The sequence below is a fragment of the Leifsonia sp. NPDC102414 genome (genome assembly GCF_044765685.1).
Classification (GTDB): domain Bacteria; phylum Actinomycetota; class Actinomycetes; order Actinomycetales; family Microbacteriaceae; genus Leifsonia.
On sequence record NZ_JBIWKN010000002.1, the window covers coordinates 494,951 to 602,650 of the forward strand.

Below are 107,700 nucleotides of genomic sequence, written 5' to 3' on the forward strand. Positions count from 1 at the left end.
CTGGTGGCGCTCAGGGCCATCGTGGCGGATGCATCGCTGCGCTCGGAGGTGCTCTGCAACGTCGGCACGATCGCGGGCGGCGGCCGGGCGAACGTCATCCCGGCGGAGGCGGAAGCCGAGATCGGGCTGCGGTTCCTGGACGGGCAGGCGGAGGGCGCCGTGCTCGATGCGTTGCGCACGCTCTCCCCGGTGCGAAGCGGGGCGGTCATCGCGACGAAGCTGCTCAGTCATCGCCCCGCCTGGAGCCCGTCGTCCGCCGACGGCGAGCTGCTGTCGGCGATCGCGACCGCCGGCGCGCGCATCGGACAGGTCGTGACCGGCCGGCCGGCGAGCGGCGCTGGAGACACGAACCTTCTCGGGAGCCTCGGCATCCCGACGGTCGACGGCTTCGGCCCGCGTGGCGGCGGCGCTCACGCGGCGACCGAGCATCTGTCGCTCAGCTCGCTCGGCGAACGGATCGACCTGCTCACGGCGGTGCTCGAGAGCCCAGCCGTGCCCGCTCGTCCGGCTCGCTGACCGCCGCTCCGGCGTCACCTCACCACTCCCCTGCCGGGCTCGGCGGCAGCGCGTGGCCGCGCGGCACGATCAGGTAGGCCGTGCGGCGGCTGTGCGACCATGCGTCGTCGAAGGCGCGGCGGGGATAGCTGCGCAGGCCGGAGACGCCGCCGGGATTCGACGGGTCGGCCACCAGCACATCCCCGTCGGGGTCGAAGCCACGGATCACGAGCAGGTGACCTGGGGTGTCGTAGTCCGCGCCGGGGAGCTCGCCTGCAGCGAACGACACGGACGCCACCAGCGGGATGCCGGCATCCGTCAGCGTCCGAGCCGCGTGCAGGGACGACAGCCTCGTCACCAGCGCGTCGAAGCCGAGCGCCCCGGCGACAGCGGCGTTGAACGACCAATTGCCGGTGCCGCCGTATGCCGTGTCGTACACAGCGCGCGCCATCCACGGGACGCGCGGGTCGGCGCCGGGCGGGACGTCTTCGTCCGCTGCGGACGGGATCTCCGCACCCCACGCCGCCGCGACCATTGTCAGCGACGTCGGCGAGCACCAGGCCGGGCCTCCGCCGCCGAGGTCGCCGCGAGCGGGATAGGCGCGCTGGGACAGCGGCTGCACGGCAGCGGCGACGCCGACCGCTCCCGTCGCGGCTCCTGGGCCGAGGGCGGCGGGCCCAGACGCAGCACCAGGGGAGCTGAAGCTCACCGCGGCGAGGCGCAGCGCCTGGCTGTCCGCGGCCTCTCCGAGGGTGACGCGCAGCTGGACAGCGTCGACTCGGCCAGCGCTCCCCGCCGTCAGGACGTCGGTGTCGACCGTCGGCGCCGCGTGCGTGAGACCGGCCTCCGGCCGCGCCAGGCTGCTGCGCTCGCCTTCGCTGCCCCAGTGCGCCAGGGTCTGCCAGGGATGCCAGCGGCCGTCGGCGGTGCGCGCGCGCAGTTCGACCACGGCCGTGGCGGCCGGGTCCAGGTTCCACGACGCGACGGCCTGGTCTGCGCCAGGATCGCCCGCCCATCCCGGTTCGAGCACGCCGGACATCCACTGTCGCCCGGTCCATCCTGCGTCCGTGTCTGCGCGTACCAGCCGGGTGCGCCACATGTCCGGCGGATCGGCCCTCGGTACCCCTGGCATCGCTTCTCCTCGCCTGAGTGGAATTATCCGGTACGGATCATCTTCCACCCGCAACGGATATTCGCGAATACCGGACGGGACGCTGAATGGCACTTTGTTCACGAATCCGGCGTTTTGCGCCGGTTTGGTGTGCGAATCGGGCGATTGCGCGCGCAATTGTGTGCAGAATTCGTGAACTGGCAGTAATGCGCTCCATCCCCGCGCCGTTACGAATTCATTAACATCTGGTACGAATACGTTGACCCGGACGTGCTCCATGCTGTTCCATTACTGCAACCCTCGTGGTCCTGCTCTGGACCTCGGCCGATGGAAGGACTCCCATGCGCACCAGGCACCGCAAACATCTGATCCGCGCGCTGTCATTCGTTGCAGCAGCAGCGATCATCGCCGCACCGGCCGGCGCAGCGAATGCCGCGGAACCGCACAGCGTTCACGCCGCCGACCCGAGCTCGTCCCCCTCGTCCGGCAAGGATGCCAAGACGATGCGGATCGCGACCTCCGGCTTCGTCGACAGCTTCAACCCGTGGACCTCGATCTACCTGCTCCCGACCAACCTCTTCCGCTACATGTACGAGAACCTGGTGCAGAACAGCGACGTCGACGGTTCGCCGACGAAGGGCCTCGCCGACCACTGGAAGGTCGAAGACGGCGGCAAGAAGTGGGTGTACACCCTGCAGGACGGACTCACCTGGTCCGACGGCAAGGCCATCACGTCGGCCGACGTGAAGTACACCTTCGATCAGATGATGACGAACTCCGACCTCGCCGTCGCGAACGGCAACTTCCTCGCCAACTTCTCCGACGTGAAGGCGCCGGACGCCAAGACCGTCGTCATCGACCTCAAGGCACCGCAGGCACCGAACCCGGGCATCGAGGTCCCGATCCTCCCCAAGCACATCTGGGAGAAGATCTCAGATCCCGCCACATACGCGAACGACAAAGACGTCGTCGGCTCCGGCCCCTTCCTGCTGGAGAGCTACAAGGCCAACCAGTTCATCACCATGAAGGCGAACCCGAAGTTCTGGAAGGGCGCCCCGAAGATCGACACGATCCAGTACGTGTACTACACGAACTCGGACGCGCAGGTCCAGGCGCTCCGCTCCGGCGACGTGGACTTCGTGACCGGCCTCACCCCCACCCAGTACCAGGCGTTGAAGGGCGCGGAGGGGATCACCGAGCACTCGGGCATCGGCCGCCGCTTCTCCTCGTTCAGCTTCAACTCCGGGCTGAAGACGGTCGACGGCCAGCCGTTCGGCAACGGAAACCCCGCACTGCAGGACGTGGACGTGCGTCAGGCCATCCGGATGGGCACCGACACAGACACGCTGCTGTCGAAGGTGCTCAACGGCCTCGGCAACCCCGGCACGAGCTTCATCCCGTCGTCGTACCCGCAGTGGACGCTTCCCACCGACGATTCGGCCGTGAAGGCGCTCGCGTACAACCCGGAGAAGGCGAAAGCGAAGCTCGACGCCGCCGGCTGGAAGGCCGGAGCGGACGGCATCCGCGTCAAGGACGGCCAGCGCCTCTCGCTCCGCCTCTTCGTCGACGCCACCGACCCGCAGGAGCAGACCGCCGCGCAGTACTTCCAGCCGTGGATGAAGGCGATCGGCATCGACATCCAGCTGATCTCGACCGACTCCGACACCATCAACGCCGACACGCTGAAAGGCAACTACGACATCTACTTCAGCGGATGGAGCGTCGGGCCCGACCCGGACTACCAGCTCAGCATCAACACCTGCTCGAGCCTGCCGACCAAGACGGACGGCACAGGAGCGACCTCGCAGGACGGCTGGTGCAACCCGGAGTACGACAAGCTCTACAAGGAGCAGCAGACCGAGACGGACGCGAAGAAGCGCGAAGCCATCGTCCAGAAGATGCTGCAGCTCAACTTCACCGACACCGCTCAGATCGTGTACTGGTACGCCAACGGCCTCGAGGCATACCGCTCCGACCGGTTCACGGACTTCCGGATGATGCCGTCGAAGGGCGGGATCATCGCCAACCAGTCCGGCTACTGGGGCTTCATGGACGTCGCCCCCGTCGCAGACGGCTCAAGCAGCGACTCGGGCCCCAACGTCGGCCTTCTCGTCACGGGAGGGGTGATCGTCCTCATCGTGATCGGTGCGATCATCTTCTTCGTGGTGCGCCGACGCAAGAGCGCCGACGTCGAGTAGTCGATCGGGTGGCCGCGGCGGACTCCCGTCGCGGCCACCGCTCTCCCGTCGCGTCAGAAGAGAAGGCATATGAGCAACGCAACCCCCGTCACCGAGGCGGTGATCCTCGAGGAAAAAGGCGAGGCGACCGTCCGCAGCGCCCCCGCGCTGAAATACGCGCTCAACAAGATCGGCGGAGCGGCGATCAGCCTCCTGATGGTGATCGTCCTCGGGTTCTTCGCCTTCAAGATCCTGCCGGGCGACCCGGTCGCCGCGATGGCGCGCGAGCATCCGATGACCTCCGCGCAGATGGCGCAGCTCCGCGAGCAGCTCGGCCTGGACAAGCCGCTCTGGCAACAGTTCGGCGAGTACCTCGGCAACGTCTTCACCCTCAACTTCGGCCAGAGCTACGTCTACAAGCAGAGCGTCGCATCGCTCATCGGCGAGTACTTCTGGAACACGATCCTGCTGACGGGGACGTCCGCGATCCTGGCCATCGCCCTCGGCCTCTGGCTGGGTCAGAAGGCGGGCTGGCGACCCGGCTCGCTGTTCGACAAGGTCACCACCGGCACCTCGCTGGTGCTGTGGTCCGTGCCGACGTTCTGGCTGGCTCTGATCCTGCTGATGGTGTTCGGCGGCACGCTGCACTGGTTCCCCACCGGCGGCATGACGTCTCCCAACCCTCCAGACGACCCGCTCGGCGTCGTGCTCGACGTCGCATCGCACATGGTGCTCCCGGTGATCACGATGGTCGCCGTGGTGTACGCCCAGTACGTGATGGTGATGCGCGCATCCGTGATGGAGGAGAAGAGCGCCGACTACCTGGTCACCGCGCGGGCGAAAGGGCTGAGGGATGACGACCTCCGCAGGCGCCACGCCGTTCCGAACGCCATGCTCCCCACGGTGACGCTGGTGTTCATGCACATCGGCGGGCTCATCGCCGGCGCCGTCACGGTGGAGACCGTCTTCTCCTGGCCCGGTCTCGGCAAACTCACCTACCAGGCGATCCAGGGACCGGACCTGCCTCTGCTGCAGGGCACCTTCGTGGTGTTCTCGGCCATCATCATCGTCATGAACCTCGTCGCGGACTTCGTGTACCGTCGGCTCGACCCGAGAGTGAGGCGCGGATGAGCGGCACCACCGCAACCGCAGCACGTTCACCCCGCAGCATGGCGTGGGCGCGGCGGCGGCACGCCTTCGGCGGCTTCTGCCGGGAGTTCTCCCACAGCCGCGCTGGGATGGCCGGACTGATCTTCCTCGTCGTCGTCATCCTGCTCGCGCTGCTCGCCCCCGTCCTCGCGCCGTCGTGGATGCTCGACGTCACCAAGCTCCTCGACCAGCCGCGCTTCGCTCCCCCGTCGTTCGCGCATCCACTCGGCACCGACGACCAGGGACGCGAACTGTGGGTGCGGATGATCTGGGGCGCCAGGGTCTCGCTGCTCGTCGGCTTCGCCGCCACCGCGGTGTCGATGATCATCGGAACCATCGTCGGCATCGCTGCCGGGCACTTCACCGGCTGGACCGGCGGCCTCCTGATGCGCATCATCGACTTCTTCCTCGTTCTGCCGTCGCTCATCCTCGCGATCGTCCTCTCCTCTGTGCTCTCGCGCGGCGTGTGGACGATCGTCATCGCCATCGGCCTGACCTCGTGGGCCGGAACAGCGCGCGTGGTGCGGGCACAGACCCTCTCTGTCGAATCGCGCGACTACATCGAGCGCGCCAGGGTGCTGGGGGCGGGGCACTGGCACATCATCGTCAAGCACCTGCTTCCCGCCGTGCTGCCGCTCGTGCTCGCGAACACCACGCTCACCGTCGGCTCGGCGATCATCGCGGAGTCGACGCTGTCGTTCCTCGGGCTCGGCGACACCACGCTCCAATCGTGGGGCTCCGTGCTGAAGAACTCGATGGACGTCTCGGCAGCCACCGCCGGCTACTGGTGGTACATCCTCGTGCCCGGTATCGCGATCGTGCTCGTCGTCCTCGCCTTCACCCTCATCGGCCGTGCCGTCGAGACCATCGTGAACCCGACTCTGAGGAGCCGCTGATGCCGGATCTGACCTTCGACGACGTCTGCATCACCTACCGCACAGCCGGGCGAAACGACGAGGGCGAGATCGCCGCGGTGAAGAACGTCTCGCTGGTGCTGCCCGCAGGCGGCACCCTCGGGATCGCCGGCGAGTCCGGATCGGGCAAGTCGACCCTGGCCATGAGCGTCCTGCGTCTCCTGCCCGCGAACGCCAGGCTGGGCGGCCGCGTCCTGATCGGCGACACCGACATCGCAGACCTCCGGTTCGGCGAGCTGAGGGCGCTGCGGTGGGCGGAGGCCTCCATCGTCTTCCAGGGCGCGATGCACTCCCTCAACCCCGTGCGCACGGTCGGCCAGCAGATCGTGGAGGCGCTGGAACTGCACGTCTCCGACGCCTGGCGCACCGACAAAGCCCGCAAGGCGCGCGCACTCGAACTCCTCTACGCCGTCGATCTGGCACCGGCGAAGGCGGAGGCGTATCCGCACGAGCTGTCCGGCGGCCAGAAGCAGCGTGTCATGATCGCGATGGCCCTCGCGTGCGAACCGGACATCATCATCGCCGACGAGCCGACCACGGCCCTCGACGTGATCGTGCAGAAGCAGATCCTGGACATGATCAGCGCCCTGGTCGCCCAGCGCGGCATCTCGATGCTGATGATCAGCCATGACCTGTCGGTGCTCGCGACCGCCTGCGAGCGGATCGCCATCATGCGCGACGGCGAGCTGGTCGAGGTCGGAGACGCGTACGAGGTGTGCACGAGCCCACAGCACCCGTACACCCGGCAGCTGTCGGAGGCGTTCCCGACCATCGGCGACCCCGCGTCACGCCTCAACCCCGTGACCCGCCGCACGGACGCCGTCACGGACAAGACGCGCGAACTCTCGGACGATGTTGTGCTGGAAGCGCGCGGGGTCACCGTGACGTATCACGGGCGGGGCAAACCGCTCGCAGCCGTGAAGGACGTGAACCTGAGCCTCCGGCGGGGCGAGATCCTGGCGCTCGTCGGGCAGTCGGGGTCGGGCAAGACCACGCTGGCCCGCACGATCGTCGGGCTGCAGCGGGCGGACGAGGGGTCGGTCATCCGGTTCCGCGGCAAGGACATCCCGCACCGGGGACGCGCCCTGCGCGACTTCCGCAGCGAGGTGCAGATGGTGCTCCAAGACCCGTCTGCCGCTCTGAACCCGAAGATCAGCGTCTACGAGTCCGTCGCAGAGGGCCTGCGGGTGCAACGCTTCCAGGGCGACGAGCAGGAACGCGTTGCGCAGAGCCTCGCCGACGCCGAGCTGCTCCCGCCGGAACGCTTCTTCCGCGCCATCCCGCAGGAGCTCTCCGGCGGTCAGCGGCAGCGAGCGGTGATCGCCGGCGCGCTGGCGGTCGGCCCGCAACTGCTGGTCGCCGACGAGCCGGTGGCGTCGCTGGACGCCTCGGTGCGCGGCGAGATCCTGGCGCTGCTGCTTTCGCTGCGCGACAGGCTCGACCTGAGCGCCCTCGTGATCACGCACGACCTCGGGCTGGCGTGGAACATCGCCGACACCGTCGCCGTCATGTACGAGGGAGCCATCGTGGAGTACGGACCGACGGAACAGGTGCTGCTCGATCCGCAGCACCCGTACACGCGCCGTCTGCTCGCGGCGGCACCCAGCATCGAGCGGAGGCTGGCATGAGCACGCCGACCATCGCGATCGACAGGTCCGCGTACCTCGACACCGCTCCCCTGCAGCCAGGCGACCGCGTGCGGTTCGTGTCGCCGTCCGGGCTGGGCAGCGCCGAGAGCCTCGAGCGCGCGGTCGGCTACTACCGGGACTGGGGGCTGGAGGTGGTCGTCGGCGAGCACGTGCTCGACCCGCATCCACGCGCGAGCTACCTCGCCGGGGCCGACGACGGACGCCGGCAAGACCTGGTGGATGCGTGGCTCGACCCCGACGCGGACGCCGTGGTGTGCATCAGGGGCGGCTACGGCGCGATGCGGCTGCTCGACGGTCTCGACTGGGGGCAGCTGCGGGATGCTGCGCTCCGTCGCGATGGACGCCCGAAGCTCCTCACCGGATCATCCGACATCACGGCCCTTCACGAGGCGTTCCGGGTGAACCTGGACGTTCCGACGCTGTTCTGCCCGATGGTCGGGAACGACGTGTTCCGCGATTCGGCGTTCGTGCGCGACGATGTGCGACGCTGGCTGTTCGAGCCGTGGCGCGGCCGGGACATCGTCGGCCGGAAGACGTCCGTACTCGTGCCAGGGGTCGCAGAGGGACGGTTCACCGGGGGCAACCTCAGCCTGCTCGCCGGCGCGATGGGCGCGGCGGAGTCGCTCGACCGTCCAGGCGGCATCCTCTTCCTCGAGGACGTCGACGAGGAGACGTACAGGCTCGACGGCTTCCTGGTGCAGCTCGGCCGCGCCGGACGACTGGCGGACGCATCCGGGATCGTCCTCGGGTCGTGGCACAACTGCGGCGACCTCGAAGCGGTGCGGGCGCTCGCGGAGGAGCTGCTGCCGAGCCTCGGCGTGCCTGTGCTGTGGGAGCAGGGCTTCGGGCACGACCCTGACGCCCTCAGCATCCCGCTCAACGTCGACGGAACGCTCGTCGCCCGTCCGGACGAACCCGTCCGGCTGACCATCGGGGGATCGCTCTGATGGCTGTCCGTCTCCCCCCGCTCGACCAGCGGGTGCGGTGGTCGGTCAGCGTGATCGACGCCGTGACAGGAAGCACCCTCGCGACCCACGAGCCTCACGTCGTCTGCGAGACGGCGAGCATCGGCAAAGTGTTCCTGCTGATCGAGGTGGCCCGCGGGCTGGAGGCAGGAGAGCTCGACCCCGACCAGCGCATCGAGATCCCGGAGGAGCATCGCGTCGCCGATTCCGGGCTGCTCTACCGGATGCGCGATCAGCGCGTCACCGTGCTCGACGCCGCCCTGCTCGTCGGCGCCGTCAGCGACAATCTCGCGACCAACGCCCTCCTCTGGCTGTGCGGGCTCGACAGGGTGCGCGCGGTGGCGCCGTCGCTCGGCTTCTCCGACACCTCTCTGCACGACTTCATCCGCAACGAGCGCACCCCCGACCTGCCGTGGACGCCGTCGTACGGCACGGGGGCGGAGCTCGCGCAGCTCATGCGCCAGCTGGGCTCCGGCGACGTGGTCTCGCCCTCCGTCAGCGCGCGTGTGCTGGACTGGCTCTCGGCGGACGTCGACACCTCGATGGTCGCCGATGCGCTCCTCCTCGATCCGCTCGCGCACGTCGACGACGAGTACCAGGGCATGGTGTTGCGCCACAAGACGGGAAGCACCTCCTTCGCCCGCATCGAGATCGGTCACCTCGCCGGCCCCGCAGCGACCGTCGCCTATGCTGTGGCGGCGAACTGGAAGGACTCTGCCGACGATCTGCGCGCGCCCGTGCTGCGCGCCATGCACGGCATCGGCGAGCAGCTGCGCGCGCACGTCACAGGAATCCCAGCCTCGTGAGCGTCCCATTCGAAGACCTCGAACACGACCTGCCCGGGCTCCGGTTCTCGGCGCTCGCTGTCGACATCGACTCGGGTGAGACGCTGTTCAGCCACCGGCCGGACCTCGTCCTCGACACCGCCAGCGTCGGAAAGGTGTTCCTGCTGCACCGGCTGCTCACCGAGGTGGATGCCGGCACCCGCTCCCTCGAGGACCGCGTCACGCGGCGCCCATCGGAGTGGATGGACAACTCCGGACTCTGGTATCTGCTCCAGGCCGACACGCTGTCGCTCTACGACGTGGCCGCGTTGATCGGAGCCGTCAGCGACAATGCGGCCACGAACACGCTCTGCAGGGTGATCGGCCTTCCCACCGTGCAGGAGCACACCCGCGCGCTCGGCTACGAACACTCCGGCCTCGACGACGTCGTCCGCTGGCCCCTGCCTCCTGGCGCCCCGCGGACGCTCTCGCACGCGAACGCCGAGGAGCTCGTGCGCTTCGTCACCAGGACGGCGCACGCCGCCGACCTCAGCGCTGCTTCCTCCGACACGCTGCAGCGCTGGCTCGGCGCCGGCATGGATCTGTCGATGGTGGCCTCCGCGTTCGGCCTCGACCCGCTCGCCCACTACTACTTCGATCGCGACGTGTGGCTCTGGAACAAGACGGGAACGATCTCCACGGTGCGAGCCGACACCGGGCTCGTGATGTCGCCCGGCCGGAGGATCGCGTACGCCGTGCTCGCCAATTGGCAGCGCGGCTCCGAGGTGCGCGACCGCGTGCTCGCGATCATGCGCTCTGCCGGCGATGAACTGCGGAGGCATCTCCTGTGATACTGCTGTCTACGGCTTCGGAAGGGTGAACTGTGAATCCGGGAGAACTCAACAGTCCGCACGAACGATACGACGCCAGGGTGCAGCGCAGATCGGCGCTCGTCCTCAAGCGTCGCGTGGTCGAACAGGAGCGTGAACAGCTCTCGCACGCGCTCGACTGGGCCAAGGACGACCCGTCCTTCGAGCGGATCGCCGCCCTCATCGTCGCCGCCCGCCGCCGCTTCGTGCTCGGCGCGGCCAAGTCGTTCACCTTCGCATCGCTGCTGGCGATGGACCTGAGCGCAGGGCTCGCCAACGTCACGCTCATCGACGGCACGATCGTGCGCCCGCTCGACGTCCTCAGCGACGTGCGCACCAGCGACGTGCTCGTGGCGTTCTCGCTCGCCCGCTACCGCAAGTACACGATCGACATGGCCGAACTGTTCAAGCAGGCCGGCGGCACCCTCGTGGTGATCACCGACGCTCCGGATGCGCCCCTCGTCGCGATCGCGGACGAGTGCCTCGTGGTCGACACGGCGAGCGCGTCGTTCGCGAACTCGCCGACCTCGGTCGCCCTCGTCATCCACATCCTCACCACCCTGACCACGGCGAGCGCGAAGGGCGCAGGTCGCCGGCTCCTCGAACGAGACAGGCTCGGCGAACAGCTCGGCCTGTACGTGGAGGACTAGTGCCCGTCGTCGCCGGGGCCGTCGGCCTCGCGGGGATCGCGGCCGAGTCCGGGACGCCGGTGTGGGTGTACGACGCCGCGAGCATCCGGCACAGGATCGCCGCGCTGCGGTCGTTCGACACGATCCGGTTCGCGCAGAAGGCGTGCTCGAACATCCACATCCTGTCGCTGATGCGGGAGGAGGGGGTGCAGGTGGATGCGGTCTCCGCCGGGGAGCTCGAACGGGCGCGGCGAGCAGGGTATCCGGTGGGCGCTGACGCTGCCCGTGCTGCCGGTGCCGATGAGGACGACGACCCCGTGGTGTTCACCGCCGACGTTCTCGACCGCCCCACCCTTGCGCGCGTGGTGCGCGACAGGGTCACCGTGAACTGCGGGTCGCCGCAGATGCTGGAACAGCTCGGGCAGGCCTCTCCAGGGCATCGCGTCTGGATCAGGGTCAACCCCGGTTTCGGCCACGGGCACAGTCGCAAGACGAACACGGGCGGCGCGTTCAGCAAGCACGGGATCTGGCACGAGGAGCTGGCCGACAGTCTCGCGATCGTCGACCGCTTCGGGCTCGAACTGGCCGGGCTGCACATGCACATCGGCTCGGGGGCCGACTTCGAGCACCTCGCCAGGGTGGCGGATGCGATGGTCGAGCTGGTGATCGCCTCCGGGCGTGACGTGCCGGCGATCTCGGCGGGCGGCGGCTTGCCGGTCCCGTACGCCGAGGACGACCAGGAGCTCGACACCGACGAGTACTTCCGGCTCTGGGATGCGGCCCGCGAGCGCCTGGCTGCGCACCTCGGTCATCCGGTGCGGCTGGAGATCGAGCCCGGACGGTTCCTAGTGGCGTCCTCCGGCGTGCTCGTCGCCGAGGTGCGCGCGTTCAAGCGGGTGGGCGCCAACCGGTTCGTGCTGGTGGATGCCGGCTTCAACGACCTGATGCGGCCTGCGCTGTACGGCGCTGCGCACCGCGTGACGGTCCTCGACGCCGACGGCGCCGAGCGGACGGGAGCGACGACGGAGACCGTGCTCGCCGGCCCGCTCTGCGAGTCAGGCGACGTCTTCACGCAGGCGGAGGGCGGAGAGGTGCTGACGATCCGGCTTCCCGCGGTCGAGGTCAGCGACCTGGTCGTGTTCCACGACGCAGGCGCATACGGGGCGAGCATGTCGTCCACCTACAACTCGCGCCCTCTGGCGCCGGAAGTGCTGGTGGACGGCGGGGCTGCGCGCCTCATCCGTCGGCGGCAGACGATCGAGGACCTGCTGGAGCTGGAGTCGGGCCCGGCGCTGTTGGCGTGATCCTTGCGGGCGCTGACTTGCAGGCCAATGGCGCCGCTCCGCTTCCTGGATGACAGTGGTCTCATGTCCGAAGACAATCGCAGAACAGCTCCGAGGAGCGAGGATGGCAGCGCGGGCGACGCCGACTACGGGAGCATCGGTGTCGACTACGCCCGCTACCGAAGACCGGAACCGGCCTTCGTCGCGGCGATCCAGGACGCTGTGGGAGACGCGACATCGTTGCTGAACATCGGCGCAGGTGCAGGCTCGTACGAACCGGCCGACCTCGACGTGACCGCCGTCGAGCCCAGCGCCGCGATGCGCGCGCAACGGCCAGCAGGCTCCGCTCCCGTTATCGACGCCGTCGCCGAGCACCTTCCGTTCCCCGACGCCGCCTTCGACGCATCCCTCGCCTCGTTCACCGTCCACCAGTGGCGCGACCTGCACGCCGGCCTGCGCGAGGCGCGCCGGGTCACGAGCGGACCTGTCGTGATCCTCACCTGCGACCCGGACGCGCTGCGGTCGTCCTGGCTGAACGACTACGCGCCGGAGGTCATCGCGACCGAGGCAGGGCGATACCCGTCCATCGCCGACCTCCGGTCAGGCCTCGGCGGGACGGTGACGGTCACGCCGGTGCCGATCCCACTGGAGTGCACAGACGGCTTCTCCGAGGCGTACTACGGCAGACCGGAGGAACTCCTCGACCCAGGCGCCCGGCTGGCGAACTCCGCCTGGAGCTTCGTCGGCCGGGCCGTCCACGACCGGTTCGAGCGCACCCTCCGCGCCGACCTCGCCAGCGGAGCGTGGGACGCCACGCACGGTCACCTGCGCACCCAGCCATCGTTCGACGGGTCGCTTCGCTTGATCGTTGGGAAGCCCTGAACGTCCCGGTGGGTCGTCAGCGGTCTCGACGCACGGAAGGATGAGTGGATGGATATCGAGATCCACACCGACGTGATCTTCATCGGCGGCCGTTCGGGAGTCGGGAAGTCCAGTGTGGCGGCGGAGGCATCGCTCATGCTGGCGGAAGCCGAGATCCGTCACGCCCTCATCGAAGGCGACAATCTGGATCAGGCGTACCCGCAGCCGTGGCGAGAGGGCGTCGACCTTGCCGAGCAGAATCTGGCCGCCATGTGGCGGAACTACCGGTCCGCCGGCTACTCGCGCCTGATCTTCACCAACACGGTCAGCGTGCTCCAGATGCCGTCGCTCACGGATGCGCTCGGCACTGACGTCCGCTCGTTCGGCGTACTGCTCACAGCGTCGGACGACACGGCAGCCGGGCGACTCGCGAAGCGGGAAATCGGCACGGCGCTTGCGGAGCACGTCGAACGCAGCAGGGCCGCGGCGGCTCGACTGGACACCGAGAGCACGGTATACCGGGTATCGACCGACGGACGATCCGTCCGCGACATCGCCCAGGAAGTGCTCGAAGCCGCTGGATGGCGCTAGCTCGAGCTGTTCAGGCGGGAACGAGGAACCGGGAGACGTTGGGCATGGCTGACCGAGTAGTGCTGGACGAGCAATGAACAAAGGGCGGGTCGAGGCGTTCAGTGACGGAGTCCTGGCGGTCGCGATCACGCTTTTGGTGCTGGATCTGCATCTCGACCCCGGCAAGGGCGGCAGCCTCCTGTCCCAGCTCGCCGCATCCTGGCCGTCGTTCGTGGCCTTCGTGGTGAGCTTCCTCGTCATCGGCGTCATCTGGGTCAACCACCACTCGATCTTCCGGCTGGCGACGACCGTAGACAGGGTACTGATGTTCTGGAACCTCATCCTGCTCATGTTCGTCACGGCCGTCCCGTTCACGACCGCGACGCTTGCTGGCGCCCTCGCCGATGGCAGCCCGGCCGACATCCGCGTCGCCGCCGTTCTCTACGGTGGTGTCGCGACGGGCTTCGCGGTGGCTTTCACGTTCGTGTACGGGCGTATCACCCTGGCTCAGGTGCGGTCGGGCTCGATGCTGCCGGTGGACCGTCGCCGCGCGCTCCGCCGATTCGGGGCCGGGATCGTGTTCTACCCGCTGCTCACCGGCGTGGGCGTCGTCTACGCACCGGCCATGTTGGTCGGAATCGCCGGGCTGAGCATCTACTATCTGTTCAACCAGACGGGCTCGAACGAGGGGCGTGACCCCGAAGCGCGGGGATGACTGCTGCGGCGTACCTGTCAGGGCGCGATCACGAGGATGGTGAGCACGACACCGCCAGAGGCGACGATGATGCCGGTCGCGCCATCGTCGTCATGAATCGGCGTTCTGCCGGTCCCTTCGGTGTGACCCCGCCAAACCCGAATGGGCCAGGAGCCGACTCCCCCCGTGTGTGCTCAGCAGATAAGACCGGCTAGCGGGGATTCGTGACGGAATTGTTTCTGAGACTCTTCGCCCCGTCAGTAGCGGCGGCGCAGGTACGCGCTCGCGGCGGGCGACCACATCATGATCCCGGCGGCGACAGTGAGCGCGAGCACGAGGATCCCGAGCAGGTCGCCGGTGAACAGCGACGGCAGCGAGGTGAGAGCGGTCAGACCGCCGAAAATCGTGAGGATGATGCGCGCCCAGCTGACGCCCTTCACCATGAAGACGGCGATGACGACCCTGAGGCCGGCGCCGATGATGGCGCCGACGACAGCACCGGCCATCACCGCCGTCGCCGACGAGCCAGACGCCCCTGCCTGCACGGCCACGAGCACCCCGACGATCCCGGAGAGGAACGACACCACGGCGCTGGCGATCCACAGCCAGAACGACGTGCGGAGGATGCTGGGTGCTGCGGCGATCGGGCGAAGATCGGACACGTCGGAGCCTTTCGAGCTGGGAAGGGGTCGCGTTCACCCTATCGTCCGCCCTGTCGTGGAGACCGTGGGCGTGGGAAGATCGGGCGCAATCGAGGAGGAATGGTGAGCGAAGCAGACGACACGGGGAGCGGGACGCGCGCGGGCGACGCGGATCGTGGGTTCACGGTGGTGCGCGTGCTGAATGCGCCGCCGGAGCGGGTGTTCCAGGCGTGGACGGAACCGGACATGCTCGGCTGGTTCTACAGCGGGAACGGCCACGTGGACGAGCCGATCGAGGTGGACCCGACCGTCGGGGGCGCATGGCGGCAGCGCATGGTCATCGACGAGGACACCAGCTACCTGACGGGCGGCGTGTACCGCGAGCTCACCCCCGGACAGCGCATCGTGTTCGACTGGGGAGCGGTCGACGGCTGGCCGGAGCTGCCGGTGGATGCGGCCGCTCGCGACGCCGTGGACGTCCCCCGCGTCACGGTCGAGCTCGTGCCGCTGCCCGGCGACCGCACCGAGTTGCGCCTGCACCAGGCGCTGCCGCCGCACCTCACCGAGGAGCAGGTGGCGTACTGGGACGGAATCGACTGCCACGCCGGTTGGTCGATGACGCTCGACCGGCTCCCTGGCGCGCTCTGACCGCCAGCGTGTCGCCGCCCGCACGCTCGCTGCACGCGCGTTACCGGGCTACCGTCGAAGAGTGCAGGTCGATTCGCTTCCGTCCCCGCTCCGCAATCTCGCGTCGCGGGTGTGGCTGTGGCGCGTCGCATCGGCGCGCTCGCGCACGATCCGACCGAGGGATGCGCCGCAGGCGTACGCTGCAGGGCGCGACAGCATCCGGATGCTCGTCGTCGGTTCCGGCCCTGTCGCCGGCTGGGGCGTCGGAAGTCACGATCTCGCCCTGCCGGGCGCGCTCGCCCGCGCCGTCGCTGCGACCACCGGCCGCGGTGCCGTCGTCGATGTGATCCCGGGCACCGACACGGGCGTGCGCTCGGTGGGCGCACTCCTCGACGACGCCGACCTGTCCCGGTACGCGGCGGTCGTCGTCAGCGTCACCATGACCGATGCACTGCACCGGGTGGCACCCGAGCGGTGGGAGGCCAGGATGCGCACGCTGGTCGGCCGCATCCGGTCGCGGACAGACGCGACCATCGTGTGGCTCGGCTGCCAGCCGATCCGCTCGATTCGGCCGTACGACAACGAGTACGGCGACATCGTGCAGCGCACCGCCACCGAGCTCAACCGCCGGGCCGCCGAGGTGTGCGCGAGTTCGGCGGCGACCGTCTTCATCCCGTTGGGCGCGCCCCCGCACAACGCGAGCGCCGGGCACCGCACCCCTGCCGACTACCTGTTCTGGGCACGGCAGATCGCCGATGTCGTCGCGCCGGATCTCGCCGACTCCGTCACCGCCATCCCACCGGCGCCCGCCACCGACCGGGTGGATGCGATCAAGCGGCTCCGCCTGCACGAGCGCTCGCCCGATGCACGGCTCGACGGGCTCATCGGCACCGCCAGGCGCACGCTGCAGTCGGACATCGCCCTGTTCTCCGTGCTGGACGACGAGAAGCAGTGGCATCTCGCGTCGAGCGGAACGGCGCTGACCGAGTTCCCGCTGGAGGAGTCGGTGTGCATCTACACGATCGCCACCGACGACGGCATGGTGGTCCCGAACGCGGAAGACGACCCTCGGTTCTCGGAGAACGCGATGGTCACGGGCCCCGCGCACCTGCGGTTCTACGCCGGCTACCCCGTCGAGGCGCCGGACGGCACCCGGATCGGCGCGATCTGCGTGTTCGGCCGCACGGCGCGCGACCCGACGGAGTCCGAGACGGATCTCGACGTGCTCCGCGAGCTGGCGCTGCTCGCTCAGCGGGAACTGTGGCGCTGGGAGCCAGGGGAGCAGTAGGCGGCGGGGCGGGCGCCTCCGGGGCACAAGAAACGGGCAGGGCGGCTCAGCCACCCTGCCCGTCGTACAAAGCGAACCCTAGAGGGCGCGAATGTTCTCCGCCTGCGGACCCTTGGGGCCGTTGGCGGTGTCGAACTCGACCTTCTGGTTCTCTTCGAGGTTGCGGTGGCCGGCGTCGCCGCCGACGATCGCGCTGTGGTGCGCGAAGACATCCTTCGTTCCGTCATCGGGTGCGATGAACCCGAATCCCTTTTCGGAGTTGAACCATTTGACGGTGCCGGTGGCCATATCGTCATTCCTTTATTCGTGTTGCGGGCCACGCGATGCGACCCGTCGACCACGCCTTTCAAGACGCGGACGGTGTTGCGCGAACCGTTCGGCGGTACGCGCGAGATTGCTAGCCCCTGGATGCGGTCGGCGGCGGATGCTGCGCGGAACCTGCAGGGGCGGATGGTGCGGTGAGTGTCCGGTCGGCAGCGGATCGCTGCGAAGAAACGGCCAGAAAATCGCCGGACGCTGCCTCAGAGCTTAGCGGTCCTTCTTGAGAGCGAGCAGTACCCGCTCCAGGGAGCCGCCGAGACCCCACTTCTCGGAGAGGGCGGCGAGGACTGCGAGCTGGGTGTCGTCCGGCGTGGGGATGCGCGCATCCACTGTCGGCAGGTCGAGGTCGCGCACCACTTCGACCACGCGCGGCGCGACCTCGAGGTAGGCGGCTGCGGCTTCGAACCTGGCGCGCATCGGCGCTTTCATCGAGCTGCCGGGGTCGGCCGCGGCGGCGAGGATGCCATCCAGGTCGCCGTATTCGGTGAGGAGCGCGGTCGCGGTCTTCTCGCCGATGCCGGCGACGCCAGGCAGTCCGTCTGAGCTGTCGCCGCGCATCACGGCGAAGTCGGCGTACTGCTGCGGCCGCACGCCGTACTTGTCGACGACGACCGACTCGGTGAGCGTCTGCAAGTTGCTCATGCCGCGCGCGGTGTAGATGACGCGCACGTCCGCGGCGTCGTCGACGAGCTGGAACAGGTCACGGTCGCCCGTGACCACATCCACGGGATGCGCCGCCCCCGTCGCGAGCGTGCCGATCACGTCATCCGCTTCGTGCTGCGCTGCACCGACGATGGGGATGCCGATGGCGCCCAGCACCTCCCGGATGATCGGGACCTGCTGAACCAGCGCCTCCGGTGTCTCCTCGACGTCCACGCCGCCGGGGTTCTCCTCGGCCACCCTGTGCGCCTTGTAGCTCGGGATGAGGTCGACCCGCCACCGGGGACGCCAATCGTCGTCCCAGCACGCCACCAGTTCGTCCGGCCCGAAGTCGGTGACCAGGTTGGCGATGATGTCGAGGAACCCGCGCACGGCGTTCACCGGCGTGCCGTCTGGGGCGCGCACCGTATCCGGAACCCCGTAGAACCCGCGGAAATACAGGGAGGCACTGTCCAGAAGCATCGTTCGCCCGGTCACGCCCTGATCCTCCCACGTCTTCGACGGCCAGGCACGCGTCTTCTTCACCGTTCCGGGTCCGTCGCCTACAGGCCGCCTCCGGCGGATGTTCCGCGGGAAAGGTTGAGCTGCACAACGAGCACCGCCAGCCCGACGATCGCCAGGAGGGCGCCTCCCGTGAAGACGGCCAGGCCCCACCAGGCCTCCTGCACCGCGCACTGCACACCGAACCCGACCAGTGCACCCAGGAACACGGTTGCCGCCCCGATCATGACGGGCTGCCAGGCTCCCGCATCCGGTTGATACGACCACCACACCAGCCCGCCCGCGATCGCCAGCCAGGCGATCAAGATTCCACCGGCATCGCCGAGCGAGGGCGCAAGGCTCATCATCAGCACAGGCAGGATGACAACGCCGATCAGGGCGAGGATCTCACCGACCCAGGCGACGTAGATGCTCCTTCTGTGAACGGAGTCGGACGTGTACCGGCGCCAGAGCCGCCCGGAGAGGGCGATCATGACGGTGCATGCGATCGAGACGAGAGTCAGCGCACTCCAGGCGACCAGTGGGTTGATGGTGCTCATTGGCCGACTCGATGATCCTCTCGGGCGCGACGGAAGTCGCAGACCGACCATACCGGCACGATGCCGACAGGGTCCCGTGAACGCTGCGCGCTACGGGAGGATGTGCCCCGCCGTCGTGAACAGGCGGTACCACTCCTCGCGGGTGAGGGGCACGTCGCTGCCCGCGGCGGAGTCGAGCAGGTGGTGGATGTTCGTGGTGCCGAGCACGACCTGGATGTTGGCGGGGTGCCTGGTGATCCAGGCGACGGCGATCGCGGCGGGCTGCACGTCGTACTTCGCAGCGAGCGCGTCGATCACGTCGTTCAGTTCGCGGTAGTTCTCGCGGTCGCCGAGGAACACGCCGTCGAAGAAGCCCTTCTGGAACGGCGACCAGGCCTGCAGCGTGATGCCGTTGAGGCGGCTGTAGTCGAGGATGCCGTTGTCGCGGTCGATGGACTGGTCGAGGGCGGCCATGTTCGCCGCGATGCCCTGCGCGATGATCGGCGAGTGGGTGATGCTGAGCTGCACCTGGTTGACCACGATCGGCTGGCGGACGGAACGCTTCAGGAGCTCGACCTGCCCTGGGGTCTGGTTGGAGACGCCGAAGTTGCGGACCTTGCCCGACTCGAACAGCTCGTCGAACGCCGCAGCGACCTCGTCCGGCTCGACCAGGGTGTCCGGGCGGTGCAGGAGCAGGAGGTCGAGGTAGTCGGTCTTGAGGGCAGAGAGCGACTCGTCGACCGTGGTCAGGATGTGCTCGCGGGAGAAGTCGAAGTAGCCGTCCCTGATGCCCACCTTCGACTGGATCTGCACCTGGTCGCGCTCCGAAGCGGGGATCGCACCGGCGTCGCCGAACCGCTTCTCGCAGCCGTGCCGCTCGTCGCCGTAGATGTCGGCGTGGTCGAACATCGTGATGCCCGCATCCCGAGCTGAACGCACCAGCGTGCGGATCTGCTCGTCGTCCAGCGGAGTGATCCGCATGAGGCCGAGGATGATGTTCGAGGTTTCGACGGTGGTGTTCGGAAGGGTGAAAGTCTTCATTGCCCTATTCTGCGCTCATCGCCGCCTTCTCCGCCCGGATGCATGACTGGGGCCGTCGCGCAACCCCTGTACCCCCTCGGGGAACGGTCTACCGTTCGAGTTCCGACCGACGGAGGAACCATGACGATTTCCCACGCTGACCAGCACGCGTGCGACCGCTTCCGCGCGGAGACACACCTCGAAGCCCGCCCGGCGGCAGCGCCCGGTTACATCGTGCACGCCCTCGGCCGCGAATTCCGGGTCAGCGACGAGATGGCGCGCATCTTCCTCCGCCAGGTGGAACGCGTCCTCGAGACGGACACCTCCGCCCTCGTGGTGCTGCGGCACGCGCACGGCGTCGAACTGCTGCTGGTGCGCGACGACAACGCGTTCTCCATCCGGCAGGAGGATGCGGTCGAGGCGACGCGGGATGCGCACGCGCTGACGGCGTGACGGGGTGATCTGGCGGCTCAGCGCCGTCCGCGTTGAAACAGCGCCGCCGCGGACGACTGCATAATCCGGTCCCCACAGATCCGGGTGACCGCCAGATAGACGACGGTGACCACAGACGCACTCACGACGAGCAGCCCCGCGCGTTCCCACCATCCGGTAGGCACATCGATCAACGTCGTCCGCACCAGCAATGCCCCGCCCCCGGCAGCCACCGTGCCGACAGCGCTCGGCCACAGCGGACGCAAGAGCTCCATGATGCGCACGCTCTCACCAAGTCGGCGCAGGGTGCGGATGAGCAGGGACGCGCTGACCAGGAATCCCACGAGGTTGGCGACCGAGATGCCGACCGCGATCGTCGGAACGGCGACGTCGGCTCGCACGAACAGAGCGACCACACCCGCTCCCGCCGTGATGATCGCCACGACGACCTGCGCGACGAGCACGCTCGCGCCGGACCGCAGTGCGAGACTCACCCTGTTGAGCGCGTACATCTGACTGAACCCGGTCATCCCGATCGCCAGCAGGGTGAGCACGTCCCCTATCACGGTGCTGTTCCACAGGACGGCGCCGACCAGGGCGCCGCAACCGACGAGGATCGCCGTGAACAGCCCGGAGACGAACGCGAGCTGCCGCAGCGAGGATCGCGTGTCCTCGATGACCAGGTCGCGTGGGCCCTCCTCGACGTGGTGGCTCATCTGGGTGAAGAGGGCCGTCGTCAGGGCGACCGCGAACACGCCGTGCGGGAGGAGCGCGACCAGGTACGCATTGTTCAACGAGTTGAGGCTGGCCCCGTCGATCCCGGCCGCGTGCAGTTCGGCGCCCGCGCCGTTGGCGACGTTGCTGACGACCAGGAACGCGAGCTGACCGGCGACGACACCGCCGAAGGCGAGCGCCGCCGTCCTCCCGGACCCGCCCATCCCGCGCATCCCGAACTGCCAGCGGATGCGGAACGGCAGGCGTCGGAGGTAGAGAACGAGGATCGCGCTCTGGACCGCCACCCCGAGCGTCGCGGCTCCGCAGAGCACGATGACCATCGGCGTCGTCCACGCATCGGGCGCCGTGTTCGTGGACGGGAAGGCGAGCGCGAACACGCCCAGCCCGGCGACGGCGACCACGTTCGACACCACAGGAGCCCACGCGAACGGGCCGTAGATTCGGTGCGCGTTGAGCACCTGTCCGAGCACGGTGTAGACGACGAAGAAGAAGACCTGGGGGATGCACCAGTACGCCATCGAAGTGGCGAGCGTCAGCCACTCCTCCGGCTAGCCGAACGCGAAGAGTCGGACCAGTACAGGCGCCGCAACGGTGAGGGCGACGGTGAGGACGAGCGACGCGCACACGCTGAAGGTGATCAGCCGGTTGATGTCACCGTGATCGCCTGCCCGGCTGGCGCGCACGATGTCGGGGACCAGCACGGCTCCGAGCAGGCCGCCGGCAATCAGGCCGTACACCTGCGTTGGCAACTCGTTGGCGACGCCGAACGCCTGACCGCCGACGGCGGCGCTGGTGCCGCCGATCAGCAGCACGATCAGCACGTTGCGGGCGAACCCCGTCGCGCGGGAGATCGTCGTCGCGAGCATCATGCTCGACACTGCTCCGCGTGGGCTGCGAGATGGGGCTTTCAGAACACCCGTCCTTCGTTCGGAACCCTCATGCTAGCGAGCCGAGGGTCCGAAACGTCGAATGCGGCGCGCTGACCGTTTAGTCGAAACCACCACGAGCCGTTCGACGTATTACCGTAACGTCACCCTTCAGGAGGCACGGAATGCGCTATTTGTTTCTGATCCAGACCGCTCTCGACGGCGAGCCGTACCGCGAGAGCGAGGACAACATCGACGAGTGGATCGCCGAGGTGGATGCACGCGGGAGGGAGGCGGACGGGGACCGTCTGCGGCCGATCGAGGAGGCGAAGACCGTGCGGGTTCGGCACGGGCGGCTCGACGTGGTGGACGGGCCGTTCACCGAGGCGAAGGAGTGGGTGGCCGGGTACGACGTCATCGACTGCGACTCGATGGAAGACGCCATCGACCTGGCGTCGCGGCACCCGATGGCGCGATTCGGGCGGATCGAAGTGCGGGAGCTCTGGCCTCTGCGCTGAGCGCGCTCGGTATCCTCGTTGCGTGAGCGAGGCAGGAGACGCAGGGCAGGCCAGCGGCGCGGACGCAGACGCACGCGCGGATGCCGATGTCGTCGCGCGCATCCACCTGGCGCTCGCCGACGCGGTGGCGCGCCTCGTCGCTGCCGGTGCGCGCGACGAGGCGCTGGCCGTGTTCGTCCCCCGCCAGCGCCGGATGCTCGTCACGCGGGAGGCGGTGCTGCGCCCGGTCGGGCGGGTGTGGCGGCTGGGCGTGCTGCTGCTCGACGGCGACGGCGTGCTGCGGGCGACGGGCTCGATCGTGCGGGCGACGGAGCCGGGCAGGCCCGCATACCAATCGCTGTCGGCCGAGACCAGGCGCGCGTACCGGGCGGCAGCGCAACGCGGCCACTTCCCTGCCGGGGAGACCGTGAACTACGACGCCGAGGTCATCGAGGTGGATGCGGACGGTCTGCGCGCATCCACTGGTCCCGTCTTCGTGCGCGACGGGCGGGCGTTCGTGCGGTGGAACGCCGCGACCCCGGATGCGGCCGTTCCGTTGGAGGCGTACCTCGCGGAGCGGGTCGGCCTGCTGGCCGACCCTCCGCTCGGGGCGTGACGCCGCTCTAGCTGGTGCTCTTGCCGGTGAGGTCGTCGAGCTTGCCGCTCGCCTTGTCCACGGCGTCGCTCACCCGGTCGCCCAGTTCGCTCGCGGCTTTACTGGCGAGGTCGCCTGCCGCGCCCTTCACCTGCTGCACGGGTTCGGAGTGGGTGAAGCCGCTGACCTGTCGCTTGATGGTGTCGTACGTCTTGCGGCCGGAACGCGAACCGAGCACGAAGCCGACGGCCGCTCCTGCCAGGAAGATGATGAATTTCATCGTTGTCCTCTCGATGGTGGTCTGTTGCACGCACCGTACCCGCGCCCTTCCGGATGCGACAGGGGGCCGACCGTCGCGGCGCGGCGCGGCGGAGCGCCTCGGTGCCAGAATGGCTGCGTGTCGGAGCCGTCGAGCGTCCGCCGCTCCGAGAGCGGAACCAGCGCAGAGGTGCGCGCGTTCGAGCACGCCGTCGCGGCCTGGTCTGCCGGGGACGCCGCCGCCCCAGCACCACCGGGGTCCGTCGACGTCGCCGTGCTCGTCGAGGGAGCCAGCGACCGCGCCGCGGTGGAGGCGCTGGCCGACACGCAGGGACGCTCCCTGGCAGCGGACGGCTGGGCCGTGCTCCCGATGGGTGGCGCCATGAGTGTCAGACGGTACGTCGGCCTGCTCGGTCCGGACGGGCTCGGGCTCGCGCTCCGCGGGCTCTGCGATGCGGCGGAGGTGCGATTCTTCGACAGGGCGGGGATGCGCCCGGCAGACGTCCACGTCTGCCGTCCCGACCTCGAAGGGGAGCTCATCCGGGCGCTCGGAACGGCCGGAGTGGAGGCTGTGCTCGACGACGAGGGCGATCTGCGACTGTTCCGGATGTTTCAGCAGCAGCCGGCGCAACGGCCGAGGACGGTCGAGCAGCAGCTGCACCGGTTCCTCGGCACCACCTCCGGCCGCAAGGAGCACTACGGCCGCGCGCTTGTGCTCGCCCTTCCCGCCGATCGGGTGCCCGGGCCGCTTCTAGGGCTGCTCGCGCGCGGCTGACCAGGGCCGCGCATCCCAAGGGTATCGTGGCCTCAACTTAGTGGCCTCAACCCGACAGGAACAGGAACCCCGATGGTCGCCCATGTCACCCCGCACCTCGAGCAGCGTCTGCGCGACATCTTCGACCGCAGGGACAGGCAGAACATGCAGCCGACCATCGACGCCTTCCTGGAGGTGCTGGCCGAGAACCCAGGCAACGCGTACGTGCTCTACGACGTCGGAGGGTCGTACGACACGGCGGGCGAGGAGGAGACGGCGCTCGGCTACTACGAGCAGGCGATGGATGCGGGTCTCACCGGCGACACGCTGCGCCGCTGCCTGCTGCAGTACGGCAGCACGCTGCGCAACCTGGGCAGGTACGACGAATCGCTCGCGGCCCTCGACCAGGCTCTCGCGCTGTACCCGAAGTCGGAATCGGTGCGGATGTGGCACGCGCTGTCGCTGCACGCGGCAGGGCGCAGCGACGCGGCGGTGGCCTCGCTGATGGAGCTGGCCGTCGACCACATCCGCACCGAGGACCTGCTGCGGTACGAAGCGGCGATCCGCGGCAACGCGGAGTACCTGCACTCGCTCGACCGCGGCTGAAGCGCTCTCGGCGCGGTCGCGGCTCGTGCGAAAAGTGCGGTCGCGGAGGCGCGAAGCGCACGCTCCGCACGACCCGTGAGCGGCGCGGTTGCGGCTCGCGCGAAAAGCGCGGTCGCGGCTCGTGCGAAAAGCGCGGTCGCGGAGGCGCGAAGCGCACGTTGCGCACGACGCGTGCGAAAGCGCGCTAGGCGAGCAGGGCAGCGATGAGGAGCAGGGCGGGCACCGCGAACAACGTCGTGAGCAGCACGATGTCGCGCGCCACGGGCATCCCGCGCTCGTAGCGGGCGGCGAAGTTGTAGACGTTCTGCGCGGTGGGCAGCGCGGCGAGCGCGACGGCCGCGAACAGCGCGTGCCCGTGCATCCCGAAGCCGAGCCAGGCGACGAGGAACGCGATCAGCGGCATCACAGCCGCCTTGATGACCGAGGCCGTCAGGATCTCGACGCGTCCGTGGTCGGCGTTCAGCGGCCGGGAGCCGTGCAGCGACATCCCGAACGCCATCAGCACCAGCGGCACCGCTGCTCCGCCGAGCAGGACGAACGGCTGGAACACCGCATCCGGCAGCTTGACACCGCTGAGGTCGACGAGGATGCCGAGCACGGAGGCGATGATCATCGGATTGCGGATCGGCTGGGTGAGGATCGACCGCACGGAGACCGAGCCCCTGGAGGTGACGTCGAGCACGGTGAGCGCGATCGGCGCGAACACGATGAGCTGCAGCAGCAGCACGGGCGCGACGAAGGAGGCGCTTCCCAGCACGTACACCGCGACGGGCAGCCCGATGTTGTTGGCGTTGACGTACCCGGCTCCGAGCGCGCCGATAGTGGTCTCCGCCGCCTTCCGCTTGAAGAACAGCCGCGAGAGCAGCACGAAGAGTCCGGCCGACGCGAGGGCTGCGACCGCGGAGACGACGAGCTGGGCCGAGAAGACCACATGCAGGTCGGCCTTCGCCAGGGTGACGAACAGCAGCGCCGGATTGGTGACGAAGAACGCGATCCGGTTCAGCACGAACGCCGCCTGCGGGCCGCCGATCCCCGCGCGCCCGGCCACATAGCCGACGGCGATCACGAACGCGATGATCGCGAACCCGATCACCACTCCGCCCATCGTCCCAGCCTACGGCCCCGGCCGCACGCGGTCTCCGTTCGGAAGGAGAACGTGCCGCGCAGGGCGGCTGAGTCCGTTCGGAAGGAGATTCGGTTGGGCCGCAGGAGGCGCAGCAAGGCGCGGCAGCAGGGCGCGGCAGCAAGGGCGCGGCAGGAGGGCCGCGCATCCACGGGGGCGCAGGCGAAAGTACTATGGATGCACGTGACCGCAACACGCAAACTTCCCGTTCTCGTCCTGGCCGGCATGGTCGTCGGCTCGATGGTCGGGGCTGGCGTGTTCTCGCTGCCTGGCACGTTCGCCGGCGCGACCGGGGCGATCGGCGCGATCGCCGCCTGGGCCATCGCCGGAGCGGGGATGCTCACCCTGGTGTTCGTGTTCCAGCGGCTCGCCGTGCGCAAGCCCGCGCTCGACTCCGGCATCTACGCGTACGCCAAGGCCGGGTTCGGCGACTACGTCGGGTTCTTCTCCGCGTTCGGATACTGGGCGAGTGGATGCGCGGGGAACGTCACGTACTGGGTCCTGATCGGCTCCACCATCGGCGCCCTCTTCCCCGCGTTCGGCGCCGGGAACACCGTGCTCGCCGTCGCCGTCTCGACGGTGGGCGTGTGGGGGTTCTTCCTGCTGATCAGGCGCGGGGTGCCGCAGGCCGCGTTCATCAACACCATCGTCGCGGTCGCCAAGGTGGTGCCGCTGGTGGTGTTCCTGGTGATCGTCGTGGCGATCGGCTTCAACTGGAACACCTTCACCCTCAACCTGTGGGGCACGGGCAGCCCGGATCTGTCGTCGCTGTTCGGGCAGATCCAGCAGACGATGCTGCTGACGGTGTTCGTGTTCCTCGGTGTCGAGGGCGCATCCGTCTACTCCCGGTACGCGAAGAACCGGCGCGATGTCGGGCGTGCGACGCTGCTGGGCTTCCTCAGCGTGCTGTGCCTGTTCGTGCTCATCACGGTGCTGTCGTTCGGCGTGGCCCCTCGGGCGGAGATCGGCGGGATGCGGGAGCCATCGGTCGCGAGCGTGCTGCAGGCGATCGTCGGGCCGTGGGGATACACGCTCATCAGCGTCGGTCTCGTCGTCTCCGTGCTCGGCGCATACCTGTCGTGGACCCTGATGGCGTCGGAGGTGTTGTTCACCACGGCCAGGAACGAGGACGCCCCGCGGTTCCTCGCCGCTGTCAGCAAGCGGAACGTCCCTGTCGCTGCACTGGTGCTGACGACGCTGCTGGTGCAGGCGCTGCTGGTGGTGACGCTTTTCTCGGAGAACGCCTTCCAGTTCATGCTGAGCCTGTGCAGCTCACTCGCCCTCATCCCGTACGTGCTGACGGCCGGCTACGCCCTCAAGCTCGAGACCCGCGCGGGCGACGACCCTGGCGGCCGCAGCAGGCGCGGGCTGACGGTGGCGATCATCGCGACCATCTACACGCTGTTCCTGATCGTCGCGGCCGGGCCCGGCTATCTGCTGCTGACGTTCATCATCTACGCTCCAGGCACGCTGCTGTTCGTGGCGGCCAGGCGGGAGAGGGGGCTGCGGGTGTTCCGGCCGTACGAGGCGGTGCTGTGCGTCGTCGCCGTGCTGCTGGCCGTCGCGGCCATCGTGGCGCTCGCGGCGGGCTGGATCACGATCTAGCCCGGATCACGACCGCGCCGGCGTCACGACCGAGCCGGGGTCCTCCCCCTCCCGCCCACCCGCACGGCGAGCGCGATCATCAGCAGCACGACCGCGGCGGCGATGGCCGTGATGGCGACGGGGGCGGAGACGAGTGTGCCGGTCAGCCGGGACACCCCGATCCAGGCGAGGCCCCACGCGCTGGCGATGGCCGGCGTCAGGCGACCTCTGTCCCAGATCGCGAGCGCGGCGCCGAGGACGGTCGCGACCACGACGAGCGCGATCCCCCAGGCGTGCGGACTCCAGCCGAAGCCGTCGAATCCGGCGGCGACGAGCAGGCTCGTCACGTTGGCGACGGTCGCGACCATCACCCAGCCGAGGTAGAGGCCCGTCGTCCCATCGAACAGGATCGCGTCGGCCGTCGACCCTCCGTGGATGCGCTGCAGCAGCACGAACGCCACGATCAGCACCACGAGCAGCGCTGCGATGAGGACGGCGGAGACCGCGAGCATCCCGAACTGGACGCTGAGGATCCAGGCGGCGTTCAGCAGGAGGGAGGCGAGCATCCAGTAGCTGATGCTGCGCTGCCGCGGTTTGGCGGCCTGCGACGGGAACGCCTGCCAGATCGCGTAGCCGACGAGGCCGAGGTAGATGACCGTCCAGATGGCGAAAGCCGGTCCGGCGGGCGAGAGCATCGTGGCGTCCGCGCTCAGCGCGCCGCCTGCGGCCTTGGCGATCGGGGTTCCGCCCGCCGCTCCCGAGCCGACGAACGCGCCGACGAGCGCGAGCACGGCGGAGACCAGCACCGCGACCTGCCGCACCCGGTCGGCGGCGACAGGGCGGGTGCCGATCGAGGCGGCCGCGGCGGTGGAGGTGGAGGCGGAGGTCATGCGGCACACGATATGCCTAGCCGGGCTAGACATCAACGGCGCTCCGTCACGCCGTAGCGATCACGACCGTGGTGTCGTATTCGTCGGAGGTCGCGATCCGAACGCTCAGCCCCTCCCGCTGGAACAGCGCTGCCGTCTGCGTCGCCTGCTCGCCGCTGGTCTCGATCAGCAGCGAGCCGCCCGGCGCCAGCCACTCGCCTGCGCCGGCGGCGACGCGGCGCTGCACGTCCAGGCCGTCACCGCCTCCGTCGAGGGCGACAGCCGGCTCGTGCAGCCGCGCCTCGGGAGGCATCAGCGCGATCGCGTCCGTCGGAACGTACGGAGCGTTCACGGCGAGCACGTCCACCCGCCCGCGCAGGGATGCGGGAAGCGCGTCGTACAGATCGCCCTCGTAGACGCTGCCGGCCGGCTCGATGTTCTCTCGCGCGCACCGCACAGCAGCGGGCTCGACGTCGCACGCCACCAGTTCCACGCCAGCGCCGGCCCTGGATGCGATCGCCGCCCCGATCGCGCCGGCGCCGCAGCAGAGATCGAGCACCACCGCATCCGGAGCGGCGAGTGCCACGGCCTGCTCCACCAGGAACTCCGTGCGGTGCCGCGGCACGAACACGCCGGGCGCGACGCGGATGCGCAGCCCGCAGAACTCCGCCCAGCCGATCAGCGGCTCCAATGGCAGGCCGGAGACGCGCTTGGCGACGAGGTCTTCCAGCTCCTGCGGGCTCGAGGCAGCCTCGGCGATGAGGCGCGCCTCGTCCTCCGCGAACACGCAGCCCGCCGCACGCAGGCGCGCGACGATGGCCGGGTCGGGGGCCGGGTCGGGGGCCCGCGCTGGCGTGGTCACGGAGGTCATGCTAGCGCCGCGGACAGGGGAGGTACGACAGCCGCCAGGCCCCGACTCCCTCGCCTCCGCGAACCTCAAGGCCCTTGACCTCCTCCCCTGAGGCGGTATGGATGGGTTCATGAAACGCATCCACTACGCGAGCGGGTCCCTCCTGACCGGTGACGCGATCGCCGATGTGCTGCTGCGTTACGCCGCGGCACTGGCGTCGAATCGCACGGCCGCCGAGGTGTCAGCTCCCGCGGTCGCGGAGGCGGGAGACGTCACAGAGGTGATGCTGGTCCTCGGGCCCGCCAGCCAGATCCTCGCGGAGAACGCACCGGGCATCGAGGAACTCGTCGACGACGAGTTCGTCGCAGCGCTCGAGGGGAAGATGGCGGCGCTCACCAGCAGGGCCGGTTTCGTGACGAGCGGAACCGAGGAATCGGACGGTCTGGATCTGGATCTGCTCTGAGGCGTTTCGCGGGCGACCTCTGAAAGTTCGTCCGATGCACTGGTGCATCCCGAATCGCCGCGTACTATCGCGACGAGACAGCAGAGGATACGGGAGAGGGTATGCAGGTGTTCCACGTCTACATCGACGACCTCCGGTTCACCTTCGTCGACCGCGCTCCCGTTGAAGAGCTGAAGAGCAACGTCGTGAAGGCCAGCCGCTCCGATGGAGACTTCGTACAGATCACGCAATCGAGCAGACCGCCGAGCGAGGTGTTCGTCACGAGCCAGACCAAGGTCAGGATCGAGACGGCCACCATTCCGCGCGACCCAGGCGACGGTGGAGCGGACGACGACGACGCATTCTGGTTCGACTTCGACTCGCTGAACTGATCGCGCGGCGTCCGACATGACCTCGCTCTGGCTCGACCTCGCGGCCGAGATCCCCACGGATCGCTTCCAGCGGGACGCCGAGTACGACGCGGTGGTCGTCGGCGCCGGGCTCACCGGGCTCAGCACGGCGTTCATGCTGGCCAGGCACGGGATGCGCGTCGCCGTCCTCGAAGCACGCACCGTCGGTGCCGTGACCACCGGGAACACCACGGGCAAAGTCAGCCTGCTGCAGGGCACGACGCTGTCACAGATGCGACGGCACACCACAGACAGGGTGATGTGCGCATACGTCGACGCCAACACAGCAGGACAGGGCTGGCTGCTCGACTATCTGGACGCCAGGAGCATCCCGTACGAGGTGCGCGACGCGTACACGTACGCGACGACGCTCGACGGACGCGACCGCCTGGACGCCGAGCTCGCCGCCGCGCGCATCGCCGGGCTGGGCGCAACGGAGGAGCGCGGCTGCGAGCTGCCGTTCGCCGTCGAGGCCGCCCTGCGATTGCCTGCGCAGGCGCAGCTCGACCCGATGCCGCTGCTCGCCTCGCTCGCCGCCGACCTGCGCGCGCTGGGCGGCGTGATCGTGGAGGGCGAGCGCGTGTCCGGAGTGTCGGCGTCCGAGCCTGCCGTGGTGACGAGCACGTCCGGGACCACCCGCGCCGCCAACGTCATCCTCGCGAGCGGGACGCCCATCCTCGACCGCGGGCTGTACTTCGCCAAGACGGAGCCGCTGCGCTCGTACGTCGCGGCCTTCCGGGTGCCGGGCGAGCTTCCACGGGGGATGTACCTGTCGGCGGAGTCTCCTGCGCGCTCGCTGAGGACCGCGACGACGCCGGACGGCGAGCTCCTGGTCGTCGGCGGGAATGGCCACGTCGCCGGGCGCGCCGACTCTCCCGCAGAGCTCGTCGCCGACCTCACCGCCTGGACGGAGACGGCCTTCCCCGGTGCCGTCCGCACGCACTGGTGGTCTGCACAGGACTACCGGTCGGCCAACCAGGTGCCGTTCGTCGGCTGGCTGCCGCGCGGCAGAGGCCGGGTGTTCCTCGCGACCGGTTACAACAAGTGGGGCATGACCAATGCGGTCGCCGCCGCCATCAGCCTCACAGCCGACCTCACCGGCGAGACCCTGGAGTGGGCGCGCGTGCTGCATCACAGGGTCACGCATCCGATCGACATCGCCACGGGAGCCGCGTTCGGCGCCGGCGTCGGGAAGGCGGCCCTGACGAAGTGGGCCGGTGCGGAGACCGGGCAGCAGCTGCCGGTGGATGCGCCGCCTCCCGCCGAAGGAACGGGTGTCGTCGGTCATCGCGGCGCCGCGCCCGTCGCCGTCTCCACGGTGGACGGTGCGACCTGCGCGCTCTCTGCGGTCTGCACCCACCTGGGCGGCGTCGTGCGCTGGAACGATGCGGAACGGTCCTGGGACTGCCCGCTCCACGGTTCCCGGTTCGCGTCGGACGGCAGTGTGCTGGAGGGCCCTGCGACGGCCGCGCTCGCCAGGGTCGACAGCGCGCCCCCGCCCGCCGCGCCTGGCGAGGAGTAGTCACGGCGGTCTGTCCCGCAGTAGGGTCGCGGCATGACTATTCCCAACGACGACAGCAAGCCGGAACAGCCCACCGGCGGTAACGTTCCCCCTGTGCCGGACGCCGGAGGGGCCGTCCCGCCCGTTCCGCCCACCGAGCCGGCCCAGCCGCCTGCCGCCGCGGAGCCCGTCACCCCTCCGCCCGCAGCGCCGGAGCAGCCCGCAGCGCCGGAGCCGCCGGCGTTCGTGGCGCCCACCTCGGCACCCGGCTACCCGCCGGCGGCCGCGACCGGCGGCTTCCCCGCGTACTCGGCGACGCCCTCAGCGCCCGTCGCCGCCCCGACCACTCCGCCGCAGCAGGTAACGATCGCATTCTGGCTGTACATCGCGGCCGCCGTGCTCAGCGTCATCAGCGGCATCGCCACCGCCATCTCGGTGTCGGCGAACCGCGCGATCATCCTCCAGCAGGTCACGGACAGCCTGAAGAACGCGCAGACCAACGGCACGAACCTCGACGCGAACTCGCTCGCGGACGCCGCGGTAACGTTCGGCATCGTCTGGGCGATCGTGACGCTGATCTTCTGGGCGCTCGTGTTCGTACTGTTCGCGACCTTCATGCGCCGCGGCCGCAACTGGGCGCGCATCGTGCTGACGATCCTCACGGTCATCTCGTTCCTGAACCTCGCGACCATCTACTTCATCGGCGGCATCCAGGTGATCGCGGCGATCGTGGCGACCATCCTGATCTGGCTGCGGCCCGCCTCCGAGTACTTCGCCGCGGTGAAGGCGTCGCGCGCGCCACGCGCCTGACCTCGCCGGAGCAGATCCGCACGAGCTAGTTCGGCACAGGCACTTCACACGCTGCGATCCCCGGTCTACTGTGGGCGCCGGTCGTCGTCATGGTCGACCGGAAAAGAAAGCAGGTAACGGAAAATGAACATTCTGCTCATCGTGATCGCGATCGTCGCGATCGTGCTCCTGTTCACCGGCGGATTCGTGCAGGCCCTCAACTGGCTGCTCTGGGTGGGAATCATCCTCCTGGTGTTCGCCATCATCGTGTGGCTGGTACGCATGATCAGTGGTCGGCGCTCCGTTTAGAACGACTCGGACGTCAAAGGGCCCCGGATGCACGTGCATCCGGGGCCCTTCGCCGTCAGCCGCTCAGCCGCGGGCCGCTGCAGCCGCCTTCGCCAGGGCGGTGAACTCCTCGACGCCGAACGCGGTGCCCGCGAGGCCCCAGCCGCCTTCCGCCGCCTCCTGCAGGATGACCCAGGTGCGGGCCGCCTGCGTCTCGTCCCCTGCGAACCTCGCAGCGATCTCCGTGGCCTCGCGCACGAGCTGCTTCTGGCCGTCGCGGTCGAGCGAACCGGGCGGGGTGATCACCTGGATGCGCACGGTGCGCGCCGATGGCGTGTTCGCGGTCGAGACGGCCGTGGCCGGCAGCCGGTGGATGAACGCGGCCGTGTTGTCGAGGTGGAACGGACCCGGCTGGGCGACGCCTTCCGCCCGCAGCACGGCGTGGGTGAGTTCGTGTCCGAGCTGCTCGTCCGCGTCTGCGGGGAAGAGGTCGGCCGGCGCGTAGACGTCGATCATGGGCATGGGATGCTCCTCACGAAATTATGATGGTGTGCATAGACGATAGATTATGACGACCGTCATAGTCAAGGAGGGAGTGCCGTGGCCACCGATGTGCGCACCAGGATGGTCGATGGAGCGATCCGCCTGCTCGCCACCCGCGGCCTCGCCGGCACGTCGTTCTCCAGCGTGATCGACCTCACCGAGACCCCGCGGGGCTCGATCTACCACCACTTCCCCGGCGGGAAGGACGAGCTCGTCGCGGCGGCGATCGACCGCTCGGCCGAGAACGCGGTGACCCTGCTCGACCAGCGCGCCGGCGAATCGGCGGAGCGGGTGGCCGAACTGTTCCTGGACTCCTGGCGCCTCCTGCTCACCCGCTCCAGGTTCGCAGCCGGATGCGCGCTCGTCGCGGTCACGGTCGACACCGACTCCGCCGACCTCCGCGCACGCACGGCGGCGGCGTTCCGCACCTGGCAGGACCACCTGGCCGCGCTCCTCACCCGGGGCGGCCTCTCCACCGACGACGCAGCGCGCTTCGCGACCCTGCTGCTCGCCGCCTCCGAGGGCGCCGTGCTGCTCTCCCGCGCCACGGGCGACACCGCCGCCTTCGACGCGGTCGCCGCAACCCTCCTTGCCCAGGTGCGTGCCGCCTCCCGCTGATCCCGTGTCTTCTCCGTCCGTCGTATCGCGGGGGCCGGGTTCCGCATCCAGCACCGGCGGGGTACCGTGCCGGGCGAACGGAAGGAGCCGCCGATGCCAGGGCGAAGCGAACCGGAACTGAAGGACCAGAAGCTCTACGAAGAGCTCCGCGATGAGGGCAACTCGAAGGAGAAGTCCGCCAGGATCTCCAACGCGGCAGCGGCGCGCGGGCGCTCGTCGGTGGGGAAGAAGGGTGGCGAGTCGGGGTCGTACGACGACTGGACCGTCCCCGACCTCAAGAAGCGCGCCAAAGAGCTCGGCCTCCACGGATACTCCGCGAAGAACAAGAAGGAACTGATCAGCGCTCTCCGCAACCACTGACCGGCGCGGACCCGGCGTCGTACACTCACGGCATGGACCTGCGAGAGGTGGCCGACGAGCTGTACGCCCTGCCGACGGCCGAGTTCACCGCATCGCGGAACGCCGCGGCCGGCAAAGCCGGCAGCCCGCTTGCGGCGGAGATCCGCGGCCTCAGGAAGCCGTCCGCGTCTGCGGCGGCCGTGAACGCGCTGGTGCGGGAGCATCCGGATGTGGTGGACGCGATCCTGGAGGTCGGCGACCGGATGCGGGAGGCGTTCGCCGAACGGGACCGCGCAGCCATCCGCGAACTCACCGGTGAACGTCAAAGACTCCTGCAGAAGGCGACCCGCACGGCCGGCGCCGCGAGCGCCGGCGTGCTGCGCGAGGTGGAGGACACCCTGCAGGCCGCCGTCATCGACGCGGCGGCAGCAGCGGCGGTGCGGAGCGGCCTGCTGGTGCGGTCGCTGGAGTCGACCGGCGTCGATCAGGTGGACGTGTCGGACGCCGTCGCGCTTCCCATCGACGTGGATGCGCCACCGCCTGTGCGCGCGAAGCGGGCCTCCGGCACGTCCACAGCCGCAGCCACCTCCGCCTCCGCCTCCGCAGAGCCCGCCGAGTCGCCCAGCGAGCGCAGGGAGCGGGAGCGTCGCGTCCGGACGGCGGAGAAAGCGCTCGAACGCGCGCGCACCGACGCGGACGCCCTCGACGACGAACTCGACGAGGAGGTGGACAGGCGCACCGACCTCGAGGCGGAACGGGACGCGCTCGCCCGCCGCCTCGAACGCACCCAGGACGAACTAGCGGAGTCGCGCGCCGCCGAGCGGGAGCTGCGCCGCAGGATCACCCAGGCGCAGTCGGCACTCAGGGACGCGGAGAAGGCGCTGCGCGCAGCCCGCGACTGAGCGCGACCGACGGCGCCAGCGGATCAGGCCGGGAGGTGCTGCTCGACCGAGTCCTCGCTCATCACGACCATCCCGCCCGTGCGCTGCGAGGTGTGCATGAGCGCCTCGAGCCACTGCGGGTTGATCGCGGGAGGGCGGCTGCCGCTGAACTGGAACGACAGCGGCACCTCGCGACTGATCCAGAGCGAGACGCGGCCGGAGCCCTGCTCGACCGGAACATCCCAGTTGAGGAGAAAACTCTCGTGCCGACGAAGCTTCGCTACGATGGCGAGCTTGACGTGACTCAGCACGCGATCGTCGAGGTCATACTCCTGTCCGGAGCCGTAGACCAGTTTTCCCATACCGCCATTGTCCACTATTCCCGGCGCGGAAAACTTTCCCGACCAGGGGGATTGACCGAACCCCGTAAAGCCGATACGGGTCCGGCGCTCTGCCGGCCAGGACGCGACCCCGAACATCCCCGGCACTGGAACTTCGCGCCGGACGACATAGAGTGGCAACCATATGGCAGAACACCCGTCTCCAGCCCTGTCCGACCAGCCAGAACCCGTCGTCGTCTCCGGCGACTCCCGCACGAGCATCCCGACTCTGCGCCGCGACGATGTCGTGATGCGCAAGGGCGTCCTCACCCTCGTATCCGGCCCGTTCACGCCGCGCGAATCCATGGTGGAAGACCTGCTCGCGGTGCGGGACGCCCTGGATGCGGCGGGCATCGAGCACCTGCTGGTGCGCGGTGACGACGACCGCAGGGTGATCGCCGTCGACCGCCGTCGCAGGAAGGAAGTCACCGCCGCGCTCGCGACCGCGTTCGCCGATGAGCCCTTCTACGCCAGGCCAATGGATGTGGACGGCGTGGACGCGCTGATCGCCGACGGCAGGCTGTCCAGCAGGAAGGCCTCCGTCCTCCGGGTCTACCGTCCGCGCCTGGAGCCGATCGGCCGCCTGCGCTACGGCGCAGACACCGCCATGCAGCTCGAATTCTGGCGGTTCGGCGACGAGGAGATCGAGGCGCCGCGCCCCAATGCGCTGATGCGCACGCGTCTCCCCCGCAACGAGGCGATCGAGGCCGCAGTAGAGCTGTACGGCCGCACCTGGCGCACGCTGGAGCACATGTTCGATCCACTGGCGAGCGACATCGCGTTCGACATCGACATCGTGTTCTCCTGGGTGGACGGGTCGAGCGCCGAGTTCCAGCGGAAGCGCGCAGCGCAGCAGGCCGCATACGTGGTGGGCGACGGCGACGACAACGAGGCGCGCTACCGGCAGATCGACGAGCTCAAGTACGCGATGCGCAGCGTGCACATGTTCGCGCCGTGGGTGCGCAACATCTACATCGCCACCGATTCACCGCTCCCGGACTGGCTGGCCCCGCATCCGAACGTGCACATCATGCGCAGCGAGGACTTCTTCGTCGACACCTCGACGCTGCCGACGCACAACTCGCACGCCGTCGAGAGCCAGCTCCACCACATCCCCGGCATCGCGGAGCACTTCCTGTACTCGAACGACGACATGTTCATCGGCCGTCCGATCTCCCCCGACCTGTTCTTCTCGCCTGGCGGGGTGACCAAGTTCGTGGAGGCGGGCACGCGCATCGGCCTCGGTGAGAGCGACCCGGCCCGCAGCGGCTTCGAGAACGCGGCCAGAGTGAACCGGCGCCTGCTCTGGGAGCGGTTCGGCGCGGTCACCACCCGCCACCTGGAGCACTGCGCCGCGCCGCTGACGGTCAGCGTGCTCAACGAGATGGAGCGGGAGTTCCCGGACGACTTCGCGCGCACGGCGGCGAGCCCGTTCCGCTCTGCCACCGACATCTCGGTGACGAACTCGCTGTACCACTACTACGCGCTGATGAGCGGGCGGGCCGTGGTGCAGACCCAGGCCAGGGTGCAGTACATCGAGACCACGCTGCACGAGGCGGCCGAGAAGATGCGGCGCCTGCTCAAGCGCCGCGACCAGGACATGTTCTGCCTCAACGACGGCTCGAAGCCGGAGATCAGCGTGGAGGAGCGGACCAGGTCCGTCACCGACTTCCTGGAGCGGTACTTCCCCTTCCCTGCGCCGTGGGAGCGCGTGGAGGACTGAGACGGAGACGACGCGCGCTCGCGTTGGCAGGGAGAGCGCGCGCCGTCCGTCCGTCCGCGGCTCAGCTCTGACGAGCCCCGCGGCGGTTCGGCTGCTCGATGACGGCCGCGTCCACGAACGTGTGGGCGATGGACCGGCCGCCTTCTTCGAGCCAGAGATGGAGCCGCGCCGCGCCGGACGGCGCAGGCACGGTGACCGCCACAGGGGCGGTGACCGCGTACGGAGCGGCGGTCAGCTCGGCACGGGCATCCACGGATTCGGCCGTCACGGGATGCTCGGGGGAGCCGGACGCCGCCCAGGCGGCGTGCAGGGTGGCGTCGATCGGCGCATCCCCGTGGTGCGAGACGCGCACCTCCACCGTCAGCGGGCCGGTCGGGACAGGGATGTCCGCCCCGGCGCGCTGGGGAACGATGTCGACCACGATGACCGTGTCCGCGTTGCTGTCCGCTGGGTTCAGCCCGCCCCAGTCCTTCGGACGGCGCTCGGTGTCGAGCAGCCCCGCCATCTCGTGCTCGACGTCCGTGAGCTCGGTGTACACGTACCCGGCGAACCGGTCGTGGCGGCGGATCTCCTGCGTCTGCCACCTGACGTGCCAGGCGCGCTCCAGGCTGGTGAACCCCGCTCCGAACTCGCTGTTCAGGATGGGGACGCCCGTCCGAGGGAAGTCGGACGAACCGTAAAAGGACTTGTCGACGACGAAGTCCGGCCCGAGCTTGACCTCGAAGGTCTCCTTCTCGCCGGAGGCCAGTGCAGCGACGTTCGCCGCCCACGCCGCCGGATCCTCGTCGTAGTAGTGCCAGTCGACCAGGTCGGTACGCACGTGCGCCCAGCCGGAGTTCTCCACGATCGGCCGCGAATCGTCCAGCGCCCGCATCGTGTCGTACGCGTGCACCGCGGCGGCGGCGCGCTCCTGGCTGCCTGGGATGTCCCAGTCGAGGCCCCACTCCTCGTTGTACAGTCCCCACACGACGATGGAGGGATGGTTGCCGTCGCGCTCGACAAGGCCGGGGAGCTGCTCTTCGAACGCCAGAGCCGCGTCAGGGGTGAACCGGCTGGGGCAGGCCGGTTCCGCCCAGACGAGCATGCCCATCCGATCCGCCTCGTGCAGCCAGCGTGGCTCCTCGAACTTGAGGTGCTTGCGGACGAGGGTGAAACCGAGGTCGCGGGCGAGCTCCAGATCGCGCAGGAGGGAGGCGTCATCCGGCGCAGTGAGACCGGATTCCGGCCAGTACCCCTGGTCGAGCACGCCGCGGATGTAGAGCCTCCGGCCGTTGAGGAAGAGTTGCTCTCCGCGCGTCTCGATGCTGCGCAGCCCTGCCGTCGCCACCACCCGGTCGGCGGCATCTCCGTCGCCGATGCGGAACTCGACGGCGTAGAGGTGCGGATCGGCCGGGCTCCACAGCCGCGGCGAATCCACGGTCAGGAGGCCGTCGAACCGGCCTTCGGCGTCGGTGACAAGCGTCGTGGCGCGCCCGTCGACCGTGGCGACGACCTCCGCGCCAGCCGGGGCGTCGCCCGCCAAGCGGCCCGAGACCGCGAACCCGGTCAGCGAGTCGCCGCGCAGCGCGGCCGACTCCAGGTAGGTGCGCCCGCGCGCTTCGAGCCAGACGGACTGCCAGATGCCGGAGGTCGGCGTGAACGAGACGCCGTCGTAGTCGTCGCGCGGGATCGAGCGCTGCTTGCCGTGCGGGATCTCCCGCTTGTCGGCGGGGGCGTCCACCTCGACGACGAGCTCTGCAGGCTCGCCAGGCGTGACGAAGCCGGTGATGTCGAACTCGAACGAGGTGTACCCGCCGGTGTGAGTGCCGACGTGGATGCCGTCGATCAGCACGCGTGCGACATGGTGGACGGCGCCGAAGGAGAGGATGACGCGCCTGCCGTCCCAGTCGCCCGGCACGACGAGCTCGCGACGATAGACAGCGCGTTCGAGCCAGGTGCGCCTGACACCGGATGCGCTGGTCTCCCAGGCGAACGGCACCACGATCGCGGTCGGCTCGCCCTCGGCCGGCTCGAACCCCCACTCGCCGTTGAGGGTGAGCCAGCGATCTGACCTGTCGAAGTCTGGCCGCGGATACTCGGGCTTCGGGACGGACATAGATGTAGTGCCTTTCGTTCGTTCGGCGAGCACGGTCAGCCTTTGACGCTTCCGGCGAGGATGCCGTTGATGAAGTGCTTCTGGAGCACGATGAAAAGGATGAGCAGGGGGATGAGGGCGACGGAGCTCGCGGCGAGCAGCTCGCCGGTGACGGTGGCGTAGTCCGCCCCGACCTTGTTGCCGGAGATGTTCTGGGCGAGGGTCGATAGCACCACCTGCAGAGTGGCCATCTTGCTCGAACTCGCCACGACCACCGGCCAGACGAAGTCGTTGTAGATGTTCATGATCGTGAGCACGGCGAGTCCGGCGAGGCCTGGCCGGATGACGGGAACGACGATGCGCCAGAAGATGCCGAACTCGCCGCAGCCGTCGACGCGTGCAGCGTCGAGCAGTTCGTCCGGCACCGCGGAGATGACCTGGCGCATCCAGAAGATCGCGAACGCGTCGACGGAGCCGGGCAGGATCAGCGCCTGGTACGTGTTCACCCAGCCGAGCTCCTTCATCTCGAGCAGCAGCGGGATGATCAGCACGATCGTCGGCAGCATCAGCGTCAGCAGCACGGTTCCGAAGATGAGGTTCTTGCCGCGGAAGTCGTACTTCGCGAACGCATACCCGGCCAGCGGGGCGCAGAACAGGGTGATCGCGCCCTTGATCACCAGCACGATGCCGGTGTTGAGGAAGCCGGACGCGATCGGCACGTCCTGGAACATCCCGCGGAAGTTGTCGAGCGTGAACGTGGTCGGGTCGAAGCCGAGCGGGTCGCGGATGATGTCCCCTGCCGGCTTGAACGCCGAGAGGATCGCCCAGGCGACCGGCGCCAGGAACGCGACGGTGAGGATCAGCAGGAAGATGTTGGAGCCGATCAGCGGCCGTCGACGGATGCGGCGCGCAGCAGGTTCGGTGCGCTGAGCCTTCGGGTTCTCTGTGATGGGCGTCACGGTTCAGTCCTTCGCCCGCAGGAGTCGCACGAACCCGAGCGACAGCGCCATGACGACGATGACGAGCAGGAACGAGTTGGCAGCACCGGTGCCGAGATCGGCTCTGGTGATGTGGTTGTAGAGGTAGAGCCCCGCCGTTGTGGTGGAGCCGTACGGTCCCCCCTTCGTGACGACGAAGGGCTCGGCGAACATCTGGAACACCGCGAGGGTCTGCAGCACGACGGCGAACATGATCGTGCGTCGCAGTAGCGGGACCGTGATGCTCCAGACCTGCCGCACCCGGTTGGCTCCGTCGATCGACGCTGCCTCGTAGATGTTCGCGTCGATCGACTGCAGGCCGGAGAGCAGGATGATGATGATGAAGCCGCTGGTCTTCCAGAGGAACAGCAGCGCCAGGGTCGGCTTCGCCCACTGGCTGGTCACCAGCCAGCCGACATCGGGTAGACCGACGAGGTTCAGCAGGCCGTTCACCGCCCCGTAGTTCTGGTCGAAGAGCACGATCCAGATCTGCGCCACCGCGACAAGAGGGGTGACGAACGGGACGATGAACGCCACCCGGTAGAACCCGCGCATCCGGAGCTTCGCGTTGTCGAGCAGCACAGCCACGACGATGCATCCGACGATCTGGATGGGGACGATGAGCAACCAGAGGATGCCGGAGTTCCCCAGCGACGCCCAGAAGGCGCCGTTGCCGAGCAGGTAGGCGTAGTTGCCGAGGCCGACCCATTCCGCCGCACCCGATCCGTGCCAGTTCGTGAAGCTCAGACGCAGCGTGAACACGAGCGGATAGATGCTGAACGCGAGGAAGATCGCGACGAACGGCAACACGAACAGGTAGGGCGCGAGCGCTCTGCGGATCGAATAGCCTCTGCTCCCCCTCGCCGCGCGGGGCGGAGCAGAGGGCGCAGGAGGCGCGGCTGTCGTTGTGGTCACGGGTGTTCCTCGGTTCGGCGGGCGGGTCGGCCTGGCATCGTTACTGGCGGTCGATCAGGTTGGTCTGGATGTCCTTCGAGGACTGTTCGATGACCTGGTCGGGAGTGAGCGAGCCGTCCAGCATCTTCTGGATGTCGTTGCCGAGGTAGTCGACAGCTCCCGACCACCAGGTCGGCAGCGGGGCGCCGCCTGGGATCTCCTTGCCCGCTTCGATCGCCGTCGACCAGAGATCCTGGTTGCCCATCGCCTCGATCGGCTTGAACAGGGGCTTGTCAGGGTCGGCTGCCGGCTCGTATGCCGGGATCGAGGTGTTCAGGCCGCCCGGGTACACGTCGTTCGGTCCGTAGACCGCCGTGTAACCGGCCTTGTCGTACATCAGGAACTTGTAGAACAGCCAGGCGAGCTGCGAGTTCTTTCCCGCCTTCGGCAGCACGAACGACGATCCGCCCATCGCGCCGCTTCGCGCTCCGCCGTCCTTCCAGGCAGGGAGCGGCATGGCCCTCCAGTCGCCCTTCGTGGCGGTGAGCTGCTGCTGCGGTGCGAAGTCGAACCAGATCGACCACGGGTAGAAGACCTCGTCGCCGGAGTCGAGCGCTCCGATGTCGCTCGGGCTGAGGTATTCGGCGCGGGTGCCGAGACCCTGCTTCTGCACATCGTCGAGCCAGCCGAGGATCTGCTTGTACTCCGGCGAGTCGAGGCGCAGCTTGCCGTTCGCGTCGGCGATGCTCGTACCGAGCTGGCTGGCGTACATCTCGAGCTGGAGCTGCCCGAGGAAGGCGCTCTGCTCCAGGTGGATGGGCTTCGATCCCGGCTTGTACGCCTGGTACTTCTTGCCCGCAGCGACGAGGTCGTCGTACGTCTTGATCGAGCTCGGGTCGATCCCGGCGGCGCTCAGGGCCTTGGCGTTGTAGAACAGAAGGCCGGGATCGAGGTCGAACGGGACACCGTAGATGCCGCCCTTCACCGTGTTGACGTCGACCTTCTGCTTCGCGATGTCTTTGCTGTACGGCGCGAGCACGTCCTTGAGGTTCCAGAGGTAGTCGGCGTATCCGCCGACCTTCGCGTCGTCGAGGAAGACGCCGTCCGGCACGTCGGTGCCGGTGATCAGGGTGTTCTGCAGCTTGGCGTCGATGTCGACGGCCTCGTGGTTGACCTTGATGTCCGGGTACACCTTGTTGAAGTCGGCGATAGCGGCGTCGAAGACCTTGAAGAGGTCGCCGGAGCGGTCCCAGATGGTGATCTCGCCCTTCGGCGACTTCTCGGTCGGCGCCTTCAGCACCGTGCTCGACGTGGTCGTCGTGTCGGCAGAGCCGATCTCCGGACCGCAGCCGGACAAGCCGACGGCGACGAGACCTGCTGCTCCGATGGCGACGATCCGCGTGATCGCGGCCTTTCGCCCTCTCGGGGTGGTGGGCTTCATGACACTCCTTTGTGCGGTCGTCCGGGTGGGGGTCCCGGACGGGTTCCTCGTGTCGGCGACCAGGGTCTTGTCACTCCCCGGTCTACCGTTTGCCAACGTATGCAAAACCGTACTCGATGTTTGCTATCGTTGCAAACATCGAGTTGAAGCCGCGGCGGCGAGAGGAATGTGGATGCCAGCAACGCTCAGGGATGTGGCCGAACACGCCAACGTGTCCGTGCGCACGGTCTCCAACGTGGTGAGCGGCTACGAGCACGTGAGCTCGAAGATGCGCGCCCGCGTCGAACAGGCCATCGACGAGCTCGGGTATCGCCCCAACCCTGTCGCCCGCACACTGCGGACCGGCCGGACCGGCCTGCTGGCCCTCGTCGTCCCCGAGATCGACGTGCCGTACTTCAGCGAACTGGCCAGAGACGTCATCACGGCGGCGGCCGAGGTCGGCTACCAGGTGATGATCGACCAGACCGGCCACGACCACGAGCGCGAACAGGATCTGCTGCGCGGCACCGACCGCAACATGCTCTTCGACGGGATGCTGTTCGCCCCGCTCGCCACAGAGGCGGAGCTCAGCGAGGTCAACGCTTCCCAGGGCATGCCGCTCGTGCTCCTCGGCGAGCACACCTTCGACGGCCGGTTCGACCACGTCGCGATCGACAACGTTCAGGCGGCCGCCGACGCGACGGACCACCTGATCGCCATCGGCCGCACCCGCATCGCCGCGATCGGCGCGCAGCCCAAGGAGCACTACACGACTCCGCTGCAACGCACGGAGGGATACACCACGGCGCTCCAGCGCGCCGGACTCGGCCCTGAGCCATCGCTCGTCCGATCGGCAGACCACTACAGCAGGGCGGACGGCTACGCCGCGGCCACGTCGCTGCTCTCGGAGTCGCCGCGACCGGATGCGATCTTCTGCTACTCGGATCTGCTCGCGATGGGCGCAGCACGCGCCGTCTTCGATGCAGGACTGCAGGTGCCGGACGACATCGCGATCGTCGGCATCGACGACATCGAGGAGGGACGGTACGCACGGCCGTCGCTCAGCACCGTCTCCCTGGACACGCCGTTCATCGCCGAGCAGGCGATCGCGCGGATCGCAGCCAGGATCGACGACCCGAGCCTTCCCGCTCAGGAGATCGTCGCACCGCACATGCTTCTGCCCCGCGAGAGCACAGGAGCCGCGTCGGTCAGGCCATGACCTGGATCGGGGTGGTGGGCGACGGGTCGTGGCGCACGGCCGACGTCACCTGGCCCCGCGCATCCACCAGCGCCGGCGGGATGCGGATGCCGTCCGCCTCGAGGCGGCGAGCGCTCTCGTCGGGGTCGATGTAGTCGAGCGCGGGGTGCGAGCCGAGCGGCACCACCGAGTGCAGCACGGTGGTCGGGTAGACGTGCACCAGGTTGAACGCGCGGGCTCCATCGCGGCCGCGGGTGCCGCCGACGGGCACGTTGAGGTCCTGGGTGTAGCAGCTCGCCGACGCGACGGAGACCGGGATGCCCGCGAACGTCGCCATCGACGAGTAGTGCAGGTGGCCGGCCAGGATGCTCCGCACATCGCTGCCGTCGAGCACCTCGGCGAGCCCGGACTGGTCGCGCAGCTCGACGGAGACCGCCAGGTCGAGGACGCTCGGGACGGGCGGGTGGTGCATGGCGAGGATCGTGCCCTCCGGGGCGGGCGACGCGAGCTCGGCGGCGAGCCAGTCGAGCTGGGCGTCCGTGACCTCTCCGTAGTGGTGGCCCGGAACGCTCGAGTCGAGGGCGATCACGCGCAGGCCTCCGAACCAGAACACGTCGTCGACCGGTTCGACGGCCGGCAGTTCGTCTCGCAGGCCGTACCGGAACGCTCCGCGCTCGTCGTGGTTGCCCATCACCCAGACGACGCGGGCGCCGAGCCGTTCGGCCACAGGGTCGACGATGTCGCGGATGGTGGCGTACGCATCCGGTTGCCCCTTGTCGGCGATGTCGCCCGTGAAGACGATCGCCTCCGGTCGCCCGCCGGACGATTCGAGCTCCGCGAGCAGTGACCGGAGGTGGTGCGTGCTGTCGACGGAGCCGTAAAGCTTCTCACCCCCCGCCAGGAGGTGAGTGTCGCTGATGTGGACCAGGAAGTGGTCCGGTCGTGGGTACTCCGCGATTCGCGTGTTCACGGACCCATCCCATCACCGCAGTCTGAACGCCTCGTGAACGAACGCGGCGCGCCGCCGTCACCGTGGCCGCCGACTTCAGCTCGCGGTCTGGCAAAAGTTGACGAACGGCGGGCAGAACTGGCTAGGCTGGATGTGTTCGCGCGCAACGAATACAGGCAGGGAGGCCTACTGCAATGCCCCAACCCCTCACCGTCGCCGCGATCGGCTTCTGGCACGTGCACGCCGGAGACTACGCGCACGCCGCGCAACAGCATCCAGACACTCAGCTCGTCGCCGTCTGGGACGACGACGAAGAACGCGGCCGCGCCGCAGCCGAGGAGTTCGGCGTCGAGTTCGTCGCCGATCTCGACGAACTGCTCGCCCGCGACACCCTGGATGCGGTCACCATCACCACCTCCACCGACCAGCACCACGACGTGATGCTGCGTGCGGCGGCAGCTGGCAAGCACATCTTCACGGAGAAGGTGCTCGCCCCCACCGCAGACGAGGCGGAGGACATCGTCGCAGCAGCGGCGGCCGCCGGTGTCGCGCTCGTCGTCTCGCTGCCCCGCCTCTACGACGGATACACGCAGGCGCTCAGCGCCATCGTCGACTCCGGCGCCCTCGGAACCCTCACGTACTCGCGCGTGCGGCTCGCGCACGACGGCTGGGTGGCCGGCTGGCTGCCAGACCGGTTCGGCAACCCGGAGGAGGCGATCGGGGGCGCGCTCACCGACCTCGGCTGCCACCCGGCATACCTCACCCGGCTGTTCCACCGCGCCGAACCGCTCTCGGTGAGTGCCGTCTACGGGTCGGTCACCGGGCATCCTGTCGAGGACAACGCCGTCGTGACGGCGTCGTTCCCCGGCGGAGCGCTCGGGGTGTTCGAGGCGAGCGTCGCCTCTGCGCCCGGCCAGTTCACGATCGAGCTGCGCGGCACGGAAGGTGTGGCCGTCTACGGGTTCGGCGGCGAGAAGCTGCTGGTCACCGGCGGCACGTACGGCGACGGCTGGCAGGAGCTGCCGATCCCGGATGCGCTCGACGGCGCGTTCGCGGAGTGGGTGGAGCGCATCCGCACCGGCACGACGGCGGACGGCAACCTCGACCACGCGCTGGCCCTGACGAGGATCGTCGCCGCGTCGAACGCCTCGGCCGCGAGCGGCGCTGCGGTGCCCGTGGCCGGACGCCCGGTGCACAGCGCGGGCTGACGCCGGCCGCGCGCATCCCCCCGTTCACTGTCGCTTCGGCGACCCCGTTTCCTTTCTCGACCCTCTTTTCTCTAGGAGAATCATGACTTCCACCACCGCATCCACCGTCCGCATCGGCCTGATCGGCGCCGGCGGCATCGCCGGCGCGCATGTCGCCGGATACGCGCTCAACCCCGACACCATCACCTTCGCGGCCGTCGCAGACCCCGTGCGCGAGAACGCGGAGGCGCGCGCAGGCGACACCGGAGCCGTCATCTACGCCGAATACCGCGACATGCTCGCCGACGCAGACATCGACGCCGTCGACATCTGCCTGCCGCACCACCTGCACAAGGACGCGATCGTGGCGGCCGCCCGCGCAGGCAAGCACATCCTGTGCGAGAAGCCGCTCTGCCTCACCCCCGAGGAGGCGCGCGAGGTATCCGAGGCGGTCTCGGAGGCAGGGGTGACGCTGATGTGCGCCCACAACCAGCTCTTCCTCCCCGCTGTGGCGGCCGCGAAGGAGCTGATCGAGTCCGGCACGCTCGGCACGGTCTACGAGGTGCGCACCACCGACAGTTTCTACAACGACTTCGACCCGTCCACGATGGGCTGGCGCGCGCACGCGGCCACGAGCGGGGGCGGCGAACTCATCGACACGGGATACCACCCCACCTACCTGCTGCTGCACCTGGCGGGCGGCGCGCCGGTCGAAGTGACGGCGATGCTCGCGACGCACCGCCTCGGCTTCATGGAGGGCGAGGACTCTGCGACGGTGGTCGTGCGGTTCGACAACGGGGTCATCGGCACGGTCGTCACGAGCTGGGCGTACGACGCGGCGGACAGCACGGAGCGCTTCTCCGCGGTCGGCTCGCTTGGCAGCCTCACCAGCGACGGCACGACGCTCAGCTACCACCTCCGCGGCAGCGAACCGGTGGTGCTCGCCCTCGACCCTGTCGACCAGTTCGGCGAGGAGCTCGGCCACTTCGCCACGAGCATCCTGAACGGCACCCGCCCCATCCACACGCAGAAGGAAGGCATCGAGGTGCTCGGGATCATCCTCGGCGCATACGAGTCCGCTCGCACGCGCGCGGTCGCGGAGGTGCCGTCGCTCGCCACAGTGTAGGGCGGGCGAGTTGCTGGTGACGGCCGCGCCCGTAACGCGGCCATCACCGGCGGCTCGTGACCGCTACCGTTGGGCTGTGGATGCGTTTCCCGAGGTCTTCGAGGTCGAGTCGCGGCCCGGCGTGGTGCTGCGGAAGCTGGGGCTGGACGACTGGGCGATCGAACTGGAGCTCGCCAGGGTGCCGGACGTTCCCACCTGGACGATGTACCCGGCCGACCTCACCGAGGAGCAGGCTCGGAGCCGCGCCGCGCGCAACGTGGAGGGCGCTGAGGCCGGTTCGGGCATCCGGTACGTGCTTGTCGAGGACGGCGTCGCGCTCGGGACGGCCGGCTTCGGCCGTGGAGAGCACGGCTTCGAAGTGTTCTACGCGCTCAAGCAGGAGGACAGGGGCCGCGGTCTGGTGACGGCGGCGGTCGCGACGCTGGTCGCGTGGCTCGATGCCCAGGGCGAGCCGGCCGCGTGGCTGAGCACGCTGGACGGCAACGCCGCCAGCGAGGCCGTCGCCATCCGCTGTGGCTTCGCCCCATACCTGGCAGGCACCCACACCGACGGCCGCCCCCTCACCGTCTGGCGGCGCCAGCAGACGAAACACCCGTAACTGTCGCGAAACGCCCGGGATGCGCGACAGTTACCGGCATCTCGCGGCCGCGTCAAGCGGGTGGTGTGGATGACGGGGGCGCGTACCGTCGAAGCGGCGTCGCCGAACGCCACAGTTTCGCCGCCCCGTGGCTTCCTCACCCCCTGCCATCCGAGGCGGCGGAACTGTATCGGCGGGACGCCCGGAGCGATACTCTCGGAGGCAACCGAGAGCCGCCCCGCAGAGGAGGACCGTGGACCGCGAGACTGCCACCACGTTTTTCACCACGGCGCCGCCCTGGTTCGGGCGGCCGGAGCGGACGCTTTTCGACTCTGTGGCCACGCGCATCCGGGGCGGAGAAGACCTGCTGTTCAAGGGCGGCCCCGTGCACGTCACGGCGAGCTGCGTCGTGTTCGACCCCGACAGGACGCGCGTGCTGCTGGCGTTCCACCGCAAAGGGCGGTTCTGGGTGCAGTTCGGCGGGCATCTCGAACAGGGGGATGCGGACATCGCGGCGGCGGCAGCGCGCGAGGTGAGCGAGGAGAGCGGGCTGGCGTCGTTCCGGATGCTGTCGGACGACGCCGTCGACCTGCAGGCGCAGCAGCTCGGCGAGCGCTTCAACGGCTGCGACATCCACCTGGACCTGCTGTTCGCCGCCGAGACGGCACGGGATGCGGTGCCGATCGTCAGCGACGAGAGCGAGGCGGTCGAGTGGTTCGATCTCGACGCGCTCCCGACGGATGCGGTGCCCGGCCTGCAGAAGCGGCTGCGCACCGCGCGCGAACGCTTGCCGGCCTGACCGCGAGGTGCCCGGGCTTGTAAGCCGCCCAGCGACGAGTAGACAGGGAGCATGACGGTCACCGCAGTGCTCTTCGACATCGACGGAACGCTCGTCGACTCCAACTTCCTGCACGTCGACGCCTGGCAGCGCGCGCTCGCCGAGCTGGGCTCGCCGACGGACGCCTGGCGCATCCATCGGTCCATCGGGCAGGACTCCGACCGCCTGCTCCGTTCGGTCGCCGGCGACCACGACGACGAGTGGATGCGCCGGGCCTCCGACCTGCACTCCCGCTACTACAAAGAGTTCGCGCCGCGCCTGCGCGCTTTCGACGGGGTGCAGGAGCTGCTGCGGGCGATCGCGTCCCGCGGGATCGCGGTGGTGCTCGCCACGTCGGCGCCGGACGACGAGCTGAAGCTGCTGCTCGACACCATCGACGCTCCGGATGCGATCCACGCCACCACCTCCGCCGACGACGTCGAGACGGCCAAGCCCGACCCCGGCATCCTGGAGGTGGCGCTCGACCGGGCGGGGGCGACGCCGTCCGACGCGATCATGGTCGGCGACTCTGTCTGGGATCTGACCGCGGCGGCGCGGGCGCACCTGCGCTCGATCGGCGTGCTCAGCGGCGGCGTCGGCGCGCGGGAGCTCACCGACGCCGGAGCGTTCGCCGTGTTCGACGACCCTGCCGCGCTGCTGGAGAACCTCGACGCAATACTCTGAAAGCATGTCCGACGCCGCGCAGAGCACCCCCGAAGCACGCACCGCAGGCCCGACCGTCGCAGCCCCGACCGTCACAGCCCCCCTCACCATCGTCACGGGGGCCGGCCGCGGCATCGGCGCAGCGATCAGCCGCCGTCTCGCCGCCGATGGTCACGACATCGTGGTCTGCTACCGCAGCGACGCCGCCGCAGCGGAGGCCGTCGCGGCCGACGTGCGCGCATCCGGCCGGCGCGCGATCACCTGCGCGGTGGACACCACGGACGAAGCCCAGGTGGAGGCGGTCTTCGCGGCCGCCGCCGAGCTGGGCACGGTGACGGGACTCGTGAACAACGCAGGATCGGCCAGCGCGTTCGGACCTCTGGCCGACGCGGACATCGCGGCGGTGCGGCGCGACATCGACGTCGACCTGGTCGGCGTGCTGATCTGCGCGAAGCACGCCGTGCGCGCGATGAGCGCACCCGGCGCATCCGGTGGCGCGATCGTGAACATCTCGTCGGCGTCCGCCTACCTCGGCAGCCCGGGCAGGTACATCCACTACGCGGCGGCGAAGGCGGCAGTGGATGCGGTCACCGTCGGCCTCTCGAAGGAGGTCGCGTCGCTCGGCATCCGGGTCAACGGCGTCGCGCCAGGAACCATCTGGACCGACTTCCACCCGGAGCCGGACCGGCCGGACATCGTCGCGCCGACGGTTCCGCTCGGCCGCGGCGGCCGCCCGGACGAGGTCGCAGGGGCGGTGGCATGGCTGCTCTCGCCGGACGCCTCGTACGCGACGGGGACGACCATCCGGGTGACGGGCGGGCTGTAACTGAGCGACCGCCCGACCGCTCTTGCCGCCCGGCCGCGGCGGGAGCACCATCGACGCATGACCAAATACCTCATCTCCTTCCCCGGCGACGCGATGCAGGTCACCGCCGACGAGTTGCCGGCGGTCGCGGCCGACTCCCACGCCGTCATCGAGCAGGCCAAGGCCGCCGGCGTCTACGTGTTCGGCGGCGGGATCGCGGAAGACGTCGATCCCGTGCTGGTCTCCGCGGACGGCTCTGCCGGCACGGAGCTCTGCCCCGGCAGCCGCCTCACGGGTGGCTTCACCGTGCTGGAACTGCCGACGCGCGAGGACGCCGTCGAGTGGGCGCGGCGCATCGCGGTGTCCTGCCGCTGCGCGCAGGAGCTGCGCGAGTTCATGTACGACCCTGCGAGCTAGAGCGGCAGTTCCCGCAGCGGGCTCGTCCGCTCAGCGCCTGCGTCTCCGGTGTTCACCGTGCCCTTCGGCTCGAACAGCACGGCGCGCACCTCCTCGTCGGCGAGCGGGCAGTGCTCGACACCCCGCGGCACCACGTACACGTCGTTCGGCCCGAGGTGCACATCCCCGTCGCGGAGCTGGATGGTGAGTCGGCCGGAGAGAACGAGGAACAGCTCATCCGTGTCCGGGTGGGTGTGCCAGACGAACTCGCCGAGCAGCTTCACGACCTTCACGTCGTAGTCGTTGACGCTCGTCAGCCGGTGCGGCTGCCAGTGCTCTGCGATGGACGCGATGGCGTCGTCGAGGTTGTGGACGGTGTCGGTCATGGGACCAAACATACGTCCGCTGGTACAAAACTCTTGCGCCGCGGCCCGCGCGGGCGTTGGATGCTGCCTGAGGCATCCGACGAGAGGGGCACGCCATGTCCGCCAGTGAGCTCGAAATGTCCAGCACGCGATTCCCATACCGCAGCCGCATCTTCCACGTGGAGAAGCAGGCGCCGGGCCGGTGGGTCGTGCTCGACGACTCCCACGCCGAACTCGGCGTGCTGATCAGGGTCTCCAGGGAGGGCGAGGAGCACGAGCCCGTGTTCGGCGCCATTCCGCCCGGCCACGTCGAGACGCTGCACGAGGGGTCGGACTGGAAGATGCTGGTCGCGTCGCTCATCAACGAAGCGCTCGAACCCGCGCCGGGTGCGACGGGCAACCAGGGCGAGGCCTGAAGCCGGCCGCACCCGCCCGGCCGCAGACACTCAGCCGTCTCGGGCCAGCCGGGATGCGCGCCCCCGTCCGTCCAGCGCTGCCCTGGCCTACGATACGAACGTGAAAGCGACGCTGCGCACGACTCTCGGCTGGCTGGCGGCCGTGCTCATCAACGTCGGCGTGGTCGCTTTCGTCCTCGGCCTCGTGCTTCCGCGCGTCGGCGGCAGCTCGCCCGTGCTGGTCACGGGCGTCGCACTGTGCGTCGCCGGCCTCGTCGTCGGCGCCGTGTGGCTGTACGTCTCCCGGCAGCCGCGCCCCTGAACCCTTTCTCCGCTCGCTGATATTTTCTTCCACTTCCGCGTCAGGATTCAGCCGGTGCGGTGTCTCCTCTCGTGAGAGACATCCCATCGCGCGAGGTGCTCGCCTCAGCGGTCTCTCTCGGGCGTCCGAACCGGGTGTGTCGGCGTCCCTCGTGGGTGGGGCCGGTCGGGCCCCGCCCACGGTCCCGACCGCAGAGGAGACCGGCCATGACCATGCTCGATGACGTCCGCGCACCGCGGGGAGCGCATCCACTGGTGTCCATCGTGGTGGTGTGCGCTGTCGCGGGGGTCCTCCTCATCGGCGGGCTCCTGGGAAGCCTGGCGCTGCTGGACGCGCTCTATGGCAAGCTCCTCGTCGACACGCTCTCTCCGTTGGGACTCTGACCGATGCCTGCGAAACCCCTGGCGGAACGGCACCTCACTCTCGTCGGCGGAACGGGCGGCGGCACACCGCGACCTGGACTGCGGCGGTTGCGGGCGGCCGTGCTGCAGGAGTACCTCGACAAGCTGCCCGAGTTCCTGTTCGTCTCCGACCTGCTGCAGCTGTGCGGGATGCGCTACCCCGAGCTGGCGGACGCTGTCGACGGCGGACGACTCACCCTGGTGAAGCGCGACGGCGGCATGGGCATCGTTGTCGCCGACAATCTGGCGTTCCTGCGTGAGCGGCGGCTGCTCCGGCTGCCTGTGCCCCACCGGGTGCGGGTGAACGCCGAGCGCACCGAGGAACTGGTCGGCGTCTCCCCTGAGGCGTACGCCGAACTGCTGCGGCGAGCCGACGAGTACGGCGCCGGCATCGCGGACGTCATCGACGGGCTGCTCGCCCGATGAGCGAACCGAGCGACCGCAGCACCCGTTTCCGTGCCCGCAGCGACGCGCTGGCCGGATACCTCGCCAGTTTCCTGCTCGTCCTGCTCGCTGGGGCGCTCGCGCTGGCCGCGACGCATCCCCCGTTCGCCGCAGACACCGGGCTGAGCAGGCTCGGCGTCGGCCTGGTGTTCGCCGGCGCGCTCTGCGCCGCTGCGCTCGGTGTCGCGGGAGCGGTGGTCATCCACCGCTGGACCCGCCTGCCCCGCTGATCCGTCGCCGGCTCCCCCGGCTCGATTGCTTCGGGTCAGTCGGGGGCCTCTGTGGTGTCGACGAGGTCGGGGTTGGACGGGTTCTGAGCGGGGTCGAGCTCGGCTGGGGGCGGCTCTGCGGCGTCCGTGCCGGTGGATGCTGCGGTACCGGTGGTGGGGTCCGGCTCGGCCTGGGCGCCGGTGTCGGCGGCGCCTGAAACGCCGGGGTCCTCGGTCTCAGCCGGCTCTTTCGCCTGTGCGTCCCGGTCGGCGGCGTCGGCTCCGCTTCCGCTCTCGAAGCGGGTCGGGTCCTCCTCCGCAGGCACGCCATTGCTGTCCGTGTTCGGCAGTCCGCTGGTGTCACTCATCCGGTGCTCCTCTCGCCTCGGTTCCCCTCCACCAAACGCTGAACCCCCTCGCTCTCGCAAGGGGGTTCAGACGGGTTCGACAGCGGTGTACCTTACGCGGGCTGGTTGGCCGCCGTCGCCGCGTTGGCCGCAGCCACGAGCTGCTGGATCTGCTCGGCGGTCACCGGGCTGCCAGGGAACGCTGCCACGCGGTTCAACGGCATCGACTCCGCCATGCGGCGCAGGCCGGGGTCGTCGAGCATCCCGGCGACAGCGCCTCCGCCGGACTGGGCGAGCGCGCCCATCAGGATCTGGCTGCCGATCGGGTGGGCGAGCCACTCGCCGATGGTCGAGTCGAACGCGAGCAGCGGAAGTCCGGCGTCCCCGGCCAGGGTCACCGTCGCAGAGCCGCGGAGGTCGCGCGAGGACGCGCCGACCGTGACCTCGTACTCCCCTGCCTCCACCGTCCAGCGCTCCTGCGCCGTGTCGTAGAACGCCAGGTCTTCGTTCGGGATGCGCACGGTCACGCGCTCGGTCGCACCGGCCGCCACGGCCACGTTCGCGAAGCCCTTGAGCTCGCGGACAGGACGCTGCACGGACGAGCCGGGCACGGACACGTAGACCTGCACGACCTCGCGGCCGTCCCTGTCCCCGGTGTTGGCGACGTCCAGCGACACCGCGATGCCGTCGCCGTCCGCGTCGGCGGCGACCGTCAGGCCGGAGAAGGCGAACGAGGTGTACGACAGACCGTGGCCGAACGGGAAGCTGACCGCCGCATCCCGGGCGTCGAAGTCGCGGTAGCCGACGAACAGGCCCTCGCCGTAGCGCACGTGCCCCTTCTCGCCCGGGAAGTTGAGGTAGGACGCGGTGTCCTCCAACCGCAGCGGGATGCTCTCCGCCAGACGACCGGACGGGTTCACCACCCCGAACAGCACGTCGGCGACAGCCCCGCCGCCCGCCTGCCCGAGCAGCCAGCCCTCGACGATCGCGGCCACCCTGTCCGCCCAGCCGGAGACGCGGACGACGCCGCCGTTCGAGAGGACGACCGTGACGCGCGCACCGGTCGCGATGACTGCATCCAGGAGGGCGGTCTGCGCGGAGGGCAGCTCCAGGTGCTCGCGGTCGAAGCCCTCTGATTCGTCCTCGCCGGGGAGACCGAGGAAGACCAGCACGTCGTCTGCGGCCTCGGCAGCCGCGGACGCCTCCGCGGTGAGCGCGGAGGCGTCCGCGGCGGCGTCACCGTCGCTGTCGCTGTCGCCCAGCGCGTAACCGGCTGAGAAGGTCACGGCACCGTCACCCGCGATGGCGCGGATCTCATCCAGTGCGTTGTCGAGGCGGGTCGGCACGATCTGCGACGAGCCTGCGCCCTGGTAGCGCGGAGTACGGGCGAACTCGCCGATCACGGCGACGCTCCGCCCCGACGCCGCATCCAGAGGGAGCACACCCTCGTTCTTGAGCAGCACCACGCTGCGCCCCGCCACCTCGCGGGCGAGCGCGTGGTGCGCATCCCGGTCATAGGTCGCGGAGGCGTCCGCGTGGTCGACGGCCTTCTGCACAAGGTCGATGACCCGGTCGGCCGCCGTGGTGAGCACCGACTCGTCCAGGGAGCCGTCGCCGACGGCGGCCACGAGCTGCGCGTCGGTGACGCCATCGCTCGACGGCATCTCCAGGTCGAGACCGGCGACCAGCGCATCCACCCGGTTGTTGACGGCGCCCCAATCGGAGACGACGACGCCGTCGAAGCCCCACTCGTCGCGGAGCACGCGGGTGAGCAGCCACGGGTCCTCGCTGGCGTATACGCCGTTGATGCGGTTGTAGGAGCACATGACGGTCCACGGCTTCGCGTTCCGGACGACGTGCTGGAAGCCGCGCAGGTAGATCTCGCGCAGCGGGCGCTCGTCGATGTCGGCGCTGACGCGCAGGCGGTCGGTCTCCTGGTTGTTCGCGGCGAAGTGCTTGAGCGAGCCGCCGACGCCCTGCGACTGCAGGCCGTTGACGAGGGCGGCGCCCAGCCGACCGCTCAGGATGGGGTCCTCGGACAGGTACTCGAAGTTGCGGCCGCAGAGCGGAGAGCGCTTGATGTTGATGCCGGGGCCGAGGAGCACGCCGACGCCCTCCGCTTTCGCCTCCTCGCCGAGCGCCGCTCCGACGCGTTCGAGGAGTTCCGCATCCCACGACGAGCCGAGCGCGACCGCGGGAGGGAAGCAGGTGGCTGGCACGCTGTCGCCGATGCCGAGGTGGTCGCCGCCCTGCGCCTGCTTGCGCACGCCGTGCGGGCCGTCGGTGAGGTAGATGGACGGGATGCCGACGCGCTCGACGCCTTCGGACTCCCAGAAGCTCTTCCCGCTGGTGAGCGAGGCTTTCTCTTCGGTGCTCAGTTCGGATGCACGGGGCAAGCTGACCATGTTTCTCCTTCGAACGGCTGATCTGTCGCTGCGAATACCATACAACACTCGGTTTTAAGCCGCATCCCTGTCCCCGAGGGCTCAGCGCGAGGAGCGGGAGAGGAGGGCGATCATGCGGGAGAGGTTGGAGGCGTACTGGGGCGTCGCCTGATAGTTCGGATGCGTGGCGACCTTCACCAGGTAGCGCGGCGGCCCGAACTCGTCCGCTCCGCCGTCGACCGGATTCGGGCGGTGGCTGTAGACGGGGAACCCGAGGTAGTCGGTGCGGCGCCACAGGTTGAACCAGGCGATCTCGCCGTCCGGCTGGGTGAGCAGGCCGACCAGGGTGGGGTCGGTGGTGTCGGGAGGCGGAGGCGGCACATCGGTGCCGCCGTGGTCGGCCTGCACCTGGGTGTACCAGGGGTCTGCGCGGCGCAGCGACGGGGTGAGCTGGGTGGGCGTGCCCAGCGGGCCAGGGCCGAACAGCTCGGGGAAGAACCGGCCGAAGTACGTGCGCAGCTGCGTGCCGTAGGTGAGGAGGCCGACGTTGCGGAGCGCATCCTGCTGGTCGGGGCGCAGCGTGAACAGGCAGGAGACGGCGAGCACGGCCCCGAGGCTGTGCGCGCTCAGGATCACGCGGAACGGCCGGTCGTGGCTGAGCGCGTCCTCCTCCTGCTCCTCCTTCCAGGCGAGCTGCTCGGCGACGGTCAGGCCGGGAGGCGGTTTCAGGTCGTGGGTGAGCCAGTCGACCACGCGGTCGCGCAGTTCCGGCACCACCCGCTCGGCGTAGCAGGGCGGTCCGAACGGATGCCCCGCTCGCGGGAGGAAGCACATCAGGTCCCACATCACCCCGATCGGGCGCTCTTTGGTGGTGATCGCGTTCTCGGCGATCATCACCACGGCGCTGACGGCGATCAGCCCGAGCGCCGGGGCGACGAAACCGTCGATCCACGCGAAGAACTGCGTCTTCGACACGGCGAGCGCCGCCACGAATCCGACGGCGAGCAGACCGGCCAGCACGCCCAGGATCGGCTCGCCCCGGTGGAACAGGGCGGCGAAGCGGCGAGCGCGCAGCATCTTCATCGCGAGCCTGTCCGTCGTCCTGCCCCGCTCGACGACGCCGTCCTTGTACTCCTCGACCGGCTCCAGCAGCGGGCGGGTGCCGCCCGGGGTCGGCGGGGTGGTCAGCTTGGGAACCCAGAGCAGCCTGAGCACCACCATGCCGGCGACGAACAGCAACAGCAGCACGGCGATCATCGGGATGACGTCGCCGAAGTTGCTGTACGCGATCGGGGCTTCCAGCGCACGGCCGACCGGGGCGGCGCAGCCGCAGGCCGGAGTGCCGCTGCCCAGCCAGCTCTGCACGCCGAGCACCAGCAGCGTGGACAGGATCATCGCGGCGCCGAGCGACAGCAGCATCCACACGCCGGGGCCCATGCCAGCCCACCCTTCCGTGCGGAACCGTTCCCTGGTGCCGTGGATGCGCGGCCACACCCCCACGAGCACGAGCTGTGCCGCCAGGAACAGACCGGCGATCAGGTAGAACACCCACTGGAGCGCTCCCGGCTGCCCGCCCAGCCGTGCCGGATTCATCGAGACCCCGATGAGGAAGGTGAGCCCGGAGACCGTCATCAGCGCGATCGAGAGGACGTGCGGTACCCCTCGACGCCAGCCGAGCGCCGACAGGCAGATGGCGACCAGCACGCCCAGGATGATCGAGGGCGCGGAGACCAGGCCGAGGAACGCGAACGACGGAGAGCGGTGATAGGCGCCGTTGAGGAACAGTGCAATGAGCACAAGCAGGTAGAGCAGCACCGCGGCGGCGACGGTGATCGCTGCGACCGTCTCCCTGCGGCGCTGCTCGTCGCGGAGAAACGCCGCGAGCCGTTCGCCGGAGTGGTTGATCGTGTCGGAGGAGCGCACGATGCGCACCACTATCCAGACGATGCCCGCCGCGGCGACGATGCCCGCCGCTGTGAAGTACCAGAGCCCGCCGCCGGGGCCCAAGAGGCGGGCGACGCATCCGCTCGGCCCGAACGACTGCAGTTCGCCGCAGCCGGGGACGCCGGCGAACACGCGGTCCCAGACGAGCAGCAGCGAGACCAGGCAGAGCGCACCGGCGAGGTGAAGCCACTCGGTGGGCGAGCCGACGCGGGACTGCTGCCAGAAGCCTTCGACGCTGAGTGGCCTGCGCTCGGTGGCACGGGCGGGGGTGTCTGCGTTGCGCATCCGGCGCACGGTGTTGAAGATGCCTGCCTCGTAGCGGGTGCGAGCGCTGTGCGACACGAGGTAGAGCACGACCACGCCGGCGACGGGCACGAGCGAGAGCACGGCGATCTGCCGTCCGCGCTCGGCGAGGAATCCGGAGGTGAGGAAGTCGACGACACCGGACGGAAGCGCGGGGCATGCCCCTCCGCCGAGGCACTGGGTGCCGATCAGGTCGAGGCTCACCGAGCCGAGCGCGCACACGTACAGCAGCGTCAGCCCGAGCGCGAACACCCGCAGCGAGGTCACGCCGACGCCGCCGCGCCACTCGCCGCCCGCCCGCTGGTTCGGGATGCGCCTGGTCCAGTACGCGCTGTTCGTCAGCCCGAACGGGAGCAGCAGCAGCCACGCGATCTGCACGAAGAACTGGCCGATGATGACGAGCGCTCCCCCGCCGTACCGCGCCATCGCACCCCACGAGTACGCCTCTCGCCGCACATCGGGCGGAGGGACGGCGGGATTCGGGGTGTCGTCGTCCGGGTCGGGTTCCGGCAGCCGGGTGGGCAGCCAGAAGCCGCCGTTCTCATCCCCCTGGTACTGGCGCAGGTCGGCCTTGTCGACGCCGAGCATCTCGGCCGGTGGCGTGTTCTTGATCCCGTGGATGCGCAACTCGAGGATGTGGTGGGGCCGCTGCAGCCCGCCGTCTGCGCTTCCTGTGCTGCTGCCTGTGGTGCTGTCCGTCATGGTGCCCACCCCGTCGTTGGTGACGGGCGAACACTACTCCGAATGAGGTTTTGTCGTCTACCGTTCTGTCCACGGCGGGCGCGTGGCCGGCAGTGGATGCGGGCGGCGCCGGATGCTGCACGAACGTGCGCCGCGCATCCCTAGCCGGACCACCGGCGCGGGCGTAGGCTCTGCCTCACGACAGCGTGCCGACGGCGAGCGAGGTCTGCTGTGCCGCCGGCGGAAGGAGCCAGGATGAGCACGAACGAGCAGCCAGAGCGCGAACCGGCCGACAGGGACGACCTCGAGGGCACATACACGGAAGTGGACGGCGAAGGACCCACCGAGCGCACGGTCCACGGTCAGTACACCGAGGAGGAGGGCGTCGGCCCCGACCCGGAGACCAAGGGCAGCTACACCGACACCGATGAGGTGCAGGAAGCCACCACGGAGGAAGAGCAGGGCGACTACACCGAACGCGACCGCTGACGCACACACGCGTCGTGCGAAACGTGCGGTTCCGGAGATCGGGACCGCACGTTTCGCACGAGGCGTTCGCGCCCAGTGGCGCCCAGCGGCGCCCAGCGGCGCCCAGCGAGCGCTAGCGGAGCTTCTTCTGGGCCGCTTTGCGGGCCTTGTTGACGTTCTTCTTGGCCTCGGAGCGCGCCTTCTTCACGTTGGGGTCGTTCCAGAACGAGGTGACGGCCGTGGAGATCTGCTCGTAGCGCTCGCGCCCGGCGCGCGCGCCGAGGACGTAAGCGATGCCGGCGATCACGAGGATGATCAGAAACTTGGGACGCATCGGTTCTCCTGCCTAGTCGTGGCGCCGACGGTAGCCCTCACCGGCCGCTCTGTGAACCCCGCGGACGGAACACCAGCACCAGCAGTGCGTGCAGCGGCCTGCCGAGGAAGAGCACCAGCAGCCAGAACAGCCCGACCTGCGGCACGAGCACGGCGAGCACCAGCGCGACGACCAGCAGAAGGGCGGGCGTCAGCCCGCGGAGCAGGTCGATGCTGTCGCGGGCGTTCTCCCTCAGCAGCTCCGGATGGCGGTAGAGGTGCTGTTCGATGAGCAGCATGGCGACGGACGCGACGACCATGTTCCCGATGTAGACCGCATCCACATCGCCGCGGTCTCCGCCGATGGCAGAGACGAGGTTGGTGGCGAACGGGATGAACACGATCGAGGCGAGCCAGAGGAAGTTGTACCAGATGATCGCCGGAGAGTAGTCGAGCACCAGCTCGAAGACGCGGTGGTGGATGATCCAGAACCGGCCGATCACGATGAACGAGATCACGAAGCCGAGCAGTTCGCCGTTGTGCTCGGAGACGAACGCGCCGACCGACTCGTGCGCGATGTCGCCGGCGACGTCGACGAGCGGCAGGATCAGCAGGGTGATCGCGATGGCGACCGTCGCATCCGCGAAGTTGACGAGCCGGTCGAGCCCGCGCTCCGTTCTGATCACTGCCATGCGGGTATTCTGCCGGTCAGTCGAGCAGTCCCAGCTCCAGGGCGCGCCGCACGGCCGATGTGCGATCGGAGACGCCGAGCTTCTCGTACGCGCGGCTCAGGTAGGTCTTCACGGTCGCCTCGCCGATGAACAGCTCGGAGCCGATCGCCGCGTTGGTGCGCCCGTCGGCCGCGAGGCGCAGCACGTTGAGTTCCTGCGCGGAGAGCGCCGGCGCGGCCTGCCCTCCCTGCACGCGGCTGAGCAGCGCCGTGGCCGCCGACCCGGCGAGCACCGTCTCGCCTGCAGCGGCGGCGCGCACCGACCTGGCCAGCTCGGCAGGGGCGATGTCTTTGAGCAGGTAGCCGCTCGCGCCCGCCTCGATGGCGCGCAGGATGTCCTGGTCCGTCTCGTAGGTCGTCAGCACGACCACCCTGGTCCCTGGGTGCGCGGAGACGATCGCCTTCGTCGCTTCGACACCGTCGCCGCCCGGCATCCGGAGATCCATCAGCACCAGAGTGGGATGCAGGGCGGCCACGAGCGCGACCGCCTCCGGCCCGCTGGACGCCTGGCCGACCACGTCGATGTCGTCGTAGCTCTGCAGCATCCCGCGGATGCCTTCCCGCACCATCGGATGATCGTCGGCGAGGACGATGCGGATCATGACTGCTCCTCCTTCACGGGGAGGGTCACCCGCACCGTCGTTCCCGCACCGGGATGCGCGTCCAGTTCGAACACGCCGCCCACCTCCCGCACGCGCGACGCCATCCCGTCGATCCCGTACCCGTCGCGCGGTGCGTCGCCGTCGAAGCCCCGGCCGTCGTCGGAGACGGTGAGCGCGATCCCCGCCCCGCGGTCGTCGCCCTCTCCTGCAACGCCGCCGTCGCCGTACTCCAGCACCACGTGGACGTGCGCCGCCGCCGCGTGCTTCCGCACGTTCGCGAGGGCTTCCTGGGCCACCCGCAGCACGACCACCTCTGCGGTGGGCGGGGCAGGGAGCGGCGTGCCGGTGGAGCTGAACCGCGCATCCACCCCTGTCTCGTCGGCGAAGCGGCGGGTGACCCGCTCGACGGCTTGGGCGAGCGAGCCCTCGGAGAGCCTGCCGGGGGTCATCGCCGCGATGATGCGGCGCGACTCCTGCAGGTTCTCCTGCGCAGTCTCCGTGATGAGCTCGACGTGCCTGCGTGCGGCTTCGGGGTCGCTGCTCAGTTCGCCCTGCACAGCGTGGCCGAGCGTGACGATGCTCGTGAAACCCTGCGCGAGGGTGTCGTGCATCTCGCGGGCGATGCGCTCGCGCTCTGCCGCTGCACCCTGCTGGCCGGAGAGCGTGGCGATCTCCGTCTGCTGCTCCCTGAGCTGCTCGATGAGGGCTGCGCGCGCCTCGCTCTGCTGAGTCACGGTGGTCATCCTGTTGCTGAAGTAGATGGAGACGGCGATGATCAGGACGGTCCAGCCGATCAGCTCGGCGAGATCGGCGGGGCCGACCTGCCCGAGCCCGACCCGCACGAGCAGCCCTCCTGCGTTGAGCACGACGATCGCCGCCCCGGCGAACCACGGCCGCAGCAGGAGGAAGAACTGCGGAGAGAGCACGAACAGCGCGACGTTCGTCCAGTCGTTGAGGCCGAGCGCGATCAGGTAGGCCACGATCGCGATGGCGACGTACGCCCACGCCCGCGGCGAGTCGCTGCGCAGCCCGGCCAGGCTCGGCCTGGCCAGGAACCAGTACACCGGGGCGAGGGCCACGACGATCGCGGCGGCGAGCGCGGCGCCGGCGAACCCGCCCACCGGGTTCGCCAGGATCATCACGACCGTGGCCGCGGTCGCGACACCGGAGAACCACAGCCAGTCGCTGAGTGCTCTGTCGGTGATGCGCTGCCCTGTCACGGTCTCCACGCTCAGACTGTAGCGGCTCGGTCGCTGTCGGCGGCGGCGGCCGCTGCCTCGTCCGGCTCGGCGGAGGAGCGCCCTGCCGGGTAGAAGAACCCGAGCACCGCCACGATGGCCATCGCCACCGCCATGCCGATGAACGCCCACTGAACGCTCGACGCGTAGTCGGTCTGGACAGCGTGCATGATCTGGTCGCGCACGGCCTGCGGCAGTGCGGAGAGGGAGCTGCCGCCACCGGATGCGCCGGAGATCTGGTCGACCGCGCGCTGCGCATCCGCCGGCCCGGCGCCGAGCTTCGCGAACGATGCGGTGAGCAGGTCGGTCAGCCGCGAGGTGACGATGGTGGTGAACACCGCGAGGCCGAGCGCCCCTCCGAAGTTCTTCATGGTCTGCGAGATGGCCGTGACCTCGCCGTAGCTGGCGCCGATGGCCCTGTTGACCGCATCCGTCGACACCGCGCTGAACATCAGGCCGATGCCCGCGCCTGCCACCACGATCGGCATGGTCTGCGCGTTGAAGAACGAACCGGCCTGGATGTTGAGATTCGTGACCGAGCTTGCGAGCCACGCGAAGCCGGCCGCGCCGACCAGACCGCCGAGGATGACGACCCCGCGGGCGCCGTGCTTGTCGAACCGGACGGAGCCGATGCGGCTGGCGATGACGAATCCGATGAAGAACTTGAGGAACAGCAGCCCGGTGTCGAGGGCGGAGAGCTGCAACGACACCTGACCGTAGACGCTGAGGAAGAAGAACGTGGAGATGAACGCGATGGACGAGAACAGCGTCGCCAGCGTCGAGAGGGTGAACCCGCGGTCGCGGAACGCGGCGAGCTGCACCAGCGGCTGCGCGACCCGGCGCTGTCGGACGATGAAGAGCGCGATCAGCAGCACACCGGCGATGAGGCTGCCGTACACGGACGGGTCGTCCCAGCCCCACGGGCTCGCCTGCTGCAGGCCGAACACGATGGCGCTCATCCCGAACGCCACGATCACGGCACCCAGCCAGTCGATGCGCTCCCTGCGAGGGACGGACGGGCGCGCAGCGATGGCCACGATGACGAACGCGGCGATCGCGATCGGCACGTTCACCCAGAAGATCGCCCGCCAGGTCCACACGGTGAGGTAGCCGCCGGCGATCGGGCCGAGAGCGGTCATCGCGCCGGTGATGGCGAAGAAGATGGCCATCGCCCGTCCACGGGATGCGCGGGCGAAGCCCTCGACCACGATGCCGATGGCGGCGGGGAACATGATCGCTCCGCTCACGCCCTGCAGCGCACGGGCCGCGACGAGCCACGCCTCCGCGCCGTCGCCTGCGGGGGCGAGGCCGCAGAGCAGCGAGGTGATGCCGAACCCTGCGATGCCGATGAGCGCCATGCGCTTGTGCCCGAACACGTCGGCGACGCGGCCGCCGAGGAGGAAGAACGCGGCGGTGGTGAGCAGGTAGACGTTGACCGCCCACTGCATCCCGTCGTGGCTGAGCCCGAGGTTCTGCTGGATGGTCGGGGCGGAGAGGGCGACGATCGTCTGGTCGATGGTCGTCATGGAGACGGCGAGGATGAGGCCGATGAGCGCGAGCCTCGACGCGCTGGAGGTTTTCATGGTTCCAGCCTCGCCTGGCGGGCTCGCGCGCGGCACCGGCCGGCGGCTGTCATCCGTGTCCGCCGATCGGTGGACACGGGGTGACGCGGGGCGCGTCAGGACAGGCCGAGCGACTTCTTGATCAGCGACTCCGGGTCGTCGGTGGTCGCTGCGGACTCGGTGGCCTGCTGGTTGGCCTCGGTGATCGCGCGGATGACCTCGTCGCGCTGGATGCGGACGCCACGCGGCGCGTCGATGCCGATGCGGATGCCGTCGCCGCGCGCATCCAGGATCGTCACGACGATGTCGTCGCCGATGAGCACCCGCTCCCCGACCTTGCGCGTCAATACCAGCATTGCTTCAGCCTAGCGGGGCGCGTCGTCCAGCCACAGGACGGGGAAGCCCAGCGCCGCCACCGATCCCGGCGTCGCCGTGAAGGCGGCGCCAGACGCTGCGATCCCGTCGACCGCGAGCACGGCATCCACCGCGGCCACCCAGGCGGCGGTGTCCTCGGTCTTGCGGGAGGCGTCGACGGCCACCCAGACCTGATCGGGCGCGATACCGGCGAGCGATTCGGCGAGCGCCGGGATGTCCGCTGCGCCGTGCTCCAGACCGAAGGCCGCGATGATGGAGCGCTCGCGGCGCACGCCGTCCGCGCGCGCCTGGAGGGCGCCGCGGCGGTCGTCGACGCGCGGGGCGGATGCGCGGGTGCTCCCGCCCGGGCGAATTTCGGCGCCGTCGACGGACGCGGCGAAGACACGGGATGCGGTCACGGCGTCTGCGCCGAGGCCGACGACCAGCGTGAGGTCGCCCCGGCCGCGCAGCCGAGCGGGCGGCTGCGGCGGAGAGCTCGGCTGCTGCTGGGCGGCTGGCTGCGGGGAGGGGGAGTCGACAGGCGCGGTGGATGCGCGTGGCTCCGTCCTCTCACCCTCCTCCGCGGCCGTCGCCCGCTCGGCGGCGGCGCGCAGGATGCGCTCGTCGACCACGGGAGCGGACGCGACGGCGACGGCTCCCGAACCGCCGTGCGCATCCACCCTGCTGTCCGCATCCACCTGCTCGTCCGCCACCGCCGGCTTCGCCTCGGTCTCCCCCACCACCCGCACCAGGTCGTCCAGGATCGCCGCGAACGCCGCCGACGACGTGGACACCGCCGGCAGCACCTCGGCCTCCTCCACGTCGACCAGCCCGGTCGCGTCGACCCATTCAGGCCGCGATCGGTTCCGCAACTCGCACCACCCCGACCGTCTCGATCTCCGCCTGCACCGCCGTGACCTCCTGGTACGACAGCACCGCGAGCCCGCTCAGCTGCCCGGCGACGAGGCGCCGGATCGCGGGCCGCAGGGCAGGAGCGCACACCAGTACGGCAGACACTCCCTGGTCGTCGAGCTGCGCCGCGGTCTGCCTGAGTGATCCGAGCACTGCTTCGAGCCGAGCGGGGTCGAGCACGATCTGCGTGCCGAACTCCGAGGGCCGCAGGCCTTCCAGCATCGCCTGCTCCAGGCCGGGGTCGATCATGATGACCCGCAGCGTCGCCCCGTCGAGGTGGGGCGCGACGACCGCGGGGCCGAGCGCGTTCCGCGCCGCCTCGATCAGCCCCTCCGGGTCGTTCGACGTCTTGGCCCGCAGCGCCAGCGCCTCCAGGATGCGCGGCAGGTCGTTGATCGCCACCTGCTCGACCAGCAGCCCCTGCAGCACGCGCTGCACCTCCGCCAGCGTGAGCAGGTTCGGCACCAGCTCGTCCACGGCGGACGGGCTCACCTGCTTGACGCCCTCGGTCAGCTGGCGCACGTCCTCGCGGGTGAGCAGGCGCGCGGCGTTCGCGGTGATGATCGACGACAGGTGCGTGATCAGCACGGAGACGCGGTCGATCACGGTCGCGCCGCCGAGCTCCGCGCTGTGCCGCATCTCGCTCGGGATCCACTTGGCGCCGAGCCCGAAGACCGGTTCGACCGTCGGCGTGCCCGGCAGCGCATCCAGGGCGTCGCCGAGCGCGAGCACGCGCCCGCTCGGCGCCTGCCCTCGGCCGGCCTCGACGCCGGCGATCTTGATGACGTATGTGGACGGCGGCAGGTCTGCGCTGTCCCTGGTGCGCACGGGCGGCACGATGATGCCGAGTTCGAGTGCGATCTTGCGGCGCAGCGCGCGCACCCGGGCGAGCAGGTCGTCCGAGGCGCCGCTGACGATGTCGACCAGGTCGGGTGCGAGAGTGATCTCCAGGGCGTGCACGCGCATCTGTTCGAGCAGGTCGTCCGTCGTCTCTCCCTTGCCCGCGTTGGCGACGGCCGCCTGCGCCGCCTGCGCCTTCTTCGCGGCGGCCTGCGAGTTCTTCAGGCGCTGCGCCGCGAGGATCAGGAACGCGCCGACCAGCACGAACGGGATGGGCGGCATCCCGGGGATGAGCGCCATGACGATGGCGGCGCATCCGGCGATGGTCAGAGCGTTGCGGGACTGGCTGAGCTGGCCGCTGGCCGTGGTGCCGATGTCGGTCTCCGCGTTGGAGCGCGTGACGATCATGCCGGTGGAGACCGCCATCAGCAGAGCCGGGATCTGCGTGACCAGGCCGTCGCCGATGGTCAGCAGCGTGTATGCGTTGACCGCGTCGCCGAGCTCCATCCCGCGCTGGATCATGCCGATCGCGATGCCGCCGACCACGTTGATGACGATGATCAGGATGCCGGCGATGGCGTCGCCCTTCACGAACTTGGACGCGCCATCCATGGCGCCGTAGAAGTCCGCCTCCGCCGACACCTCTGCGCGGCGGGTGCGCGCCTGCTCCTCGGTGATGAGTCCGGCGTTCAGGTCGGCGTCGATCGCCATCTGCTTGCCCGGCATGGCGTCGAGGGTGAAGCGCGCGCCGACCTCGGCGACGCGTTCCGCACCCTTCGTGACCACGATGAACTGGATGACGATGAGGATGAGGAACACCACGGCGCCGATGATGATGGACCCGCCGACGGCGACGTGCCCGAACGCCTGGATGACCTGACCTGCGTACCCGTCGCCGAGCACCAGGCGGGTGGATGCGACGTTGAGGCCGAGCCGGAACAGCGTCGCCACGAGCAGCAGCGACGGGAACACCGAGAAGTCGAGCGGCTTCTTGACGAACATCGTGGTGAGCAGGATGACCAGCGCCAGCATGATGTTGACGATGATGAGCGTGTCGAGGAGCCAGGCGGGCACCGGCACCACCAGCAGCATGATGATGCCGACGACCCCGATGGGGACGGCGACCTTGGCGGTGGTCGATCTCATGAGATGCCTCCCAGAATCGGGGTCATGGTGTGGGTTCCGTATGCGGAGCCGCGGGCCTTGAGGGACATGACGAACGCGAGCACCCTGGCGACCTGGTTGTAGAGGTCGACCGGGATCTCGTCGCCGAGCTGGCAGCCGGCGTGCAGCGCGCGGGCGAGCGGGATGTCCTTGACGATCGGCACCCGCTCCTCCTCCGCCTTCTCGCGGATGCGCTGCGCGATCGTTCCTGAACCCTTCGCGACAACGCGCGGAGCGGACTTGCCAGGCTCGTACTTGATGGCGATGGCGATGTGCGTCGGGTTGACGAGCACCACATCCGACGAGCCGATGGCCGCGATCATGCGGTTGCGGCTCATCGCGAGCTGGCGGGAGCGGCGCTGCGACCTGATCAGCGGGTCGCCGTCGCTGTTCTTCTGCTCGTCGCGCACCTCACGCTTGGTCATGCGGGTCTGCTTGCGGTTGCGCCGCATCACGACGAGCACGTCCAGCCCGGCGAGCACCAGCCCTGCCCCGACAGCGGCCTGCAGCAGGCCGGTCGCGCCGCTGGTCGCCGCGCCGAGCAGCGCGGTGAGCGACAGGCTGCCCGCCGTGAGCAGCACGGGCATCAGCCCCTGGATCACCAGGTACAGCCCGATGGCGACGACCGCGGACTTGAGCAGCGTCTTCGCGCCCTCCCAGAGCGCGCGCATCCCGAACACCCGGCCGACGCCCTTGACGATGTTGAACTGCTCGTACTTGCCCTCGAGCTTCTTGAGGTGAACGCCGCCCTGCGCGGCCGCTGCGCCGATGATCGCGATGGCGGCGACGGCGAGCAGCGGGCCGATGGTGGCCAGGATGCTGCCGAGGCCGTCGCCGAGAGCGTGCAGGGCAGCGGCAGGGTCCGGGTTCTCGATGATGGAGCGGACGGTGAACACCTGGTCGACACCGGCGCGGGTGCCGAGGTCGATGGTGAACGGCAGCATCACGGCGGCCGCGCCGACGCCGACCCACGCGGTGAGGTCCATCGACTTGCTGAGGCGGCCCTTCTCGCGGGCTTCCTTCATCCGTTTGTCGGTCGCCTGCTCTGTGCGTTCCTGCGCGTCGCTCATCGGCCCACCCCCAGCATCGTCTTGACGGCCGTTCCGGTCAGGCCCTCGACCACGCCGGGCAGCGCCACGAAGAGCACGGCGGCGAGCACGACGGTGAGCATGATCTTCAGCGGGAAGCCGAGCGCGAAGGCGTTGAGCGCGGGGGCGACACGGGTCAGCAGGCCGAGGCCGACGTCCGCCAGGAACAGCACGACGATCAGGGGACCGGCGATCTGCACGGCCGCGACGAACATCTGCGTCACCCCGACGACCATCTGCTTCGCGGGCTCGGCGAGATCGATGCCCGCCGCGAGCGGGATGGCGTCGTACGAACGGACGAGGCCGCCGATGATGAGCTGGTACGCACCGGATGCGAACAGCAGCGCCAGCGACGTCATCTGGAACAGCCGGGTGAACTGGGCGCCGTTGACCATCGACTGCGGGTCGAACGCCTGCGCCAGCTGGAAGCCGCCGAACAGGTCGACCAGGTTCCCTGCGGACTGCACGGCGGCGAACACCAGGTAGACGAGGAAGCCGAGCGTCGCGCCGACGGCCAGCTCCCGCAGCAGGTCGATCAGGAACATCCCGATGTCGGCGGAGTGGTATCCCTCGGCCACGCGCGGGGCGACGGCGACGGCCAGGCCGATCGCGAGCATCCCTTTGATCTGGGCGGGAATGCCGTTGTAGGAGAACGGAGGCGCGATCACCAGGAACGCGACCATGCGCAGCGACGCCAGGGCGATGGCCTCGATGGTGGACAGGTCGATGGGGATGTACATCAGCCGCCGCCCAGCAGCGTCGGAATCTTCTCGAACAGGACGTGCGTGAACGTGATCAGCTCGGAGATCATCCAGTGCCCGCAGACGATCAGGGCGATCCCGACCGCCGCCGCCTTCGGCACGAACGACAGCGTCACCTCCTGGATCTGGGTGATCGACTGCACGAGCGAGATGGCGAAGCCGACGACGAGCGCCGTCACCACGATCGGGGCGGCCAGCTTCGCCGTGATCATCAGGCCCTGCATGGCGATGTCGAGGACCGCGTTCGCGTTCATCCGCCACCCCGATAGCTCGTGATGAGGCTGGTGATCACGAGGCCCCAGCCGTCGACCAGGATGAACAGCAGGATCTTGAACGGCAGCGAGATCATCACCGGCGGGAGCATCATCATGCCCATCGACATCAGCGCCGCGGAGACCACCATGTCGATCACCAGGAACGGCACGAAGATCACGAAGCCGATGATGAACGCGGCCCGCAGCTCCGAGATCATGAACGCGGGGATGAGGGTCAGCATCGGCACGGCGGACGGATTCGCCGGGTTGGGACGCCCAGCTGCACGGGTCATCAGCGCGATGTCCTCCTCGCGGACGTGCGCGAGCATGAAGTTCCTGAGCGGCCCCTCGGCGAGATGGACGGCGGCGGTGAAGTCGATGTGCCCGTTCAGGTAGGGCTGAACGGCGTGGTTGTTGATGTCGACCAGCACCGGGCTCATGATGAACAGGCTGAGGAACAGGGCGAGACCGGCGAGCACCTGGTTCGGCGGGATCGACGGAAGCGCGAGGGCGTTCCTGGTGAGCGCGAGCACGACGAAGATCTTGGTGAAGGACGACATCATCAGCAGCAGCGCGGGCGCGACGGACAGCAGGGTGATGCCCAGGAGCGTCAGGATGGCCGCGGAGGGGGTGCCGTTCGGTCCGTTGATGTCGATGGTGACGCCGCCCGTGCCTCCGCCGCCCGGGCCGGCTGGGCCGGTCGGGGTGGGGACGGGCTCCGGCACCATCGGCAGCGGGGCCGCGTGCGCGACGTTCGCGGTGAGGAGCACCATGGCGACCGCCGTGATGACGGCGAGCACGATCGCGACCACGAACCGTGGGGAGCGGATCAGCCGCCCAGCCGCCGCGATCACTTCTTGGGCCGCACCGCCGAGCTCGCCTGCCTCCACGTTGCCGGTGACAGGATCGAGCCCTTGAGGGCCTCGTCGAATACGGAGGCGCGTCCCTGCGCCGTCAGGTAATCGGCATCCTGCCTGGTGTCCTTCACGGGCTTCGCGGCGCCCGTCTGCCGTGCTGCTGTCGCGGACGGGAGCGCATCCTGCGCGGCGTCCTTGGTGGTTGTGATGGATTCTGCTGTGGCGACGTCGCCCGACTGGATCGGGCTCTGCCGGTCGATTGGGCTCTGCCGGTCGATTGGGCTCTGTCTGTCGATTGGTTTGGCGAACGTCTGGCGCACCCGCGAGATCGGGGTGATCTCCGCATCCACGTCGGCCGGCCGGTCGCCGGAGGCGAGCACGTTGACGTTCCGCTCAGTGACGCCGAGCACGAACCGTGTCCCGTCCACGTCCACCACCACGACGGACGCCTTCGAGCCGACGCCCTGACGGCCGACGACGGTCACCGCGTTCCCACGGCGGACGCCGCCGCGCTTGCCCTTGGTGACGCGGCGCTGCACGTACCAGAGCAGCCCGACGATCACGCCGAGCACGACGAGCACTCGGAGAGCGACGAACACGGTATCCACGAAGAGTCAGTCCAGGTCTTCCGAGGCGTCGAGGATCTTGGTGATGCGCACCGCGTAGTCCTGGTCGATGACCACGATCTCGCCGTGCGCGATGAGGCGTCCATTGAGCAGCACGTCGGCGGGCGACCCTGCCGAGCGGTCGAGCTCGATGACGGCGCCCGGCTCCATCGCAAGCACGTCGCGCACGGGCATCCTGGTCCGGCCGATCTCCACGGTGAGCGCCATCTCGACGTTGCTGATACGCCCCAGCTTCCCGGCCATCGAGCCGGTGCCGAGATCGCGTCCCGTGCTGCTCGTGCGTCCCCGGATGGCGAACCAGCCGACGATCCCGGATGCGCCTGCCAGCTCGAACACGGTGGTGTCGGCATCCTCGAACAGCAGCGTCGCATCCTCGACCCGCGCATCGTCGAGCACGCCGGCGCCGAGGGTGTCGCTCGCGGCCTCGATGGCCGGCTGGAGCACGTCCTGCAGCGCGACGACCGGCGAACCGTCCGCCGCGTCGTCGACGAGGCTCGGCGCATCCAGCAGCACCACGGCGAGGTCGGCGGACACGTTGCCGACGAAGCTGGCGATCACGGCACTGCCCGTCGCCCCGGCGAACGCGCCGAGCGTGTGCAGGCGCGGGGTGAGCGGTGTCCCCGTCGGCAGGACGCCGACGAGGGCGTTGGCCGCGGCGAGCGCGTCGGACGCGCTCAGTGCCGTCGCGCTTCCTGTGCTGGTCATGCTCATGGTGTCTCAGTCCTCTGTATCTCTCGGCCGCGTGGTCTCTAGTCCGCCGTGTTCACGATCACGCACGCCAGCCGCGAGCCGCTGGAGCCCAGCGCTGCACCGGCGACGGGGTGACCCCCGACGGCGAGATCGAACGGTCGGTGTTGTGGATGCGGAATAGGCAGCAGGTCGCCGACGGCGAGCCCGAGCACGACGCTCGGCTTGACCAGCGCCGGCGTGAGCCGCAGGGACACGTCGACGGGCACGTGGGCGAGCTGCGCATCCAGCAGCTCGCGTGCGTCGTCTGCACTGCTGGTCGGGTTGGTCTCTCCCAGCTGGGGAAGCAGCACGATGGCCGGCAGCGCGAGTGTCGCCTCAGCGACGTTCTCCCCCACCCGCAGCTCGAAGGTCGCCACGATCATCAGCTCCGCGGTCGCCGCGGCCTGCGCGAACTGCGAGTTGTACTGGATGGCGTCGACGGAGATGGGCGTGACGAGCAGCGCGCCGAGCGAGTACCGCAGGTCTTCGAGCGCGTCGTCCATCAGCCGCCGCACGAGCGCGTGCTCGATCTGCGTGAACGTGCGCTCAGCGTCCACGGGGGTGCCGGTTCCACCGAGCATCGCGTTCACCCAGGACAGGGCGGCGACGGTCGGGAACTGGATGACGCCCTTCGGAGCGACCCCGTCGAGCTCGCACAGCACCATGGCGGTGGTGGGAGGCAGCGAAGCGGCGTACTCGTCATAGGTCTGCATGGCGACCGACTCGCACGCGACCTGGCTGAGCACGCGGACCTTCGCGGTCAACTGCGTCGCCCACTGCCGTGCGAACGTCTCGAACGCGAGCTCGAGCACGCGAGAGTGCTCCCTGGCGAGCGTGGTCGGCCGCCGGAAGTCGTACACCGGCGCCTCGGGCGCGGTCTCAGGGGCGTGCAGGGTGGTCACGGTGCCCACTATCGGCAGGGGGCCGGGATGCGTTAGGACCGGCCGCGGAATGGAACGAGATCGCCGTGATCTCCCTCATCCACCGCCTCGCACCCTTACGCCCAGCCCCCGCCGGCCGATAGTGCCCCTGTGACGGCTCACCCGGAGCCGAGACCAGGATTCGCCGCCCATGATCGTCGTCACCCGATTGAACGACAGCCAGTTCGCGGTCAACCCTGACCTCATCGAGCGCATCCACGCGAGCCCGGACACCACCCTCGTGATGGTCGACGGGGCGAAATTCATCGTGACGGAGAGCATGTCAGAGGTCATCGAGAAGATCGCCGCATACCGGGCGAGGGTCATCGCCCTCGCTCACGACCTGCCCTCCGCCACCGCGCGTCCCGCAGGCGCCCCTCAGCTCGGCCTCGTCCCCCCTGCGGACTCCGGCAGGGACGACGAGGCGCCGGATGACCACCGCGAGCACCCCGAAGCTCGGACCGTTCCCCTCCGTGCAAGGAAGAAGTGATGGATCCCGCAACCATAATCGGCATCGTCCTGGCGTTCGGCGCCGTCGTCGCCATGGTGACGATGGAGGGAGCGCACCTCAGCGCGCTCGTGCTGCCTGCCCCCATGGTGCTCGTGTTCGGCGCGACGTTCGCCGTCGGCATCGCCAGCGGCACCCTCAAGGACTTCGTCGTCGCCATGAAGGCCGTCCCGCGTGCGCTGCGCGGCAAGATCGAGCCGCCGCAGCAGGTCATCGACCAGGTCGTCGACCTCGCCGAGAAGGCCAGAGCGAACGGCCTGCTCGCGATGGAGCAGGAGGCGGACAGCATCGACGACCCGTTCCTCAAGCGCGCCCTGCAGAACATCGCGGACGGCACGGACGGCGACGAGCTGCGCGTCCTGCTGGAGGACGAGATCGCCACCAAGTCGAAGAAGGACAGGGTCGCCGCCAAATTCTTCAGCGGCATGGGCGGGTACGCGCCCACCATCGGCATCATCGGAACCGTCGTCTCTCTCACGCACGTGCTCGAGAACCTGGCGGAGCCTGGCGAGCTCGGGCCGATGATCGCCAGCGCGTTCGTCGCGACGCTGTGGGGTCTGCTGTCGGCCAACTTCCTCTGGCTGCCGCTCGGCGCGCGCCTCCGCCGCCTGTCCGAGCTGGACGTGGAGCGCATGACGCTGCTGATGGAGGGCGTGCTCGCCGTGCAGTCCGGCAGCCAGCCGCGCCTCCTCGGCGAGCGCTTGCGCGCGATGGTCCCCGATGCGGGCAGCAGCAAGAAGGACGCCAAGGACTCCAAGCCGGAGAAGCTCAAGGAAGCGGCGTAGCGATGTCCGCACGCCGCCGTCGCAAACACGAGCCAGAGGAGGAGCACGAGAACGAGGAGCGCTGGATGGCCTCCTACATGGACATGGTCACCGTGCTCATGTGCATGTTCATCGTGCTCTTCGCCATGTCGACGGTGGATCAGAAGAAGTTCGCGGAACTGAAGGACTCGCTCGCCACCGGCTTCGGCCAGGTGAAGTCGCAGAAGATCGATACGGCGACCGGCGTGATCGTGCCGCCGTCGCAGGTCGACGACAAGGGCAAGAACACCGACCTCGCGCTCGCCCAGCAGGAGGCGCAGAACCTCAAGGAACTGAAAGAGCGCATCCTGGCCTCGCTGACGAAGGACGGCCTGCAGGATGCGGTCCAGTTGCGCATCGACGAGCGCGGTCTCACGATCGGGCTGGTCGGCAACGAGACGTTCTTCGCATCCAACAGGGCGGAGCTGAGCGTGCAAGCGACCCAGGTGCTCAACGACATCGGGCCGGTGCTCGCGCCGACGCCGTACCAGGTCTCGGTCGAGGGCCACGCCGACATGCGCCAGCCGGGCGCTCCGTACCCGACCAACTGGGAGCTGTCCGCCGGACGCGCCACCAGTGTGCTGCGGCACCTGGTGGAGACCGACGGGTTCCCGCAAGAACGCATCGTGGCGCTCAGCTACGGCTCTGCGCGTCCGCTCGCCAGCGCGACGGGGACGACGGACGCCGATCTCGCCCTCAACCGGCGGGTGGATGTGGTGGTGCTGTCGAATCAGCCGGACGCCATCCGCAAGCTCATCCCGCAGGCGCTCGGGTCGACGACGACGGCGTCCGGGTAGCCGCCGCACTCAGTCCAGCGCGACGGGACGCGTCCGCACCGGGGCCAGCCACGCGGACACGATGACCGCCGTGATCGACCCTGCCGCCATGATCGCCGCGAGCACCACCACCTGGAAGCGACCGGCCTCCAGAGGCGATACGCCGCCGAAGATCGCGCCGACGAAGGCGCCGGGCAGGGTGACGAGACCGGTCGTCTTGGTCTGGTCGACCGAGGGGATGAGCGCCGAGTAGACCGCGCCGCGTGCCAGCTCCATGGTCGACTGCCTCGGGGTCGCGCCGAGCGCGAGCCAGCCTTCGACCTCATCCCAGTGGTCGATGGTCGCCTCGGTGAACCGGCGCCCTGTGAGAGTGGCGATGCTCATCGCGTTGCCGATGACGATGCCGCCGATCGCGAGCGCGTATCTGGCAGAGAACTCGATCGCGCCGGTGAGGAAGATCACCGCGAGCGTCACGACGATCCCGGTGGCCATCGCGACGCCAATCATGGTCGCGTGCTCGAGCGACCAGCCGATCCGCCTCGTCGCCGTCGCCGCCGCGACGGAGAACATGACGAGCAGCGCCAGCGCCACCCACACCGGGCTGGTGATGACCCCGGAGAGGATCACGCTGATGATCGCGAGCTGCACCGCGCCGCGGAGGATGGCGAGCAGCGGAGCCCACCGGCGCGGCACCTGGTAGACGGTGAGCACGACGGTGGCCATCGCCGCAAGCAGCAGGACGCCGAGCAGCGTCGGTCCGAGCTCGGTGATGATGGGCACGGGACGAGTGTACGAGGCGTTCCGCCCGCTCCGGTCACGCCGTATCCTCGACGCATGACAGCGCGCATCGCCAACGTCACCATCCACGCGCAGGACCCTGCCGCCCTCGCCCGTTTCTGGAGCGCGACGATGGGTTACCCGGAACCGGCGGGCTGGACGGAGGAGGAGATCGCGGAGCTGAAAGCAGCGGGGCTGGACGACGACGCCATCGCCTCCCGCGCCGTGGCCTGGGACGAGAACCCGCGCCACCAGCGCTTCTACTTCACCCGCTACGCGCACGAGCGCAGGCAGCGCAACCGGATGCACATCGACATCACGCCGTTCGAGGACCGTCCCGCATCCAGGGACGAACTCGAGGCGGAACGCGACAGGCTCGTGGCGCTCGGGGCGACCGTGGAGAAGACGCTGACGGAGGCGTGGGGACCGTACGAGGAGTTCGCGATCATGATGCGCGACCCGGAGGGAAACGAGTTCTGCCTGCAGTGAGCGGGGATGCGCATCCCGCGCCTGGAACACGAACGGCGCGGAACGCACGCCCGTCCTGAGACAGAGGATGCGTTCCGCGCCGAACCGCTGCGGGGCGGAAGTGGTGCTGGTCAGCGTTTCAGGTTGGTGAGCTCCTGGAGCACCTCGTCGGAGGTGGTGATGATACGGGCGTTCGCCTGGAAGCCGCGCTGCGCGACGATCAGGTTGGTGAACTCCTGCGAGAGGTCGACGTTGGACATTTCGAGCGAGCCGCCCTGGATGGAGCCGAGGCCGGCGTCGCCTGGACCGCCCAGCTGCGGGTTGCCGGAGTTGACGGAGGCGCGGTAGCCGGAGCCGCCCGCCTTCTCGAGGCCGCCGGGGTTGACGAACGTGGCGAGGGCGATGCGGCCGACCGCCTGCTTGTCGCCATTCGAGAACAGGCCGATCAGGGTGCCGTCCTGGGACAGGCTGAACGATTCGAGGGTTCCGGCCTGGCGGCCGTTCTGCTCCTTGAAGGCGACCGTGGTGAGGTCGGCGTATCCGGTGACCGAGCTGAGGTCGACCGCGACGCCGCCGACCGTGATGCTGCCGCCGGAGGTGAGCACGCCGTTCGTGAAGGCGAGCGCGCCGGTGCCGGTGGCTGTGCCGTCCGTGCCTGCCACATCCCATCCGGTGCCGGTCTTGGTGAAGGTGAGCGACAGCGTGCGCGCCACACCGGTGGAGTCGTAGACCTTCACGTCGCGCACCAGCTGGTCGCCGACCGCTGCGCCGGACGGCAGGTTGCCGGAGACGGTGCCCGTGGTGGTGGCGGATGCCGGCGCGACCGCCTTCAGCGGGATGGTCACGTCGCCGAGTGCTCCACCCTGCTGGATGACGCCGTTGACCGCGTTCCAGCCCTGCAGGATCGCGCCGCCCGGACCGACCAGGCGACCCTGCGCATCCGGGTCGAACGAGCCTGCACGGGTGTAGAGGGTCTCGCCGCCGACCTTGGTGACGAAGAAGCCGTCGCCGTTGATCATCATGTCGGTGGCGCGGCCGGTCGCCTGCGCTGCGCCCTGAGTGAAGTTGGTGTTGATGCCGGCCACGAGCACGCCGAGGCCGATCTGCGCGGGGTTGGTGCCGCCGGTCTCTCCCTGGCCGCCGCCCGCTCCGCGCACGAGCTGCGAGAGGGTGTCCTCGAACTGCACGGCGGAGGACTTGAAGCCGGTGGTGTTGACGTTGGCGATGTTGTTGCCCGTCACGTCCAGCATGGTCTGGTGCGAACGGAGGCCGGAGATTCCGGAGTAGAGGGAACGGAGCACGATGCTGCCTTTCTGTGAGATTCGGTGAGGTCAGGCGGTCGGCGCGGGCGCCGGTGTGGGGGTGACCACGCCGGAGATCGCGTCGAGGTTGATCTTCTGGTCGCCGACGGTGACGACAGGGACGGAGCCGGCGTACGAGACGGAGGAGGCGACGCCGGTCTGCGTTGCGCCGTCCTTGTCGATGTAGCTGACGGTGTGCCCGACGAGGGCGGCCGCAGCGGTGCGCATCTGCAGGGCGAAGCCCTCCTGGCTGGTGGTGTCCAGGTTGGTGAGCTTCTCCATGGTCGCGAGCTGCGTGGTCTGAGAGATCATCTGGTTGGTGTCCATCGGCGAGCTCGGGTCCTGGTTGCGCAACTGGGTGACCAGGAGCTGCATGAACGCCTCACTGTCGAGGGACTGCTTGGGCTGCCGGGTGGGCAGGGTGGAGTAGATGCCGCCTGTGGCGGCGGTGTCGTTCGCTCCGGTGACGGGGTCGACGGCCACGGTGGCTCCCTTCTGCGGTGAGGCTGGTCGGTTCGGTCGGTTGGGTCGATGGAGGGTGGATGGTGGAGGTCGTCCGGTCAGACGACGAGGTCGATGGTGTGACCGCCGCCGCCGTAGCGTGCCGCTGCGCGCTGCTGGTCTGCCGCGCTTCGGTCGGTGCGGGGGTCGGCTGCCTGCTCTGCCCTGGATGCGGCGGCTCCGCTCCCCTGCCGGCTTTCGGCGTTGCGCTGGTCGTCGGCCTGCGGTTGGTTCTGGCTGGACAGGTCGAGGCTGCCGGAGAGCCCGGCGCCGTTGAGGTCGCGCCGCAGGTCGGGCAGGATGGCGCGCAGCGCGTCCCTTCCTCCGTCTGTGGGGGCGAACAGTTCGACCCGCACGCCATCGGTGCCGACGTGCGCGCGGACGGTCACCGGTCCGAGGGTGTCCGGGGTGACGTGAACGGTCATGACGTGATCGCCACGCCCGGCGGAGGCCAGCGTGAAGATGGGGCGCGCGAGCTGCTGCGGGAGCGCGGGCTGGGCCGTCTGGGGGGGCGCGTGCGAGGCAGAGGTGGCGGTCGTGGGCGCGGTGGAGGCGGCAGCGGCGACGGCCGGGGCCGCGACGACGCCGGGGGTGGATGCGGAGGGCGCGGTCGCGACGGCCGGGGCGGCATCGTCGGCGGGGCGCGTGGTGGCGCGGGCGGTAGGTGCGGCAGCGGCAGATGCGGCAGAGCCAGTAGAGGCAGTGGCCGAGGTGGAGGCGGTGGCTGCGGATGCGGGTGCGGGGGCGGCCGCGCTCCCGGACGAAGCCGCGCTGGCTGCCGTGGTCGGGGACGATGCCGGCACGGCAGGCGACGCGGATGCGACCGGGACGGCGGCCTCGGCCGCGTCGGTCGCGGAAGCGGAGGCGGCGGAGGCCGAAGCGGGTGCGGCGGAGGCCGAAGCGGGTGCGGCGGAGGCCGCCGAAGCCGAGGCCGACGAGCCGGCTGCCGTGAGCGGCGAGGACGAGTCGATGTCGGCCGACGCGGAGGGTGCGGGAGCAGTCACAGGCGTACCGGCGCCGCCGCCACGTCCCCCGCCCGTGTCTCCCGATCCTCCCGGAGCGGCGGGGGCGCTGGGGCCGGGGGCGGCTGCCGATGCGGTGACGGACGGGGTCGCCCCCGTTGCGTCAACGGCTCCGTTCGCGGTGCGACCGAGACCGCCCGTGGCCGGTCCGGCCGGAGCAGACGCCGAGGCCACGACCGCGGTCGCCGTCGCGGTCGCTTCGGCGAGCGCTGTCTGTGGTGTCGTGCCGTCCGCTGTGGCGGCGGACGCACCGTCGGCGAGAGCGGCGGAAGCGACGGCCGGCGTGGCCGGCGCGGCGGGCGGCGGGGTGGCCGCACCCGCGCTCTCCGCGGAGGGGGTTCCAGCAGGCTTCGCGGTGCCGGAGGCCGCGTCAGGGGAACTGGACTTCGCGGGCTTGCGCTGGCGCGAATCGGCGGGCGAGGAAGGCTCGTCCCGGACGGCGGGGCGCGCCTCCCGCGCATCCCTGGCGTCTGGGCGGGGGGAGGGCGTGGCCGGTGTGGCGCCGGCGAGGAACTGCTGGAACGCGTCTCCCGCTGTGCCGGGCTTGCCCGCGCGTGCCTGCGCAGCAGGAGTCTGGGTCACCGGAGCGATGGTCGGGCTCATTCAGAACCTCCGCCGAGCATCGAGGCGAGAAGCGCCTGCAGTTGCACGGCCTGCGCCGCGGCGGAGGACCCGGACGACGACTGACCGGAGAGAGCGGAGAGCCCGGAGAGCCCGGAGAGTCCAGACAGGCCAGACAGGCCGGACAGGCCGGACAGCGACGACAGAGCGGAGAGCCCTGACGAGCCCGTCAGCCCGGACAACCCGGACAACCCGGACAAGCCGGACAACCCGGACAACCCAGACAACCCGCTCAGCCCCGCCGCCGACAGCCCGCCCGCTGCGTTGAATGCGGCAGGCGCGCTCGCCAGCGCCGCGCTCGCCGCGCTCGCCTCCGGCACCACGCGGCGGATGGTGACGATGTCCGAGTCGTCCATCCAGTTGTCCACCAGGCTCACGTTGCGGCCCTCGCTCGGCGCGTGGATGACCTTCCCGTCTCCCGCGTAGATGACGATGTGGTCGCCGCCGTTGGTGACGATCAGGTCGCCGGGCTTCGCCTGCGCGAGCGACGGCACCTCCGTGCCGAGGGTCGACTGGCCGGAGACCAGGCGGGGGACGTCGATGCCGAGGTCCTTGAAGACGCGCTGCACCAGGCCGGAGCAGTCGAGGCCGCTGGAGGTGGTTCCCCCGAAGACGTACGGGACGCCGAGGTACTTCTTCGCATCGGCGACCACGTCCGCGCCGGTCACCGACCCGCCGCCCGCGGTTGCGCCGACACCGGAGGTCTCTCCGACTGCCCCGGCGAGCGCGTTCGCGAAGTCGGTCGCCGAGGTGCTGGACGAGCCGGACGACGAACCCGTCGACGACGTCGCCGCTGTCGGGTTGTCGATCTGCACCAGCGTGGCCTGGATCTGGGCGATCCTGGTGAGTGCGTCGGTGACGGTCATGCGTCGTTCCCTTCCCGTTCGCGCACCCAGGCGCCGGTGGCGATTTCGTCGATCGCGGCCTGTTCCGCGCTGAGTTCTCCCGCGATCACGCTGGCGTTGTGCCGCGCCTCGAGCTTCTCCAGCCCGACCGCCCGCGCTTTCGCCTCGCCGAATGCGGTCTGCGCCTCGGCGACGTCGGCATCCGCGCGCTCGGCGAGGGCGGCGAGGTCGGCGAGCATGCTGCGACTGGATGCGCGTGCAGCGGCCATCGCGAACAGCGTGCTCGCGTCCGTGGCCTCGACCGGCACAGCGTGCAGGGCGGCGATGGCGCGCGCCTGGCGTTCCCCCGCATCCCGCCGGAACGCATTGGCCGCAGCGAGGTCGCTCGCCGCGTGGTCCTTCTCGATCTGCCGCAGCCGCAGCAGACCCGCCAACTGGAACGCCCGTGCCATCAGACACCTCCGAGCAGGTTCACGAGGTGGCCGAGACGCTGCCACGCCTCGGCCGGTTCGGCGTTCTCGCCGAGGTTCTGGCGCAGGAAGGCGTTGATGGCGTCTTCGTGCGCGACGGCCGCATCCACTCGCGGGTTGGTGCCCGTCTTGTATGCGCCGACGTCGAGGAGGTCTTGGGCCGCGACCTTGGCGGCGAGCACGCTGCGCAGGGCGACGGCGGCGGCGCGCTGCTCCGGCGTTGTGACGCGGGAGGCGAGGCGCGAGATGGAGCCGAGGACGTCGACCGAGGGGAAGTGCCCGACCACGGCGAGGCGGCGGTCCATCACCACGTGGCCGTCGAGGATCGAGCGGGCGGCGTCGGCGATCGGCTCGTTGTGGTCGTCGCCGTCGACGAGCACGGTGTAGAGGCCGGTGATCGACCCGGTCTCGCCTGTGCCCGCGCGTTCGAGGAGCTGGGCGAGCAGGGAGAACGTCGACGGCGGGTACCCGCGGGTGGCCGGCGGTTCGCCGACCGACAGGCCGATCTCGCGCTGCGCCATCGCGACGCGGGTCAGCGAGTCCATCATCAGCACGACGTGCGCTCCCGCGTCGCGGAACGACTCGGCGATGCGGGTGGCGGTGAACGCGGCGCGCAAGCGCATGACGGCGGGCTCGTCCGAGGTCGCGACGACCACGATGGAGCGGGCGAGCCCTTCCTGCCCGAGGTCGTCCTCGAGGAACTCCCGTACCTCTCGGCCGCGCTCCCCCACCAGCGCGATCACCGAGATCTCGGCTTCCGTTCCGCGGGCGATCATCGACAGCAGCGACGACTTGCCGACCCCGGAGCCGGCGAACAGGCCGAGCCTCTGCCCCCGACCGACGGTGACGAGCGTGTCCAGCACGCGCACCCCCAGTCCGAGCGGGCTCTGGATGCGCGCCCTCCGCATCGCCTCAGGGGCGCGGTGGTCGATGGGCACGAAGCCGTCCGGCTCGATCGGGCCCTTGCCGTCGACCGGGCGGCCGAGCGAGTCGATGACGCGGCCGAGCATCCCGCGCCCGGTCGGGACGAGCAGCGGGGCGCCGAGCGCGCGGACAGGCGCGCCGGCGCCGATGCCGGTGAGACGGCCGAACGGCATGACCCTGATGCGCTCCGCCGAGGTCGCGACGACCTCCGCGTGCACGCCCGGCCGCTCCCCCACGACGACGATGTCACCGATCGCTGCCGGCACGCCCTCGACTTCCGCGCCGAGTCCGACGATCCCGACGACGCGACCGACCTTCTCCACCCCAGCGGCGCGCACGGCGTCCGCGATGCGCGGGAGCACGGCGGTCGCCGTTGCCGTGCCTGCGGCGGTGGCGGTTTCGGCGGCTCCGTTCATCCCAGCGCCTCCCTCGCCCTGTCCATGGCCGAGTGGATGCGCGCATCCAGCCAGCCGTCCGGAAGCTCGCCGATCGCATCCCCCGGTGCGAGCGCAGGGTCGGCCACCAGGCGCACAGCGTCGCCCGCAGCGCCCTGGCCGATCGCGGCGAGGTCCTCCGGGTTGAGCCGCACGACGCTCACCGCCCCGGCGACGTCGCCGCCGAGCACCCGCGAGACGGCAGCGTTGGCGGCGGCGACCCGGTTGGCCAGCGCATCCCCCACCACGGCCTGCGCGAGCGAGAAAGCCGCCTCGACCAGGGAGTTCTCCGCCTCGGCCAGCACCGGCACCGTCGACTCGCGCAGCTCGATCGCCGCGTTCCTCAGCGCAGCGGCGAGCACGGCGAGCCGTTCGGCTGCTGCTGCGTCGTCCGCTTCGCGGTCGGCATCCGCCGCCGCGAGCCACGCCTGCTGCTCCTCCGCCGCCGCGCGCAGGCCGTCCGCATACCCGGCTGCATAGCCGCGAGAGCGTGCGGCATCGCCCTGCGCGACCGCCTCGGCGGTCTCCGCGATCACCGGGATCGCGACGGGAGCGAACACGGCGTCATTCGACATACGCGTCCTCGTCGTTCCGCTGCACGGTGATCGCGCCCGTCGCCTCCAGGTCGCGGATGGCGCGCACGATCTCGGCGCGGGCGTCCTCCACCTGCGACAGGCGCACGGGGCCGAGCACGCGGATCTCGTCCGCGAGGATCTCCCTGTTGCGCTCGGACAGGTTGCCCGTGATCGTCTCGATGACCTGCTCTGTCGCGCCCTTCATCGCCACGGCCAGCATGGCGGCGTCGATGCCGCGCAGCACCTGCTGCACGTCGCGGTCCTCCAGCTTGACGATGTCGGCGAAGGTGAGCATCCGGGAGCGGACCTCTTCTGCCAGCTCGGGGTTCCTGCGCTCGAGCGCTTCGAGGAGCGCCTTCTCCGTGCTGGCATCCGCCCTGTTGATGATGTCGACCAGCGGCTGCACTCCCCCGACCACGTCGGACGAATCGCGCGAACCGACGACCGCGCCGGCGCGCTGCTTGAGCGTGTCGGCGACGACGCGCACCGCATCGGGGCTGGCGCTGCCCATCGTCGCGATGGCGTGGGCGACGTCTGCTCTCGCGGTCTCGTCGAGACCGGCGAGGATGCGGGATGCGTGGTCGGGACGCAGGTGCGCGAGCACCAGGGCGCTGGTCTGCGGCAGCTCACCGGTCAGCAGCATCTGCACCTGCCCAGGCTCGACCGCGTCCAGGAACTCGAACTGCTTTCCCGCCATGCTGGAGGCGACCCTGTTGAGGACGCCGGTGGCCTTCTCCGCGCCGAACGACGCTTCGAGCAGGCCGACCGCGATGTCCCTGCCGCCGCGGGTGCTCATCCCGCCGCGCACGGTGATGTCGTGGAACTCGCTGATCGCCTTCTCCGCGATGGCGGGGTCGACCCTGCGCAACCGAAGGATCTCCGCGGTGATCTCGTCGGCCTCCTCCTCGGAGAACTGCTTCATCACCTGGGCCGCGCGCTGCTGATCCATGTTCATCAGCACGATGGCGGCCTTCTGCGCGCCGGTCAGCGGCGCCTTGAGCTCGTTCATACGCCCTGCCGCTCATCCATCAGGCTGCGGAGGAACTCCGCCGTCTTCTGCGGGTCGCGCTCTGCGAGCGCTTCGATCTCCGCGCGGCGGCGCTCGGCTTCCAGCTCCGGCGCTGTCGGCTCGGGCAGCGGGTCGAGCTGCATCGGCACGGTGGGCGGAGCCTGTTCGAGCGCGATCGGGAACGCCGCGGCGTCCAGTTCGACGGTGTCGGCACCGTCGATGGCCGCCGCCTCCTCCGCGCGCTTGCGGCTGCGGCGGTAGAGCGCGAACACGATGATCACCGCGGCGACGATGGCCGCCCCGATGATCGAGGTGCGGATGATCCCGGTGAGCTGGTCGGCCGCCGCAGCGTCCTTCGCCTCCTGGATCGCCTTGGCGGCCTCGGTGGCGCTGGCCTTGCTGAAGTTGACCATCTCCACGCTCACCGAGTCGCCGCGGGTCACGTCGATCCCTGCCGCGGCGTTGACGAGATTGCGGATCTCGTTGGTGCTCACGTCGCCGCCCACCGCATCCTTGTTGAGGGCGACAGAGACCGTCTGCCTGTTCACGGCGCCGGCCGGGATGGTGCGCTGCTCGGTGACTTTGTCGACCGCGTTGTCCTTGGTCGCGGACTGGGAGTTGAACGTGCCGTTGCCGTTGGTGCCGTTCGGGACGGCGATGTTGTCCGGTCCGAGCACGCCGGCGGCAGACCCGCCGGAGCCGGTGTACGTCTCCGACTGCGTCGTCTCGCTGAGCGACGGCGCGTTGGTCGGGGTCGTGTACGACTCCTCCGTGCGCTGCGCGGACTCCGAGCTGACGTCTGCGGCGACGGCCACGGTCGCGTTCCCCGGGCCGACGACCTTGTCGAGCATGGTCTGCACTGCCGTCTTCACGCGGGTCTCGTAGTCGCTGGCCTGCTTGTCCGCTCCCCCGACGGCGCCGGTCCCGACCGCGCTGAGCACCGTGCCGGATGCGTCGATCACGGCCACGTCGGTCGGCTGCATCCCGGTGATGGCAGCGCTGGTGAGATGCACGATCGCCTGCACCTGATCGGCGGAGAGCGTCACGCCGTTCTGCGTCTCCACGAACACGGACGCGGTCGGGTCCTTCTTCTCGGACACGAACACGGTGTCCTCCGGGATCGCCAGGCGAACGGATGCGGTCTTGACGCCCTTCATGGCGCTGATCGTCGACCCGAGCTCACCCTCCATGGCGCGCTTGTACGTGACGGACTGCTGGAACTCCGACGACGTGACCCCCATCTTGTCGAGCAGCGAGTACCCGCCCGTGCTCGCGGTCGGAAGCCCGGCGGACGCCGCCTTGAGGCGCTCGTCGTACACCTTCTGCTGCGGCACGAGGATCGTGCCTCCGCCGTCGGTGAGCTGGTACGGCACGCCATCGGTGCGGAGCTGGTCGACGATGCTGGACGCATCCGTCGCCTGCAGCCCTGAGAACAGCGGCGTGTACGCGGGCTGCGACGCCCACATCGCGAGCCCGGTGACGCCGAGCGCGACCACGGCGACACCGATGATCGCGATGACGCGCTGCGCGATCGAGAAGCCGCGGATCGTGTCGCCGAGCCGCCGGAAGAAGCTTGTGACCTGCTGTGGCATCAGGCCTGCATCCGCATGATCTCGTTGAACGCATCCACGGCCTTGTTGCGGACGCCTGCGACGAGTTCGAGGGTGACCTGGGCGCGCGACGAGGCGATGGTGGCGTCGTGGATGTCGGAGAGGTTGCCCGTGACCGCCTGGATCGCGAGCTTGTCACTGGTGCCCTGCAGCTGCTGCAGGTTGTCGATGGCGCCGGTGAGGGAGTTGCCGAACGCCGCTCCCCCTGTGCCGGTGACTCCGGATGCGGCGGAGAGTGCGCTGGTGGCGCCGGTGGTGTCGACAGCGCTGACGGCGCCGATGGCGGGAATGGGCATCAGTTGCGTCCGATCTCGAGGGCTGCCTGGTACGACTCTTTGGCGCGGTCGACGACCGCTGCGTTGGCCTGGTAGCCGCGCTGCGCCATGATCAGGGCGCCCATCTGCGACGACAGGTCGATGTCCGGGTAGCGCACGTAGCCGTTCTCGTCGGCGACGGGGTTGTCCGGCTCGTAGACCATCCGGCCCTCCGCGCTGCCGTATGCCGCGCCTGCGACGTACACGCCGGTGGTGCCCTCCCCCTCCTGCGCCACGACGTAGCGCGCCTGGAAGGCCGCCCCGTCCGTCGGCTTCGCCGTGTTGATGTTGGCGAGGTTGTCGGAGATGGCGTCGAGCCACTTGCGGTGCAGGGTGAGCCCCGTGCCCGCGATGCCGATTGCGTCGAATGTCATCAGCTGGTCCTCAGTGCCGCTCGGATGGACGAGAACTGGCCGCCCGCCGCCTGCGAGGCGAACTGGAAGCGCAGCACGGTGTCCACGTTGGACAGGGTCTCTGTGTCGAGGTTGACGTTGTTGCCGTCGAGCCTGGTCGGCTCGAGCGAGCGGGCGACAGTGGATGCGGCATGGCCGTCCCCCTGCGCGACGGAGCGGGCGAGCGCATCCTCGAACGACACGCGCTCCGCGGTGTAACCGGGCGTGTTCACGTTGGCGATGTTGTTGGCGATCGCCCGCTGCCGGGCGGCGAGGCCGTCGAGGGCACTCGCGAGCGCGGCACTGGTCACGGATTCGAGCACAGCTGCATCCCATCGGAAATCATCTGGAGTGGCGGCCGATCCGTGGCCTGATCTGCGAGCGATCCGTGCTCACTCTCTGCTATCGGCAGCCGCGCGCAGGTCGTTAGCTATTCGTTGGATCGGGTGTGGAGAACTCCCCTGTAACCGTCTTCGTGCACAGCTTCATCCACAGCTGTTCACACCCCTGGAATTACACGGTGGTAGTTTCGAACGCGCGTTCGAATCTGGGGAAAGGCGTTCAGAAAGCCTGATCAGAGGTGCTTTTGAAGCTTGAAGGGATCTGAGAGTCCACACATCTCGCGCGTGTCCTCCACACGTTTACCGCCCTCATCCACCTGTTGTGCACAGAGTTATCCACAGGTGGGGAACTCTGTGCGCACCCGCACCAGGCCGGTCAGCCGATGAGGTCGAAGTACACCGGGTGCGGGCCGGGCTCGGCCGCCGGCACGGCGCGCACGGCCGCGAGGTGCTTCGCGGTGGTCTGGCGCACGTCTTCCAGGTAGCGGATCGTGTGCATCTGCGCCTCGAGGATGCGCGCGGCGCGCTCCATCAGCTCGGGCGGGATGGGGCCGAGGGCGATCGGGGGGCGCCACGGCACAGGGTCGATCGTGGCGAGTGCGCCCTGCAGGTCGTGCTCCATCTGGGTCAGCGCGTCGTCCCAGCCGGTGGGGGAGTGGGGCTCGTCACTCGGAGCGTCCGCCTCCCACTGGTCGAAGTCGTCAGGCTGTGCCAAGGGTTCCGCCTGTCTCCGACGGCAGCAGCGCCGCGGCCTCGTGCCAGGTCTGGCGGAGCGGCTCGATGAGGTCGATGGCCTCGCGGACCTTCTCAGGGTCGCGTTCGATGTTGCCGAAGACAATCAGGTCGGCCACGTAGGTGTAGAGCTGCAGGAGGCCGTCAGCGCCGTCCCAGGCGTCGAGGCGGAGGGAGGAGGCGAGCTCGGCGACGATCTGGTCCGCGTGGCGCAGGTTCTCCCACGCCACCGGCCAGTTGCCGTCCTTCTGCGCCGTCTCCGCGCGGGTCAGATCGAGGACCAGCCTGTCGTACAGCATCGTCAGGAGGCGCACAGGCGAGGCGGAGAGGACCGCGTCCCTGTTGTACGCGTTGAGTTTCGCGGCCGTGCCGCTCAGCAGGCTCACGAGGAACTCGATGAGAGCGAGGCGAGCTGACCGGTCAGCCATGAGGACTGCGACTGCAGTTGCTGCAGTTGCACTTCGAGGTTCGCGTAGGTCTTCTCCAGGGTAGAGCGGCGGTCGGCGAGCCGGGAGTCCCAGTCGGTGATCTGGTCGTTGAGGCCCTTCACCGTGGCCTGCTCGCCGGTGATCTTGGTGGTGATCGTGCCGTCGTACTTGTCACTGGCGGCCGTCGCTGCGTCGGCGACCCGGCCGGCGATCGTCTGGACGACCGCCTTCACCTTCTCCGGATCGGCGGCGAGCGCTGCACCGAAGATGTCCTTGTCGAAGGTGAGCGTTCCGTCGCGGGTGATGCTGATGCCGTATGTGGACGGCGACACCCCGTTGACGGGGGCGGATGCGGCGTCGATCAGCTTCTGGTTCGCATCCCGCACCGTCGAGTCGCCCGTGAACGATCCGGCCGTGACGACCGTCCCGCCTGCTGCATCCGTGCTCGTGGCCACCGCCTGCTTCGAGCTGATGTACGAGAAGATGTCGTTCAGGCTGGTGACCAGGGAGTTCGCGAGGTCGGTGATCGCCTTGTCGTCGCGGGCGATCGACAGCGTCACCGGGGTGGTGGATGCGGCGCTCACCGTGATCGAGACGCCGGGGAGCACGTCGCTGAAGGAGTTGCTGGACGAGGTGACCGACTGGGCGGCGCCGGTGCCGCTCCACAGCGTGAGCTGTGCATCCTGTGCAGCGCGCACCTGGGCAGCGCCCGGTTCGGTGAGAAGGTTCGTGGCGGTTCCGGCGGTCACATCGGCCGGTGTTCCGCGGTATGCGGTGAACGCCGCCGCGGCGCCGGTCGCTGTCGAACTGAGCTGCAGCCGGTACGTCGGCTGGCCGCTGACCGGGTCGAGTCCAGCGGCGACGCGGGTGGCGCTGACGCCGACGCCCGCCTTGTTGATCGCGGCGGCGACGTCGGCGAGCGACGAGCTCGCGGCGGTGACCTGCTTGGTCGTGCCGTCCGCCGCGACGAAGGTGAGCACGGGCGGCTGGTCCGGCCACTCGGTGAGCGGGCCGGTGACGATGACCTGGGACTGGGCGACCTTGTCGACGGTGAAGTCGATGGTGCCGTCCACAGCACCCGTGCCGGCGGTGACGGTCACCGAGGTGGAGCTGCTGGTGGCGATGTGCAGGTCGGTGCCCGTCGGCTTCGACGCCTTGGTCGCCGAGTCCGCGAGGGCTGCGACCTTGGTGTTGAGCGCCTGCATCGCGCTGATGTACGTGGTGGAGTCTGTGACCTTGTTCTTCAGCAGGGTCTGCGGGATCGCTTCCGCCTGCATCAGCTGGTCGATCAGCTGGGTGGTGTTGAGGCCACTGATGAGCCCGTCGACGGCCATGCCCATGCTGGACTCCCTTTCTGTCGTCGTGTCGGCCGGCCTCCGAAGCGATGCGGTGGTCAGCCGGTGGTGCGGCCGGGATGCGCTTTGGGGTTGCGCATCCCGGCCGCAGCCCTACTAGCGGAGCAGCTGCAGAACGCCCTGGCCGGACTGGTTGGCCTGCGCGAGCATCGCGGTGCCGGCCTGCGACAGGATGTTGGAGCGGGTGTACTTCACCATCTCCTCCGCCATGTCGGTGTCGGTGATACGCGAGTTCGCGGCCGACAGGTTCTCCTTGGAGACGTTGAGGCTGCGGATGGTGCTCTCGAAGCGGTTCTGGACCGCACCGAGGTTGGCGCGCGCGGTGGACACGCCCTTGATCTGCGTGTCGAGCGCAGCGATCGAGGTGAGCGCGTTCGCAGCGCTGTCGAACGTCAGGGCGCCAACGGCGGTCGCGACCGTCGCGACGTTGGCACCGGTCAGGTCGACGTCGATCTGGTCGTTCGCGGCGACAGAGCCTGCGCCGACCTGGAAGGTCAGCTTTGCGTTCGAGCCGTCGAGCAGGTTGATGCCGTTGAAGTTCGCGGATCCGGAGATACGCGTGAGCTCCTTGGTCAGCTGGTCGACCTCGGTCTTGATAGCACCGCGCGAGTCGGCGTTGTTCGAGTCGCTACCGGCCTGGACAGCCAGGTCGCGCACGCGCTGCAAGATCGAGTGGACCTCGGTGAGCTGGCCTTCAGCGGTCTGCACGACGCTGATGCCGTCCTGAGCGTTGCGGGCGGCGACCGTGAGGCCTCCGACCTGCGACTTCAGGCCCTCCGAGATGGCCAGGCCGGCCGCGTCGTCCGCCGCACGGTTGATGCGGAGGCCGCTGGACAGCTTCTCGAGCGACTTCGACAGGTCGCTCTGCGTGTTGTTCAGGTTGCGGTAGGCGTTGAGTGCCGAGATGTTGGTGTTGATCTGCATACCCATGATTGCTTTTCCTCCATGACTGGGTTCGTGCTGCCCATCCGTGGGCCGCAACTTCTTCTATCGGCCGCTCCGTGCATCCCGTTAGCGGCAATCCGATTCGATTGCCGCTCGGCTCAGGATGCGCGTGCGGACGTGGACGACGGCGGGGGCGACAGGCGCGCCACGTTGGCCACCGCGTGCTGGGCCAGCCTGGCGAGGTACGCGCTGCGGCGGGCCTGCGAGGTCTTGGCCTCGATGATCTCCGGGTCGCCTTCGTCGGCGTAGTGCGTCGCCATGCCTTCGCGCATGAGGCGGATGGCCTCGGAGCGCTGCTGGGACACGGCCGAGTGGGTGATCCCGAGCTCTTCTGCGACCTCGGTCACGGTGCGGTCGTCGAAGTAGATGGCCTCGACCACGTAGCGCATCCGGTCGGGAAGGGCGGAGACGGCGGCCCGCACGTACGCGGTCTGCTCTCCGGCGAGCAGTGAGTCCTCCGGGGTGGCGGCGTCGGAGACGAGGATCGACTCGACGGTCTCGTCGATGGTGGTGACCACCCTGGATGCGTCGGAGAGCGCAGCGGAAGCCGTCTCGCGGTCGACGCCGAGCGCGTTCGCGATCTCCTCGATCGTCGGCGTGCGGCCCAGCCCAGCGGTGAGGCTCTCCTGCACCGCCATCGTCTCCTTGATGCGCTTGCGCGCGGAGCGCGTGGCCCAGTCGCTCGCGCGCATCTCGTCGGCGAACGCACCGACGATACGGGTGCGCGCGTACGCCCCGAACGGGATGCCGAGCGTCGGGTCGAAGGCGCCCGCCGCCTGGACGAGGGCGAGAGCGCCGGCCGAGGCCAGGTCGTCGCGCGACAGGTGCGTCGCGCGCGAACACAGGTCGGAGACGAGATAGCCGACGAGCGGCAGGTTCTCGACGACGAGCGTGTTGCGTTCTGTCCGGTTCACGCGGGTGACCCCTGTCTTGGTTTGCCGAGCGCCCGCTGGCCGGCCGGCGTTGTCTGCCGGGGTTCGGTGCGGGTGGTGCTCGGGCGGTGCTGTGGATGTCCGGACTTACTTCGGGTGCCGAACAGGCGCTAGGGGTCGTTCGTTGTTCACGGTAACAATTGCAAGTAATCCAGCACGCGTGTGTCGCGCCCCCACTACGGGGCAGGGCGTACCCCCAGTACGGGGAATATTGAAATTCATGTGAAAAGCGCTAGGGATCACAGCGAACTCATTGCTCGACGCCCCTAACATCGAGGCCAACCCTGCCGATGGTCCCTGTTGACGGCGCAGACCGTGTGCCGACGACCCGAGGGGACCATGTGCGCACGACGACTCACGAGGAGGTTGGCGACATGGCGGCGAGCGAACTCTCAGCACAGCTCTGGAAAGAACGCGAACTGCTCGAGCTGCTGCTCTTCAAGCTCGAGGAGGAGCAGCTGCTGCTCACCGCGGGCAAGTCGCGCTGGATCTCGCACGCGACCCGCGAGGTCGAGCAGGTCATGGAGCGGATGCGCTCCGTCGGCCTCGCACGAACGGTCGAGGTCGCTACCCTCGCGGAGGAGTGGGGGATCAGCCCTGACTCCAGCCTCCGTGAGCTCGCCGTCGCCGCACCGGACGGGATCTGGTCCGACATCTTCTCGTCGCACCTCGCGGCGATGATCGAACTCACCGGTCAGATCGCCGAGGTACGCGACACCAACGAGCGTCTGCTGCGCGAGGCGGCCCGCTCCACCCAGGAGACCATCAACGGCCTGGCCGGCGGCGGGGGAGACCCCGGCGTGTACGGCGCCGGCGGGGAGAGCCGGCCCGGTGCATCCACCGCCAGGCTCTTCGACACGGAAGCGTAGGACGACACCAGGATGAGCACCTTCAGCGGACTCAACACCGCGTACACCGGCCTCGTCGCGGCCAAGGCCGGCCTCGACGTCGTCGGCCAGAACCTGGTCAACGCCAACACGCAGGGGTACACCAGGCAGCGCATCTCGACCTCGGGCGTTCCCGCCCTCAACCAGGCGGGGCTTTTCACCGGCGGCGTCCGCCCAGGCCAGGGCGTCAGCATCAACGGCGTCCAGCGGCTCGACGACGCGACCCTGGATGCGCGCGTCCGCACCACCACGGCGCTCTCCGGATACTCGGGCACCAGGGCGTCGGCGCTCGCCACCCTCGAAGGCTCGCTCAACGAGCCGGGCACGAACGGCATCTCCACGCAGCTCCAGAAGTTCTGGTCGGCGTGGGGCGACGTGTCCAACCAGGCAGGGGAGCAGGCGCCGGCCGGCGTGCTGCTCGGCCAGGCCGGCAGCCTGGTCACCCAGATCTCGCAGGGCTACGCCGCTGTCGACAGCCAGTGGAGCGCCCTGCGCACCAACGTCGACGGCATGGTCACCGACCTCAACCAGGCCGCGAGTCAGGTCGCCGACCTGAACGGCCGCATCAGGGCGACGCTCGCCGCCGGCGGCTCCGCGAACGAGCTGATGGACCGCCGCGACGTCCTCACCACCCAGATCGCCAACCTCGCGGGCGGCGTCGTCCGTCCGCTCGACGACGGCACCGTGGATGTGCTGATCGGCGGAAACGCGATCGTCTCCGGCACCACGTTCAATGCAGTGCAGGTCGCTGGGGCACGGGTCATGGGCGACGCGACGGCCGACCCCGTGCGCCTCGAGTGGGCGCACCGGCCAGGCCAGGCCATCGCGATGGAGGGCGGCGCCATCTCCGGCGCGATCTCCACGCTCGCGCCGGCAGACGCATCCGGAACGGGCGGAGTGCTCGCAGAGGCCGCCGCCAGCTACAACGCGTTCGCGGTCACCCTCGCGCAGCGGGTCAACGACCTGCACCGCACAGGCACCACGTCCACCGGAGCGACCGGCCTCGACTTCTTCGCCATCGACGCGACCAAGCCGGCCGCTCTCGGCCTGTCCGTCGTACCGACCACCGTCGGCCAGATCGCCACGGGGACGCCTGGCGCAGGCGGGAGCGACGGCAGTCTCGCTGGGGCCATCGCCCAGCTCGGCACGGGGCCGAACGCCATCGACAAGCAGTGGTCCGCGTTCGTCGTGCGCGTCGGCGTCGCCAGCAAGTCGGAACAGCAGCAGGCCTCGCTCGCCGACCTCGCGTCGAAAGGCGCCGTCAACGCGCAGCTCTCCAACTCGTCCGTCGACCTCGACGAAGAGAACATGAACATGCTGGCGTTCCAGCATGCGTATCAGGGCGCCGCCCGCGTGATGACCGCGGTCGACGAAGCGCTCGACGTGCTCATCAACCACACCGGACTGGTCGGGAGGTAACCGTGTTCACCCGTGTGACGAACGCGACCCAGACGCTCAACGCGCAGAACAACCTGCAGGCGAGCCTGCAGCGGCAGGCAGCGCTCTACGATCAGGCGACGAGCAGGCGCCTCATCACCAAGCCGTCGGACGACCCGACGGCCACGGCGAGCGCCCTCAGCGTCCGCTCCGACCAGGCTGCCAACGCGCAGTACGCGCGCAACGCCGACAACGGCGACGCCTGGCTCAGCACGGCAGACTCCACCCTCACCTCCGTGGAGGCGATCATGCGCAGGGTGCGCGACCTCACGGTGCAGGGATCCAACGACGGCGCACTGTCTCCGGAGGCGAAGGAGTCGGTCGCCACCGAGCTGGACGGTCTGAAGAAGAGCCTGCTGTCGCTCGCGAACACTACATACCTCGGACGGAATGTGTTCGCAGGCAACTCGAACGCCGGTGTCGCCTTCCAGCCGGACTACTCGTTCACCGGCGTCGCCGGGAGTACAGTCGATCGCAGGGTCGGCCCGGATTCGACCGTGCGTGTCGACTCCGACGGGTCCGCCGTGTTCGGCGTCGGCGCATCCTCGGTGTTCGCGCTCATCGACAACACCGTGAGCGACCTGCGCACGGGAGTGAACACGGGGCCGCGGCTCGGGGAGATCGACGATCGGATGAAGGCCATCGTGGGAGAACACGCGGAGATCGGCGGGCGTCAGACCCGCATCGACAAGGCGAAGGACACGCTCGCCCTCAACTCCACCTCGCTCGAGAGCCAGCGTTCCAGCATCGAGGACGTCGACCTCAGCAAGGTCCTCCTCGACCTGAAGACCCAGGATGTGAACTACCAGACCGCGATCGCCGTCACGGCACGCGTGCTGCAGCCGACGCTGATGGACTTCCTCCGATGAGCGCCGTCAGCTTCATCGCACCGCCTCCCGGCCTGGAGCCGCTCGTCGACTTCGAGCTCACCGCCGTCGCAGGCGCGGACGGCCTGTACACGCTGCAGGCGTCTGAGCGACCGGAGATCCGGCTGTTCACGATCGACGCGGCCAGGCACCTGCCCGGATACTCGCCGGAGCTGCCGGACGACAGGGCCGCCGACCTCGGCGTCACCACGGCCGAGGAGGTGCTGGCGCTCGTCGTCGTCACTCCGTCGCGCGAGGGCAGCACGGTGAACCTCGCCGCTCCCGTGCTGGTGAACCGCACGACGGGCGCAGGGCTGCAGCTCGTGCTCGACGACGACGTGTTCCCCGTGCAGGCCGAACTCGCCGCCCTTGCAGGAGCCTGAGCGCGAACCAGCTGGCCGACCGCTACCCGCTGACCGCTACTTGGCGGGCGGGCAGGGCACCGTCTTGCCCATCGCCTCTGTCATCTGCGCCTCGGACCATGGAAGACCGGCGACGACCTTCGCGCCCTTCACCTTCGCGGGCGCCTTGGACGCGATCGACGCGAGCCGCTGCGCCAGGTACTGCGCGAACGCCGGTCCAGGCGTCGAGTTGTTGAGAGCGACGACGATCGTGAGCCCGGACGTCGGGTCGCTGTACATCGCCGACAGGTAGCCAGGCATGGCGCCTGCGCTGCCGCGCAGCGGACCCAGGATCTGCATCCCGAGCCCGTACTTCTGCCAGTCCGAGCCGTTCGGGATGCCGGTCGCCTGCGCCTTCGCCGATGCCTTCGACAGCAGGGAACCGGTCGCGAGCGCCTGCACGTACGCCTTCAGGTCCGGGACGTTCGAGACGACACCGGATGCGGTCCAGCCCATCGAGTTCGAGAGCTCCGTCACATCCCGCATCGGTGTGCACACCACGGCCCCAGCGGCGTCGATGCCTACCGAGTACCCGGTCGGATGCGCGCCGGGCACGGCGAGCTGTGACGGCCCGGGATAGGAGCTGGACTGCATCCCGAGCCTGGAGAAGATGTAGCTGGAGTAGAGGTCCTGCCAGCTCTTGCCCGTGGCGTTCTCGAGGGCCATGCCGAGCAGGACGAAGTTGGTCGACGAGACCCCGAGCTTCTCGCCAGGCTTGCCGAACGGCTGGGTGGCGAGGCCGTCGCTGGCGAGCTCGAGCGCCGGCCACTGCCTGGTGGGGTTGTTGAGGAAGATCGCGTTGAGCTGGCCCTGATAGTCGCCGATGCCAGACGTGTTCTGGCACAGTTCGCGCAGCGTGACGCCGTCGACCCCGACCATCCCAGGCAGCCACTTCGTGAGCGCGTCGTCCAGCTCGACCTTGCCTGCATCGACCAGGGAGAGCAGAACGCTGCAGGTCATCGGCATCGTGTTCTGCGCGATCCGGAACGTCATGTTCGCCGTGACGGGCGTCGAGCCCTTCAGCGTCGTGGTGCCGAGACCGGCCGTCCAGCTGCCGGCCCACGGCGCCCACACGCCGACCATCGCACCGGAGGCGCCCGCCTGCTTCATCGCGTCGGTCACGGCCGCCTTGAGCTTGCCGGAGACGTCGGAGGAGAAGCCGCCTGCGACCTGCTGGGGGAGATCCGAGGTCGCGCCGGCGTTGGGGGTGCACGCCGTCAGGATCAGGGCGATGACGCTCGCCACAGCGACGACGGTGAACCGTCTCGCCCCGCTCGCTCGTCGCCGCATCTGCCATCCCCCGATGGATCGTTGTCCCTGGTCCAAGGATTCTAACCGCTGATGGGGGGCGGTCCGTGCAGCATACGATCGAGGCATGCAGAGCTTTCCTCCGGAGGTCGTCGACGCCGTCCTCCGCCACATGAACAGCGACCACACGGACGACAACCTCGTGATCGTGCGCGCGAACGGCGCGCCGGACGCGGCAGCAGCAACCATGACGGCACTGGATGCGGACGGCGGGATGTGGAGCGTCAGCACGGCCGATTCCGCCACCGCCATCGAACTGCGCATCCCGTGGACGATCCCCGTGGCGGAGCGTGCGGACATCCGGAAAGCCGTCGTCCTGCTCTACCGTTCGGCGTGTCGCACGCTCGGCATCGAACCGCGCTCCGAATAGCGCGACCAATCCGTTCCTCCGCACCCTCCGAACACGTGGATGAGGCGCTGCGACAGCCGCGCCGCCCACTAGGAGGAACGAAATGCGCACATCACCCAACCGCCTGGTCGCGACGATCTTCGGCGCTGTCTATCTCGTCGTCGGCCTGCTCGGCTTCGCATACACAGGAGGCGTCGGCTTCGTCGCCACCAAGGGCGGACTGATCCTCGGCATCTTCGAGGTCAACCCGCTGCACAACATCGCCCACCTGCTGATCGGCGCGGCTCTGCTCATCGCCGGACTCACCAGGGTGGCGGCAGCCAAGGCCGTGAACACGACGGTCGGCGCGGTGTACCTGCTGCTCGGCATCGTCGGCTTCTTCCTGGTCGGCACCGGGGCGAACATCCTCGCCCTGAACACGCCGGACCACTTCCTGCACCTCGTGAGCGCGATCGTGCTCCTCGGTGTCGGTCTCGGCGCCGAGAAGACCGTGCGCTCGTCCTCGGCCGTCGCCTGACCGACGCGCCACGGTGAGCACCATGACCGGGGTAGCTGTGGGGGAGGCCACGGGTGTGCCCGTTTCGGCGGTCACCCGCGCCTGGCTCGCCGTGGCGGCGCTGGGGGCCGGGCTGCTGCACGCAGCGCTGGCCGCCAGCGCACCCCTCCCGGCCGCGATCGTCCTCGCGACGTTCGCGGCCGTGGAGCTCGGGTGGGCGGTCGCGGCCTTCCTCCGCGACCGTCCACCTTTCTTCCGCGCGGCCCTCGTCGCCGCGCTCGTGCCCGTCGGAGCCTGGGCGGTCGTCGCGACCGTCGGGGCCACCTCGGAGGCAGGGACGATCCTTGCTCTGTCCCCGCTGCCGCTCGGCGTAGCCGCACTGCTCGACGTCGCGGTCGCCGGCACGATCGCCATAGTGCTCCGCCGCGCGAAGCCTGTCACCGCCAACGCCGGAGCGCTCCGCTTCGTGCTGGCCCTGCTGCTCAGCGCTGCGGCCGTCTGCGCGGTCACCATCCCGGCCCTCGGCCTCACGGATGCGGGTGTCGCCGCAGTGGATGTGCACCTCCAGCACGAGGGGCATCACTGACCCGGGTGGCTTTTCCCCTCGTCGCTGCCATACACTTAGGGCACCCTTCGTTAGGTAACCCTAACTCCTGAAGATCACCGACCGGCTGGAGCATCGTGGCAGCAATCATCCCCTTCTCCCAGGCACTCCGCGAACGGACCAGGACCGACCACGGCTCAAGCGAGGGTGCAGGCTTCATGCAGGATCTGATGTCGGGGAAGGGCAGCCGCGACGACTACATCGCTCTCGTCGCTCAGCACTACTTCATCTACGACGCCCTGGAGGCGGTCGCGGCACGCATGGCCGCCGATCCGGTGGCGGCCGCGTTCATCACGCCGAAGCTCACGCGTCTGCCGGCCATCGAGGCCGACCTGGCGTTCCTGCTCGGCGACGACTGGCGCGACCAGATCGCCCCGCTGCCGACGACGATCCGGTATGTGGCGCGCATCCACGAGGTCGGCCAGGACTGGCCAGGCGGTTTCATCGCGCACCACTACACGCGCTATCTCGGCGACCTGTCAGGCGGCCAGATCATCCGCACGCTGATGCAGCGTCAGTTCGGTTTCGAGACGAACGGCGTCGGCTTCTACCTGTTCGCCGAGATCGCCAAGCCGCGGGAGTTCAAGGACGTCTACCGCGCCCAGCTCGACGCGGTCGACTGGGACGACGCAGAGCGCGACCGCGTCATCGACGAGGTCATCCGTGCATACGCGTTCAACACGGCGCTCTTCGAGGACCTGGCGGCCGCCAAGCTCGCGGCCTGAAGCGTCGTCTCGCATCACCCCGCCGCCGCGTCAGCGGCCGGTCAGCGGCGCGTCAGCTTGAACGAGCCTGTGCCGAAGCGCACCGTCGACCCTGGATCGACCTCGTGGCGCGTCTTCGGGTCGCAGGCGTACGCGCCGTCGCCTGGGTAGACGATCGTGGTGCCGTTCGCCGACCCGAGGTCGAGCACCCAGAAGATCCCGTCGTACTGCCCGAACGCCAGGTGCGCCCGCGAGATCGACTTGGCGTCGTCCTCGACCGTGATCAGCTCGGCGTGAGCAGGGTCGTCCAGCTCGGTCCCCGGCGTATGAGCGGCAGGGTTGCGCCCGATCACACCGTTACCGCTCGTCTCCACATGCTGCCCGTCACTGAAGTCGAGCACGAAGGTCACCGCCATGTCAGTCTCCTGTCGCGTGAGTTCCACCGTGAGCGCGCGTCTCAGCCCTCCCTGGGCCTCGTGCGCATGAATCGTTCGACGTCCGCATCCACCATGATGTCGCTCGGCCGCAGCGGACGGGACAGGTACAGGCCGTCCAGCGACGTGATGCGGCTGAGCGCCACGTATGTCTGCCCGGGGCTGAACGCCCGCTGGCCGAGGTCGACCACTGCTGAGTCGTACGTCTTGCCCTGCGACTTGTGGATGGTGACAGCCCACGCCAGCCGCAGCGGAAACTGCGTGAACTCGGCCACCACATCCTTGGTGAGCTTCTTGGTGGCGGCGGAGTACGAGTACTTGAACTTCTCCCAGATCGCCGGTTCCACCTCGTGGATCTCGCCGTCCACCTCCACATAGACGTTGGAGTCGATGCGGGTGACCGTGCCGATGGTGCCGTTGACCCAGCGCGGGCCCTCCCCGCCCTGGCCGACGTCGTTGCGGAGGAACATCACCTGCGCGCCGACCTTCAGCTCCAGCGTCTCGTCCGCCGGGTACGTGCGGCCGCCGAAGTCGCCGCTGACCTCCGCCTTCGCGGTGAGGGCTCTGCCTGGCAGGCGGCGCAGCGCCTCCGCGTTGATGCGGTTGACCGCGTCGTTGCGGGTGGCCAGCGTGATCGTGCCATCGTCCGGGGCCGGACGCGCGCCCATCTCGTTGAGGCGGTCGGCGATCTCCTTGGTCACCTGGCCGTGCCGCACCGCGTTCAGCATGTACTTGAAGTCGGACTCGTGCTGGCGGTGCACCTCGACCAGCTCCACGATCTTGAGGTCTGCTTCATCCCACACCTTGGCGTCGAAGAACCACATCGACCGGTATGTGTCGCCGAAGTATGCGCGCTCCTCCGGGTCGCCCGGCACCGGCGCCAGCTGGTACGGATCGCCGAAGAGCACCACCTGGACCCCGCCGAACGGCTCCTTGTTGCGCTGCCTGGCCTGCCGCAGGCTGCGGTCGACCGCATCCATCAGGTCGGCGTTGACCATCGAGACCTCGTCGATCACGAGCGTGTCGATGCTGTTGAGCAGCTTGCGCAGCTCGGCGCTCTGCTCGATGTCGTGGTCGGCGATGACCCCGATCGGCAGGCGGAACAGCGAGTGGATGGTCTGCCCGCCGACGTTCAGCGCCGCGACCCCGGTCGGCGCGGAGATGACCAGCGACTTCTCGGTGTTCCAGGAGAGATGGTTGAGCAGCGTCGATTTGCCCGTGCCGGCGCGGCCGGTGACGAAGACGTGCTCGCGGGTGTGCTCGATCAGCTCGAACACTCGCTGTTGTTCGGGCGTGAGGGAGAGTCGGCCCATCCGAATCCCTTCCGTCGCGCGACCTGCCGAACTACTCTAACGCGGCCGTGGGCTCGGGCGACGGTTCTCCACAGGCCCATAGGATGGCGGCATGAGTGGGGATGAGTCGGGCAGCGCACCGTCGCACCCGCTCGCCGCAGTCAGCCCCGGGATGCGCGTGATCCTGCTCTGGTCCGGCATCGCCGTTCTGCTCGTGCTCGCGTTCGTCGCCTCGGTCGGGGCGGTGCAGCGCGCGTTCTACAGTCCGGCCGGCTTCGCCACCTCGTACGTGCAATCGCTCGCGTCCCACGACGTGCGCGCCGCGCTGGCCATGCCTGGCGCGAATCCGACCCCTGCGTCCCTCTCGAAGCAGGGCCTGCCCTCCCGGCCGTCGCACGAGCTCCTGCGGCCGGATGTGCTTCCCCGCCTCACCGGCATCCGCGTGGTCGGCGACGACCTGCTCGCCTCAGGAGACCACCTGGTGGAGGTCGCCGCCCTCTCCGACGGGCATCCTGTGACGGCGAAGTTCACCGTCCGCCAGGCCGGCTCCGTGCTCGGCTTCCTGCCGCTCTGGGAGTTCGCGAAGACACCGCTGACGGTCGCGCACGTCCAGGTGCAGCACGCGGACACGTTCACGATCGCCGGCCACACCCTCGAACCGCGGGCAGCGCAGAAGCAGCCGGCGGACGCGTTCTCCGTCTCCGCCGACTACCTGATGTTCGCGCCGTCCGACTACACGCTCGGCCACAGCTCGCGCTACCTCACGACCACGCCGGTGACCTTCGCCGCCGCCGCGGGTCAGCGGGTGCAGGTGGCAGTGGATGCGCAACCCGACACCGCGTTCGTCAGCGTCGTGCAGAAGCAGCTCCACGAGTTCCTCGACGACTGCGCCAAGCAGCAGGTGCTGCAGCCCGCAGGATGCCCGTTCGGCGCCGTCATCGACGACAGGGTGCAGGGCCTGCCTGCCTGGTCGATCGCGCAGTACCCTGACGTGCGCATCCAGGCGGGCGAGACCGGCTGGGTGGTGCCGCGCGCCGCCGGCGCAGCGCACCTGTCCGTGACCGTGCAGTCGCTGTTCGACGGCTCGGTGTCGCAGCGCGAGACGGACGAGCCGTTCGTCCTGTCCGTGTCGAAGATCACCCTGCGCGAGAACGGCGGGATCGACCTGGTGGTGGCGGAGTAGGGACGGGGCGCCGCCCGCCGGGAACCGTTTCGCTGCTGCGGACATTACCCGAGTGGATCCCGATCCCGGGATCGCAGGCACGGTACGAACTCGGGGGGAATCGTGAAGAAGAGCACGTTCATGGGAAGGCCGGCATTCTCGGCATCTGTCATCGTTCTGGCCGCGCTGGGGGCTTTGTGCGGATGCGCGGCGTCCGATCCGAATGCATCGCCTCGCCAGCAGGCCGTCTCCGTGTCCGCCACCACGGCGACGCCGGCCCGGACCCCTGCGCCCCGAGCGGCGTCGCCGGACGATCCTGTCGACGCGCTGACCGCGTGGCATGCGTGCGCTGTGCTCGGCCTGGCGAACTACGCGGCCGACAACCCTGGTTCGACGCTGATCCCCTACGACCCCAGCCACCCACCGACCAGGAACGCCGACGGCACGTATCAGGCGTATGCGGCCTTCCCCCTTCCTCACCCGACGGAGGGAGCAAAGAGTGTTCTCATCATCTGCACCATCGGCGGCACCCTCGGCGATCCGACCCTCGTGAGCTGGCTCGCGAAAGACATCTAGACGGGGAGTGCGGTGAAGGCCCCTGGGCGGGGAAGGCGGGTGACCGCATGCACGCCCGGGGGTCTTTCTGGTTCGCGAGACCCGAGCCCCGCGACGACCGAGCGCAGACACGCGGCGGCTTCGGGAACCGTTCGGCGGGTTCGGACATTATCTATACGTGACTACCGAGGACACCGACGAACCGGCGCTGTTGCCGACGACGCGTCGGGACGACCCGGAGGCGTTCGGCGAACTCTTCGATCTTCACCGGGACCGCGTGTTCCGGCACGCGCTCCGCCTGACGCGCTCCGTGCACGACGCTGAGGATGTGACGGGCATGGTCTTCCTGGAGGCCTGGCGCCGCCGCGAGTCGATGCGGGAGGTCGACGGGTCGGTGATCGGGTGGTTACTGGTCACGGCGAACAACGTGAGCAGGAACCTTGCCAGGTCGAGCCGCCGCTACGCGCACGTGCTCAGCATCCTTCCCGCCCAGGCGAACACTCCCGACCACTCCGACGCCGTCGACGACAGGCTCGACTCCGACGAGCAGCGGAACGCTCTCCGGACCGCACTCTCGCAACTGCCGCGGCGGGATCTCGACGTCCTGTCGTTGTGCGTGATCGAGGAACTCAGCACCGCCGAGGCCGCCGCGGTGCTCGGCGTCGCCCTCGGCACGGTGAAATCCCGCCTGTCCAGGGCCAAAGCCCGCCTGGCTGCCCTGCTCGGCGAAACGACCCGTCTGGCCGCGACGGAAGGAGACCTCCGATGAACGACGACATCCGCTTCGACGATCGTCGGAGCGCCGCTTGGCGAGACGCCATCGTGGAGACCGCGCGCGCCGACCAGGCCAGCGGCGGCAGTCGCAAAAGGGTATGGACGGTCATCGCGCTGGTGATCGCCGCACTGATCGTTTCCGGCGGCGGAGTCGCTTATGCCCTCAGCGCCTCGGTCAGGATCGGCCCGTCGACCGTCGACGTCTCGACCGCCACCGCGACACCGACCGTCAACGACCGGGAGACACCGACCGTCGTCCCTCCCCCTCCTGTGCACTCGCCGTCGCCGGATGACCCCATCGACGCGCTCGGCGCCTGGCAGGCGTGCGAAGCCATCGGTCTCGCCAACTACGCGGCGGACAATCCGGGCGCCATCCCCCAACCATTCGACCCCGAGCACCCGCCGACCCAGAACGACGACGGCACCTACCAAGCGATGGTGGGCTTCGCACTGCCGCAGCCCACGCAGGGCGCGGCGAGCATCGTCGTCATCTGCACCGTCGGCGGAACGCTCGGCGATCCGGCGGTCGTGAGCTGGACGATGAAGGACATCTGAGCGCGGGTGGCCGTAGTCGGCCCCGACGCGGACCCGGACCCGGACTCGGATAGAGCGAGCGGCCGCTACCGTGAGACCCCGTCGCGCGACGCCAGCTTCTGCAGGCGCTCGTTGTACGCGTTGAGCTCTGCCTCGCCTGTTCGGTCCGCGTTGCGGTCTCGGCGCTTGGTCTCGCGGTCGTCGCTGCGGCTCCACTGGATGGCCACCACGATCGCCAGGATCACGGTCGGGATCTCGCCGACGCTCCAGGCGATGCCGCCGCCCGTCTGCTGGTCGACGAGCGGGCTGTCTCCCCAGGTGCGGCCCATCGAGCCGAACCAGTCGGCGAGCAGGAGGCCGGTGCTCTGCATGATCGAGAGGCCGAAGAACGCGTGGAACGCCATCGTGCCGAGCAGCAGCAGGAGGCGGAACGGGTACGGCAGGCGGTATTTGACCGGGTCGATGCCGATGAGGGACTGCACGAAGAGATAGCCGGTGATGAGGAAGTGGATGATCATCCACTCGTGGCCGATGTGATCCGTGGTCGCCCAGCGGAACAGCGGCGTGTAATAGAACGCCCAGAGCGACCCGGCGAACAGCACGGCGGCGACCACCGGGTTCGAGATGACGTTGGCGAAACGGGAGTGCACCGCCAGCAGGATCCATTCGCGGCCGCCGCGGGAGCCGTCGGTCCGCTTGCGGATCGAGCGCAATGCCAGTGTCACGGGCGCGCCAGGCACCAGCAGCAGCGGCACCATCATCGTGAGCACCATGTGGGCGAGCATGTGCGTGGAGAAGAGGTACTTCTCGTACACGTTCACGCCGCCGGAGGTGATGTAGAACAGCAGCACGATGCCGAGGATCCAGAACACCGTGCGGTGGATGGGCCACGCATCGCCGCGCTTGCGCATCCGCCACACGCCGGCGAGGTAGAAGAAGATCGCGAAGCCGCAGGCGAGCACCCAGAGCAGGTCGAAGTTCCACATGGTGAACAGCCGGCCCCAGGTGAGCTCGGGCGGCAGCTTCTCCCCGGTGAGGATCTGGGCGGGCGTCGGCGCAGCTCCGAGCTTCTCGGCGACGGGCGTCGCTGTGCGGGCGAGCGCGGCTGCGACGCCGGACGCGATGCCCATGAACGCGAGCTCGGCCGTCACGATCCACCAGAACGTGCTGCGCTTGCCCCCCGCCTTCAGCTTGCCGATCAGGATGCGCCGCTGCATCACGCCGAAGACGCCGAGCGCTCCGAGGGCGGCCACCTTGACCAGCACCAGGATGCCGTACGGCGTCGCGAGCTGCGCGAGGGTGCCGACGCGGAGCTCGGCGTTCACATAACCGGACGCTGCGACGACGATGAACGCGATCAGCGCGAGCGACGAGTACCGCTCGAGCACGGGCACGAGGCGTCCGCCCTCGAGGCTGCGCCTGGCGACGATCAAGGCCACGAGGCCGCCCAGCCAGATCGCCGCGAACAGGACGTGCAGACCGAACGAGGTGACGGCCGCGTCGTGGCCGGCCGCATCCGCGCTGTGGCCCTGCTGCGCCATTGGGATGATGGATGCGATGGCCAGCGCCGTGACGAAGACGAGCGCCGTGTGATTGCGCACGGCGAAGCAGAGCACCGTGACGGCCGCGGCGATGAGCGTGATGCCCAGCCAGGCCTGACCGATGGAGACGCTGGTGACGAACGAGCTGAGCCCGTTGCTGAACGCCTCGTCGAACGACCACGGCACGTTCGAGACGCTCACGAAGGTGAAAAGGCCGGTGGCTGCGCTCGCCACGGTCATGACGGCGGCCGAACCAGCCGCGAAGTCGAGGGACTTGCCGAATTCGTCCTTCTGCGGGCTGAACGCGAAGCAGGCGAGCACCAGGGCGCCGATCGTGCCTGCGGCGCTGAGATTGACGATCAGGGTAGACGCGGGGAGCCCCCAGCGCACGAGAGCCCCAGGATCGGCCAGGAGGGGCGCAGCAGCGCCTCCGCCGAACGCGAGGGCCGCGATCATCGAGATGATCGCGGCGATCAGCAGGACGGCAGGGCCGATGATGCGGGCGATTCGGGGCACCGGACAAGCCTACGTCCCGCCCGCTGAAAGGCCGCACACAGCAGTGGATGCGCGGGCAGCTCGGGCAGCGGGGCCAGCGGCAGGTCACCCTCAGAGACGACGAGGGCGGCGCCGCACTGCGGCACCGCCCTCGATCAAGCCGGTGAGACTACTTGACGGCAGCCTTGAGCTTCGAGCCGGCGGTCAGCTTGACGCGGTGGCCGGCCGGGATGTTGATCTCGGCGCCGGTCTGCGGGTTGCGGCCCGTGCGAGCAGCGGTCTCGGTGCGCTCTGCAGCGAGCCAGCCCGGGATGGTGACCTTGCCACCGTTGGCGACGGTCTCCGCGATGGTGGCGAAGAATGCGTCGAGCACGCCACCGACGGCAGCCTGGCTCTGACCCGACGACGCGGCGACGGCGGCAACGAGCTCGGTCTTGTTCAGCGACTTGTCAGCCATTGAGTGTCCTCCTCGGACCTTGTGCTGGATATACAGCTTCTGTGTGGAACGGTTGAGGCCAAGCCTGGCCGTTACGTTTGGTCGGTTGACCGCCTCGAATGTATCAGAAACCCGCGGAAACACGCGGATTCCCGGCGTTTTTCACAAACTCTGGAGCAGATGAGCAGTCGCGGGGACCCCATCCAGGTGCCGGAGGGACGACGAAGGGGTGCCCGGCCGAAGCCGGACACCCCTTCGAGGAGCTGAAAGCGCTGGTTACCAGCTGGACTTGGTGATACCGGGCAGCTCGCCACGGTGCGCCATGTCGCGGAAGCGGACACGCGAGATGCCGAACTTGCTGAGGTTTCCGCGGGGACGGCCGTCGACGGCGTCGCGGTTGCGAACGCGGATCGGCGATGCGTCGCGCGGGATCCTCTGCAGGCCCTGGCGGGCCGCTTCGCGCGACTCGTCGGTGCCGTTGGGGTCGATCAGGGCCTTCTTGAGCTCGAGACGACGTGCCGCATAGCGGTCAACGATCACCTTGCGCTGCTCGTTCTTGGCGATCTTGGACTTCTTAGCCATGTGTTTAGCGCTCCTCTCGGAAGTCGACGTGCTTGCGCACTACGGGGTCGTACTTCTTGAGCACGAGACGGTCAGGGTCGTTGCGGCGGTTCTTCTTGGTCACGTAGGTGTAACCGGTTCCAGCCGTCGAACGAAGCTTGATGATCGGACGAACGTCCTGCTGCTTTGCCATTAGATCTTCTCCCCACGGGCCAGGAGGTCCTTGACCACGGACTCGATGCCACGGGCGTCGATGACCTTGATGCCCTTGGCGCTCAGGGTCAGCGTGACGTTACGGCGAAGCGACGGCACGTAGTACGTCTTCTTCTGAATGTTCGGGTCGAAACGACGCTTGGTGCGTCGGTGCGAGTGCGAGATGTTGTGTCCGAAGCCGGGAACGGCTCCAGTCACCTGGCACACTGCTGCCATTGTCTTTTCTCCAATACCGCGGAGCCGAATGCTCCGCCCAAGGTCACTTGTCGGCACGGTTGACCCCAGGAATCCGAGGATGTTGGGGTTTACGTACGATCTGAGCGGGAGAGGCCCACTCAGCCAAACATCAATACTACGCGACGGATGCGCATCCCGCCAATCGATGGTCAGGCGACGCGCGAGCAGGTGGTGCAGAGGCCGAAGATGTCGACGACGTGCTGGGGTTGCGTGAAGCCGTGGGATGCGGCGGCCGCCTGAGCCCACTGCTCGACGGCGTCCGCCTCGATCTCCACCGTGAGACCGCAGTTGCGGCAGATCAGGTGGTGGTGATGTCCCGTGGTGCACGCGCGATACAGCGCCTCGCCCTCCGGCGACTGCAGCGAGTCCGCTTCGCCCTCCGAGGCGAGGTCGGCGAGCGCGCGGTACACGGTCGCGAGGCCGATCGGGGAGCCCGTCTCGTGCAGGCTCAGGTGGAGCCCCTGCGCGCTGATGAAGCCCTCCGTGGAGGTCAGTGCCTCTCGGACGGCTTCTCGCTGCCAGGTGTTCCGCTTCACGAGCCCAGGCTAGCCGTTCCTGCTCACGAGTCGCCGTGAACCCTGGCGGCCGCCGACGAGGCGGCAGATCACGTAGATGACGAAGGAGATCGTGGTCACGTACGGGCTGATCGGCAGAGCGCTTCCGATGGCGAGCATGATGCCGCCGACCACGGAGACCAGTGCGAAGCCCACGCTGAGCAGCGGAACAGCGAGCGGAGACGACGAGATGCGCATCGCTGCGGCGGCCGGGGTCACCAGCAGCGACAGCACGAGCAGGGCGCCGACGATCTGCACCGACACCGCGACGGCGAGGCCGAGCAGCACCATGAACGCCAGGGCGACGAACCGCACTGGCACCCCGCGGGAGGCGGCGACGTCCGCATCCAGGCTGTCGAAGCTCAGGGGACGCCAGATGACGAGCAGCCCGATCAGCACGACGGCGCCGATGCCGAGCAGCCAGCCGAGCTGCGGGTCGTCCACCGACACGATCTGCCCGGTGAGCAGCCCGAACTTGTTGGCGCTCCTGCCCGGATACAGCGCGAGGAACAGGATGCCGAGGCCGAGGCCGAACGGCATCAGCACGGCGATGATCGAGTTCCTGTCCCTGGCCTTCGCGCCGAGCAGTCCGATCAGCACGGCGGCGATCAGCGATCCGGCCACCGAACCGACCACCACGTTCGCGCCGAACAGCAGCGCGGCCGCTGCGCCGGCGAACGAGAGCTCGCTGATGCCGTGCACGGCGAACGCCATGTCGCGCTGCATCACGAACACGCCGATCAGGCCGCCGACGACGCCGAGCACGGCGCCCGCGAAGATCGAGTTCTTGACCAGCGCGAGCAGTTCGCCGTAGTTGGCGAAGTCGAACAGCTGCGACCACAGGTCGGTGCTGGATGCGAGGTGCGCGATCATGCCGCAGGCTCCGGATGCGCGGAGTGGCCGTGATGGTGGTGGTCGTGGGTCTCGGCGTCCGGGATGCCGACCACCACGATGCGCCCGCGGCTGCGGATCACGTCGATCGGGGTGCCGTAGAGGTCGGTGAGCACGTCGGAGCGCAGCACATCGTCGGGGGTGCCCTCGCGGAACCGGCCGCCGGCCAGGTAGAGCACCTTGTCGACCATCCCGAGCACCGGATTGACGTCGTGGGTGACGAAGACCACGGCGCTGTCGTGGTCGCGTCTGCGCCTGTCGATCAGTTCGCTGACGCCGCGCTGGTGCTGCAGGTCGAGGGAGAGCAGCGGTTCGTCGCAGAGCAGCAGAGCTGGGTCGCCGGCGAGCGCCTGGGCGACGCGCAGCCGCTGCTGCTCGCCACCGGAGAGACTGCCGACGGGCACGTTCGCGTAGCGGCGCGCGCCGACGGAGTCGATCAGCTGCTCGACCTGGGCCCTGTCGGCCCTGGTGGGGATCGGGAGGCCCCAGCGGTGCCCGCTGACGCCGAGGGCGACCAGGTCGCGGGCGCGCATCGGCGTGCCGGCCGCGATGATCTTCTGCTGCGGGATGTAGCCGATGCGCCGGTCGCCGCGCCGCACGGGATGCCCGTCGAACTCGATCGAGCCGGAGTCGAGCTGCTGCTGGCCGAGGATCGTCTTCAGCAGGCTGGTCTTGCCGGAGCCGTTCGGACCGAGCACGGCGACGAACTCACCGGCGTGCACGTCGAGGTTCAGGCCGCTCCACAGGGTGCGGTCGCCGAAGCCGAGGTTCGCATCCCTGAGCCGCAGCACGACGGGCCGATGGTCGGGGGAGGGGACGCGCTCCAGCGGCTCGACCGCTTCTGCGGTCATTCGCCGAGGGCCTTGGCCACGGCGTCGACGTTGCTCGTCATCCAGCTGATGTAGTCCTTGCCTGCCGGCAGGGTCTCCGTCACGGGGACGACGGGGACGCCTGCGCTCTTCGCTGCGGCCAGGACCTTCTCGGTCTCCGGTCCACTCGTCTGCTCATTGTAGGCAAACACCTTCACGGCGTTGCCGCTGAACAGGTGCAGCATCTCGTTGAGCACGGACGGGGAGACGTCCGTGCCGTTCTCGATCGCCGAGCTGAACGCCTCCGGCGTCTTGTTCACGAGACCGATGGCGTCGAGCAGGTAGAGCGGAACGGGCTCGGTGATTGCGGCGCCCTCTCCCGCGTACTTCTGCTTGAGATCGGCGGTGCGCTGTTCGAGACCGGTCAGGTCGGCGGTGAAGGCTGCGGCGTTCTTGGTGAAGACGGACGCCTGCGACGGGTCGGCCGTGGACAGCGCATCCACCAGCTTGCCGGTGAACTTCTGGATGGTGGGGAAGTCGTACCAGACGTGCTCGTTGAGGTCGTCGCCCGCGGTGGCCTTCTTGCCGGAGATGTCGACGACGTTGAGCACGGTGCCCTTGTCGCCCGCCGACTTCCGAAGGGTGTCCATGAAGTCGTCGTACCCTCCGCCGTTCTCGATGATGATGTCGGCCTTGGAGACGGCGAGCTGGTTCTGCGCGCTCGCCTCGAACGAGTGCGGGTCCTGTGCGGGGTTGTCCATGAGCGACGTGACGTCGACCGCGCCTCCCGCGATGGTCTTGGCGATGTCGCCGTAGACGTTGGTGCTGGCGACGACGGAGACCGTGCCGCCTGCGCCGGTTGAGGTGTCGCCAGAGGCGCCTGCCGAGCATCCGGTGAGGGCGAGGGCGGTGACGACGGGGATGGTGAGAAGCGTGGCGATGGTGCGCGACTTCATAGGGGGCCTGTCTAGTTCGGCTGTCTGAGTGATGCGC

Annotated in this window: 126 protein-coding genes and 1 pseudogene; 60 read left to right on the forward strand and 67 right to left on the reverse strand. The window is 69.3% G+C overall.

Annotated features, from left to right (window positions below):
* Positions 1–516: M20/M25/M40 family metallo-hydrolase (locus ACIRCZ_RS10670; protein WP_402852766.1), on the forward strand; the 516-nt coding region annotated here is incomplete at its 5' end.
* A 19-nt stretch (positions 517–535) separates the two neighbouring features.
* Here ACIRCZ_RS10670 and ACIRCZ_RS10675 read toward each other — a convergent pair.
* Positions 536–1,627, reverse strand: coding sequence for a C39 family peptidase (locus ACIRCZ_RS10675; protein WP_402852769.1), 1,092 nt, complete (start codon positions 1,625–1,627; stop codon positions 536–538).
* Positions 1,628–1,947: 320 nt separating this feature from the next.
* On the opposite strand from ACIRCZ_RS10675, the gene ACIRCZ_RS10680 reads away from it, so the two are divergent.
* From ACIRCZ_RS10680 to ACIRCZ_RS10735, 12 genes are all read left to right on the forward strand, one after another.
* Positions 1,948–3,804 carry an ABC transporter substrate-binding protein gene (locus tag ACIRCZ_RS10680; protein ID WP_082581528.1) on the forward strand — a complete coding sequence of 619 codons (1,857 nt, stop codon included), beginning with the start codon at positions 1,948–1,950 and terminating at the stop codon, positions 3,802–3,804.
* Positions 3,805–3,873: 69 nt separating this feature from the next.
* Entirely contained in the window at positions 3,874–4,914 is a 1,041-nt protein-coding gene (locus tag ACIRCZ_RS10685; RefSeq protein WP_055897626.1) for an ABC transporter permease, read from the forward strand.
* A complete protein-coding gene (locus ACIRCZ_RS10690) occupies positions 4,911–5,828 on the forward strand; it encodes an ABC transporter permease (protein ID WP_402852773.1) in 918 nt (305 codons plus the stop codon). The genes ACIRCZ_RS10685 and ACIRCZ_RS10690 overlap by 4 nt, the downstream gene beginning before the upstream one ends.
* Complete coding sequence (locus ACIRCZ_RS10695) at positions 5,828–7,474, forward strand: ABC transporter ATP-binding protein (protein ID WP_055897620.1); 1,647 nt, start codon at positions 5,828–5,830, stop codon at positions 7,472–7,474. Before ACIRCZ_RS10690 ends, ACIRCZ_RS10695 begins: the two co-directional genes overlap by 1 nt.
* Complete coding sequence (locus ACIRCZ_RS10700) at positions 7,471–8,442, forward strand: LD-carboxypeptidase (protein ID WP_402852775.1); 972 nt, start codon at positions 7,471–7,473, stop codon at positions 8,440–8,442. The genes ACIRCZ_RS10695 and ACIRCZ_RS10700 overlap by 4 nt, the downstream gene beginning before the upstream one ends.
* Positions 8,442–9,266: a serine hydrolase gene (locus tag ACIRCZ_RS10705; protein WP_402852778.1), complete on the forward strand. Its 825-nt coding sequence runs from the start codon at positions 8,442–8,444 to the stop codon at positions 9,264–9,266. The genes ACIRCZ_RS10700 and ACIRCZ_RS10705 overlap by 1 nt, the downstream gene beginning before the upstream one ends.
* Positions 9,263–10,075, forward strand: coding sequence for a serine hydrolase (locus ACIRCZ_RS10710; protein WP_402852781.1), 813 nt, complete (start codon positions 9,263–9,265; stop codon positions 10,073–10,075). The genes ACIRCZ_RS10705 and ACIRCZ_RS10710 overlap by 4 nt, the downstream gene beginning before the upstream one ends.
* A 32-nt stretch (positions 10,076–10,107) precedes the next feature.
* Positions 10,108–10,743 (forward strand): MurR/RpiR family transcriptional regulator, encoded by a 636-nt coding sequence (locus ACIRCZ_RS10715; RefSeq protein ID WP_055897608.1) that lies wholly within the window; start codon positions 10,108–10,110, stop codon positions 10,741–10,743.
* Entirely contained in the window at positions 10,743–12,026 is a 1,284-nt protein-coding gene (gene lysA / locus ACIRCZ_RS10720; RefSeq protein WP_402852785.1) for a diaminopimelate decarboxylase, read from the forward strand. Before ACIRCZ_RS10715 ends, lysA begins: the two co-directional genes overlap by 1 nt.
* A gap of 63 nt (positions 12,027–12,089) precedes the next feature.
* Positions 12,090–12,887, forward strand: coding sequence for a class I SAM-dependent methyltransferase (locus ACIRCZ_RS10725; RefSeq protein WP_402852788.1), 798 nt, complete (start codon positions 12,090–12,092; stop codon positions 12,885–12,887).
* A 48-nt stretch (positions 12,888–12,935) separates the two neighbouring features.
* Positions 12,936–13,457, forward strand: coding sequence for an adenylyl-sulfate kinase (locus tag ACIRCZ_RS10730; RefSeq protein WP_402852790.1), 522 nt, complete (start codon positions 12,936–12,938; stop codon positions 13,455–13,457).
* Between the two features lie 73 nt (positions 13,458–13,530).
* Positions 13,531–14,151 (forward strand): TMEM175 family protein, encoded by a 621-nt coding sequence (locus ACIRCZ_RS10735; protein ID WP_402852792.1) that lies wholly within the window; start codon positions 13,531–13,533, stop codon positions 14,149–14,151.
* Between the two features lie 236 nt (positions 14,152–14,387).
* Here ACIRCZ_RS10735 and ACIRCZ_RS10740 read toward each other — a convergent pair whose 3' ends face one another.
* Entirely contained in the window at positions 14,388–14,792 is a 405-nt protein-coding gene (locus tag ACIRCZ_RS10740) for a hypothetical protein (RefSeq protein ID WP_402852795.1), read from the reverse strand.
* 102 nt (positions 14,793–14,894) lie between these two features.
* Between ACIRCZ_RS10740 and ACIRCZ_RS10745 the strand changes: the two genes are divergently transcribed.
* Complete coding sequence (locus ACIRCZ_RS10745; RefSeq protein ID WP_402852797.1) at positions 14,895–15,419, forward strand: SRPBCC domain-containing protein; 525 nt, start codon at positions 14,895–14,897, stop codon at positions 15,417–15,419.
* 61 nt (positions 15,420–15,480) lie between these two features.
* Positions 15,481–16,686: a GDSL-type esterase/lipase family protein gene (locus ACIRCZ_RS10750; protein ID WP_055897572.1), complete on the forward strand. Its 1,206-nt coding sequence runs from the start codon at positions 15,481–15,483 to the stop codon at positions 16,684–16,686.
* A 78-nt stretch (positions 16,687–16,764) separates the two neighbouring features.
* Here the strand turns inward: ACIRCZ_RS10750 and ACIRCZ_RS10755 are convergent, their stop codons facing one another.
* The 4 genes from ACIRCZ_RS10755 to ACIRCZ_RS10770 form a co-directional block, all read right to left on the reverse strand.
* Complete coding sequence (locus ACIRCZ_RS10755; RefSeq protein ID WP_055897570.1) at positions 16,765–16,974, reverse strand: cold-shock protein; 210 nt, start codon at positions 16,972–16,974, stop codon at positions 16,765–16,767.
* A 240-nt stretch (positions 16,975–17,214) separates the two neighbouring features.
* Positions 17,215–18,129, reverse strand: coding sequence for a 5'-3' exonuclease H3TH domain-containing protein (locus tag ACIRCZ_RS10760; RefSeq protein WP_402853612.1), 915 nt, complete (start codon positions 18,127–18,129; stop codon positions 17,215–17,217).
* An 80-nt stretch (positions 18,130–18,209) separates the two neighbouring features.
* Positions 18,210–18,707, reverse strand: a complete 498-nt coding sequence (locus ACIRCZ_RS10765) for a hypothetical protein (RefSeq protein WP_402852802.1) — start codon at positions 18,705–18,707, stop codon at positions 18,210–18,212.
* Between the two features lie 90 nt (positions 18,708–18,797).
* Entirely contained in the window at positions 18,798–19,727 is a 930-nt protein-coding gene (locus tag ACIRCZ_RS10770; protein WP_055897567.1) for an aldo/keto reductase family oxidoreductase, read from the reverse strand.
* A 120-nt stretch (positions 19,728–19,847) separates the two neighbouring features.
* Between ACIRCZ_RS10770 and ACIRCZ_RS10775 the strand changes: the two genes are divergently transcribed.
* Positions 19,848–20,159, forward strand: coding sequence for a hypothetical protein (locus ACIRCZ_RS10775; protein ID WP_055897564.1), 312 nt, complete (start codon positions 19,848–19,850; stop codon positions 20,157–20,159).
* 17 nt (positions 20,160–20,176) lie between these two features.
* On the opposite strand, the pseudogene murJ reads toward ACIRCZ_RS10775, so the two are convergent.
* A pseudogene (gene murJ / locus ACIRCZ_RS10780) lies at positions 20,177–21,742 on the reverse strand (murein biosynthesis integral membrane protein MurJ).
* Between the two features lie 182 nt (positions 21,743–21,924).
* On the opposite strand from murJ, the gene ACIRCZ_RS10785 reads away from it, so the two are divergent.
* Both ACIRCZ_RS10785 and ACIRCZ_RS10790 read left to right on the forward strand, forming a co-directional pair.
* Positions 21,925–22,257: a YciI family protein gene (locus ACIRCZ_RS10785; protein WP_402852805.1), complete on the forward strand. Its 333-nt coding sequence runs from the start codon at positions 21,925–21,927 to the stop codon at positions 22,255–22,257.
* Positions 22,258–22,279: 22 nt separating this feature from the next.
* Positions 22,280–22,852: a hypothetical protein gene (locus ACIRCZ_RS10790; protein WP_055897555.1), complete on the forward strand. Its 573-nt coding sequence runs from the start codon at positions 22,280–22,282 to the stop codon at positions 22,850–22,852.
* Positions 22,853–22,859: 7 nt separating this feature from the next.
* Here ACIRCZ_RS10790 and ACIRCZ_RS10795 read toward each other — a convergent pair whose 3' ends face one another.
* A complete protein-coding gene (locus ACIRCZ_RS10795) occupies positions 22,860–23,111 on the reverse strand; it encodes a YtxH domain-containing protein (RefSeq protein ID WP_055897553.1) in 252 nt (83 codons plus the stop codon).
* A 117-nt stretch (positions 23,112–23,228) separates the two neighbouring features.
* Between ACIRCZ_RS10795 and ACIRCZ_RS10800 the strand changes: the two genes are divergently transcribed.
* Both ACIRCZ_RS10800 and ACIRCZ_RS10805 read left to right on the forward strand, forming a co-directional pair.
* Entirely contained in the window at positions 23,229–23,864 is a 636-nt protein-coding gene (locus ACIRCZ_RS10800) for a TOPRIM nucleotidyl transferase/hydrolase domain-containing protein (protein WP_235500546.1), read from the forward strand.
* A 72-nt stretch (positions 23,865–23,936) separates the two neighbouring features.
* Entirely contained in the window at positions 23,937–24,449 is a 513-nt protein-coding gene (locus ACIRCZ_RS10805; RefSeq protein WP_055897550.1) for a tetratricopeptide repeat protein, read from the forward strand.
* A gap of 184 nt (positions 24,450–24,633) precedes the next feature.
* Here the strand turns inward: ACIRCZ_RS10805 and ACIRCZ_RS10810 are convergent, their stop codons facing one another.
* Positions 24,634–25,554: an AEC family transporter gene (locus ACIRCZ_RS10810; RefSeq protein WP_055897547.1), complete on the reverse strand. Its 921-nt coding sequence runs from the start codon at positions 25,552–25,554 to the stop codon at positions 24,634–24,636.
* Positions 25,555–25,647: 93 nt separating this feature from the next.
* On the opposite strand from ACIRCZ_RS10810, the gene ACIRCZ_RS10815 reads away from it, so the two are divergent.
* Positions 25,648–27,177: a basic amino acid/polyamine antiporter gene (locus ACIRCZ_RS10815; protein ID WP_402852811.1), complete on the forward strand. Its 1,530-nt coding sequence runs from the start codon at positions 25,648–25,650 to the stop codon at positions 27,175–27,177.
* A 23-nt stretch (positions 27,178–27,200) separates the two neighbouring features.
* Here the strand turns inward: ACIRCZ_RS10815 and ACIRCZ_RS10820 are convergent, their stop codons facing one another.
* Complete coding sequence (locus tag ACIRCZ_RS10820; RefSeq protein ID WP_402852813.1) at positions 27,201–28,046, reverse strand: TspO/MBR family protein; 846 nt, start codon at positions 28,044–28,046, stop codon at positions 27,201–27,203.
* Between the two features lie 46 nt (positions 28,047–28,092).
* Positions 28,093–28,887: a putative protein N(5)-glutamine methyltransferase gene (locus ACIRCZ_RS10825; protein ID WP_402852815.1), complete on the reverse strand. Its 795-nt coding sequence runs from the start codon at positions 28,885–28,887 to the stop codon at positions 28,093–28,095.
* A 118-nt stretch (positions 28,888–29,005) separates the two neighbouring features.
* Here ACIRCZ_RS10825 and ACIRCZ_RS10830 point away from each other — a divergent pair, with 118 nt between their 5' ends.
* From ACIRCZ_RS10830 to ACIRCZ_RS10850, 5 genes are all read left to right on the forward strand, one after another.
* Complete coding sequence (locus ACIRCZ_RS10830) at positions 29,006–29,338, forward strand: hypothetical protein (protein WP_055897535.1); 333 nt, start codon at positions 29,006–29,008, stop codon at positions 29,336–29,338.
* A 101-nt stretch (positions 29,339–29,439) separates the two neighbouring features.
* On the forward strand, positions 29,440–29,709 hold the full coding sequence (locus tag ACIRCZ_RS10835) for a hypothetical protein (RefSeq protein WP_055897532.1): 270 nt from the start codon (positions 29,440–29,442) through the stop codon (positions 29,707–29,709).
* Positions 29,710–29,725: 16 nt separating this feature from the next.
* The gene (locus ACIRCZ_RS10840) at positions 29,726–31,249 is read left to right on the forward strand and encodes an FAD-dependent oxidoreductase (RefSeq protein WP_402852818.1); all 1,524 of its coding nucleotides are present in this window, start codon (positions 29,726–29,728) and stop codon (positions 31,247–31,249) included.
* A 33-nt stretch (positions 31,250–31,282) separates the two neighbouring features.
* Entirely contained in the window at positions 31,283–32,038 is a 756-nt protein-coding gene (locus ACIRCZ_RS10845) for a hypothetical protein (RefSeq protein WP_402852820.1), read from the forward strand.
* A gap of 123 nt (positions 32,039–32,161) precedes the next feature.
* The gene (locus ACIRCZ_RS10850) at positions 32,162–32,326 is read left to right on the forward strand and encodes a DUF4175 domain-containing protein (protein WP_143465476.1); all 165 of its coding nucleotides are present in this window, start codon (positions 32,162–32,164) and stop codon (positions 32,324–32,326) included.
* A gap of 63 nt (positions 32,327–32,389) precedes the next feature.
* Here the strand turns inward: ACIRCZ_RS10850 and ACIRCZ_RS10855 are convergent, their stop codons facing one another.
* Entirely contained in the window at positions 32,390–32,827 is a 438-nt protein-coding gene (locus tag ACIRCZ_RS10855) for a tautomerase family protein (RefSeq protein ID WP_055897526.1), read from the reverse strand.
* Between the two features lie 78 nt (positions 32,828–32,905).
* Here ACIRCZ_RS10855 and ACIRCZ_RS10860 point away from each other — a divergent pair, with 78 nt between their 5' ends.
* The 3 genes from ACIRCZ_RS10860 (at position 32,906) to ACIRCZ_RS10870 (ending at position 34,707) form a co-directional block, all read left to right on the forward strand.
* On the forward strand, positions 32,906–33,466 hold the full coding sequence (locus ACIRCZ_RS10860) for a TetR/AcrR family transcriptional regulator (RefSeq protein WP_402852823.1): 561 nt from the start codon (positions 32,906–32,908) through the stop codon (positions 33,464–33,466).
* A gap of 93 nt (positions 33,467–33,559) precedes the next feature.
* A complete protein-coding gene (locus tag ACIRCZ_RS10865; protein ID WP_055897519.1) occupies positions 33,560–33,826 on the forward strand; it encodes a Rho termination factor N-terminal domain-containing protein in 267 nt (88 codons plus the stop codon).
* A gap of 32 nt (positions 33,827–33,858) precedes the next feature.
* Positions 33,859–34,707 carry a hypothetical protein gene (locus tag ACIRCZ_RS10870; RefSeq protein WP_402852827.1) on the forward strand — a complete coding sequence of 283 codons (849 nt, stop codon included), beginning with the start codon at positions 33,859–33,861 and terminating at the stop codon, positions 34,705–34,707.
* A gap of 23 nt (positions 34,708–34,730) precedes the next feature.
* Here ACIRCZ_RS10870 and ACIRCZ_RS10875 read toward each other — a convergent pair whose 3' ends face one another.
* Positions 34,731–35,048: a hypothetical protein gene (locus tag ACIRCZ_RS10875; RefSeq protein WP_055897514.1), complete on the reverse strand. Its 318-nt coding sequence runs from the start codon at positions 35,046–35,048 to the stop codon at positions 34,731–34,733.
* Between the two features lie 163 nt (positions 35,049–35,211).
* On the opposite strand from ACIRCZ_RS10875, the gene ACIRCZ_RS10880 reads away from it, so the two are divergent.
* Entirely contained in the window at positions 35,212–36,789 is a 1,578-nt protein-coding gene (locus ACIRCZ_RS10880; RefSeq protein ID WP_402852829.1) for a stealth family protein, read from the forward strand.
* A 61-nt stretch (positions 36,790–36,850) separates the two neighbouring features.
* On the opposite strand, the gene ACIRCZ_RS10885 is transcribed toward ACIRCZ_RS10880, so the two are convergent.
* Genes ACIRCZ_RS10885 through ACIRCZ_RS10900 form a run of 4 tightly spaced genes read right to left on the reverse strand, consistent with a single transcriptional unit; the run spans position 36,851 to position 42,175 of the window.
* Positions 36,851–38,884 (reverse strand): glycoside hydrolase family 2 protein, encoded by a 2,034-nt coding sequence (locus tag ACIRCZ_RS10885; RefSeq protein ID WP_402852831.1) that lies wholly within the window; start codon positions 38,882–38,884, stop codon positions 36,851–36,853.
* A 35-nt stretch (positions 38,885–38,919) separates the two neighbouring features.
* Positions 38,920–39,822 (reverse strand): carbohydrate ABC transporter permease, encoded by a 903-nt coding sequence (locus tag ACIRCZ_RS10890; RefSeq protein WP_402852833.1) that lies wholly within the window; start codon positions 39,820–39,822, stop codon positions 38,920–38,922.
* Between the two features lie 3 nt (positions 39,823–39,825).
* Entirely contained in the window at positions 39,826–40,755 is a 930-nt protein-coding gene (locus tag ACIRCZ_RS10895; protein WP_055897502.1) for a carbohydrate ABC transporter permease, read from the reverse strand.
* A 40-nt stretch (positions 40,756–40,795) separates the two neighbouring features.
* Positions 40,796–42,175, reverse strand: a complete 1,380-nt coding sequence (locus tag ACIRCZ_RS10900) for an ABC transporter substrate-binding protein (protein ID WP_402852836.1) — start codon at positions 42,173–42,175, stop codon at positions 40,796–40,798.
* Between the two features lie 172 nt (positions 42,176–42,347).
* Here ACIRCZ_RS10900 and ACIRCZ_RS10905 point away from each other — a divergent pair, with 172 nt between their 5' ends.
* A complete protein-coding gene (locus ACIRCZ_RS10905) occupies positions 42,348–43,373 on the forward strand; it encodes a LacI family DNA-binding transcriptional regulator (protein WP_402852839.1) in 1,026 nt (341 codons plus the stop codon).
* Here the strand turns inward: ACIRCZ_RS10905 and ACIRCZ_RS10910 are convergent.
* Positions 43,363–44,322, reverse strand: a complete 960-nt coding sequence (locus ACIRCZ_RS10910; RefSeq protein WP_402852842.1) for a phosphodiesterase — start codon at positions 44,320–44,322, stop codon at positions 43,363–43,365. The genes ACIRCZ_RS10905 and ACIRCZ_RS10910 overlap by 11 nt on opposite strands.
* A 173-nt stretch (positions 44,323–44,495) precedes the next feature.
* Between ACIRCZ_RS10910 and ACIRCZ_RS10915 the strand changes: the two genes are divergently transcribed.
* The 7 genes from ACIRCZ_RS10915 (at position 44,496) to ACIRCZ_RS10945 (ending at position 49,893) form a co-directional block, all read left to right on the forward strand.
* Complete coding sequence (locus ACIRCZ_RS10915; RefSeq protein WP_402852845.1) at positions 44,496–45,509, forward strand: Gfo/Idh/MocA family protein; 1,014 nt, start codon at positions 44,496–44,498, stop codon at positions 45,507–45,509.
* Between the two features lie 82 nt (positions 45,510–45,591).
* A complete protein-coding gene (locus ACIRCZ_RS10920; protein ID WP_402852848.1) occupies positions 45,592–46,614 on the forward strand; it encodes a Gfo/Idh/MocA family protein in 1,023 nt (340 codons plus the stop codon).
* 76 nt (positions 46,615–46,690) lie between these two features.
* On the forward strand, positions 46,691–47,212 hold the full coding sequence (locus tag ACIRCZ_RS10925; protein ID WP_402852851.1) for a GNAT family N-acetyltransferase: 522 nt from the start codon (positions 46,691–46,693) through the stop codon (positions 47,210–47,212).
* 232 nt (positions 47,213–47,444) lie between these two features.
* Positions 47,445–47,990: an NUDIX hydrolase gene (locus tag ACIRCZ_RS10930; protein ID WP_402852853.1), complete on the forward strand. Its 546-nt coding sequence runs from the start codon at positions 47,445–47,447 to the stop codon at positions 47,988–47,990.
* A gap of 51 nt (positions 47,991–48,041) precedes the next feature.
* Entirely contained in the window at positions 48,042–48,692 is a 651-nt protein-coding gene (locus tag ACIRCZ_RS10935) for an HAD family hydrolase (RefSeq protein ID WP_402852856.1), read from the forward strand.
* Positions 48,693–48,696: 4 nt separating this feature from the next.
* Complete coding sequence (locus ACIRCZ_RS10940; RefSeq protein WP_082581521.1) at positions 48,697–49,497, forward strand: SDR family oxidoreductase; 801 nt, start codon at positions 48,697–48,699, stop codon at positions 49,495–49,497.
* Between the two features lie 57 nt (positions 49,498–49,554).
* The gene (locus ACIRCZ_RS10945) at positions 49,555–49,893 is read left to right on the forward strand and encodes a YciI family protein (protein ID WP_402852860.1); all 339 of its coding nucleotides are present in this window, start codon (positions 49,555–49,557) and stop codon (positions 49,891–49,893) included.
* On the opposite strand, the gene ACIRCZ_RS10950 is transcribed toward ACIRCZ_RS10945, so the two are convergent.
* Positions 49,890–50,258 (reverse strand): cupin domain-containing protein, encoded by a 369-nt coding sequence (locus tag ACIRCZ_RS10950; RefSeq protein WP_402852863.1) that lies wholly within the window; start codon positions 50,256–50,258, stop codon positions 49,890–49,892. The genes ACIRCZ_RS10945 and ACIRCZ_RS10950 overlap by 4 nt on opposite strands.
* 116 nt (positions 50,259–50,374) lie before the next feature.
* Between ACIRCZ_RS10950 and ACIRCZ_RS10955 the strand changes: the two genes are divergently transcribed.
* From ACIRCZ_RS10955 to ACIRCZ_RS10975, 5 genes are all read left to right on the forward strand, one after another.
* Positions 50,375–50,653, forward strand: coding sequence for a hypothetical protein (locus tag ACIRCZ_RS10955; RefSeq protein ID WP_235500541.1), 279 nt, complete (start codon positions 50,375–50,377; stop codon positions 50,651–50,653).
* A 100-nt stretch (positions 50,654–50,753) separates the two neighbouring features.
* Positions 50,754–50,954, forward strand: a complete 201-nt coding sequence (locus ACIRCZ_RS10960; RefSeq protein WP_055897477.1) for a hypothetical protein — start codon at positions 50,754–50,756, stop codon at positions 50,952–50,954.
* Between the two features lie 206 nt (positions 50,955–51,160).
* Positions 51,161–51,337: a hypothetical protein gene (locus ACIRCZ_RS10965; protein WP_157480430.1), complete on the forward strand. Its 177-nt coding sequence runs from the start codon at positions 51,161–51,163 to the stop codon at positions 51,335–51,337.
* Between the two features lie 3 nt (positions 51,338–51,340).
* Positions 51,341–51,781 carry a hypothetical protein gene (locus ACIRCZ_RS10970; RefSeq protein ID WP_157480429.1) on the forward strand — a complete coding sequence of 147 codons (441 nt, stop codon included), beginning with the start codon at positions 51,341–51,343 and terminating at the stop codon, positions 51,779–51,781.
* Positions 51,778–52,029, forward strand: coding sequence for a hypothetical protein (locus ACIRCZ_RS10975; protein WP_402852868.1), 252 nt, complete (start codon positions 51,778–51,780; stop codon positions 52,027–52,029). Before ACIRCZ_RS10970 ends, ACIRCZ_RS10975 begins: the two co-directional genes overlap by 4 nt.
* 35 nt (positions 52,030–52,064) lie before the next feature.
* Here ACIRCZ_RS10975 and ACIRCZ_RS10980 read toward each other — a convergent pair whose 3' ends face one another.
* The 3 genes from ACIRCZ_RS10980 to ACIRCZ_RS10990 all read right to left on the reverse strand — a co-directional run bounded on the left by ACIRCZ_RS10980 (position 52,065) and on the right by ACIRCZ_RS10990 (position 57,688).
* Complete coding sequence (locus ACIRCZ_RS10980) at positions 52,065–52,376, reverse strand: hypothetical protein (RefSeq protein WP_402852871.1); 312 nt, start codon at positions 52,374–52,376, stop codon at positions 52,065–52,067.
* 92 nt (positions 52,377–52,468) lie between these two features.
* Entirely contained in the window at positions 52,469–54,760 is a 2,292-nt protein-coding gene (locus tag ACIRCZ_RS10985) for a glycoside hydrolase family 3 C-terminal domain-containing protein (protein WP_402852874.1), read from the reverse strand.
* A gap of 81 nt (positions 54,761–54,841) precedes the next feature.
* Positions 54,842–57,688, reverse strand: coding sequence for a hypothetical protein (locus tag ACIRCZ_RS10990; protein ID WP_402852877.1), 2,847 nt, complete (start codon positions 57,686–57,688; stop codon positions 54,842–54,844).
* A gap of 234 nt (positions 57,689–57,922) precedes the next feature.
* Here ACIRCZ_RS10990 and ACIRCZ_RS10995 point away from each other — a divergent pair, with 234 nt between their 5' ends.
* Complete coding sequence (locus tag ACIRCZ_RS10995) at positions 57,923–58,156, forward strand: hypothetical protein (RefSeq protein ID WP_055897462.1); 234 nt, start codon at positions 57,923–57,925, stop codon at positions 58,154–58,156.
* Between the two features lie 112 nt (positions 58,157–58,268).
* Here ACIRCZ_RS10995 and ACIRCZ_RS11000 read toward each other — a convergent pair whose 3' ends face one another.
* From ACIRCZ_RS11000 to ACIRCZ_RS11070, 15 genes are all read right to left on the reverse strand, one after another.
* Positions 58,269–58,469, reverse strand: coding sequence for a hypothetical protein (locus ACIRCZ_RS11000; protein WP_055897459.1), 201 nt, complete (start codon positions 58,467–58,469; stop codon positions 58,269–58,271).
* Between the two features lie 37 nt (positions 58,470–58,506).
* Positions 58,507–59,139, reverse strand: a complete 633-nt coding sequence (locus ACIRCZ_RS11005; protein ID WP_055897456.1) for a TMEM175 family protein — start codon at positions 59,137–59,139, stop codon at positions 58,507–58,509.
* 16 nt (positions 59,140–59,155) lie between these two features.
* Complete coding sequence (locus tag ACIRCZ_RS11010) at positions 59,156–59,779, reverse strand: response regulator transcription factor (protein WP_055897453.1); 624 nt, start codon at positions 59,777–59,779, stop codon at positions 59,156–59,158.
* The gene (locus tag ACIRCZ_RS11015) at positions 59,776–61,008 is read right to left on the reverse strand and encodes a sensor histidine kinase (RefSeq protein WP_402852882.1); all 1,233 of its coding nucleotides are present in this window, start codon (positions 61,006–61,008) and stop codon (positions 59,776–59,778) included. Before ACIRCZ_RS11015 ends, ACIRCZ_RS11010 begins: the two co-directional genes overlap by 4 nt.
* Positions 61,009–61,010: 2 nt before the next feature.
* Positions 61,011–62,600 carry an MFS transporter gene (locus tag ACIRCZ_RS11020; RefSeq protein WP_402852885.1) on the reverse strand — a complete coding sequence of 530 codons (1,590 nt, stop codon included), beginning with the start codon at positions 62,598–62,600 and terminating at the stop codon, positions 61,011–61,013.
* Positions 62,601–62,695: 95 nt separating this feature from the next.
* The gene (gene csrA / locus ACIRCZ_RS11025) at positions 62,696–62,935 is read right to left on the reverse strand and encodes a carbon storage regulator CsrA (protein WP_055897444.1); all 240 of its coding nucleotides are present in this window, start codon (positions 62,933–62,935) and stop codon (positions 62,696–62,698) included.
* 9 nt (positions 62,936–62,944) lie between these two features.
* A complete protein-coding gene (locus tag ACIRCZ_RS11030) occupies positions 62,945–63,805 on the reverse strand; it encodes a hypothetical protein (protein WP_402852889.1) in 861 nt (286 codons plus the stop codon).
* A complete protein-coding gene (locus ACIRCZ_RS11035) occupies positions 63,783–65,831 on the reverse strand; it encodes a flagellar biosynthesis protein FlhA (protein WP_402852892.1) in 2,049 nt (682 codons plus the stop codon). The genes ACIRCZ_RS11030 and ACIRCZ_RS11035 overlap by 23 nt, the downstream gene beginning before the upstream one ends.
* Positions 65,828–66,919: a flagellar biosynthesis protein FlhB gene (locus ACIRCZ_RS11040; protein ID WP_055897435.1), complete on the reverse strand. Its 1,092-nt coding sequence runs from the start codon at positions 66,917–66,919 to the stop codon at positions 65,828–65,830. The genes ACIRCZ_RS11035 and ACIRCZ_RS11040 overlap by 4 nt, the downstream gene beginning before the upstream one ends.
* Positions 66,916–67,677, reverse strand: coding sequence for a flagellar biosynthetic protein FliR (locus tag ACIRCZ_RS11045; RefSeq protein WP_055897433.1), 762 nt, complete (start codon positions 67,675–67,677; stop codon positions 66,916–66,918). Before ACIRCZ_RS11045 ends, ACIRCZ_RS11040 begins: the two co-directional genes overlap by 4 nt.
* On the reverse strand, positions 67,677–67,952 hold the full coding sequence (locus tag ACIRCZ_RS11050; RefSeq protein WP_055897429.1) for a flagellar biosynthetic protein FliQ: 276 nt from the start codon (positions 67,950–67,952) through the stop codon (positions 67,677–67,679). The genes ACIRCZ_RS11045 and ACIRCZ_RS11050 overlap by 1 nt, the downstream gene beginning before the upstream one ends.
* Complete coding sequence (gene fliP, locus ACIRCZ_RS11055) at positions 67,949–68,725, reverse strand: flagellar type III secretion system pore protein FliP (RefSeq protein WP_157480472.1); 777 nt, start codon at positions 68,723–68,725, stop codon at positions 67,949–67,951. Before fliP ends, ACIRCZ_RS11050 begins: the two co-directional genes overlap by 4 nt.
* A 77-nt stretch (positions 68,726–68,802) precedes the next feature.
* Complete coding sequence (locus tag ACIRCZ_RS11060) at positions 68,803–69,417, reverse strand: flagellar biosynthetic protein FliO (protein ID WP_402852897.1); 615 nt, start codon at positions 69,415–69,417, stop codon at positions 68,803–68,805.
* 6 nt (positions 69,418–69,423) lie between these two features.
* Positions 69,424–70,146, reverse strand: coding sequence for a flagellar motor switch protein FliN (fliN, locus tag ACIRCZ_RS11065; RefSeq protein WP_402852900.1), 723 nt, complete (start codon positions 70,144–70,146; stop codon positions 69,424–69,426).
* Positions 70,147–70,184: 38 nt separating this feature from the next.
* Complete coding sequence (locus ACIRCZ_RS11070) at positions 70,185–71,066, reverse strand: flagellar motor switch protein FliM (protein WP_402852903.1); 882 nt, start codon at positions 71,064–71,066, stop codon at positions 70,185–70,187.
* A gap of 169 nt (positions 71,067–71,235) precedes the next feature.
* On the opposite strand from ACIRCZ_RS11070, the gene ACIRCZ_RS11075 reads away from it, so the two are divergent.
* The 3 genes from ACIRCZ_RS11075 to ACIRCZ_RS11085 are packed head-to-tail and all read left to right on the forward strand — an operon-like array spanning position 71,236 to position 73,192.
* Positions 71,236–71,574: a flagellar FlbD family protein gene (locus ACIRCZ_RS11075; RefSeq protein ID WP_055897421.1), complete on the forward strand. Its 339-nt coding sequence runs from the start codon at positions 71,236–71,238 to the stop codon at positions 71,572–71,574.
* Positions 71,574–72,377: a motility protein A gene (locus tag ACIRCZ_RS11080; RefSeq protein WP_055897419.1), complete on the forward strand. Its 804-nt coding sequence runs from the start codon at positions 71,574–71,576 to the stop codon at positions 72,375–72,377. Before ACIRCZ_RS11075 ends, ACIRCZ_RS11080 begins: the two co-directional genes overlap by 1 nt.
* Positions 72,378–72,379: 2 nt before the next feature.
* On the forward strand, positions 72,380–73,192 hold the full coding sequence (locus ACIRCZ_RS11085; protein WP_055897416.1) for a flagellar motor protein MotB: 813 nt from the start codon (positions 72,380–72,382) through the stop codon (positions 73,190–73,192).
* Between the two features lie 9 nt (positions 73,193–73,201).
* Here the strand turns inward: ACIRCZ_RS11085 and ACIRCZ_RS11090 are convergent, their stop codons facing one another.
* A complete protein-coding gene (locus tag ACIRCZ_RS11090) occupies positions 73,202–73,951 on the reverse strand; it encodes an ABC transporter permease (protein WP_402852908.1) in 750 nt (249 codons plus the stop codon).
* 54 nt (positions 73,952–74,005) lie between these two features.
* Here ACIRCZ_RS11090 and ACIRCZ_RS11095 point away from each other — a divergent pair, with 54 nt between their 5' ends.
* On the forward strand, positions 74,006–74,437 hold the full coding sequence (locus ACIRCZ_RS11095; RefSeq protein WP_402852911.1) for a VOC family protein: 432 nt from the start codon (positions 74,006–74,008) through the stop codon (positions 74,435–74,437).
* A gap of 110 nt (positions 74,438–74,547) precedes the next feature.
* On the opposite strand, the gene ACIRCZ_RS11100 is transcribed toward ACIRCZ_RS11095, so the two are convergent.
* The 17 genes from ACIRCZ_RS11100 to ACIRCZ_RS11180 all read right to left on the reverse strand — a co-directional run bounded on the left by ACIRCZ_RS11100 (position 74,548) and on the right by ACIRCZ_RS11180 (position 89,149).
* Positions 74,548–75,717, reverse strand: a complete 1,170-nt coding sequence (locus tag ACIRCZ_RS11100; RefSeq protein WP_055897407.1) for a flagellar hook protein FlgE — start codon at positions 75,715–75,717, stop codon at positions 74,548–74,550.
* Positions 75,718–75,747: 30 nt separating this feature from the next.
* Positions 75,748–76,200, reverse strand: a complete 453-nt coding sequence (locus ACIRCZ_RS11105) for a flagellar hook assembly protein FlgD (protein ID WP_055897405.1) — start codon at positions 76,198–76,200, stop codon at positions 75,748–75,750.
* A 77-nt stretch (positions 76,201–76,277) separates the two neighbouring features.
* The gene (locus tag ACIRCZ_RS11110; protein ID WP_402852914.1) at positions 76,278–77,843 is read right to left on the reverse strand and encodes a flagellar hook-length control protein FliK; all 1,566 of its coding nucleotides are present in this window, start codon (positions 77,841–77,843) and stop codon (positions 76,278–76,280) included.
* Positions 77,840–78,727 (reverse strand): C40 family peptidase, encoded by an 888-nt coding sequence (locus ACIRCZ_RS11115; protein ID WP_402852917.1) that lies wholly within the window; start codon positions 78,725–78,727, stop codon positions 77,840–77,842. Before ACIRCZ_RS11115 ends, ACIRCZ_RS11110 begins: the two co-directional genes overlap by 4 nt.
* Complete coding sequence (locus ACIRCZ_RS11120) at positions 78,724–79,158, reverse strand: hypothetical protein (protein WP_055897399.1); 435 nt, start codon at positions 79,156–79,158, stop codon at positions 78,724–78,726. Before ACIRCZ_RS11120 ends, ACIRCZ_RS11115 begins: the two co-directional genes overlap by 4 nt.
* A complete protein-coding gene (locus ACIRCZ_RS11125) occupies positions 79,158–80,516 on the reverse strand; it encodes a FliI/YscN family ATPase (protein ID WP_055897397.1) in 1,359 nt (452 codons plus the stop codon). The genes ACIRCZ_RS11120 and ACIRCZ_RS11125 overlap by 1 nt, the downstream gene beginning before the upstream one ends.
* A complete protein-coding gene (locus ACIRCZ_RS11130) occupies positions 80,513–81,109 on the reverse strand; it encodes a FliH/SctL family protein (RefSeq protein WP_402852922.1) in 597 nt (198 codons plus the stop codon). Before ACIRCZ_RS11130 ends, ACIRCZ_RS11125 begins: the two co-directional genes overlap by 4 nt.
* Positions 81,099–82,118, reverse strand: a complete 1,020-nt coding sequence (gene fliG / locus ACIRCZ_RS11135; protein ID WP_055897391.1) for a flagellar motor switch protein FliG — start codon at positions 82,116–82,118, stop codon at positions 81,099–81,101. Before fliG ends, ACIRCZ_RS11130 begins: the two co-directional genes overlap by 11 nt.
* The gene (gene fliF / locus ACIRCZ_RS11140; protein ID WP_055897387.1) at positions 82,115–83,710 is read right to left on the reverse strand and encodes a flagellar basal-body MS-ring/collar protein FliF; all 1,596 of its coding nucleotides are present in this window, start codon (positions 83,708–83,710) and stop codon (positions 82,115–82,117) included. The genes fliG and fliF overlap by 4 nt, the downstream gene beginning before the upstream one ends.
* Positions 83,710–84,024: a flagellar hook-basal body complex protein FliE gene (gene fliE, locus ACIRCZ_RS11145; protein ID WP_055897384.1), complete on the reverse strand. Its 315-nt coding sequence runs from the start codon at positions 84,022–84,024 to the stop codon at positions 83,710–83,712. Before fliE ends, fliF begins: the two co-directional genes overlap by 1 nt.
* Entirely contained in the window at positions 84,024–84,416 is a 393-nt protein-coding gene (locus ACIRCZ_RS11150) for a flagellar basal body rod protein FlgC (protein WP_055897381.1), read from the reverse strand. The genes fliE and ACIRCZ_RS11150 overlap by 1 nt, the downstream gene beginning before the upstream one ends.
* Positions 84,416–84,757, reverse strand: coding sequence for a flagellar basal body protein (locus ACIRCZ_RS11155; RefSeq protein ID WP_055897377.1), 342 nt, complete (start codon positions 84,755–84,757; stop codon positions 84,416–84,418). The genes ACIRCZ_RS11150 and ACIRCZ_RS11155 overlap by 1 nt, the downstream gene beginning before the upstream one ends.
* Positions 84,758–85,151: 394 nt before the next feature.
* On the reverse strand, positions 85,152–85,490 hold the full coding sequence (locus ACIRCZ_RS11160; protein WP_235500540.1) for a hypothetical protein: 339 nt from the start codon (positions 85,488–85,490) through the stop codon (positions 85,152–85,154).
* Positions 85,477–85,935, reverse strand: coding sequence for a flagellar export chaperone FliS (gene fliS, locus ACIRCZ_RS11165; RefSeq protein ID WP_200949675.1), 459 nt, complete (start codon positions 85,933–85,935; stop codon positions 85,477–85,479). Before fliS ends, ACIRCZ_RS11160 begins: the two co-directional genes overlap by 14 nt.
* The gene (gene fliD, locus ACIRCZ_RS11170) at positions 85,890–87,275 is read right to left on the reverse strand and encodes a flagellar filament capping protein FliD (protein WP_402852930.1); all 1,386 of its coding nucleotides are present in this window, start codon (positions 87,273–87,275) and stop codon (positions 85,890–85,892) included. The genes fliS and fliD overlap by 46 nt, the downstream gene beginning before the upstream one ends.
* A 111-nt stretch (positions 87,276–87,386) precedes the next feature.
* Positions 87,387–88,220, reverse strand: coding sequence for a flagellin (locus ACIRCZ_RS11175; protein WP_055897367.1), 834 nt, complete (start codon positions 88,218–88,220; stop codon positions 87,387–87,389).
* A 113-nt stretch (positions 88,221–88,333) separates the two neighbouring features.
* A complete protein-coding gene (locus tag ACIRCZ_RS11180; RefSeq protein ID WP_402852933.1) occupies positions 88,334–89,149 on the reverse strand; it encodes a sigma-70 family RNA polymerase sigma factor in 816 nt (271 codons plus the stop codon).
* 392 nt (positions 89,150–89,541) lie between these two features.
* On the opposite strand from ACIRCZ_RS11180, the gene flgN reads away from it, so the two are divergent.
* From flgN to ACIRCZ_RS11200, 4 genes are read left to right on the forward strand one after another with little or no spacing between them, the layout of a single operon-like run.
* Positions 89,542–90,036, forward strand: a complete 495-nt coding sequence (gene flgN, locus ACIRCZ_RS11185) for a flagellar export chaperone FlgN (protein ID WP_402852936.1) — start codon at positions 89,542–89,544, stop codon at positions 90,034–90,036.
* A 12-nt stretch (positions 90,037–90,048) separates the two neighbouring features.
* Entirely contained in the window at positions 90,049–91,473 is a 1,425-nt protein-coding gene (gene flgK, locus ACIRCZ_RS11190) for a flagellar hook-associated protein FlgK (RefSeq protein WP_402852939.1), read from the forward strand.
* A gap of 2 nt (positions 91,474–91,475) precedes the next feature.
* Positions 91,476–92,360 (forward strand): flagellar hook-associated protein FlgL, encoded by an 885-nt coding sequence (gene flgL / locus ACIRCZ_RS11195; RefSeq protein ID WP_402852942.1) that lies wholly within the window; start codon positions 91,476–91,478, stop codon positions 92,358–92,360.
* A complete protein-coding gene (locus tag ACIRCZ_RS11200; protein ID WP_402852945.1) occupies positions 92,357–92,740 on the forward strand; it encodes a flagellar assembly protein FliW in 384 nt (127 codons plus the stop codon). Before flgL ends, ACIRCZ_RS11200 begins: the two co-directional genes overlap by 4 nt.
* A 36-nt stretch (positions 92,741–92,776) precedes the next feature.
* Here ACIRCZ_RS11200 and ACIRCZ_RS11205 read toward each other — a convergent pair whose 3' ends face one another.
* Entirely contained in the window at positions 92,777–94,048 is a 1,272-nt protein-coding gene (locus ACIRCZ_RS11205; protein ID WP_402852948.1) for a serine hydrolase domain-containing protein, read from the reverse strand.
* Positions 94,049–94,133: 85 nt separating this feature from the next.
* Here ACIRCZ_RS11205 and ACIRCZ_RS11210 point away from each other — a divergent pair, with 85 nt between their 5' ends.
* From ACIRCZ_RS11210 to ACIRCZ_RS11225, 4 genes are all read left to right on the forward strand, one after another.
* Entirely contained in the window at positions 94,134–94,436 is a 303-nt protein-coding gene (locus ACIRCZ_RS11210) for a DUF2470 domain-containing protein (protein WP_402852951.1), read from the forward strand.
* Between the two features lie 82 nt (positions 94,437–94,518).
* Positions 94,519–94,932: a DUF4383 domain-containing protein gene (locus ACIRCZ_RS11215; RefSeq protein WP_055897345.1), complete on the forward strand. Its 414-nt coding sequence runs from the start codon at positions 94,519–94,521 to the stop codon at positions 94,930–94,932.
* Positions 94,933–94,954: 22 nt separating this feature from the next.
* A complete protein-coding gene (locus tag ACIRCZ_RS11220) occupies positions 94,955–95,497 on the forward strand; it encodes a hypothetical protein (protein ID WP_402852954.1) in 543 nt (180 codons plus the stop codon).
* Between the two features lie 95 nt (positions 95,498–95,592).
* Positions 95,593–96,240: a heme oxygenase (biliverdin-producing) gene (locus ACIRCZ_RS11225; protein ID WP_055897342.1), complete on the forward strand. Its 648-nt coding sequence runs from the start codon at positions 95,593–95,595 to the stop codon at positions 96,238–96,240.
* A 41-nt stretch (positions 96,241–96,281) separates the two neighbouring features.
* On the opposite strand, the gene ACIRCZ_RS11230 is transcribed toward ACIRCZ_RS11225, so the two are convergent.
* Both ACIRCZ_RS11230 and ACIRCZ_RS11235 read right to left on the reverse strand, forming a co-directional pair.
* A complete protein-coding gene (locus tag ACIRCZ_RS11230; protein WP_055897340.1) occupies positions 96,282–96,635 on the reverse strand; it encodes an FHA domain-containing protein in 354 nt (117 codons plus the stop codon).
* Between the two features lie 41 nt (positions 96,636–96,676).
* Entirely contained in the window at positions 96,677–97,966 is a 1,290-nt protein-coding gene (locus tag ACIRCZ_RS11235) for an ATP-dependent RecD-like DNA helicase (protein WP_055897337.1), read from the reverse strand.
* Between the two features lie 91 nt (positions 97,967–98,057).
* Here ACIRCZ_RS11235 and ACIRCZ_RS11240 point away from each other — a divergent pair, with 91 nt between their 5' ends.
* From ACIRCZ_RS11240 to ACIRCZ_RS11255, 4 genes are all read left to right on the forward strand, one after another.
* Positions 98,058–99,128 carry a hypothetical protein gene (locus ACIRCZ_RS11240; RefSeq protein ID WP_402852959.1) on the forward strand — a complete coding sequence of 357 codons (1,071 nt, stop codon included), beginning with the start codon at positions 98,058–98,060 and terminating at the stop codon, positions 99,126–99,128.
* Between the two features lie 231 nt (positions 99,129–99,359).
* Positions 99,360–99,683, forward strand: a complete 324-nt coding sequence (locus ACIRCZ_RS11245; RefSeq protein WP_157480427.1) for a hypothetical protein — start codon at positions 99,360–99,362, stop codon at positions 99,681–99,683.
* A gap of 157 nt (positions 99,684–99,840) precedes the next feature.
* Positions 99,841–100,431 carry an RNA polymerase sigma factor gene (locus ACIRCZ_RS11250; protein ID WP_402852962.1) on the forward strand — a complete coding sequence of 197 codons (591 nt, stop codon included), beginning with the start codon at positions 99,841–99,843 and terminating at the stop codon, positions 100,429–100,431.
* Complete coding sequence (locus ACIRCZ_RS11255) at positions 100,428–100,991, forward strand: hypothetical protein (protein WP_055897327.1); 564 nt, start codon at positions 100,428–100,430, stop codon at positions 100,989–100,991. Before ACIRCZ_RS11250 ends, ACIRCZ_RS11255 begins: the two co-directional genes overlap by 4 nt.
* A gap of 65 nt (positions 100,992–101,056) precedes the next feature.
* Here ACIRCZ_RS11255 and ACIRCZ_RS11260 read toward each other — a convergent pair whose 3' ends face one another.
* The 9 genes from ACIRCZ_RS11260 to ACIRCZ_RS11300 all read right to left on the reverse strand — a co-directional run bounded on the left by ACIRCZ_RS11260 (position 101,057) and on the right by ACIRCZ_RS11300 (position 107,663).
* Entirely contained in the window at positions 101,057–102,967 is a 1,911-nt protein-coding gene (locus ACIRCZ_RS11260; RefSeq protein WP_402853616.1) for a cytochrome c oxidase assembly protein, read from the reverse strand.
* Positions 102,968–103,175: 208 nt separating this feature from the next.
* Complete coding sequence (locus ACIRCZ_RS11265) at positions 103,176–103,463, reverse strand: HU family DNA-binding protein (protein ID WP_055897324.1); 288 nt, start codon at positions 103,461–103,463, stop codon at positions 103,176–103,178.
* A gap of 255 nt (positions 103,464–103,718) precedes the next feature.
* Complete coding sequence (gene rpsN, locus ACIRCZ_RS11270; RefSeq protein ID WP_055897321.1) at positions 103,719–104,024, reverse strand: 30S ribosomal protein S14; 306 nt, start codon at positions 104,022–104,024, stop codon at positions 103,719–103,721.
* Positions 104,025–104,028: 4 nt separating this feature from the next.
* Positions 104,029–104,196 (reverse strand): 50S ribosomal protein L33, encoded by a 168-nt coding sequence (rpmG, locus tag ACIRCZ_RS11275; protein ID WP_027692168.1) that lies wholly within the window; start codon positions 104,194–104,196, stop codon positions 104,029–104,031.
* A complete protein-coding gene (gene rpmB, locus ACIRCZ_RS11280; RefSeq protein ID WP_018188988.1) occupies positions 104,196–104,432 on the reverse strand; it encodes a 50S ribosomal protein L28 in 237 nt (78 codons plus the stop codon). The genes rpmG and rpmB overlap by 1 nt, the downstream gene beginning before the upstream one ends.
* 170 nt (positions 104,433–104,602) lie before the next feature.
* Positions 104,603–104,989, reverse strand: coding sequence for a Fur family transcriptional regulator (locus tag ACIRCZ_RS11285; protein ID WP_402853007.1), 387 nt, complete (start codon positions 104,987–104,989; stop codon positions 104,603–104,605).
* Between the two features lie 9 nt (positions 104,990–104,998).
* Positions 104,999–105,880 carry a metal ABC transporter permease gene (locus tag ACIRCZ_RS11290; protein ID WP_055897315.1) on the reverse strand — a complete coding sequence of 294 codons (882 nt, stop codon included), beginning with the start codon at positions 105,878–105,880 and terminating at the stop codon, positions 104,999–105,001.
* Entirely contained in the window at positions 105,877–106,749 is an 873-nt protein-coding gene (locus tag ACIRCZ_RS11295) for a metal ABC transporter ATP-binding protein (RefSeq protein ID WP_055897312.1), read from the reverse strand. The genes ACIRCZ_RS11290 and ACIRCZ_RS11295 overlap by 4 nt, the downstream gene beginning before the upstream one ends.
* Entirely contained in the window at positions 106,746–107,663 is a 918-nt protein-coding gene (locus ACIRCZ_RS11300) for a metal ABC transporter solute-binding protein, Zn/Mn family (RefSeq protein WP_402853012.1), read from the reverse strand. The genes ACIRCZ_RS11295 and ACIRCZ_RS11300 overlap by 4 nt, the downstream gene beginning before the upstream one ends.
* Between the last annotated feature and the right edge of the window lie 37 nt (positions 107,664–107,700).

Bases quoted from the DNA above. Each gene is read 5' to 3' on its own strand.
- ACIRCZ_RS11230 (WP_055897340.1), bottom strand. From the start codon at position 96,635: ATGGCGGTGACCTTCGTGCTCGACTTCAGTGACGGGCAGCATGTGGAG.
- rpsN (WP_055897321.1), bottom strand. From the start codon at position 104,024: ATGGCTAAGAAGTCCAAGATCGCCAAGAACGAGCAGCGCAAGGTGATC.
- ACIRCZ_RS10845 (WP_402852820.1), top strand. From the start codon at position 31,283: ATGACTATTCCCAACGACGACAGCAAGCCGGAACAGCCCACCGGCGGT.
- fliE (WP_055897384.1), bottom strand. From the start codon at position 84,024: ATGCCCATTCCCGCCATCGGCGCCGTCAGCGCTGTCGACACCACCGGC.
- ACIRCZ_RS10855 (WP_055897526.1), bottom strand. From the start codon at position 32,827: ATGCCCATGATCGACGTCTACGCGCCGGCCGACCTCTTCCCCGCAGAC.
- ACIRCZ_RS11020 (WP_402852885.1), bottom strand. From the start codon at position 62,600: ATGAAAACCTCCAGCGCGTCGAGGCTCGCGCTCATCGGCCTCATCCTC.
- ACIRCZ_RS10810 (WP_055897547.1), bottom strand. From the start codon at position 25,554: ATGGGCGGAGTGGTGATCGGGTTCGCGATCATCGCGTTCGTGATCGCC.
- ACIRCZ_RS11050 (WP_055897429.1), bottom strand. From the start codon at position 67,952: ATGAACGCGAACGCGGTCCTCGACATCGCCATGCAGGGCCTGATGATC.
- ACIRCZ_RS11205 (WP_402852948.1), bottom strand. From the start codon at position 94,048: ATGCGGCGACGAGCGAGCGGGGCGAGACGGTTCACCGTCGTCGCTGTG.
- ACIRCZ_RS11200 (WP_402852945.1), top strand. From the start codon at position 92,357: ATGAGCGCCGTCAGCTTCATCGCACCGCCTCCCGGCCTGGAGCCGCTC.
- ACIRCZ_RS10865 (WP_055897519.1), top strand. From the start codon at position 33,560: ATGCCAGGGCGAAGCGAACCGGAACTGAAGGACCAGAAGCTCTACGAA.
- flgN (WP_402852936.1), top strand. From the start codon at position 89,542: ATGGCGGCGAGCGAACTCTCAGCACAGCTCTGGAAAGAACGCGAACTG.
- ACIRCZ_RS10680 (WP_082581528.1), top strand. From the start codon at position 1,948: ATGCGCACCAGGCACCGCAAACATCTGATCCGCGCGCTGTCATTCGTT.
- ACIRCZ_RS11175 (WP_055897367.1), bottom strand. From the start codon at position 88,220: ATGGGTATGCAGATCAACACCAACATCTCGGCACTCAACGCCTACCGC.
- ACIRCZ_RS10980 (WP_402852871.1), bottom strand. From the start codon at position 52,376: ATGAGTGACACCAGCGGACTGCCGAACACGGACAGCAATGGCGTGCCT.
- ACIRCZ_RS11220 (WP_402852954.1), top strand. From the start codon at position 94,955: ATGACCGGGGTAGCTGTGGGGGAGGCCACGGGTGTGCCCGTTTCGGCG.
- ACIRCZ_RS10970 (WP_157480429.1), top strand. From the start codon at position 51,341: ATGCCTGCGAAACCCCTGGCGGAACGGCACCTCACTCTCGTCGGCGGA.
- ACIRCZ_RS11035 (WP_402852892.1), bottom strand. From the start codon at position 65,831: ATGAGATCGACCACCGCCAAGGTCGCCGTCCCCATCGGGGTCGTCGGC.
- ACIRCZ_RS11120 (WP_055897399.1), bottom strand. From the start codon at position 79,158: ATGGCACGGGCGTTCCAGTTGGCGGGTCTGCTGCGGCTGCGGCAGATC.
- fliG (WP_055897391.1), bottom strand. From the start codon at position 82,118: ATGAACGAGCTCAAGGCGCCGCTGACCGGCGCGCAGAAGGCCGCCATC.
- ACIRCZ_RS10775 (WP_055897564.1), top strand. From the start codon at position 19,848: ATGACGATTTCCCACGCTGACCAGCACGCGTGCGACCGCTTCCGCGCG.
- ACIRCZ_RS10885 (WP_402852831.1), bottom strand. From the start codon at position 38,884: ATGTCCGTCCCGAAGCCCGAGTATCCGCGGCCAGACTTCGACAGGTCA.
- ACIRCZ_RS11295 (WP_055897312.1), bottom strand. From the start codon at position 106,749: ATGACCGCAGAAGCGGTCGAGCCGCTGGAGCGCGTCCCCTCCCCCGAC.
- ACIRCZ_RS10965 (WP_157480430.1), top strand. From the start codon at position 51,161: ATGACCATGCTCGATGACGTCCGCGCACCGCGGGGAGCGCATCCACTG.
- ACIRCZ_RS10840 (WP_402852818.1), top strand. From the start codon at position 29,726: ATGACCTCGCTCTGGCTCGACCTCGCGGCCGAGATCCCCACGGATCGC.
- ACIRCZ_RS10940 (WP_082581521.1), top strand. From the start codon at position 48,697: ATGTCCGACGCCGCGCAGAGCACCCCCGAAGCACGCACCGCAGGCCCG.
- ACIRCZ_RS10875 (WP_055897514.1), bottom strand. From the start codon at position 35,048: ATGGGAAAACTGGTCTACGGCTCCGGACAGGAGTATGACCTCGACGAT.
- ACIRCZ_RS11130 (WP_402852922.1), bottom strand. From the start codon at position 81,109: ATGTCGAATGACGCCGTGTTCGCTCCCGTCGCGATCCCGGTGATCGCG.
- ACIRCZ_RS11095 (WP_402852911.1), top strand. From the start codon at position 74,006: ATGACAGCGCGCATCGCCAACGTCACCATCCACGCGCAGGACCCTGCC.
- ACIRCZ_RS10685 (WP_055897626.1), top strand. From the start codon at position 3,874: ATGAGCAACGCAACCCCCGTCACCGAGGCGGTGATCCTCGAGGAAAAA.
- ACIRCZ_RS10900 (WP_402852836.1), bottom strand. From the start codon at position 42,175: ATGAAGCCCACCACCCCGAGAGGGCGAAAGGCCGCGATCACGCGGATC.
- fliN (WP_402852900.1), bottom strand. From the start codon at position 70,146: ATGAGCATGACCAGCACAGGAAGCGCGACGGCACTGAGCGCGTCCGAC.
- fliF (WP_055897387.1), bottom strand. From the start codon at position 83,710: ATGCCACAGCAGGTCACAAGCTTCTTCCGGCGGCTCGGCGACACGATC.
- ACIRCZ_RS10690 (WP_402852773.1), top strand. From the start codon at position 4,911: ATGAGCGGCACCACCGCAACCGCAGCACGTTCACCCCGCAGCATGGCG.
- ACIRCZ_RS11235 (WP_055897337.1), bottom strand. From the start codon at position 97,966: ATGGGCCGACTCTCCCTCACGCCCGAACAACAGCGAGTGTTCGAGCTG.
- fliD (WP_402852930.1), bottom strand. From the start codon at position 87,275: ATGGGCATGGCCGTCGACGGGCTCATCAGTGGCCTCAACACCACCCAG.
- ACIRCZ_RS10805 (WP_055897550.1), top strand. From the start codon at position 23,937: ATGGTCGCCCATGTCACCCCGCACCTCGAGCAGCGTCTGCGCGACATC.
- ACIRCZ_RS11215 (WP_055897345.1), top strand. From the start codon at position 94,519: ATGCGCACATCACCCAACCGCCTGGTCGCGACGATCTTCGGCGCTGTC.
- ACIRCZ_RS10995 (WP_055897462.1), top strand. From the start codon at position 57,923: ATGAGCACGAACGAGCAGCCAGAGCGCGAACCGGCCGACAGGGACGAC.
- ACIRCZ_RS11040 (WP_055897435.1), bottom strand. From the start codon at position 66,919: ATGAGCGACGCGCAGGAACGCACAGAGCAGGCGACCGACAAACGGATG.
- ACIRCZ_RS10985 (WP_402852874.1), bottom strand. From the start codon at position 54,760: ATGGTCAGCTTGCCCCGTGCATCCGAACTGAGCACCGAAGAGAAAGCC.
- fliP (WP_157480472.1), bottom strand. From the start codon at position 68,725: ATGGTGCTCCTCACCGCGAACGTCGCGCACGCGGCCCCGCTGCCGATG.
- ACIRCZ_RS10870 (WP_402852827.1), top strand. From the start codon at position 33,859: ATGGACCTGCGAGAGGTGGCCGACGAGCTGTACGCCCTGCCGACGGCC.
- ACIRCZ_RS10880 (WP_402852829.1), top strand. From the start codon at position 35,212: ATGGCAGAACACCCGTCTCCAGCCCTGTCCGACCAGCCAGAACCCGTC.
- ACIRCZ_RS10955 (WP_235500541.1), top strand. From the start codon at position 50,375: ATGTCCAGCACGCGATTCCCATACCGCAGCCGCATCTTCCACGTGGAG.
- ACIRCZ_RS10835 (WP_055897532.1), top strand. From the start codon at position 29,440: ATGCAGGTGTTCCACGTCTACATCGACGACCTCCGGTTCACCTTCGTC.
- ACIRCZ_RS11150 (WP_055897381.1), bottom strand. From the start codon at position 84,416: ATGACATTCGACGCAATCGGCATCGCGGGCACGGGGCTCACCCTGCAC.
- ACIRCZ_RS10905 (WP_402852839.1), top strand. From the start codon at position 42,348: ATGCCAGCAACGCTCAGGGATGTGGCCGAACACGCCAACGTGTCCGTG.
- ACIRCZ_RS11080 (WP_055897419.1), top strand. From the start codon at position 71,574: ATGGATCCCGCAACCATAATCGGCATCGTCCTGGCGTTCGGCGCCGTC.
- ACIRCZ_RS10950 (WP_402852863.1), bottom strand. From the start codon at position 50,258: ATGACCGACACCGTCCACAACCTCGACGACGCCATCGCGTCCATCGCA.
- ACIRCZ_RS10725 (WP_402852788.1), top strand. From the start codon at position 12,090: ATGTCCGAAGACAATCGCAGAACAGCTCCGAGGAGCGAGGATGGCAGC.
- ACIRCZ_RS11255 (WP_055897327.1), top strand. From the start codon at position 100,428: ATGAACGACGACATCCGCTTCGACGATCGTCGGAGCGCCGCTTGGCGA.
- ACIRCZ_RS11240 (WP_402852959.1), top strand. From the start codon at position 98,058: ATGAGTGGGGATGAGTCGGGCAGCGCACCGTCGCACCCGCTCGCCGCA.
- ACIRCZ_RS10755 (WP_055897570.1), bottom strand. From the start codon at position 16,974: ATGGCCACCGGCACCGTCAAATGGTTCAACTCCGAAAAGGGATTCGGG.
- ACIRCZ_RS10920 (WP_402852848.1), top strand. From the start codon at position 45,592: ATGACTTCCACCACCGCATCCACCGTCCGCATCGGCCTGATCGGCGCC.
- ACIRCZ_RS10770 (WP_055897567.1), bottom strand. From the start codon at position 19,727: ATGAAGACTTTCACCCTTCCGAACACCACCGTCGAAACCTCGAACATC.
- ACIRCZ_RS10935 (WP_402852856.1), top strand. From the start codon at position 48,042: ATGACGGTCACCGCAGTGCTCTTCGACATCGACGGAACGCTCGTCGAC.
- ACIRCZ_RS10695 (WP_055897620.1), top strand. From the start codon at position 5,828: ATGCCGGATCTGACCTTCGACGACGTCTGCATCACCTACCGCACAGCC.
- ACIRCZ_RS11300 (WP_402853012.1), bottom strand. From the start codon at position 107,663: ATGAAGTCGCGCACCATCGCCACGCTTCTCACCATCCCCGTCGTCACC.
- ACIRCZ_RS11010 (WP_055897453.1), bottom strand. From the start codon at position 59,779: ATGATCCGCATCGTCCTCGCCGACGATCATCCGATGGTGCGGGAAGGC.
- ACIRCZ_RS11000 (WP_055897459.1), bottom strand. From the start codon at position 58,469: ATGCGTCCCAAGTTTCTGATCATCCTCGTGATCGCCGGCATCGCTTAC.
- csrA (WP_055897444.1), bottom strand. From the start codon at position 62,935: ATGCTGGTATTGACGCGCAAGGTCGGGGAGCGGGTGCTCATCGGCGAC.
- ACIRCZ_RS10830 (WP_055897535.1), top strand. From the start codon at position 29,006: ATGAAACGCATCCACTACGCGAGCGGGTCCCTCCTGACCGGTGACGCG.
- ACIRCZ_RS11075 (WP_055897421.1), top strand. From the start codon at position 71,236: ATGATCGTCGTCACCCGATTGAACGACAGCCAGTTCGCGGTCAACCCT.
- ACIRCZ_RS10820 (WP_402852813.1), bottom strand. From the start codon at position 28,046: ATGACCTCCGCCTCCACCTCCACCGCCGCGGCCGCCTCGATCGGCACC.
- fliS (WP_200949675.1), bottom strand. From the start codon at position 85,935: ATGGCTGACCGGTCAGCTCGCCTCGCTCTCATCGAGTTCCTCGTGAGC.
- ACIRCZ_RS10785 (WP_402852805.1), top strand. From the start codon at position 21,925: ATGCGCTATTTGTTTCTGATCCAGACCGCTCTCGACGGCGAGCCGTAC.
- ACIRCZ_RS10735 (WP_402852792.1), top strand. From the start codon at position 13,531: ATGAACAAAGGGCGGGTCGAGGCGTTCAGTGACGGAGTCCTGGCGGTC.
- ACIRCZ_RS11125 (WP_055897397.1), bottom strand. From the start codon at position 80,516: ATGAACGGAGCCGCCGAAACCGCCACCGCCGCAGGCACGGCAACGGCG.
- ACIRCZ_RS10975 (WP_402852868.1), top strand. From the start codon at position 51,778: ATGAGCGAACCGAGCGACCGCAGCACCCGTTTCCGTGCCCGCAGCGAC.
- ACIRCZ_RS10700 (WP_402852775.1), top strand. From the start codon at position 7,471: ATGAGCACGCCGACCATCGCGATCGACAGGTCCGCGTACCTCGACACC.
- ACIRCZ_RS11085 (WP_055897416.1), top strand. From the start codon at position 72,380: ATGTCCGCACGCCGCCGTCGCAAACACGAGCCAGAGGAGGAGCACGAG.
- ACIRCZ_RS10915 (WP_402852845.1), top strand. From the start codon at position 44,496: ATGCCCCAACCCCTCACCGTCGCCGCGATCGGCTTCTGGCACGTGCAC.
- ACIRCZ_RS10795 (WP_055897553.1), bottom strand. From the start codon at position 23,111: ATGAAATTCATCATCTTCCTGGCAGGAGCGGCCGTCGGCTTCGTGCTC.
- ACIRCZ_RS10705 (WP_402852778.1), top strand. From the start codon at position 8,442: ATGGCTGTCCGTCTCCCCCCGCTCGACCAGCGGGTGCGGTGGTCGGTC.
- ACIRCZ_RS11005 (WP_055897456.1), bottom strand. From the start codon at position 59,139: ATGGCAGTGATCAGAACGGAGCGCGGGCTCGACCGGCTCGTCAACTTC.
- ACIRCZ_RS10730 (WP_402852790.1), top strand. From the start codon at position 12,936: ATGGATATCGAGATCCACACCGACGTGATCTTCATCGGCGGCCGTTCG.
- rpmB (WP_018188988.1), bottom strand. From the start codon at position 104,432: ATGGCAGCAGTGTGCCAGGTGACTGGAGCCGTTCCCGGCTTCGGACAC.
- ACIRCZ_RS10675 (WP_402852769.1), bottom strand. From the start codon at position 1,627: ATGCCAGGGGTACCGAGGGCCGATCCGCCGGACATGTGGCGCACCCGG.
- ACIRCZ_RS10990 (WP_402852877.1), bottom strand. From the start codon at position 57,688: ATGACGGACAGCACCACAGGCAGCAGCACAGGAAGCGCAGACGGCGGG.
- ACIRCZ_RS10850 (WP_143465476.1), top strand. From the start codon at position 32,162: ATGAACATTCTGCTCATCGTGATCGCGATCGTCGCGATCGTGCTCCTG.
- ACIRCZ_RS11110 (WP_402852914.1), bottom strand. From the start codon at position 77,843: ATGAGCCCGACCATCGCTCCGGTGACCCAGACTCCTGCTGCGCAGGCA.
- rpmG (WP_027692168.1), bottom strand. From the start codon at position 104,196: ATGGCAAAGCAGCAGGACGTTCGTCCGATCATCAAGCTTCGTTCGACG.
- ACIRCZ_RS10945 (WP_402852860.1), top strand. From the start codon at position 49,555: ATGACCAAATACCTCATCTCCTTCCCCGGCGACGCGATGCAGGTCACC.
- ACIRCZ_RS11260 (WP_402853616.1), bottom strand. From the start codon at position 102,967: ATGATCGCGGCCCTCGCGTTCGGCGGAGGCGCTGCTGCGCCCCTCCTG.
- ACIRCZ_RS11115 (WP_402852917.1), bottom strand. From the start codon at position 78,727: ATGACCGTCACCGACGCACTCACCAGGATCGCCCAGATCCAGGCCACG.
- ACIRCZ_RS10765 (WP_402852802.1), bottom strand. From the start codon at position 18,707: ATGAGCACCATCAACCCACTGGTCGCCTGGAGTGCGCTGACTCTCGTC.
- ACIRCZ_RS11210 (WP_402852951.1), top strand. From the start codon at position 94,134: ATGCAGAGCTTTCCTCCGGAGGTCGTCGACGCCGTCCTCCGCCACATG.
- ACIRCZ_RS11265 (WP_055897324.1), bottom strand. From the start codon at position 103,463: ATGGCTGACAAGTCGCTGAACAAGACCGAGCTCGTTGCCGCCGTCGCC.
- ACIRCZ_RS10760 (WP_402853612.1), bottom strand. From the start codon at position 18,129: ATGCTTCTGGACAGTGCCTCCCTGTATTTCCGCGGGTTCTACGGGGTT.
- ACIRCZ_RS11290 (WP_055897315.1), bottom strand. From the start codon at position 105,880: ATGATCGCGCACCTCGCATCCAGCACCGACCTGTGGTCGCAGCTGTTC.
- ACIRCZ_RS11045 (WP_055897433.1), bottom strand. From the start codon at position 67,677: ATGTACATCCCCATCGACCTGTCCACCATCGAGGCCATCGCCCTGGCG.
- flgK (WP_402852939.1), top strand. From the start codon at position 90,049: ATGAGCACCTTCAGCGGACTCAACACCGCGTACACCGGCCTCGTCGCG.